The sequence below is a fragment of the Segatella copri genome, from assembly GCF_051861805.1.
Classification (GTDB): Bacteria; Bacteroidota; Bacteroidia; order Bacteroidales; family Bacteroidaceae; genus Prevotella; species Prevotella copri_M.
The window spans coordinates 1-115343 of sequence record NZ_CP146520.1 but is presented as its reverse complement, the minus strand read 5'-3'; the positions used below and the strand labels follow the sequence as shown (position 1 = coordinate 115343).

The following is a 115343-nucleotide window of genomic DNA, read 5'->3' as shown; positions in this document are numbered from 1 at the left end:
AGTAACGCTGAGTAGCATCTGCACAAGCGACCTTCATATCAAGCATGGTTCTGTTCCTCGTGCCGTACCGGGAATTACTGTCGGACATGAGATGGTAGGTGTCGTGGAGGAAGTGGGGGAGCAGGTTACCCACGTTAAACCGGGTGACAGGGTGACCGTGAATGTGGAAACCTTCTGCGGAGATTGCTTCTATTGCAAGCATGGCTACGTGAACAACTGTACTTCTCCGCATGGCGGATGGGCTTTGGGATGCAGAATCGATGGCGGACAGACGGAATACGTGAGGGTTCCGTATGCTACCACGGGACTGAACAGAATTCCGGATTCGGTGAGCGATGAACAGGCTCTCTTCGTAGGTGACATTCTTGCCACTGGATTCTGGGCGACGAGAATCTCTGAAATTACCGAAGAGGATACAGTTCTGATCATTGGTGCCGGACCAACGGGTATCTGTTGTTTGCTCTGTACCCTGCTCAAGAAACCACGTACCATCATTGTTTGCGAGAAGTCACAGGCCAGAAGGGAATTCATTCTGGAGCATTATCCGCAAGTGATGGTTGTAGAACCTGATGATTGTGAAGCTTTTGTCCTGCGTCATAGCCGGCATGGAGGAGCCGATGTGGTGATGGAAGTTGCAGGTGGGCAGAATACATTCCAGCTTGCCTGGAAGTGTGCCCGTCCTAATGCCATCGTCACCATTGTCGCCATGTATGACAAGCCGCAGATTCTTCCACTTCCTGATATGTATGGCAAGAACCTTATTTTTAAGACGGGAGGTGTTGATGGATGTGACTGCGAGGAAATTCTGAGCTTAATAGCTCAGGGAAAGATAGATACCACCCCTCTGATTACTCATCGTTTCCCGCTTTCAAAAATAGAGCAGGCATACGATGTTTTCGAGAACCGAAAGGATGGTGTCATCAAGGTGGCGATATTTCAGATATAATCTTCTCTTCCTATTTTACTTCAACCCCGAGTGGAGTTTTCAGCGCATCCAGGTATTCCTTGATGCGAATCTGCCATTCGGCGTAGCTCTTCACATCATATTTGCTCCATGCTGCACCGAAGTAATAGCTGTACTTTTCTCCATTCTTTAAGCCGCGCTTCAAGCCGAGCGCATGACCGGTGGCACCATCGTGCTTCTTGTCGAAGAGCTGGTAGTAAGTGTTGTCGATGCCCTCAGGGAAGAGTACACCCACGAAAACCTGCGAGTTGTTCACCTCGATGTTGTCGGTAGGGTCGGCATAGCTTACGTAATCCTTGGCAAAGGTCTTGCTCTCGGTATCTTCCTCATGGATAGGGAAACCGGTGGCGAAATCGGTAGGAGTGGTCAAGCCGTCATACCATACGGTCATCTTGTTGAAGTTGCTGTCCTTGTCGAGCGAGATGATGCGATGCTCCACCACGTTCTTCATATCGCCCACGGTAGATGGATTGTAAGTCAATTCCACGGTAAAGCGGAGCGGACCGTTATCCAGAATCCTGTAATCCTTATAGCAGTAAGGCAATACCTGGTTCTTGCCTACCATGAGGCTTGGTGCACCCAATCCCAGGGTAGCACCCACGCGATAAGGGTCGAGGCCGTTGCCATGGTCAAGATGGAAGGAAGTGAGGATATCCACCTCTTTTGATTCTGCCTGAAGAGACTTGATTTGCTTGGCAAGGGCTGCAGCCTTTGCTTTGTTCTTCTCAGCCTTCTCCTGCTTCTGCAGAGCTCTTACCTTGGCATCAATCTTATCACCCTTGATATTTCCGTTCATATCCTTTACGTATCGCTCGTAAACCACGGTGTCGGGGGTATTCTTCACCCATACATCGGTGCCGAAGGAGCGTTCGCCGGTGCGCTGCAGGGCAGGACCATATACACGATAGGCGCATCTGTCGTTTTCCCAGGCGATATCATCCTTTCTTATCTTATAGAGAGCACCGGTAGCCCATACCTTCTGCTGGTAAGGTTTGCCGATGGTTACGTAGTAGGTGGCTGAACCGTGAGGGCGCACGCTGGCATCGATGAGCAGATTGCCATCGTGGGTAATCTGCGAACCGATCTGCTGTCCGCGCTTATTCTTCACGATGTAGGCCTCGCCCTTTTTAGGAGCTGCCTTGCCCAGTTTTGCCTTCACCTCGTTCATGCTCAGAGAGATAAGCTCCGTGCGGGGGTTGGAAGTAGGGTTGTTCACCACGATGGTGGCTTGTTGAGCATGGCAGTAGTTAGAACCTGCCAATGCCAGGAGCATCATCAGGCTTCTGACCGTGATGCCCTTCATCATTTTTCCATGAATCTTTTTCATTTTGATTTGTTTATTTTAAATTCTTTATTTTATAAATACGAATGAATAGTTGCTGATACTTAATAAAGATTTCTCGCAGATTTCATAGAAACCTGCGAGAAATACCTTTTATTCTTCTATAATAGAAACCTGCATGCTTATATCCTCCTTAGGTCTATCTCCACGCATGGTTTCGCAGTTCTGAATCTTCTCTACCACATCAAGGCCTTCCTCCACCTCGCCAAACACGGTATACTGGTTGTCGAGGAATGGGGTGCCGCCCACCTCGGTATAAGCCTTCTGCTGCTCCTCGGTAAACTTAGGGTAGCCCTGCTCCTTGCATAGTTTCTTGGTTTCATCCACCAGTTCATCCTGCAGTTTCATCAAGCCCTCGCGGTCGCGGTTACGGCGGAAGTTCATAATCTCATCATGATGCTCCTTGGCAAGCTGGTTGAAGATGTTCTGCTCCATCTGCATGCCCATCTGCTTCTCCATCTGCTTCAGCTCGTTCTGCTTGTAGGTCTTACCCCAGACGATATAGAACTGGCTTCCGCTGCTCTCACGCTCAGGGTTCACTTCATCTCCCAAGCGGGCAGCGCTCAGGGCACCGCGCTTGTGGAAGAGCTGTGGATAAACGAACTCGGCAGGGATGGTGTAGTCAGGTCCGCCCGTGCCCAGCATCTTGCCCTTAGGAGCACCCTTGCTATCCGGGTCGCCGCCCTGAATCATGAAATCCTTGATGACACGATGGAAGAGTGTGCCATCGAAATATCCCTCCTTTGCCAACTTCAGGAAGTTGTCACGATGCTGAGGAGTCTCGTCGTAGAGGCGCACTTTGATGTCGCCCTCTGAAGTCTTAATCAATACTTTAGCCATAATAATTTATAATCAGTATATTTTTTACCTTTTTACTTTTCATAAAATTCATTCCATTCCTTCATAGCCTCCTGCCAGTCGGTTTGCTCACCGCTGGCGATGGCATCCTTCTGCTTCTCTGCCTCATCGCGTGCCTTATCTCTTGCACGCTTAGCCTTCATGGCCTCGATGGTAGCATCGTCGAGAATCTGGATGGCACCACGCTTGATGGCATCCTGCAGTTCCTCCTCGCCGAAAGCCTTGCCCGGCTCATTGAAGTCAGAGATGTTGAATTCATAATCCACGCGAAGGTCGTGGCGTATCAATTTCTGTTGCAAACGGTTGCCTGCGTTCTTGAGGCGCAGCAACTTTCCGATTTCCTTAATTTCTCCTGCTGAGTATTTGTTTCTTCCCATTAATATGATTTGATATTATTATTTCAGTTTAAAATCACTTCCACGCCTTTTTCTGGTTCAGCTCTATCAATCTGTCGAATTCGAAATCCGCCTTGATTTTATCCAGTATTCGCTTCACGATGATGTTCATCACGCCGCCCCTGCTGTAATTAGCTGTACACATAAAGTTGGCACGGCCTTCCCTAACCAGCTGGCACGCCATCGCCTCCTTCTCGGGCGTGTTATATACGGCGATGGCATGACCGCCATGCTCCTTCACCATCTTCATGCAAGGCACGTCGGTTTCTCCATCTCCGAAGTAAATCATTCTAGGAAAGGGGATAGGGCGCTTGCTGTCGGGGATAAACTGGTTCACCCTCCGGTTGTCGCTCACCTGCCTGATGCCCTTGTTGATCTTGAAGAGAAACTGCGTCTTGGTGGTGTAATCCACGGCCACGGCTGGCCAGTAGGCGATGCCGTCATCGTCATAGAGAAACGAGCAGGCATAGATGTTCTCGAATTCCTGAGCGATGGGGGTTCCCTCTATCATCTCCTTCAATCCCGAAGAATTGATGTAGTGCCTGATGTCGAGGCCGATGCTTGCACCATATTCGTTGATGAACGAGAACCATTGCTTCACGCCACGGAAGAGCTCCACGTTCTTGCCGAAGCTCTGAAAGGATTCGCGGGTGAGCGAGATGTTGTTCTTCTTGGCTTCTTCGAGCATCAGAAACATATAGGTCAAGATGCCGTTGGCATCCTTACCCTCTGCCAGTTTTCTGTTTCTATCCCAGAATTCCTCCTTGGTCTTTCCGGTTGCCTGGATGAATCCGAACTCCTGCATGTTGCCTGGCGACAGCGTTCCGTCGAAATCGTATACCAGTGCCACCTGTGGTCTTTTTTTTGCCATATCCCGTTTCCTTTCTTCTTTTATTTATTATATCTTTTCTTTTGTAAAGCTTCCGCCCTCACATAACCTGCAAATATACATATTTTTTAGCAAATTGGCAATAACAGAATTTATAAAAAATCATAAAGACACGAAAAAAGGCGTGAAAAACTCATTTTCAGAGTCTTACACGCCTTTTATCTTTATGCTAATCTAATATTCTCTATGACGAGAGGATTACTTAACCTCCTCGAAATCTGCGTCCTGAACGTCCTGAGCGCCATCGTTAGCACCCTGCTGTGCCTGCTGACCGCCCTGTGCACCCTGAGGACCTGCCTGCTGACCACCCTGGTACATCTGCTGAGAAGCAGCCTGCATGACGGTGTTCAAGTTGTTGATAGCTGAATCGATGGCTGCAACATCACCTGCCTTGTGAGCATCCTTCAACTGCTGCAAAGCCTGTTCGATGCCTGGCTTCTTGTCTGCAGGAATCTTATCACCGTTATCCTTCAAGAAGTTCTCGGTGGAGAAGATCATGCTGTCTGCCTGGTTCATCTTGTCAATCTTCTCGCGCTCAGCCTTATCAGCAGCAGCGTTCTGCTCTGCCTCAGCCTTCATGCGGTTGATCTCGTCCTCGCTCAAGCCAGATGAAGCCTCGATGCGGATGCTCTGCTCCTTGCCGGTAGCCTTATCCTTAGCTGATACGTTCAAGATACCGTTGGCATCGATATCGAAGGTAACCTCAATCTGAGGAACACCACGACGGGCTGGAGCGATACCTGTCAGGTTGAACTGACCGATGCTCTTGTTCTGAGCTGCCATTGGGCGCTCACCCTGCAATACGTGGATGGTAACCTCTGTCTGGTTATCAGCTGCTGTAGAGAATACCTCGCTCTTCTTGCAAGGGATGGTTGAGTTAGCATCGATGAGCTTAGTCATTACACCACCCATGGTCTCGATACCAAGAGTCAATGGAGTAACGTCGAGCAATACGATGTCGCCAACACCCTCTTCCTTGTTCAGAATGGCACCCTGGATAGCTGCACCTACTGCTACTACCTCATCTGGGTTAACGCCCTTAGAAGGCTCCTTGCCGAAGTAGTTCTTAACGAGTGTCTGAACGGCTGGGATACGGCTTGAACCACCAACCAGGATAACCTCGTCGATATCTGATGTAGAGAGCTTAGCGTCACGAACGGCATTCTGGCAAGGTACAAGACAAGCCTGAATCAGGTTGTGAGCCAACTGCTCGAACTGTGCACGAGTCAAAGTCTTAACCAAGTGCTTTGGCATACCGTCAACGGCTGTGATGTATGGCAAGTTGATTTCTGTAGATGTAGAGCTAGACAACTCAATCTTAGCTTTCTCAGCTGCCTCCTTCAAACGCTGCATAGCCATAGGGTCCTTGCGGAGATCTACGCCTTCCTCAGCCTTGAAGCCATCAGCCAACCAGTTGATGATTACCTGGTCGAAGTCATCACCACCCAGGTGAGTATCACCATTGGTAGAAAGTACCTCGAATACGCCGCCACCGAACTCAAGGATAGAGATATCGAATGTACCACCACCTAGGTCGAATACGGCAATCTTCATATCCTTGTTAGCCTTGTCAACACCGTAAGCCAAAGCTGCGGCTGTAGGCTCATTTACGATACGCTGAACGTTCAAACCTGCAATCTGACCTGCCTCCTTAGTAGCCTGACGCTGTGAGTCAGAGAAGTAAGCAGGAACTGTGATGACTGCATCTGTAACCTCCTGTCCGAGATAATCCTCTGCAGTCTTCTTCATCTTCTGGAGAACCATTGCAGAAATCTCCTGTGGAGTATATTTGCGACCCTCGATTTCAACACGTGGATAACCACCCTCGTTTACCACTGTGTAAGGCATTGCCTCAGCTTCCTTCTGGCTCTGAGCATATGTCTCACCCATGAAACGCTTGATAGAATATACAGTGTTCTTAGGGTTTGTGATGGCCTGACGCTTAGCAGGATCACCCACCTTGCGGTCACCATCCTTAACGAAACCTACTACTGATGGAGTAGTACGCTTACCTTCACTGTTAGCGATTACAACTGGTTCGCTACCTTCGAAAACGGCAACACAACTGTTTGTGGTACCCAAGTCAATTCCAATTACTTTTCCCATGATTATATCTTTTTTTTATTTTTTCGTTATTAATATTGTTATTTATCTCATGAATCGCTGGCTTCTGGGAAAGTCTACCGAAGATATGCATCTCTCGGGAACTTCCTGAACTCAGCGTTCACGCTTTCCAATATAACAAAGCATGTGCCAAGGGATTTTGAAATTGGCATAGCTGACAAGGTGGCAGATAAGTACTGACAAAACAAAAGGAATCAAGACAGAAGGGCGATAAAATGTCGCATTCCCTCGTATCTTGATTCCTTTATATATAATAAGGTGTAATCCTTATCTGATTCTACTTTAGAATCTGAATCTACTTCTGATCCTTGGCTGCGAGTGCCTCGCGAACCTTAGTCTCCAGTTCATCGAGAAGCTCTGGGTTATCCTTGAGCAATGCCTTGCAGGCATCGGCACCCTGCCCCAACTTAGAGCCGGCATAGCTATACCAGCTTCCGCTCTTGTCGATGATGCCGTTGGCTACTGCCAAGCCGAATACCTCGCCGGCACGGCTGATACCCTCGCCAAACATGATGTCGAATTCCGCCTTGCGGAATGGAGGAGCCACCTTGTTCTTCACCACCTTTACGCGCACCAGGTTACCAACCACCTCTTCGCCATCCTTGATGGCCGTGGCCTTGCGGATATCCAGGCGCACGGATGCGTAGAACTTCAGGGCGTTACCACCGGTAGTGGTCTCTGGATTGCCGAACATCACACCAATCTTCTCGCGCAACTGGTTGATGAAGATACAGGTGGTGTTGGTCTTGCTGATGGTAGAGGTGAGCTTGCGCAAAGCCTGGCTCATCAGTCGTGCCTGAAGACCTACCACGTTATCACCCATGTCGCCCTCAATCTCCTTCTTAGGAGTAAGGGCAGCCACAGAGTCGATTACCACGATATCTACGGCTGCAGAACTGATCAGCTGGTCAGCAATCTGCAAAGCCTGCTCGCCGTTGTCTGGCTGCGAAATCCACAAGTTATCCACATCTACGCCCAGTTTGGCAGCATAGAAGCGGTCGAATGCATGCTCGGCATCGATAAAGGCAGCGATACCGCCCGCCTTCTGCGCCTCAGCAATGGCATGGATGGCCAGAGTGGTCTTACCGGAAGACTCAGGACCATAAATCTCGATGATGCGTCCCTTAGGATAGCCGCCTACGCCGAGTGCATTGTCGAGGGCGATACTGCCTGTAGGAATCACTTCGATGTTCTCGATGTGTTCATCACCGAGCTTCATGATGGATCCCTTGCCGAAGTCTTTCTCAATCTTCGCCATGGCTGCCTGAAGTGCCTTCAGCTTACCCTCGTTAGGATTCAAATTTCCTTCCTGCATATTTTAAATGAATTAAAAGTTTAAAATTAATCAATTTCCAAGTCACCATCAAACACCTCGTGCCATGGCAATCCCTGCTTGTTGAGCTGCTCCATGAATGGGTCTGGATCAAACTCTTCTACGTTCCAAACGCCTGGCTTCTTCCAGATGCCCTTGAGGAACATCATGGCACCAATCATGGCTGGCACACCAGTGGTGTAGCTGACGCCCTGCATGCCTGTCTCGTTGTAAGCCTCCTGGTGCTTGCAGTTGTTATATACGTAGTAGGTGCGCTCCTTGCCATCCTTCTTACCACGGATGCGGCAACCGATGGATGTTTCGCCATCATAGTTCTCGCCGAGGTCCTGTGGGTTAGGCAATACGGCCTTGAGGAACTGCAGAGGAACAATCTTCACCTTGGCTGTCTTGCCGGAACCATCTGCCAATGGAGCCTCGTACTCGATTTCGTCGATGCGGCTCATGCCGAGATTCTGGATGCAGTCGAGGTAGGTGAGATACTGCTGACCGAAGGTCATCCAGAAGCGTGCCTCCTTGATGGTAGGGTAGTTCTTCACCAGGCTCTCCAACTCCTCGTGGTGCATCAGATAGCTCTCGCGAGGGCCGATGTTAGGGTAGGTGAGTGGCTTGTGGATAGAGAGAGGGTCGGTTTCAATCCATTCGCCATCCTTATACCAGAGTCCCTTCTGGGTAATCTCGCGGATATTGATTTCAGGGTTGAAGTTGGTAGCGAAAGCCTTGTGATGGTTTCCGGCGTTGCAATCCACGATATCGAGCACCTCGATCTCATCGAAGTGATGCTTGGCAGCGTATGCGGTGAAGATGCCGGATACACCTGGGTCGAAACCGCAACCGAGGATAGCGCACAGACCTGCCTGTTCGAACTTATCCTTGTAAGCCCACTGCCAAGAGTACTCGAAGTGAGCCTCGTCCTTAGGCTCATAGTTAGCGGTATCCATATAGTTGCATCCGCAAGCCAGACAGGCATCCATGATGGTGAGGTCCTGGTAAGGCAAAGCGAGGTTGATGACAAGCTCAGGCTTATAGCTATTGAAGAGAGCCTTCAACTGCTCAACGTCGTCGGCATCCACCTCAGCTGTCTGAATATCCATCTTATAGCCTTTGGCATGGATATCCTTAACCAGCTTATCGCACTTTTCCTTGCGACGGCTAGCAATCATAAACTTGGTGAAAACGTCCTGGTTCTGGACGATCTTGAAGGCAGCCACGGTAGCCACGCCACCAGCGCCAATCATAAGTACTCTACTCATTTATAATCTTATTTTTTATTATTATGTTTATTATTTTAATGTTTATTTTATCTCCTTTGCCGAGATTCCGAGGGCGTTCATCAGCGAGTAACCCAGAATCTCCTGACGGAAGTTTCCTCCCGGCATGGGTTGCATGGCGAAGAGGGTGATGCGCTTGTCATCGTCATCTACCTTGCGAAGCATATCTCTCAGCTGGTCGTAGGCGTCTCCATCTTCCGAGTTCGGAATCACCATCACCCTTTTCACCTCCTTGGCGTTGCATACGGTGCGTGCCACTTCTACGAGGAATTCGTCCTTTCCCACCATCTTCTCCTCTGTAGGATAAGACGAGAAGATGAATTCTCCGAGACCTGCTTCCTTGAAAGCCTTGGCGTTGAGGTCCGTTTCATAGTTAGAAGGGCGGAAGTTCTTCATTGCAATGGATTTCTTATCGTGGATAAGCACCACTTGCGTTTCGTGCTCCCCCTCTCTGAGTCCTCCGTCGAGGGCGATGCACACTGCCCATTGTGCCATGTCAGCTGGCTGGATGCGTCGGTTGATCATTCGCTCGAAGTTGACAGTCAGGTCGAAAGCCACTCGGTCGATATAGTCGGCATCAGCGATGATAACATTCTCGCTCCATTTTATATTGTTTGTATCTAATGTATTCATTGGTGCAAAAATTAAGCAAACGAGTACAATGAAAGCATGCTTTCAAATTGTCGAGTGCAGATTATTTTCTGCAAATTTACGAATAAATTTCGTAATTAAGGCATTTTGAAAATATAAAATAATAAAAAAGATAGAATTTTCATCATTTCTTCATCTGATGGAATCCTATCTTCTGTATTTTATGCGATAATCTTTTGTATTTTATGCGATAATCTTCGCCAGATAATGTCCGGCGAGTACGGCGATAAGTCCCAGTGCCAAACTTCCGAAGAGATAGAGCATCATATAGAGGTAATTTTCCTCCTTCATCAATCCCGCCCCCTCGTTCATGAAGGTAGAGAAGGTGGTGAATCCTCCGCAGAACCCCGTGGTGAGCAGCAGTTTGGCAGATGGCGACATCCATCCCCCTTCCCTCCAGTTCAATCCCGAGAGAAACCCGATGATGAGGCATCCCGCCACATTCACCGCCATGGTTCCGAACGGAAAGGCTATCACCGTGCAGGATTGCACCATCTTTGAAATCCAATATCTCATGCCGCCACCAAAGAAGCTGCCGATGCTTACTATCAATATTTCTTTCATCTCCTTATATAATATATGTATAAAATGCTATCGGGGGGAGAGATTCAACGCTCTCCCCAATCATCTATTGTTCCTGTTTTTGATGAGAAACTGCATCCTATCTTGAATATCTTTCTCTTATCTGATAAATATTCCCGGGCGTATCCCATATCTTCGATTTGCTGGAGCGCTTCTCTTGCGTTTCCATCCCTCTTAAACTCAAATATATAAATGTACAGAGGGGTTTCTATGATGCAATCTACTCTTCCTTCGCTCTGCTCTTTTTCGATGAAGATGGTATAGGAGCTGATCATCCTCAATACCAGATAGAATGTATATTGAAAATAACGTTCCTTCTCACGTTCATCATCTTTTCTTCGCTGGGAATAAGGGATGCTGGCAAAGAAAGAAACCATCAGCTGATGCAGCTTTTTGCATTCTCCCTTTCCCAATGCTTCGATTACCTGTAGAACCCAGGAATCTGGTGAAACTTTTGGCTTCAGATAATCTGCTGCCAGCAAACTGATGAATCCCCTTCTAACTTCATCGTTCGGAAAATCCAACAGATAGGAATTGGTATTCCTTGACCATCCCTTGATGGTCAGATATCCGCTTTGATATATCATCGGCAAAGGGCGTTCTATGGTTGCCTTATAGTCGTCGAAATCCTTGGTGGGATAATATTTCCCCACCAGTTCGTTGATGTTTTCATCGCTATGAGCTAGCAGGCGAACCAGATAGGTGGGTGAACCCGTTTGGAACCAATAGTCGTCGATGAGCATTTCCTTGAAGGCACGCAAGATGCTGAAAGGATTATATACGCCTCGCATCCTGCGACTGAAATGGTAACCGTCAAACTGGCGTTTCAGTTTTATCAGTATTTCTTCCTTTGAAACATCATATTCCTCAGCCATTTCTGCGATTTGTTGTGAAAAGGTAGAGCGCAACTCGTCTTCAGTGATGCCGAGAAGCGTATCGAAGTGGGCAGAAAGGCTGATATCTTCGGGTTGGTTGAAACCGCTGAATACGCTTACTTGCGAAAACTTGGTAACTCCCGTAAGCAGAACGAATTGCAGGTCTTTATCGGCAGCCTTGAATACACTGTAGAAGCCTTTAAGAATTTCCCGATGCCTATCTTCCAACAGCCGCTCGTTGCCATCTGCATCGGTTGTCTTCAGTGTAGAATCCAATACGTCTAGCAGAGGCTTGTCGTATTCATCAATAAGGACAACGGCGCGAAGTCCTGTTTTTTCGTGGGCATTTCTCAGTACGCCAATGAATCTGTCGCCGAGGGTGGAAGCAAAGGGGGCCTTGCCGTAGATGGCTTCCTGCGATTCAACGAAATCAATCAGCGTCTTCTCCAGCTGACCTGCTTGTGTGAAATCCTTGCCGTTGAAGTCAAGGTGGAATACCGCATATTGCTTCCAGTCGGTTTCCAGATTATCAATGGCTAGGCCCTTGAACAGTTCTTTTCTGCCTTGAAAATAGCATTCCAGTGTAGATACGAGAAGTGACTTCCCAAATCGTCTGGGACGACTCAGAAAGTAAATCTTGCCATTTTCTACCATATCATAAATCATCTGAGTCTTATCTATATAAAGATATCCTTCTGTGATGATTTTCTCAAAGCTCTGTATGCCTATCGGATATTTCATATTATTCATACGCTTGTTCCTTATTTTCTGCAAAATTACAAAAAATAACGATACAAGCAAATTTTTTATGTACCTTTTCTTAATTTTTCCCTCTATTCTTTCTTTAAAGGGATAAATAGAAGCAGGGAATAGTTCTTCTTGCTTATAAAATTATGTTGAACAATTAAAATAAATAGGAGAAACAAGTTATGAAACGAGTATTCAATCTTTTAGTAGTGGATGAGAGTGGCAGCATGAGCATTATCGAGCGCCAGGCACTGGTGGGCATCAACGAGACCCTGACCACGATTCAGAAAATGCAGAAGACGCATAGCGACATGGAGCAGCGTGTAACGCTCATCACCTTCGACAGCACCCACAAGAAGCTGTTCTACGATAATGTGTCTGCCCGCCATGCCACCCCTTTGACCTCAAGGGATTACAACCCATGTGGCGGTACCCCTCTTTATGATGCCATAGGCATGGGTATAGCCAAGGTCAACGCCCTGACCACCGAGGATGACAGCGTATTGGTAACCATCATTACGGATGGTGAGGAGAATTGCAGCGAGGAGTATGATTTGAAGATGATCAAGAACCTCATTGAGAAGTTGAAGAAGCAGAACTGGACCTTTACCTTCATCGGCACCGATGATCTTGATGTGGAGAACATTGCTCATGGTATGGGCATCGACAACCACCTTCAGTTTTCGGAAGATGAGGCTGGTACCAAGGCGATGTTTGCCAGAGAAAACAGAGCCAGAGAGCGCTACAACAAGTGCCGTGCGATGGATTGCAAGATGGAAGCGGGCAGTTATTTTGAGGAGAAATAAGATAAAAAAGAAGAAGTTGACGAAAAAAATGAATGGTAAATGCTGATTATTCAGAAAGTTTTTGTACTTTTGCAATCAGAATGATTTCTCGCAAGAGTTTGACTTCTGTTTTTTGATGGTTAAATTAGCGTTTGCTATTCGGTCATGCACATTGGAACGTAGGAAACTTCAATAAAAAGCAGGAATACCGACAGATAGTAAGCGTCCGCTATAGCGTGGGCGTTACTTGTCGTTTTCCTCAGCTTTTCCTACGGCTGCAATGTGGACAAGTTTCGTCCACGTGTTTTGTATCCGTAGGTGATGTAGAGAACGATGGCTTCGCAATTATAATCTATCGGATTCACTAATTTAATAACATTAAAAGCTTAGCTATCGGCATAACGGGCACAACTTATGAAAAAGTTACATTTTTCTTTAATGGCGATTCTTTTCGCCTTGTTTTCAATGGTGTCTTTCACCGCTTGTTCATCTTCGGATGATGACGACACTTCGGCTTCTGGTGATATTAAGACCAACATCGTTGGTACATGGGAACTTACGCATATTAAGGGGTGGTATTGGGCTGATGATGAGGATGAAAGCCATATCATTGTAGATAAAAGTCCTGAAAGTGATGATAAATTTAGATTTTCTCTCAATGCTAATGGTGGTTGCATTTGGTATGATTATGATGCAGGGACTTGGAAATCGTATTCAGGAATTACTAAATATGAATTGAATGCCAACATTTTGATTATTAAGGATTACTATTATTCTGGGGATGAAACAGATTGGAAAACTTGCAAGCGCTTTAAGATTACTTCTATCAAAGATAATACGATGATTTGTACTGTTTACCTTATGGATGAGGGAGATACCGAACTTACATTTACGAAAAGATAAATATTAAAATAAACTAAGGATAGAGAAAAGCAGTATGTTGCGTGTTTTTCATACTGCTTTTCAGCTTACTTTTTGATTCTGTTGTTCTGGCGCAGAGAGTTGATCTGTGCCAACTTCTGCTCCCGCGAGTAAGGATGCAATAACATGGATTCTACCTCCTTCACAGCACCCATACTGTTCTGACGGTGAAAATCGTTTATATAAGATCTTTTCAGTACTGAATTGTTCTGCATAATCATCTAATTTTGCTAGACCTTCAGATGTAAATCCTTCATTGATTATGTCGCTGATGGACATCCAAAAATCATGATTCGTCATATTTACTTGTTTTAATTGCCGCAAAAATACGTTTTTTCTTTGATAACACCAAATTTTTGGGGCATTATTTTGCATGTTACATTTCTTTGTATATGTGAATCTATCGGCTTTTATCAATCGAATCTTTCTCAAAAAGGCGTCCTAACGATTTGTGCCTGGTTACGGCAATGAAACAGCCGAGTTTTCGTTTTTTCTTCTCACTAAGCGGCCCCGAGTGTAATGTGGTATAGTGTTCGTGTAGAGTCTGATTGCATATTGCACTCTCGTAAGTTGCAGTAAAACAATTTGTTATAATGAAATCGTGTAGTGTGAAGTAGAAAAGCTAGATTACGTCCTCTGTCAATTCCTGCGAAGCCTTGGATTTAGAAAGGAATATCCGTGAAAAGTAGGCAGGGATTATTTTCCCTTAAGCCTAAAAATATTTAGCCTTAAGGGAAAATATAATTAGCCTTAAGGGAAAATATATTTTGGTTTTTAAGTAACCTCCGGTCCCCGAAGGGGGCCAACTTTCAATAACCGCTGGTGGAATGACCGAAGGTCATGGAACCTGCGGATAGCCAACAGGAGGGAGAAATCGTCCCCAAAGGGGGCGAACCACATTCAGTCTTGCTACTGTTCGCCCCCTTTGGGGACGATAGGATGCCATTTGCGAAAGTTCAGTTACCAATAACATCTTTCATATCATCCGGCAGATAAGAGATTGCCTTCTCTTTCATATCTTGTGGAATACCAAATCGTGCTTCGGCGATGGAGCCAACGATAGCTCCGATGGTATCGCTATCGCCGCCATGAGATATGGCTAGACGGATGGCATCCTCGAAGGATGAGGCTTTTGAAAGAATATGGAAAGATAATGGCACGGCATCCATACAGGTTTCATCAAATTTACCCTTCGGATAAACTCGTGTGTCGAAATCCTTGTAATAGCTGCGGGCGATATCCTTGAAGGCTTTCTTAGCCTCATCATCTGGCTGATGGCTTTCCTTGCTTTTTCTGAAATGCCAGATGGCATGAGCCACGGCTCTGGCTCCCTTGATTCCTTCGGGATGGTTATGAGTAGGAAGAGCCGTTTTCTCTGCCTCTTCCAAAACCTGCGACAGGTCATCGAATAGCCAAGCCACCGGTGATACTCGCATTGCCGAACCATTGCCAAAACTATTATATGGCTGTGGATCAAGAGAACGAATCCACCCCGCGAATCTTCCGCCATACGCTCCTTTTGGAGAAGGATAGCGGCGGCACCAATCCAGCAGGCTTTCCTGATAGCTTCGCTCGTTCTGTATCGCATCGGCTACCGCCACCGTACAGATGGTATCATCGGTGAAGTCGCATCCTTCGCCGAACATCTCGAAATCATAATCAAACGTATTGTTGAACTCATATTTTGAGCCAGCAATATCTCCTATTATTGCTCCTAACATTAATTTGATAATTTTCCTAACTTTATTTGATAATTTTCCTAAACCTTTACTCTATCACCTCCCAGAAACTCTCCGGCAAGCTGATGTTCTTCATCTCCTTTGCGCTCTCGAACAAAGGGGCGATGTCTTCGGCTTCGAAACCGGCGATGCCGCAACCTATTGGGGTTACCAGGAAATGTAGCTCGGGATGCTGATGGGCAAAGATAATAAATTCATCCACGTATGGACGGATGGTTTCCACGCCGCCCTGCATTGTAGGGATGGCGTAACTCTGGCCCTGCAAGCCAACACCCTTGCCCATGACGGCACCGAAATGCAGGCGGGCTATGCGGGCAGCTCCACCACCATGCATGCCAGCCAGATTGCTGCCAAACACAAAAATCTCGTTCTCCTTCAATGAATCAATCCAGCGAGGAGTGATTCTTCCCTTCTTCTTATCTTCCATATTATTCTTATTATTAAATATGTTATTGCCATTATCAGCCGCTTCTACGCAGCACATGCATTCGGACATCATGCTCGGCATCGACATCTTCGGAGCACTAGATACTGATGCGTCTTTATCGCCGAACGACAGATAGCTTCCGTATTCCGATGCATCGAAGTATCTCTTGAAATAAGGAATCACCACATCGTGCATCATCTTCTGGCAACGCTGGGTAACGGCTGAATGGGATATGCCCAACTGCGCAGCTACGTCCTTGCCCCGGAATCCCTCTATATAGAGCATCTTCAGGATGATGCTGTTCTTGCTGTCTCTGCCATAATAGAAATTGCCGATGTCTTCTATCGTCTGGTAAAGATCGTGCTCAAACTGGTTGTCGGTCACGTCAAACTGCATCTTGCGGCTTTCCTGTCGCGCCTCGAAACTCTCGAAGTGGTGCTCCTTCACTACCTCCTTCAGTTTATCCAGCAGCAGGAAGCGGAAGCCATTCACCATCCAGGTTTTGAGCGACATGCTCGGCTTTCGGTCCTCCAATGGCTTGAAGTCGTGTTCGCTGAGATAGAGATAGTATTCGTGAGCCAGCGAGAAGAAATCCATGCCCGGCTTGTTCTGTAGGTCGTATCGCCTGTCGTACACGCAATAAGCCACCCGGCAGTATCCGTAGTAATACTCCCTCACTATTCTGGCATCGGCATCCTTGAAGCCCTGCAGAATCTCATCATCCGATAAGCTTTCCAATGCCTTCTTATCCGATGTCTCTATCTTTTCCGAAAAATCCTTTTCTGAAAAATCAGTGCCTGAAAAATTCTTTTCTTTCTTCATATCGATATATCTTTTGATATCCGCAATTCGATTGCAAATATATACTTTTTCTTTGAGAAATGGCAGGATTTGCTCCTTTTTTCTCCTCTATATTCTATTAAAAGAAGAAAACGATGGAAAAATTAAGCTGGCATCGAAAGAAAATGATATCAGAAGTATTACTTTCTATATAAATATATGCGAATAAAAAAGGCTGGTATGCAATCATATCAGCCTTTTATCATTTCATAAGCTTTCTTTTTTTATGTGAAGGAATTCCTTATTTCTTTGTCTTCTCTTCCCAAGCCAATATCAAGCCGATAACGCCTGAGTAGCTCTTCCTGCCTTCCGCCACATGGTTGCCCCTGAGATAGAGTTCGAAGATGACATCCTGGGCAGCATCCAAAGCCTTGCATCGCTTGCTGAGCCAGTAGTAACGGTCGTTTCGTGCCCGCTGGATAATCTCTGGACGGATATGTTTCAGGAATCTTTCTCCCTCCTTTTCACCGAGAATATCGTATACATTATTCAATACATGGAAGAAGATGTGGTAATATCCGCTGAACCTCACCTGCTTGTCTGCCGATGCCGTGCACACGATGTAACTGTAGAAATTTGCCTCGCCCTCGTTGGCTACGCCCAGAAAATGGGCAAACTCGTGGGCGTAGGTGGCTGGATAATCGTGAGCGAGAATATCGCCGTTAAGGGTGAATTCGCAGAAGAAAGGTCCCATGCTTCCGGTTACGCCTGCCATCGAACTGAGGGGTGTGAACACCATCGTCTTGGCATGTGGATGCTGGTTGAAAGGCCTGTTGATGCCTTCCCGGTATCCTATTTTATTATATTCCTTCAAAACTGCATCCCGCACCCGGTTCTTCAAGGCATCATCCACGATGCTATCAGGGGAAATGCTCTTCCTGGCATTGCTTAGAGATGCATTGCTTAGAGATGCATTGCTTAAAGCGTTGAGGCTATCTGCGTATTGATAGGCAAATTTCTTAAATTTGGCTTTCGATACCTCCACTGGTTTCATACCTATTCTATAATAGATATTTGGCTGCGAATAGTTCAATCCCCAGGCGATGTAGAACCAGGCATACACCCACAGCAGATACTCCGCCACTCTTCCGAAAACCCTCTTCTTCCTCAATCCTATCTCGTAAATGGGATAGAGGATAACCCAGGTGATGCTGAGGGCGATGAAGATATCGCCCACGGCAAAGGGGAAGATTCCCGAGATGGGCGAGAGAAGGGTGCCGATGACGGGATAGATGCGGGTGGTGTAGATGAATCCCCAAAGCGGAATCATCTTCGTTAGGGTAACGAGGATGAGCAATGCTATCAGCACCCCATGGCGCCACTTCAATGATTTGAACCGTAATGCAAGCAATTTATGCCATGCATCTAATCTATATAGTTTCTTCATTTTGCTTCTTTTTTAAAAGTTTGAATATGCTCTGATACAGAGAATGTTTTGCACTTTTTGAGCCTATTGTGCAATGATGATGCAAAATTACAAAACTTTTCTGAATAATTGACATGGTGAGCCTGCTTTTTTTGTATCTTTGCGGTTGTAAAGGCAGATTATTAACATCAAAAGCATGGGAGGAACTATTATGAAACAGACATTGGAAGAATTCGAGGCTAGGGGCCTTGAGTACGAGAACCTCTATAATGAGGAAGATGAGCGTAGAGAATATAATTCAATCTGGTACACCTGATTCGTTGTAAATTTTCAGATTGTATCTTCTGATTGGATTATTTGTTATATAAAAAAGGTTGAGATAGATTAGGATAATAAAAGGCTATGCCCTATTGCTCGTCCAGATGCAATAACAGCATAGCCTTTTTTTTTATGTATTTTCGAAGTTTCTCTTGCTTTCGAGGCTTTTCTTTTTCTATTTCTCAAAATGCTGGTAATCCTTGCTGTGTTTCCAGTCGCCTCCCCATCTGAATCCCTTTGCCTTGAAGAGGCGGTAGCAGAGGTCGCCTTTTTTAATCATGTAAACATGATGCTTGCTGCGGTCGAGATAGGGGCGTGCCGTAGCTGGTTCCACCACATCCTTGCCGTTTTTCAGCCGTTTGTGATAGGGGTTATAGAGCGTGTTGATATCGATGGCAAGTCCCTTGCCGTGCTTCGAAACGGTATGGGTATGCGAGATGAAGCGGAAGTTGAAGCTGGATGAGTTGTTGGCTCTCATCGCCCTTTCGTCATTGGCATCCCAATAGTCGATGAGTCTCATTCGCTCTATCGGATATTTCGCCTCGTAGAGCTTTTTGAGAATATCGAGCACATCTGCCGCTATCGCCTTGTTCACCACCATTTCTCCCACTATCTTCCTGCCGTCCTTATCCACATGCAGGCATCGCAGGTATCGCAGTTCGCTTCTTTTTACGGTGCAGTTCTTCTTGTATGTCTTCCCCTGCATCAGGTGGAAAATTTCATCAGGAATAGGGGAAATGGAGAAGAAATGCTTCTCTCCCAGTTTTCTGATGGTTTGTTCGCTGACGATATCTCCTGGTTTCTGTGCCTTGGATGGAAGGCAGAAAAGCATGGAAACAAACAGGCATATTATTGAAATTCTTTTTGCTGTCATAACGTTTCTCCTTATTTTGCTACGGGAATATAATGCGAATCCTTGATTTCTCCAATCACGATGATGCTGTGCAGACTTCCGATGCAGTCGATGTTTCCCAGGGTGTTGAGCATGAAATCCTGATAATCCTTCATGTCGCGGGCATACACCTTAATTTGGAAATCGTAATCACCGGTGGTATTGTAGCACTCCGTTATCTGGTCGATGGTTTGCACGGTATCCATGAATTGCTGAATCAAATCGTGGGTGTGCTGCTTCAGTCGGATATTGCAGAGCACAATCACGTTGTGTCCCATCTTGTGATGATCCACTATCGCTCCATATCGCTGGATGTATCCCTCACGCTCCAATCGCTTCTGTCGCTCGAAGGTGGGAGAAGGGGAGAGGTGTACTCTTGCGGCAAGTTCCTTCACTGTGAGTCGCGAGTTCTGCTGCAACAACTTGAGTATCTTGATATCGATTTCGTCGAGATTTTCTTCTGTAGCCATTGTTCCTTTATTTCTAATTTTATTCATTTTTGCAGAATAATATTCTGCTGATTTTCTAAATACGCTGCAAAGATAGCATATTTTTCTGAATTACGAAGAATATTTGGCAGATAAAATTCTTCTTCTTACCTTTGCACTCGCAATTCCGGATGCAAAGAGCCGTTCATCATCAGATAATGGCAAATTAAGAGTCATTCATCATTTAAAAATATAGGAGATAAAACAATGAGTAACGTAAGAAATATACATTTTGAGGCAGTGGGCAGCTATTTGCGCCCTGCAGAGTTGAAGGAGGCAAGAGCCAACTTTGCTGATGGCAAGATTTCTGCCACCGACCTCCGCAGCATAGAAGACCGCCTGATTACTGAGGTCATCAAGCAGCAGAAGGCGCATCGCCTGCCTTATATCACCGATGGCGAGTTCCGCCGCAGCTATTGGCATCTCGACTTTATGTGGGGATTCAATGGTGTGGAACATATCGAACTGGAGCATGGCTACCAGTTTCATGGCGAGGAGACAACCAAGGGTTCTATCCAACTGACCGGCAAGATTACTGGCGAGAATCATCCTTTTATCAAGGATTTCCTGTTTGTGAAGCAGTTTGAGGAGTTGGATGCCAAGGGCGAATATATCTTCGAGGCAAAGCAGACGGTTCCGGCTCCTGCACAGTTTCTTGCGGAACTGTTTCGTGGCAAGAATGCCGAGAACACCCGCAAGTTCTATCCTAACACCACCCAGCTGATTGAGGATATTGCCCAGGCTTATCGCACCTTTTTCCAGGAGATTTATGCAGCCGGTTGCCGCACCATCCAGCTGGATGATTGCACCTGGGGAATGATTGTGGATAGCGATTACTGGAAGGCTAAGGTGGGCAATGGGTTCACCCTAGAGCAGGAAGCCCTGCAATATCTGAAGGTGAACAACCTTGCCATCGAGGGCAAACCAGAGGGGTTGACCATCAACACCCACGTATGCCGTGGCAATTATCATTCCTGCTATGCCACCAAAGGTGCCTACGATGCCGTAGCTCCTTATCTTTTCGCTCATGAAGATGTAGATACCTTCTATCTGGAGTATGACGATGAGCGTTCGGGCGGTTTCGAACCATTGAAATATGTGGCAGATGGCAAGAAGGTGGTTCTGGGTTTGGTAACCTCTAAATCTCCAGTGTTGGAGGATAAGGCTACGGTCATCGCCAGAATCCACGAAGCTGCCAAGTATATTTCTCTCAATCGCTTAAGTCTCAGTCCTCAATGCGGTTTTGCCTCTTGCGAGATCGGCAATAAACTGACCGATGCTGAGCAATGGGCAAAGATTGATTTGGTTAGAGAGATTTCTGAGGAAGTTTGGGGAGAATAAAAGGTATTATTAAAACTCTACACGCCCTGAAAGGGCAGAAGCTCCTAGCCCAGGGCAGCGCCCTGGGTTACGCATAAGTAAGAATGTCGCCCTGTAAGGGCAAAAGCTTTATATACCAATGATTTATAAATGCTTTTGCCCTTTCTTCTTTCTCCTTTTTAATATGATATAGCCGGAAAGTAAAACCAGCGTAATCAGCAAACCGGAGATGAATACGAAGAGGTCGGAAAGGGGACCTAAAAGCGGAGAATAGCATCTACCCACATGGAGTTCTAATGCCACATTCCAAAGCGACATGGGGATGGCTGAAAGCAACTCTGGGGTAGATGCTGTTTCACCTAAGCTCGCCCCTTTGCTATAATCGAAAACCACCTCTTTTCCATCAAAGAAATCCCGAGAATAGCCACTAACCAGATGGCTCGAAATCGGAATCATCGACTTTTCTATATTCTGTTTCCCCGTGAAATAATCCACTATCAGGTTCTTCTCCGGATACCAGCGGAACATGCCGCTGAAAGAACCAACCAGCCAACCACCTTTGCTGTCGCTCTCGAAAACGGTAACTCCCATCGGACTTACCTTTGGTGCCTTCTCCTTATTTAATAAGATAGGTTTATGCTGGAAATGCTCATCCACTCTCAGAAATCCTTCTGATGTGGAAACCAGCCAGTTTTCCTCGGCTGCATCCCAACGGATGGCGCGAAGTTTATCGTGCCAGACATTTCCATCCTTCACCTTTTCTGTGGTTTTGTTCATGGCAAGCGGCACCATCAAAGGTGGGCGGAGGCACATGCCGGTAATGGAAATCCAGAGCGTCAGGATGATGGTGGCATATCCCAGTTTGTTGTGCCATTTTGCATTGAAAACCATCTGTTTGCCAAGCTTCACCATTCTTTCTCTTGCCTGCAAACGCTTCTGCCGGCGAATACGGTAAGGCAGAATAAAGAGGATGATGCCCGTAATCGAAAGGATGATGAGTACGATGGCGATGGCATCCACTATCAATCTGCCAGTTAATCCGAAGAAAGCACCGCTATGCAGATGCCAAACGGTTTTGAAGAGGGTAACCATCGGGGTAAAGCCCTCTGGTTGCCCGATGATCTTTCGGGTTGCCATCAGATTTTCGCTTGCAGCATCTATCTTATCATTAACAGTTTTCATCTTCTTGCCTGATATTTCATACACGGCAGAACGGGTCATGGCGATGAGGCTCGTGCTATCTTTGGTCAATGTAATATCAGCGATTCGCTCATGATTGTCGGGTAATGGAAATCTTTTCCATTCCTTTCCGTCGAAGCGATAAACATCCATCATGGCAGCGCACCAGATTTCTCCATCCTTCGTCTGCACCATGTTTCGGATATTTCTGCCATCCACGTTCTTGGGTAATCCCTTGTTAAAATCTTTCCAGCTTTTCATTTTTGAATCCGTAAGCCAGATGCCGCCGTATCCATAGGCCAAAACGGAATCATCAGATGCCTTGATAGAACCCTTGATAACGCCGTTATTGAAGTTCTGGATATGATAAGCCGGAGGCAAAATGCTCCTACTTACATCGCAATCGGCAAAGAGCTGGCGATGGTTCAGGATGATGCCCGATACGCAGAATACCAGCATGAAGACGGATAGTATAAGTCCGAACCATCGGTGGTATTTCTTCCATGTAAAATGTTTGTTCTTTTTATCTCTCATTATCTCTTCTTTTAATGCTTTTATAATTGGGCTGCAAAGTTAATGGTATTTTCTGACCTCTGCAATACCTAAAAATAATGATTTGAAAAGCCTTTGCCATTGGCAAAAACAAAGGATTCTCAACTTTTTCACTAAAAAAGTTTGGTGATTTCATGTTTTACTAGTAACTTTGCACCCCGAAATTAAAAATCATCATTCTTAAGAACAATAAGATAAATAGATAATTAAGAAAATAGGAAAAATGGAATATATGTCTCAAGAAGGCTACGATGAGCTCGTGGCCGAACTTCAACACATGGTTAACGTAGAGTTGCCAGCCGTTCGCGATGCGATAGCTGAGGCTCGCGACAAGGGCGACCTCAGCGAGAATTTCGAGTATCATGCTGCCAAGCGTGAGCAGGGCAAGCTTTTGAGCCGCATCAGCTTCAAGCAGAAGGTCTTGGAGAATGCCCGTGTCATCGACAAGTCTCGATTGAAGAGCGATACCGTTGGCTTGCTGAGCAAGATTAAGATTACCAATCTTGCCAACAAGTGCAGCATGAGTTATGTTATCGTAAATCCTCACGAGGCTGATTTGCATAGTGGAAAAATCTCTATCAAGTCGCCTATCGCCAAGGCCCTTCTGGGTAAGAAGGCTGGTGATGAGGTAATGGTAAAGGTACCAGCCGGCTTGCTGAAATTCCGCCTGGATAGCGTTGAGTTATAACTTGCTAGCGTTGAGTTATAATGTATTCTTTTAAAGGAAAACTCCCGATAATTTGAAACTAATCAAATTATCGGGAGTTTCCCTTTTTATTCTAATATTTCTCCAGAATCTTATTCAGTAAGAAAGTAGCATTCTGGTTTCTTGCCACACCCTTCTGTATCTTATAAGTATAGGTGACATCTGTGCCCAAATCTATCTCGAAACAATAGTTGTGGAATTTTCCTGATGCATCATTCTCCATCTTGGAAAGTTCCAAGTCGTGGGTAGCAATGATACCGCTCACCGGCTGCTTGGCGATGGCTTCTAGGAACTTTCTCGAACCATTCAGCTTATCCAATGAATTCGTTCCTTTCAGAATCTCATCCAGAATAATCAGCGTTCGGAGTGATTCCTTATTGCCCGCTATACTTTCCTTGCAGAACATTCCCTCTGCACTTTCCTTACAGAACTTCAGAAGTTCCTCCAATCTGATCAATTCTGCATTGAAATAAGAAATGCCATGCGTAAGATCATCGGTGGTTCTCATACTCGAGAACAATCTGAAACGAGAAATCTTCAGCTGATCCGCAAACACCGGCATACCCGCCATCGCCAGGATATAGTTCACGCCCAGCGAACGCAGGAAGGTACTCTTTCCCGCCATGTTGGCTCCGGTGATGATATAATAGTTGTCGTCCTTGATGGTGAAATCGTTCTTCACCGCCTTGGCACCCAGGAAAGGATGATAGAGATTCTTTCCCTCGAATACGATTTCCGGACTTCCTGAAACAAATTCCGCCTCTTCCGCCTCCGGATGATTATATCTGAAATCCGCCATCGAAACCATCGCATCCATCTCACTGATGATATGCATCCATTCCTCCATCTTCATCATATAGGTATTCTTCCATTTCAGGAAACTGCGAACCAGGAAGAAATCGCTCAGCATGAAGGCATCGGTGAAGAAAAGACCCAGGAAGTTGCCTCTTCTGTCATACCCCTTCAATATCTTTTCCAGTTGGGCAAAGGAAGGCAGGGCATCAGCCAGGGAATTCTGCATCTCCTTGCCTAATTCGCTATGGAAATTGCGTCTGTTGATAAGCTGAAGTATCTGGGCATAGGCGATGAGCTGATGGCGAAGCTTGCCGCCATTACTATCTATCTTGTCAAGTGTCTGCTTGCAGACGAAGAACACCACCATGTATTGAACCAACACCCACCACAAGGCGAAATCCACCGAAACCATATTGCATATCGATAAAATCACGGAACCGATTACTCCGATAATCAGCAGCCATCCGATAACGAGCGAAACCGGAGACCCAAACCATGCCGGCACCTCCATCTTCGAAACCTTCTGCATCGCATCCATCACTGCAGCAGAATCAATCTTTTTCATCTTGCCATTCACCATTTTGCCATCCGCAGTTTGGCTTCTGTTCTTTTCGCCAAGTGCCAGAAATTCCATTCGCCAGTTTTCGCCTTCTCCAGCCAATTCCTTCTGCAAATCCCTTCTTCTTTTGATATTCTCCAGGCTCAGAGGCGTTTCCCGGGTAAGATTCCTGGCGAGTGCCTCCGAACCGCCCGATGTGATGGTTCGGCAGATGCGGTTGAACAGCGAACTCTTGCCGAAAACATCGAGGTCGAAGGAATAAGGATGCTGCGGATTCTGATAGGAATCGCCCGTCTCGAAAGGCGAGAAATCGCCCTCCCAAGCCTTGATTTCGTCCTGATAAACCTTGAGCAAAGCCGAAAGATGCTCTATCTTTTCCTTGTTCTTGTCGTCAAGTCGTCTGATTCCCAGATAGGCAATCAGGCACAACGCCGCCCCCAACAGATAGTTCTGTGTATCTCCATCCAATGCGAAATAGCAGATCAGGAAGGCGAGGATGCCGCCAAAAGCCAGCAGCTCGCCCGTTATAAATCCCGTATTCTTACGCTTCAGGGCAGCTACCTCAGAAGCATATCGGCTTACATATTGTTGATAATTCTCCTTGATGTTCATTTTAATTTTACATAATAAGTTAAATTCGTTAACATTAACGAAAATAAAGGTATTTAATCTTTGTTTGTAACGGAAAAACTCGTAACTTTGCGGCAGAGTTCATCCATCATTTGAAGGAAGGAAATCGAAGGACGTTAGGCCAAGATGCCTTGCGTCCTTTGCTGTTTTATAAGACAGAAGGCAATCTACGTTCATATAGCTTTTCTATCTTATTACGTTTTTTATCCTTTCCTTCCAGCTTATAGGCTGTAAGCAAATAGTAATAATAATAGGGATGTTCTTTTTCCTCAGAGTCGATTCTTTTTGCCTCTTTGGGCTCAAGTACAATTACGTATTGTTCTGTCTTATCATATATGTACGTCCTTTTTTCGCGTCCGTTTTTTGTTGAGAAGATCAGCATATTATCTTTTTTATGCTCTTCTATATGATACTTTATCCAATGTAAACGAACACTTCTTGCTTTGTCATATTCTCTGTGGTTAGTTGAATAATCAACTACCTTTGTCGTTAAATGCCAAAATAACATTTCCAGTTTGTCCATTCCTTCCTTAGGAATTGGATAGATCTTCTTTTCTCGAAATGAGAATTTTTTATTATTTTGTATATCTCTATTGAATACGCCTCGCAAAGAGATTGTTCTTTGCGCTGGACTCATAGAATCTACTTCGAGAAGGGCATTATATTGCTTTAAAAGATTGTACATTATTTCAAATTTATAAAAAAGAGGTTCAACTTATTCGATGAATTTGTATGTGATAAGTCAGGGCAGTGTTTTTTAATTTGTGCTATGACCTTTTCTTTTGCACTGCTTTTTTTTTCTTGAACATTAATTTCGTACGAGATAGCACCCATTAATAAATCTGTTAGCTGTAACAGAAGACTTTCTTCTGAACGGATGCATTGTACTTTTTGGAATACTCCATACTTTACGTTTAGAATGTCCTGCAATTTTGTGACTTTTGTGTTTGACCATGTGTCTTTTATGTCAAGATATACATTATAATGGTATTCCGAATCGACCTTATGGTTCAGTAACTGGTAATACATTTTGTAGTAAAAATCATCAAATGTCATTTGGTGTTCTTTACACATAATCTTTTCCTTACGTACGGCTACTGTACGGAATTTTAAATCTGTATCAAAGAAGTAGTCTATAAGTTCTATATAAAAAGGAAGTTTTGAAGGAGATACATTGGTCCACTTAATTTCAGCATAAAAATGATGCTTTTTCTTGAGTTCTTTTATGCGCTCGGAGTGTCTTTTTACTTGTGGATACGCACAACTGATGTTACCTAGCAACATATATGTTTTGTGGTCATGTTCTAGGTGGCAACTCTCGTCACAATAAATGTTGAATGTCTTGTTTGCCATTTTAATTTAATCTTTTTATAAGTTTATTATTATTTATGACTCATGATGACACACCTCTTCAATTGGTTATTGTCTTTGCAAAAATAGTGATTTTATTTGATTGTACTATATAAATAGCCCCAGTTTTATACTTTTTTGGCTTATAAAGCTAAGAAAAGTAAAAACTCTCCTCTTTGCAATTGCATGTTTTTATCAAATTATCGTAATTCAGACAAAAAAGTGCTATGAAAATTTGGCTGTTCTATAAAAAATAAGTAATTTAGCACCGAAATAAAAATAGCTATTTAAATGACAAGCCAATGGGTACTTTCCATTCTATAGATGAATTGATTAAAACTCTTGACCGGGAAAAGGTTTTGCTGAAGGAGATGTTTGCCAAGCGACATTCCCTTCAGTTTCGTTATGACTATGCCTTGGAAATGACTGAATACAAGGAGGAGCGTATCCGATATTTGATAGAAAATGGAGTGATTCGTGATACGGGAGACTGTCTGGAGATGGAAGACGTGTATCAGAAGTTCTTCGAGGATGTGCTGGAAGTGAACGAGGAAATCAATGTTTCTTCTGTGCGGGATTACATCTCTGTGTTGAATGAGAATATCGACTATTATCTCAAGGAAAATAACGATACCCGAAAATATAAGTATCTCAAGGAGGTGCGCCGATGCCTGAAGACCATAGCCCTTGCCACCATTCGAAATGTGTTGGATTTGAAGCGTAATATGGATAATACTTATAAGAATGAGCCTAATTACGAAATCAAGAAAACGAAACTCCAGCGACTGAGCGAGAAGTTGAAGAACATATCTCAGCTCATCACCGAGAGCGAACGGGTGATAGATACCGATCAGCCCGTCTTCTTCTCCATGGCGATGGATGTGCAGATGAAAATCGTGGTGAATGATGTGCGCCTTCAGCTTAACGAGTCTTATCATAATCTGCTGGAGATAGAACGCCAGATTATCCAGTACCTCAATATGATAGATTATCAGAACCGCATCTTCGAAAAGGTGAAAAAACTGAAATATCTGAAAGACCAGTTCCGCTGGGAAGAGGCTACGGATATAAGACAGGTTATTGCCACCCGGAATGCCGTTTGGATGGAACCGCAACCCAAGTATTACATCAAGTTGTCGATAGATAATCTTCGCACATCCGATGAGGCTCTGCAATGCATCAGCATTCTTTCTGAAAAATTGAAAAAGAGGAAGGGCCGCCGGCTCGATTCTCTGGCAGAACCTATCCCCGATGATTATCTCAAAGGTAACAGGCAGAAGTTGGAGGCGGTGAATCTGCAGGAAATCTATAATGCCTTCTCGGCATCGAGTACCCATCTCTTTGCTTTCGTCATGAATTATCACTATGATAAGAAACAAAGCCGGGAAGATAAGCTCGTGTATTTTTGCCAGATAGCTTCGCAATATGTGGATAAGTTGAAGTTTACGGGTAATTATGCCGAATCGGATGGAGTCGAATATCCGATGATTCTCCCGAGATAATGATACGATTCTCCCGAGATAAGAATGCTTTCTTTCCAGATAAAATCTGGATAAAATAAGACGACAGAACAATGAATAAATTGAATTATACAGAAGAAATCTTTAATATCCTGAGCAGGGGTGGATTCATATCCAACAACAGTGTTCAGGCAAAAATCAAGCGGTATTATGATGCCATAGAAGACCATCAGGCAGAATATGATGAGTACTACCAGGGCATCGGGTTCCATCTGGAAGCAGGCGATAGCTACTTCTTTTTTACCCGTAAGGAAACCAAGGTTGATTTGCTGCGTAAATTAGAGGCGGTGAGCAAGTGGATAGATTATCTCACCTTTCTGAAGACTTACAATTCAGCCTTCGGAGCCGGTTTGGTATTCTCTGCGGCGGATATCGTGGTGAGAATCAATTGTGATATGGAACTGAAGGAATTGGCAGGAAAACTCTTCAGCGAGAAAAAATCGTATGATGAGATTGTTGATAAAATGATAGGCGAATTGGAGAGAATGGGATTCGTTGAGCAGCAGGATGAAGTGGAGAAAACCTGGAAGGTATTGGCTTCGTTCCATTATATCGAGGAGTTGATAGATTGCATATCTATTACCGATGATACTGATAATACCGATGATGCCGAATATACCGGAGAAAAAGATAAAGAAACGGATAAGGAAAAGGAGGTACAGCCATGAGATATCTGAATAAAATCATATTTCTGAATAGTGCCCATATCCCATACGCCGAGGTGAAGCTCGATGGAAACGTTCATTTCATCGGCACCCAGGGTGTGGGCAAGAGTACCTTGCTCCGTGCGCTGCTGTTCTTCTATAATGCTGATAAGTTGCGTCTGGGCATCCCGAAGGAGAAGAAATCGTTTGATGCCTTTTATTTTCCATATCCCAATTCATATATCGTCTATGAGGTAATGCGTGAGAATGGGGCCTACTGTGTACTTGCCTTGAAGAATCAGGGACGAGTGATGTTCCGTTTCATCGATGCCCCGTTTGATAGCAAATGGTTTATCGATGAGCGTAAGCTGGTGTATGGCGAGTGGAGCCAGATACGTGAGCAGGTGGGTAAGAAACATGTTATATCTTCGCTGGTAAGCAGTTATGAGATGTATCGTGACATCATCTTCGGCAACAATCGACGCCAGGAACTCCTGCCTTTCCGCAAGTATGCCATTGTAGAGAGTGCCAAGTACCAGAATATCCCCCGCACCATCCAGAATGTCTTCCTCAATACCAAGTTGGATGCCGATTTCATCAAGAATACCATCATCCGCTCGATGAGTGATGAGGATAACAGCATTGACCTCAACTTTTATCGTGAACAGATCAAGGAGTTTGAACAGGAGTATAAGGATGTGAGCCTCTGGACGAAGAAAGAGAAGAATGGCGAAGTGCTGATTCGCCGCATAGCCGATAAGGTGATAGATGCGTATCGCACCTTGCTGAACAATCGCCGCTTGATTGGCGAGGGGCGCAGGGAACTCAATTATGCAGAGCGTATGGCACAGGAACTCCTGCCGCAATATCGTCTTGATATCCAGGAAAGTGAATCGGAATGCAACCGGGTAAGTCGCCTGATAGGTGAGGAACAGGAAAAATATGGAAAGGAGCGTGATAAACTCTCCCGTGAATTGGGCGTACTCGATGCGCAGCTAAAGAAAACTGCCGCCAAGCGCAAGCATTATGAGGAAATTCATATAGAAGATATCTTGCAGCGAGTAGAGCAGGAAACCATCATAGAAGATGAGCGCAGGCGACAGGAAGCGATGAAGGCAGAACTGGAGAAATCCTATCAGAACGTGGTGGATAAGTATAAGGCTCTGCTCGAACAGCTGGATATGGATTTGCGTGCTTTCAGAAACAGCAAGACCACCTTGCTCAATGAACATCAGGCAGCCTTGATGACCCAGAAGGAAACGCTGATGCAGGAATGGAGAAAGGCTGAAACGGAAACCCGAGAGGTGTTTCAGAAGAAGATTTCTGCTGTGGATGAGATGATGGCGCAACTGGTGCATGAGGAAACTGCCTTGAAGATTCAGAAGGCAAAGGTGGCTCACGAGAATCCTTTTGCCCGGGAGATGGAGACAAACGAACAGGAGTTTGCCGAATTTACAGCCAGACAATTTCAGGTGGAAACCGAGATTAAGGAAGTGGAACTGCGCATTGAAACCTTGCGTCAGGAAGCCGAGAAGGAATTGGAGATAGCAGAACTGAAATACCAGGCTTCGCTCGATGAACCCAAGAAGCAGAAAGCAGATGTTGAGGCTGAAATCAGAAAAATTCAGAATCTCTTGGAGAAAAGCAAAGGCTCGTTTTCCGAATGGCTCGACCAGAACAGAAAGGGATGGCAGGAGAATATCGGAAAAGTGGTAGATGAGGAGGCGATACTATATAATAATGTATTGAATCCGCAATTGGTTGCCGATTCTTCGTCATCATTATCTTCTTCGTCTCCATCGTCTTCATCTTCATCATCAACTTCTGCTTCTCTCTATGGCGTAAGCATCAATCTGGCAGCTGTAGAGCGAAAATTCAGAACTCCCAAGGAATTGAAGGAGCAACTCGCAGAAAAAGAACAGCTTCGTGCAGACATCATCAAGCTGCTGAATGATTTACAGAACCAGCATGAGGAGGACAATAAAAACTTGAAGGGGAAATATCAGCTTCAGATAAGAAAGCTGAATGAATCGCTTTATGCTAAAAAGGCAGAAATACAACTGTTGCCTCAGACGGAAAAGAAGCTCAAGATGCAATTGCTGGAGTTGAAAAACCGTTTGGAGAAATGGCGCAGCCAGCAACTGTCTGAATTGGAAGATAAGCAGAATGCGCTGGTTGCCGATAAGGTGAAAAAGGAAGAACTGAAGCACCAGCTGGAGACGGATTTGCAGCGCAAACTGAAAGCGCATCAGGCGGAATACAACCGGCAGGTTAAGGTGGAGACTCAGAAATATGAAGTCTTTGCCCAGGATATTCGTACCCAGATAGAAGATAAACAGAACCAGATGGATGCCCGCAGACAGGAAATCATGAAAGCACAGCACGATGAACTGCATGGCAAGGGTATGGATACCCAGGCTTTGGATGCTTACAACAAGCGCATAGCAGAACTGGATGCTGAATTGGCGTTTATCAGGAAGAATCGTGATGTGGTGGCGGTTTACCGAAACGACAAGATAGAACTCTTTGACCAGGAATCTTCCGTAAGACAGGAACGGAAAAACAAGGCTGAGGCTTTGATGACGATTGAAGATAAATTCAGACAGCGCAGTGAACGACTCAAACTGCAATTGTCTGTGGCACAGGAAAAACTGGCTAAGCAGCAGGCTGCTTTAAGAAAGCTGGAGGCGGGCTTGAATGCAGTAAAGAACTTCCGGAGCGATGCAACCTTGTGCCCGTTGGATAGTAGTGAGATCGGTGAGAAAATCACCACCAAGGATTGTCTTGCCATCGTAGAAGAGCTGAAGCGCCAGATATATGAGGATAGCCGTACGCTCGACAATTTCAAGAAGCAATCGCAGCAGTTCCTGGGTATGTTTTCTGCTCACAACACCTTCCATTTCAATGTAAGTCCGGTAACGGAAGAGGAGTTCATCGCCTTCGCATCCAATCTCTGCGAGTTTGTGGATAATGATAAAATCTCGGAATATCAGAAGCGCATCAGTGGAAGATATACCGACATCATCTTCCGAATCTCCAAGGAGGTGGGTGATCTTACCCGAAGGGAAGGCGACATTGGCAAGACCATCAACGATATCAACCACGATTTCGAGGAGCGGAATTTCGCAGGTGTCATTAGGGAAATCGCCTTGCGCCCGCTGAAGAGCAACGACCAGCTGATGATCCTCCTCTTGCATATCAGAGAATTTGCGGAAGAGAATCAGTTCAATATGGGAGAGATGGATCTCTTTGCCACTGAGTCGCGCCAGGATGTGAATGCCAAGGCGGTGAAATATCTGCTTGCTTTCATGAAGGGGCTTCTGGATGAGCCTAACCGCAAGCAGTTGCAGGTGGCAGATACCTTTAAGTTGGAGTTCCGCATCAAGGAAAATGATAATGATACGGGATGGGTAGAGAAGATAGCGAATGTGGGATCTGATGGCACCGACATTCTGGTGAAGGCGATGGTTAACATCATGCTCATCAACGTGTTTAAGGAGAAGGCATCGAAGAAATCGGGCGATTTCAAGATTCATTGCATGATGGACGAGATAGGCAAGTTGCATCCTAACAACGTGAAGGGAATCCTCGACTTTGCCAATCGCCGCAACATCCTGCTGGTAAACAGTTCGCCAACTACCTATAATGTGGAGGATTACAAATACACCTATCTGCTTAGCAAGGACAATAGGGCAAATACAAAGGTAACTCAATTAATCAAGAGATTATAAAACCTCTCGGGTATGGAAATATCGGCTGATATGATATACTGAATAAAATGAAATACTGGATGATATGGAAAAGTTAGGATTGGGCGATGCCCGACAGATATTGGCAATGTTGAAGGGTGAGGAGATAGCTTCGTCGAAGCTGTCTCCTCGCCTCACGGCTTTGCTGAGGCAGGAAGGGCTCCTGATGTTGAAGAACAATGGCAGTAGATGCAAATATCGCATAGCCGAGGCCATGCGAGAGGGTTGCCGTACCTTGTTATCGCAGGAGTTTGGCTTGAAATGTTCTTTAGAAGAATGGATTTCCGCCTCTTCCTCTATGCAGACGAGGGCAGATATGGTTAGGATGGTGGGTGATTCCAAGGCTAAGAAGGTGAATACATTTCGTGGTTTTCTGGTAGATTGCTATGTTCAGATAGATGCTATGCTTGATGGAAAGCCATTCATACTTCATCCGATGGAGGGCAGTTCCGTTTTCATCAATCAGCCGGATCGTTTCGAGATACCGGAAGACGTGATAGTTGTGGGTATGGAGAATGCTGAGAATTTCATGCAGATTCGGTTGCAGCGTTGGCTTTTCGATGCCCTGTTTCCTGGCAGGCAACTCCTGTTTGTCTGCCGTTATCCACAGGAAAACCTGGAGCATCTCAGGTCATGGCTTCTCCGCATACCCAATCATTACATTCATTTCGGCGATTTCGATTTAGCAGGAGTTCATATCTATCTTTCAGAGTTTTATGCCTATCTGGGTAATCGGTCTTCCTTCCTGGTGCCATCTGATATCGAGGAAAGATTGGCCGAAGGCAATGCCGCGCTTTACAATCAGCAATATGCCAGATTCAGGAATATGGCAGTAACGGATGTACGCCTTCAGCCGCTGGTCAATATGATTCATCATTATCGCAGGGGATATGAGCAGGAGGGGTATATAAGATGATAGGGATATGAATCCTGATGGAGATTATTCTTGATAATAATTATAGGATACATTCTCCTCTTTCCACTTATCCTTTGCTGCCACCTGATTCTTCGGATATCCGATGATGAGGGTGTTGAGCGGAATCATCGTCTTGGACAGATGCAGCAGTTGCTGCATTCCCTCGTATCGTTCTTTCAGGGGATAGAGGGCTGTCCATACTCCGCCAAGTCCCAGGCCGTGAGCCATCAGCAGGATGTTCTCCGTGGCTGCCGAACAGTCTTGAATCCAGAACTCCTGCTCTGTGCCTTCCAGCGTCTTGTCAAGGCATCCGCAAACCACGATGGCGAGCGGTGCCTGCTTCACCATGCTGGCATAAGGGCTGAACTGTGGTATCTGGTCGAGAATCTCCCGGTCGTTGATAACCACAAAATGCCAAGGCTGCTTGTTGCATGCCGATGGAGCCGCCATGCCGGCACGCAGCATCATCTCCACCTTCTCCGGCTCTACAGGCATATCTGTATAGCTTCTCACCGATGTACGGCTCATAATATTTTCAAAAATCTGATTCTTTTCCATCGTTTTGCTGCATTTCTAATTTTATCTTATGCGGCATTATTTATCAAGAAACGCCGCATATTTTGCGGCAAAGATACGAAAAAAACGCCGCATCACCAAATTATTTCGTTTTTATCGCCCGATACATCATGTAGTAGGCGTATATATAAGCCGATGTCGTTGTTATCATACTGATGAGATTCATGCAGGTGAAGGCTGCCTGCCGGGTGTTACCTGCCAGATAAAACACTGCAACTGGGAGTATATTCGAGCATATCAGCCATATCATGAAAACCAGGATAAGGGCTATGCCCAGTTTGCGCATGTTACCTCTGTGCTTGCTGTACAGATGGCAGCCGGCTATCAGGGAAGCGATGACGGAAATCAATCCCATAGTGCTTTGTATCCAGGTGAGAATCGTTGCCGTGGGGGTTATCTGTCCGTCCTGCATCATCGTTACAAAGTTGAACTTGAAGCATTGTCCCAGGATAAATGAGAGTATATAGTAAAGCACCATAACCTCGGTGCAGCGCCGTAGCAATTTGACGCCTGCTGGTAGCGTGAAGCGGAATATTCCCCATAAAGCTATAGGGGCAAGCTGCAAGACCAGTTGCTTGATGGTAACCAGGATGGGACTTAATGGAATCAGGATGGGACTTGTTCTGAAGGATAAGCCCGCTTGTCTGCAAACAGAAAATGCCAGCGAAAACAATGCGAAAATGCAATATGCATACATGGCATATTGTGCAATGCGATTTATATCTATAGAATAACTTTTTCTTTCCATAATTCTACGTTTGATGATTTTATAAACAGCTTATCTTGCATAAAGCCATTGCAAAGATACGAAGTTTTTGGGAAATTCTAGCAAAATAGGTGGAAAATGTTTGGCTATGATATATACTTGTTAAAAGAATGGCGGAGAGACCGATAAAAACTCTTAAAAATCATAACGTATCTTCTTGAATACAAGTATTTGTTGCTATCTTTGCACGGTATATACTAATAACGCTACGTGGATAAATACTAATAGCGCTACATGGGTATATACTAATAGGAATATAAGTTTAATCATGAATCATATGAAGAAGTTTTTTTTAGGATTGGCAGCAGCACTGATGTTGACTGCCTGCAACGAGAACAGACAGCCGGAGGCAACGACCAGCGTTGACTCTGCAAGTGTGGTAACCGATTTGATGATGAGTCGCAGAAGCATCCGTGCTTACAAGGATTCCGTCATCAGCCGCGATACCCTGAACGAGATTCTGAAATGCGGCATTCATGCACCAAACGGGCAGAACCTGCAGTCGTACGAAATCAGAGTGATAGATTCTCCTGCACTCATCGATTCGATAACCCAAGCCGTGGTAAAGGATAATCCGAAGATAGCTGAGCGCAAGGGCTTCAAGAACATCTTCGTGAATGCTCCATGTGTGGTTTGCATCGCCTACGATACGACTTATGATATGGCGCAGATTGATTGCGGTTTGCTTGGGGAGAACATCATTCTTGCAGCATGGTCAAAGGGCATCGGCTCCTGCTGCCTGGGCAGTTCAGCCCGTTGGATATTGGATTCGCCGTCAGCCAAGCCTTATCTCGACCGCATGGCATTCTCTAAGAATTACAAGCTGCTCTACTGCATCGCCCTGGGTTATCCTGACGAATCGCCGGAGGCAAAGCCAAGACGCCAGGATATGATTAAGTTCATGGATTAGGATAATAAAATGTAGGTTGACGTCCTGTTTTAGGACGTCAACGTCTGAAGATAGATATTCATCTTTTTGAAACATGTAGGCAAAATATGAAATATCTTCTTCAAGTTCTTTTTATACAACTTTAAGTTAAAAAAGTTGCTCGTTTGGGAAACTTTGGCTATTTTTGCTCCAAAAAGAACAGATATGAAAAAGAAATTCGATAATACGGATAATATCCTGGGTGGCATAGTGAAAAAAGTTCGTCAGGAAAAAGGGCTATCGCAAGAGGCTCTTGGAGAATATGTAGGGTTGGGCAAAAGCAGCATCAGTAAGATTGAGAGTGGCAAGACTAATATTTCTATAGATGATGCTTCCGTCCTTCTGGAAGCTATGGGTGAGAAACTGAGTGTACATATAGACAGTCAGTATCCGCCAGCAGAGACTATGATGAAGGCAACAATCTTTGTCACAGTTGCAGCTTGCTGGTTTGCAGAGGACAAGAAAATTACCAAACAGAAAGCTTTCAACTTCCTCCAAAAGAATCAAGGCATCAGATTTTTGGAGGAGAATTGGGAAATAGAGCAGACACTGCCAAGGGAACAGATCATAGAGGATTTGACTTGTATCTGCAATAACCATATTGCAAAAGCTAAGAAAAAGGAAAGGAGGGTAATGGCGTCATGAGATTGCTGCATGGAAGTTATACAGAGATTCTTACTCCTAATCTCACCAAATGCAAAGGGAAAAACGATTTTGGCAAAGGATTCTATCTCACTCCAAATTGGAAAAGAGCTTGGCAAATGGGCAAACGCAGCACTTTTCTTCATGGAGGAAAAATTACAGTCAATGCGTTTCTGTTTTATCCTAATATAGGTGAGAAAAAAGGACTTCAAATTAAAATCTTTGAAGGATTCACTACGGAATGGGCAAAGTTCATTCTCCAAAACAGGGAAGAAAGCGGATTCAAGCATGACTACGATATTGTTATTGGACCCGTAGCAGATGCCTTCATTGATCAAGAAATAAAAAACTATATACGCCAATGCGGGGAAGCTTATCTTGATGAAAGCAACTTGAGTATTCTGGTTTCCAGAATATCCCAATTTGGACTTAGCTATATACAATATTGCTTTTGTACACAAAAGGCTATTAATGAACTCATTAAAGATTGAGAATATGGGGAATAAGTATAATTATGAAAACGTATTAGGTGAAATTGCTTGTTATATAGCAAAAGAATGTAACCTTACTCCGAGCGAAGCAATTGGTGTGGTAATGAACGATGAATGCACAGATGCTGTTATTGAAGAAATTCAAAAATCAGACAGGATAGATATAGAAGCTTTGGCCTCTCGTTACTTGACGGAGGAGCTTTGCTCGTAATAACCAAAGAGGTTATGTCATAAGTGATACAACCTCTTTCCCTCCATGATACACAACAAAAAAAAGCATGGCGCAAATCGCTGCGCCATGCTCCAATAAAAGAAAACCTTATAGTCAAAATAGAAATTAGCGATTTCTAGTACTTATTCCGGTACTAATACTTATTCTAGTACTTAGCGATTTCTAGTACTTCGCATTCTGAGGATCAAAGTTGGTCCAACCGCTCATCCAGTTGTTGCTGCCATCGAAGGCTCCGATGTAAGTCACGGTGTCGAAACCTGTCCAGCCAGCGAAACTTGCAGCTCCAAGCAATGGACTTCCTGCGATAGGAGTATAGCCATCTGTGCCAACCAATGAAGCCCAATTGTCAAAATACTTGTTGCTTGGCTCTGAGAAGAAGAAGGTGTTGCTGTATGACTTCTGATTCTTGTCGAGATCCTTCTTGTTCGCTGCATCGTAGAGATAATCCTCATACTTCTTGTTGGCATCAGTACCAACGGCATCCATACCTGCGAAATATACATTCTGAAGCTTGAATTTGCCTTCCTTGGCATCCTTTACGGTATTTCCCTTCTCACCATCGATAATCAAACCGATAGGCCAGCCTAAGGCTACCGAGTTGATGCAGTTGAGGTTAGAAGAACGGCGAATCTGCATGGCTGACTGGAACTTGCCGAGGGCTGAACCGTTGTTTGGATTGTATGCTCCGGCATTGATGTAATCGGTGGTGTTCTGGAACTTATCATCCAATACCTTAGGACCTACGAAGGTGATGTTAGAGAAAGTAGCCTTGGTGCGAGGGTCCACGGTAGCACCATCGGCACAGTTGTCGCTCTCGAAACCGTTGCTCTGAGAGGTATCGGCTATCTTGCTGTCGCGCAGTGAAAGACCATACTGCACCTTGCCTGAGAAACCGTTATCGGTATCGAAATCATCATCCCAACCCTTGTAGGCTACGAGATACTTGCAGTTCACGGTACCACCAAACCACTCGAAGGAATCATCATTGGAATAAGATACCTGAACGTGGTCTATCTGTGTGCCGGAACCTACAGAACCGAAGGTCAAACCGTTGATCTCCTTATCCTTCTGGAATGGATAACCGGCAAACTCGATGCGCACATAGCTTAAAGTACCAGAATTATCTGCATCATCTGCGCCACCATGCTTGGTACGAGGACCACCCTCTATCTGCTGCTCAGTCTGGTTGTTCTTAGCCTTACCGCAGAGAATGATGCCACCCCAGTCGCCAGGCTTTCTGCTGCCGGCAGCCTCTTCAGATGTAAAGACGATAGGCTCTGTGGCTGTACCCTTGGCGATGAGTTTACCGCCACGCTCTGCGATGAGTGCCGCCTTGGTCTGCTTGTCGCCCTTGATGATGGTTCCCGGTTCGATGGTGAGCTCAGCACCTTCTGCAATATATACCCATCCTTTGAGGAGATAAGTGCCTTTCTTCAAAGTCTGCTTGCCTGTGAAGACGAACTCCTGGTCGCCGTTGCCAATCTGTGTACCGCTGGCGTTTTCCTTGTCATCTGTTCCGAAGAGAATGTGGTCGCAAGCCTTCAAGCCGCCATTGGTTGTCCACTTGTAAACTACTTCTGGTCCTGGATTTGGAGAAGGAGTTGGATCGTCATTGTCACTGCTGCAGCTGCTCAACATGGCAGATGCTGCGAGGATGCCCATGCATCCATAGAAATACATCTTGTTCATCATTGTTTCTCGTTTTATTAAACAAACATCTAATTATTCTTATTATTTAAAACTCAAGTTTCGCAAGTGAGCTCCACACGCCCTGAAAGGGCAGAAGCTCCTAGCCCAGGGCAGCGCCCTGGGTAATCATGGACGCAAGTTTGTCGCCCTGTAAGGGCAAAAGCTTCAAAAGAATCAGGCAATTTACAAAGCTTTTGCCCTTACAGGGCGCCTTGTTGATTGCTATTATACCCAGGGCGATGCCCTGGGCTAGGAGCTTTTGGGCCTTCAGCCCGTACTTGAACCACTTGCGAAACTTCAATTTAAAATTTATAGATTGCCTGCAAACCGATGTTTCTGCCCGGCTTGTAGCATCTTGCTATTTCTTCTACTTCCTTCTTGCTTCCGTCGCTATACGTTACATCAGCAAACTGCTTGTAATATATCTTTTCTGCAAGAAGATCTCTTACATTGAGCTTCAGCTCCAGATGGTCTCCGAATTTCTTTGCCAGCGAGAAGTCGATGGTGTTGCGAGGCATCTCGTAGCTGTGAGGCACTCGGGAATTGGAGTCATCGCCTGTGCTCCCTTCGCTTCTGCCCACACCGATGATTCGCTTGCCTATGCGGTTGTAGAGCAGGGCGATATCCATCTTCAATGGCTCATTCTTATAGAAGATGCCGGTGTTGATAAGATATGGCGACTGACCCTGCATCGGTCTGTCTTCCTCTTTCGAACCCTTCTCAAACTGTACCTTGCTCTTAATCAAGGCACCATTAAACGACCAGCTGAAATCCTTCAATCCTATGAAACCGAGATTCTTTCTGATATCCAGTTCCACACCATAGTTGTTGGCACTCTTTGCATTCTTGTAAGAGTAAATCAAGTCTGTGCCGCCAGCCACCGTGTAGGTCCACTCGATAGGAGAATCGAAGTGCTTGTAGAAGACTGCCAGCGAAATGAGCTCTCCACGGGATGGATACCACTCATATCGCAAGTCGAGGTTATCGACATAACAGTTCTTCAACTCAGTGTTTCCCTGCACATTGCTGGCAAGGTCGAAGTCGTAATACACCGACGACGATACTTCACGGAATTCCGGGCGGTTAATACTGCGGCCATACGACAGTCGCACCTGGTGCTGGTCGCTGATCTTATATGTTGTATTGAGAGATGGAAAAACATCATCTGTCTTGTAATGACGGCTCGATTCACTCTTCTCGTAGTCACGGGAATTGGAGATGAGTTCCATATCATTATGCTCGAAGCGGACACCGGCGTGGATGCCGAGTTTGCCAAAGGGGAGAGACATCGCCAGGTATCCGGCGCCTAAGGTGTTGTGTCCGCGGTAGTTATTGCGCATCTGCTTTTCCTCCAGAAGATACAGCTTGTCGTAACCCATGTTTGCCTCGCTGGAGAGCAGGGTAGGGATGTCGCTGTGGCGGAAGTCGGATGGCATGTTGTTAGCTGAAACATTCCAGTTGTAGATGAAGTTGCGGGTCTGGTATTCTCGGCTGCGATACTCCCCATAGGCACCCACTTGCAAGTCTGGCTCAAAGTTGCCAAACTTGAAGTGGTGCTTGTCATTTACACCAAGTGAGAGAATGTGTTCGTCGAGCTGAGTCCACTCGCGGGATATGTCGTTGCCGGTGCTCAGGGCATAAACGCCCGATTCAAGAGCATCGTCGATGAGGTATCTACGACGGTCAGGCAAATGGCGGTTGGCATACGCATACCCGATGCTCCAGTCAAGGGCGTCGCTAGTGAAGGTGTGCTTGCCGGTAAGCTGACCGTTATATGTAGTTCTACTACGGTAGTAATACTCTGCGCTTCGCTCCAAATTCGACTGGGCGCTCACGCCATCACGCCAGGTATATCGGCTGGTAGCCAACTGGTTGAAGATGTTCTTGAGCTGATACTTGTGGTTGCCGTCCTTGGAAAGGAAGGTGAAGTTGAGTATTGCTCCGAGTCTCACGTTATTATTATACTGGTCGTCAAGAGAGTGACGAAGATAGTTCGGCTTGTCGTTTGCCGCATCATAGATGCCATAGAGGTTGTTCTCCATGTTCTCGTAGGTGCGGTATTCGTTAGTATAGTTCAAGGCAGCGAGCATGCCGAGTGTTCTTCCGCCGAGCATCCAGCGCTGGTTCAGGCTGGCCGCCAGTTTCAAGTCGCCCAAAGGCTTCTTGTTCTTGATGAGCCAATCATTGTTGAATCCGTTGCCCAGGAGCGAAGTAGCATAATCGCCCACCGGTTTTCCGTTGGCATCGAACTGCGGATTCAAGTCAGCATGGATGCCCCCATTCAGGTTTCTCAAGCCATTGTCGAACCCTAGGAAATCGGTTCCGGAACCTTTTGAGTAAGAAAAGTCCTTGAAGGCAGAAGATGTATTCCAGTTTCCGCCCACGGCGATGTTGAAACTGTTTTCTGCCGGAATCTCCTTGGTGTTGACGATGATGAAACCGCCTGAGTAATCGGCAGGATATTCAGCCGTTGGCGACTTCACAATGGTGAGGTTGTCAATCTGCGAACTTGGGATGATGTCGAAGGAGAATGCCCTGGAATCAGCCTCAGAACTAGGCACTGCTCCTCCGTTCACCCACACATTGTTATAACGCTGCGACAAACCACGAACCATCACGAATTTATCGTCGATGAGGCTCACGCCTGGCACTCGGCGTATCACCTCACCCGCATTCGTATCCTGCGTTCTGGATATTTCCTGTGCCGAAACATTGCTCACGATGACGGGACTGTTTTTGGCCACCTGTATCATTGCCGCATCCGTATTACGCCTTTCCACTGCGGTAACGGTCACCTCCTTCAGCTGCTGTTCATCAGGTTGCAGCGCAATCACCTGGTCTGCGTCCTTCGCCTGAACCCCGTCAATTTTTTGAGTCTTATATCCTACATAATTAATATATAGTGTATATGTCTTTTCTTTATCCAATCCATCAATCTGGAAGTTTCCGTCGATGTTGGTGATAGCCTTCACGTTGGTTCCATCCACAGTGACGACTGCACCGATGAGTGTCTCTTTCGATTTCTGGTCGATCACGACACCCTTAATCTGTTGCGCCCACGTTGGCATGCTAGCCGCCGAGAGCAATCCTAATACAATAATTCCCCTTTTAGCATTCATAACCTATATCATTTGATTTCGGTTGCAAAGGTACGGTGGTTATATTACACTGGGGTTGCGATGAGGTTGAAAGGCATTGACGAAGCTGCGACAATGGTGTTACGGGCGGAAATCTGTTGCCTTTTTCGGGAATTTGAATCTTGAAAAACTGACATTAATACGTTGATTTTGTGAGAAATGTATCTTTTTGATATGCAAAACGGTAATATATATATGCTGCTCATCCATCGTCCTCAGGATGGTGAGATTGATTATACTTTGCTGCCGCAGTAAAGCAAGTTTTTTGGAAAATGTAGATATATTATGGATTATCCCGATAGGCATGTTGTTGCCTATCGGGATGATTGTTTTTGTATATAACGAATGAAACAATAGTGATGTAATGGGATAAAAAAGTTTAAATAAACGCAAAAAAGTCAAGTTTTTGACGTAAAAAACAAGACTTTTTATTATCTTTGCAATCGAAAAAAGAAACGTAATATGGTTATAACAAGACAGATAAAAGAAAAATTGTCATCAACTCCTGCTGGAGTTGTACTGACAACACGAGACTTTGGTGTGGAGATGCGGTATCAGCCTGCACTCGCCAAGGCCCTCAGCCGTCTTGTGCTCCAAGGCGAATTGCAGAAGATAGCTAAGGGGAAATACTATATCCCTAAGAAAACAATATTTGGAACGCTGAAACCTTCCGACTCAGAACTCGTAAAAGACTTTCTGGAGCAAGATGGAAAAATAGTTGGTTACATAACAGGAACAGCTGCATTTGCATCTATGGGACTTACCACTCAGATAAGTTCATCTATATTAATAGGTACCAACAAATATCGTCGCCCTACCATCCGAAATGGTGTGAAGGTTTCTTTCCTCTTGCAGGAAAATATTATCACTTCAAGCAATATCCCATTGCTTAGGATACTGGATGCGTTGCGCTTGATAAAGGAAATTCCAGCAACATCACCCGATGAATGTGTAACGAACATCTGCAAGGCAATTGAAGTACTTTCGCAGGAAGAAAAGCAAGAACTTGCAGAATTGTCCTTGGCATACACCCCTTATGTAAGGGCTTTGCTTGGAGCTATATATGAAAATATGGAGCTTGATACACAGGTTATCAGTAGTACACTGAATGGAGTAACGAGCTATAAACTCCCTATCTCTGATAAAGTATTGTCAAACAAAAGAAACTGGAATATCATATGAGATTACATGAAAATTGGGAACTGTTCTCTGATGCATTGCAGGCTGCATCCCAACCGCTAGAAGAAGGCGGGCTTGGCATCAAGAGTATTTTTGTAGAGAAAGATTATTGGATTTGCCGTTCCTTGTCTTTGATGGCAGCTAACGACAAAGACAATCGTGCCATATTCAAAGGAGGAACTAGTCTTACAAAGGCGTACGGTATCGGCAATCGGTTTTCTGAGGATATTGATATTGCCATCTCCGAAGCATGGACTCTCAGCGGAAATCAGTTGAAGATGCTAATCAAGAGAACCGCCAAGAGTATGACGGAAGGATTGCAGGAAATAAATATGCCCGGTTTTACAAGCAAGGGATCTCATTATCACAAGGCATACTATTCTTATCCACGAGCCGTTGATACATTACAGGTTGGTGCAATCAAGGCCGGTCAATTACTTGTTGAAATCAACTCTTTTGCTAATCCATATCCGTTCCAAAAATGTAAACTGCAAAGTTTTCTGACAGAGTTTTTGCAGAAGACAGGCAATGAAAAATTGGTAGAAGAGTACGAAATGCATCCGTTTGAGGTGAATGTCCTAGATAGGCGTCGAACTTTGACGGAAAAATTAGTATCCCTGCTTCGCTGTTCTTTGGCAGACAATTATATGCCAGAATTGGCAGCCAAGATACGCCATTTCTATGATTTGCATTTTCTGTTGAATGATAAGGAGACCCGAACTTATCTTGAAAGTGATGCATTTAAGGCTGACTTTGCCAATTTGTTTGTTCAAGATCAGCAAAGATTTGATAAGCCGGAAGGATGGCGAGAGAAGGATGTCATGGATTCTCCTATCATCAAAAATCTGCATCCTGTATGGTCTACATTGAGCAATGTTTATGCAAGAGAATTACCTGACCTTGCATATAAAGAGATTCCAACCATTGAGAGTATAGAGGAGAGTATAAGACAATTGCTTCTGTATCTGAAATAGCAGTATCTTAGTACTTATTTTGAGAGCAAGATTTACGCTGCTATATTTAAATCATGATTCAGTATATATAAGCATAAAATAATTTCTAATAAAATTTTAAAGCTATGAATATGAGGAGATTTATATTTTTTCTGATTGTCTGCGAGTTCTTTTCTTTGGCATGTATTGCTGCAAATAAGACTATAAAAGGACATATTGTAGATGAATTTGGTAAGAACGTTGAATTCGCTAGCGTATATGTAGATAGTATTTATGCGGTATCTGACAAGGAAGGAAATTTCTCTCTGGTGGTGCCCGATGGCATGAAACAGGAACTTGTGATTAGTCATATCAGTTATCAGACCAGTAAAATTCCTTATGATGTATATAGCAAAAAGACTTCGCTGCAACTTACGTTGAAAGAAAAGACTTGTGATTTGTCAGATATAACAGTCGTTTCTGGTAAAAAGCAGGAAAGCATTCTAGGAAAGGGAGTTCGGGCACCAGGTGATGTTGCATTTCATAACGTTAGAAACACGAAATATGAAACGGGACCCTTATTTGTTGTAAATAAAGACTATTATGTGAAAACAGCTAAGTTGCGAGTACAAAAATGTACTTTTGTTTCATGCACAATTCGTTTAATCATTTATGAAGTAAAGGGAACAAATTTTGTGCCTGTACAGCATCGACCTTTGTATGTCCGATTATCCGAAATTTCAGATAAGAAGGATTTATCTGTTTGGATAGAAGAACCGTTGAAGCTGGAGCGCAATCATAAATATTATATAGGTGTAGCTGTTATGGCAAGTAGCGGTAATGGCGAAATTCATTTTCCTGCTTATTTCAAGAAGGGCTGCGTAAGAAATCTGTGTACAGATAGGAAAAAGAATTTGCCAGTAACCTTGGGCGTTTCTCTTTATGGTATATTTGCAAAGCAAAGGCGAAGCTAAGAACATAGTCTTTGGCACTATTCTTTCTCTGTTGAGGAGCATTGGATTCCTGCAGGAAGCAGAGAAACTCTTGCCGCCACTGCCGATGCTGCCTAGCCAAGTGAAGAAAATGAATGAAAAGAAGGAAAGGGTAAGGCATGAAAGATAATGTTGTGCAGGTGATTCTCTGCCTGACCATTGGGGAAATGTGGACTTCCAGAAATGGATGGAAGCCAATCATCTATTTTAAGGAAAAATAAGAAAGAATACGAAAAGATTATCCGAAACAGAAGCATTGGCAGCTATCTGTTTCGGATTTTTTTGCAATGATTAATTTCCAGCGCAGTTCTTCCTCAACCACATCCCGAAGAAGCGGTCGTAGATGATATAGCTGCCATTGTACTTGTAGATGAATTCTCTATTGATCAGCGTCTTGAGAGCAAGACTCACGCTGCTGGCAGCAGGCAAGTTGTGGCGGCTGATGAAATCCTGCGAAAGAATGGAGGTGACAGCCTTATCCTGGGCAATGGCAGATAGAAGGGCAGCCTGATTATCTGTAAGGGAATCGTAGTAATTCACGAATGCTACTTCCTGCTCGTTCACCAGTTCCAAAGTTACATCATCAATTTCCGCTGTCGTTATTTCTTTTCCGTTCTGATAGAGTCGGTTCAGAATATCCTGAATATACCAGGTTTGACCATCCACCTTATTATATAGATAGGCAAAGATGTCAGGATCCATGGTCAGATTCCGGGTTCCCATCCATCTGTTGGCAAAATGATGATACTCATCCTGGTTGATGAGAGGAAGGTTGAGAATTTGCGAACTCTGATAGAATGGGCGCTTTGCCGACAGGAACATATCGGTCATCATGTGCTGCTTACTGCCTGCAAAGATGAAATATACATTTGGCAAGAACTGGATGTAGGAGCGCAGCAGGGCCTCTGTGCCATCTTCGGGATATTCGGCTATCTGCTGAAACTCGTCAATGGCAATATAGATTCGTTTTTCCGATTGTTTCAGATACTCGAAGATATGTTTGAGAGAATCCTCGCTCTGGCTTGGTGAAACCGTAATCGAGAACGTAGGGATTCCCGTCATTTCATCAAACGACATCGTAGGCTTGTAGCCGGCAAAGAAGGTGGTAATCTTGCGCATGGCAGTTTGCGAGAAAGTATCAACCTTCCCGATAACCGTCTTTGCCAATAATAGGATGAATTGGCTCAGATTTCTTGTGGCATTGATGTCGAGATAGAAACAATGCGTTTCAGGCTCCTGCTTGCTGATGTTCTCAAAGACATGGTGTATGAGTCCCGTCTTTCCGATGCGTCGAGGAGAGATGAGCACGATGTTGCGCTCATTCTGCAAAGCCTTCATGATGACTTCCGTCTCTTTTTTGCGGTCGCAGAAGTATTCTGCTCCCTTATATCCGTAGATAACAAATGGGTTATTCAGCTGTTCCATAACGTTTTATATCTATTCCATGTTTTATGTTACATATTTTATGAAATGCAAAGATACTACTTTTTATGTAACTATCGCCACTTCTTTTCCTAATAATTTTTAAAACTTGCATTTTGCCTATTTTTACTCCTTTATCTCTTTATTATTTCTTTCTAATAACTAAAGATATTTAAATATTTAACCCGATATTTGGCGATAAATAAAGAAATAACTATATTTGCAGCATGATTACGGAATATGGTATAGAGGCAAAGTCTAATTCTGAGATTATATCTGAATTAGGAGGACGATTCAAGCAATATCGTCTGTTCAGCAATCTCACTCAGAAAGAGGTGGCTGTAAAGGCTGGTGTGAGCATTTTCACCATTAGCCAGTTTGAAAAAGGCGAAGCTAAGAACATAGGCTTTGGCACTATTCTTTCTCTGTTGAGGAGCATTGGATTCCTGCAGGAAGCAGAGAAACTCTTGCCGCCACTGCCGATGCTGCCTAGCCAAGTGAAGAAAATGAATGAAAAGAAGGAAAGGGTAAGACATGAAAGATAATGTTGTACAGGTGAATTTGTGGGATAAGAATGTGGGCTTGTTGTCTTGGGATGACAAGCGCAGCTGCTCTGTCTTCCAATTCGACAAGGATTTTATGCAATATGGATGGAATATTGCACCATTGGTAGCACCGTTGGATTCTGTTTATGTTCAAAGAACTTTCCCTATGTCAGGGAATAGAGAAAAACTTTATGCCGGTTTGCCTGAGTTCATAGCAGATTCTCTGCCTGACCATTGGGGAAATGTGGTCTTCCAGAAATGGATGGAAGCCAATCATCTGCAATCCAAAATGGTAAATGCAGTGGATAGACTGTCTTTTATCGGTAAGAGAGCAATGGGTGCCTTGGAATTTCAACCTGCTCATATCCAGGAGGATGCATCTGTAAATATCGAGTTGGCTTCACTTTATGAACTTGCCAATAAGATATTTCTGGACAGGCAGGATGTGAACATTGATATGAGCAACAGTCTTATTATGGAAGATTTGTACAAGGTGGGAACTTCCGCTGGCGGTCAGCGTCCTAAGGCGATTATCGGTATGGATGAAACTACAGGTATTATTCGTTCAGGTCAAGCCGATTTGCCAACCAACTTTAAGCACTATATATTGAAGTTTGATACAAGCAGGAAAAATGAACTTCCTTTTACTAGGGTAGAGATGGCTTATTATCTGATGGCCAAGGATGCCGGTATCAACATGATGCCTTCTCGTTTGGTAGAGATTGAAGGAACCCAGAATTTTCTGACCCAACGCTTTGATAGAGTGGAGGGTAGAAAAATATATACTCAGACTTTGGCTGCCATGAGTTCCTTGGCTGATACTTACGAAGATTTGTTTGTTGTGGGTAGAAAACTGAATTTGTCTGCTGAAGAGCAGAGTCAGCAATATAGGAGAATGGTGTTTAATGTACTTGCAGAAAATGTAGATGACCATACCAAGAACTTCTCATTTGTGATGTATCCCAACGGAGAATGGCATATATCGCCAGCTTACGACATCGTGTTTTCCGCCGATCCTGATTCGCATTTCTATCGTAACCATGAACTTACGGTTCTTGGCAAGCGAAAGAATATAACGAAGCAGGATTTGATGCTTTTTGCACAAAGACAGGATATCAGAAATGCTTCTAGTATCATAGAAGAAGTGGAAGACGTAGTGATGAACTTCAAGTCTTATGCAGAGAAAGTGGAAATCGATGAGCACTGGATACGCAAAATAGAACGGGTTTTGGAAGAAAACCGTTAAATGATGTACAAAAGTAAGAATAACATGCCTGATATGATATATGCTGCCTTATCATTCTGAAGGTAAGTGACTGGTTAAAATAGGTATCCATAGCCATCAAAAATACTACGCAGAAGAATAATTTCTCAATCTGTGAAACCAACTTTCATAGGTACATCTTAATTTTGCATCCAAAAATGAATGTATTAATGTTGTATGATGATGGTTAAGCAAATATCAGATAAAAAAGATGTGGAGCAGATAGATTTGCTCCAGGCCTTTGAGATAATCGTAGAAAAGGCAAAAGGGTCTTCTCTCGGAGAAGAGTTTTATCAGAAAGCAGAACCGTATCTTGGTTTTGTTTCTGATAAACTGTGTATCTCCAAGCGAGCAAGTGTTATCATGGCCCTCTTTGCCGACCGGTGTTATGATACCCATATCCGGTTTTCTGATTTGACGGAATTCCTGGATTGCAGAATCCTGACATTGCTCAGATATTCCAACGAAACTCAGGAACTTATCGATAAGGAATATGTTTGTCAGAATCGGATTGAAGGACTCAGCTATAGTTCCTTCGCTGAGATCAGAATCCTTCCATCTGCTTTGGATTTCTCTTAATGTGATGCCGCCCCTTTTTCTTGCCCGATGGATGGTTTCCACGAGCCAGACATATTTGTTCAATTGATTGATAGCCATATTCTGTTTCTTTAATTTGGGTGCAAAGATAATGGAAAAGTAGGAAAATATGTTGCATAAGATAGATTTATTTCATGCAGATTTCAATTATTTCATCGTTTTGCGAAAAAAAACGAACCTGTGCAGTCAATTTTCATATTTTATTTGTAATTTTGCCATGTCATTCAGAGTTTTGCTATTCTATTCATGCAGCACTAAGATTAGAGGTATTTCTGATATGGCATAATCCTAGGCAGTTTTTTGCAGCTTGGGTGTTTGTAGAATATAAATTATAGTGTTGCGAAGTTAGATAAAATATGGAAAATATTTTAGAATATAATAAGTGGGAAGATAAGCTATGGGCTTTGTACAATAGTATTTTTAAGGATGCTTCATATACGATTAGAGATGGAGTCATTTTCCCTGATAAGTATGCTTCAACTCCGTTCAAAGTGATGATAATGAACCGAGAGGCTTATGATGAGAAATCGTATAGTCTCAATCAAGATGGTATTGCAAAAGAGATTGGAGAAGGAATTATTCCTTTCAAAGACCAGATAACATTACGTAGTCATCTGCGTCAATATCTTAGTTTGATTCATCTATTGTCAAATAAAGGTTTTAATGAAGTTTCAGAGAAAGAGGTAATAGACTTTGTAAACCAATCTGACAATGATGATTTTGCGTATTACCTTTCTAATGCAGCTTATATCAATATTAAAAAATCTGATGGTAAAAAATGCTCTGTGCGAAGTGACTTAAAGGAGTATGCTAAGAAAGGAATTGATGTGTTGAAAGAGCAGATTCGATTCTGTAACCCTTCTGTTATCTTGGGTGGTGATGTGTGCTACAACATAATTGACAATCTGTTTGAATGGGGAGAGGTGCTTTATGGTGGAGACGGCTATAACCCGGTAAAGATATATGAGTTGGTGATAGATGGTAAATCATATCCATTTATAGATATGTTCCACCCGTCAAGAACTCAAAACTATAAGGACGGTGACGAAACAGAAAGTATGTCTATGTATTTTCTTGAATTATTCAAAGGTATGATTAGTGTTGAGAAAGCACGTCCTGGATATTGGAGTAGTCATATGAACAATAAATGTTTTGAGACGAGTGCCTTAAAGTAATAATAGTTCATCTTAATAGTGATAATGAGTCTTCTCATGAAAGAAATCGTATTTGATTCTTTGCTGCTGATAGCTGCTGACGATGTTAGTCAGCAAGCTATCAATCAGCTTCGCTCAGATGGAATATGTTCCATCGAGAACCGTTCTTGTACACTTATCAATATGATACTGGTATCTACTGCCGAAGGAGCAGAACATGTTCATCAGGTATTGGAGAACCACGAACGTGCCAGAAAGAATGTAGTCGTAAAAATGACTCCGGAACTCTGCATCAAGGATGAATCCGATATCGACTCTATCTTGTCTTTCCTGCCAGAGCCTGGTTGTAATCCATACATGGAGTTGAAGCACTTCTTGCAAGTGTACCATGAGAATGTGGAGATTCATGGTATGGCAGGCTTTGATTTCAGAAGTTTCTCCGATATCATCAGAGGAAAGAATGTGGTATCTGTCTATTCTTATGAATATCAAGACGACATAGCTGAGGCTCTCAGCCATCTGAAGTCAGTCAATCTAAAAGACAATGGCAAATATCTTCTGTCGTTTACAGTAGGTAAGTATGATGAGAAGACTCTATCCAAGCATTTGGCTTCACTCAATGAATACATGGATACCTTCCCCGAAGAGAGCAGCCTCTACTGGACATACAGAGAAGCAACTCCTCAAAAAGTAACTTTGTTTGCTTCTATATCTTCAGAGCAATAAAAGGAAACGTTGATGGAAGAAAAATTCCCTCCGTAAGTATATTAGCTTCATCGTCTATCGAAGTTAGCTTCATCAGGCACCGAAACTATTTTCGATGCCTGATGAAGCTAACTTCGTTTTTGGGGGCTGAGTCGTTGCGAATACCATCAAAGCTGCGTAATGTTTCTTCTGATCCACAACTTGAAGAACGGGTCGTTGAAGGATACGAAATCCCCATCCGCATCTATGAAATCTCTAGCTATCAACGCCTTCTTGATGCTTTGCACATTTGCAGAGCTTTCCAGGTGCTTAGCGTCGTCTATGCGGTCGGTGAAATATTCATCTTCCACAGCTCTACCGAATTCAAAGGGATTTTCTATCATAATCGTTTCCTTCTTCATCATTTAATGTTGAATGTAAAGATAGTAATAATTTTTAAAGTAAGAAGTGTTTTAGTAAGAAGTATATTAGTAAGAACTTTATTACTAATTAACTTTTTACTAGTTATACGTAACTACTCAGTACCCCTATGAGCATGAGTAGTTACATTGGAGATTAGTATGTATTTAAGAGATGGATGCACCATTTGATGCTTTATCTTGTTAATGATTGAAGGCAGACATGGAGTATGATGGATATCCAAGTCTGCCTTCTATTTTTATGGGTGTATTTGCTTGATGTACATCTTCTTATCCTACTGGTTTCTTTTGGTTTTTCTTTCTTCTCCCCAGCAGGAAACCTGTAATAGGCAATGAAGCTGATGTAAGTGCAGCAAATAGCATGATGATTTTGCCTATCCATCCCAAGATGATGCCTTCATGTAGGTCCAAAGTGGCATGAATCAGTTTATCTGCTGGTGTGCCATCCTTGTATCTGCCAGCATATGGGCCTGTTCCTTTTAGCTCTTTGAGAGTATATTGGTCAAAGAAAAGATTGTCTTGTTTATAATAGGAACCTTTCTCATGTACCACACTCACTCTATAGCTTCCCTGGCTATCGGCAGGGAGTGCATAGTAGTATTGTACTGCGTTAGGACTCTCTTTTAGAATCTTGGCTTGCAGTAGGTCGATGCCTGCCGTTTTACTCTGGATATGGAGAGAATCGGATGGAGGTAAGGTGTATGCTTCCATCTGTTTTCCGCCAGAGGCCAGTTGGTAGATACCATGACTGAACCAATCTAAGCCGAAGATAAGGCCTGTGATACTTACCACTATTATTGGTAGGAGCATGTATATACCCAATACATTATGAAGATCATATACGAATCGTCTCCACTTGAATGGACGATGAAAGGCGAGACGTTTCTTCAGAAGATGTAACGTGATATGCTTTGGCATCCAGATGACCAATCCTGTGAGGAGAGTCAGGAAGAAAAGCAAGACTCCATAGCTAACCAAAGGTTTTCCGATGGTTCGAGGAAACCACATATACAGGTGTCCGTTCAAGATGAATCGGTAAAAGTCAAACTCATCGGTTCCTAAGTGGCTAGTATGGATTATCTTTCCGTCATAAGGGTTCAGATAAATGGTTGTCTGTCCCTTCTCTCCGAAGTAATCCACCCATACGGCTTCATCCTTTTCGCCTATGGTGATGGCGGAAGGACGCTCTTGGTGGCTTTGTGTGTTGGCAATCTCTATCAGCTTGGAAGGTTGGAGAAAAGGCTGATTCCTTGCCTCCACCTTTTTCCAAGGTTGATAGGTTGAGCTGATCTCATCCTTGAAGAGATAGATGGCCCCTGTTATGCTGACAACAAAGACGATGATTCCAGTGGCTAGACCTATCCATAAGTGGAGTAGGTAGCATAATCTTTTGATATTCATCCGTTCTTGATATATTTTTCCTATTTTCTGCTTTTCTGATGTTTATGGTAGTTTGAAAAAGCCTCCTACGAAAGATGTGGAGACACGAGCTCCTCTCTCGGCCTTGGCTGTGGCAATATCGGTTCTATAGATGTAGATGCCATCAGTTGTTGACACCGGCAAGAAAGCGTAGCCGTTTTCAATGAGGCAAGCGAATCTTCTGCCACCATTTCCATTGTGCACAGGGATTCCTTCCACGTCTTTTACTGTTTTGTTTTTGAGGTCGATGATGCAGCATTTTAGGCTTTTGTCGCCCCATCTGTCATTGGCGGTCTGAGGGGTGATGGTACTCACTTCCGCAAAGACGAGTCCATTGCCGATATATTGGATATGGGCAGGTTTTAGCCCACCTGTGGTCTGTTCGAAATCGAAGAAGTAGTCCTCGTCAAAGGTGGTGGATCCCTTCTTGATTCTCAGAAAGCCTGCATGCTTGGTACTTTGAGAGTATCCGTTGGAAATGGCAGAGTTGGACATCACGTAGAGGTTGTCTTCCTCATCCTTGACAAATCCATTGAAGGCGTTCCATGATCCACCAGGTCCCATTCGCGTGTCTTTCATCAGCTTGACAAACTTGAACTCTGGATATGAATATACCGCTACGAAGCAAGTGTCAGTATAAGCAGTCTCGAATGTTTTGCTGTTCATCGGTGTATAAGTAACATAGAGGTTGCTGCCACTATGTGCCATTCCCGTGATGCTTGGCCAGTCGAGATTATCTATTGGAGAAACAGAAGTCTTGCTGTTTTTGGAAGTGATGGCTGCCGTATGGGCATCTACCGTATAAAAAGTCAATTTGTTACCGCTTTCCTTATTGCTTGGCAGTTCCAGGGCCACCATCGTGTTCCCATCTATTTGGCAAAATCCATTGATGGAGTTGTTGAAAACGAATTCTCCTTGTTCCTTCAGAAGACCGTCGGAGCCTCTTACCACTCCTGTGGCGTTGGTTACTCCCAGTCCTCCGATGCAGAAGATGGTATTGCCGCCTTGCTGATAATCGTGATAGCCATTTTGCTCGATACCTTTACCTACAGCATTGATGGTTCCTTCCATCAAATTGTCTGTAGAAACCACGTAATAGGAGGTATTGCCACTGGAGGTTACGCCCAAGCTAAGCACGTAAGGGGCGTTTGGAATTTCTTGCTCGCCACTGAGGTCATCGTCGCATGATGACAGAGTGAGGGATGTCATGGCTATGGTGGCCATGAGCATGATGTTGCTATATATTTTTTTCATTGTCTAATCAAATTTCTTTTAATTCAATGGATGTTATTTGCTGATGTAATATCTGAACTTCATGTTGAATGTTCTGCCTGGTTTTTGCAAGCGATAGTTGTCATACAGTTTCTCGTTAGTGATGTCCGTGCATTCCAATATGACGCTGTATCTGCCATCTTTCATGCTGTAACCCAGAGATACATTGTGACTCAGCTGCTCTGGTATGACCTTCTTGGTGGCCTTGGCTCCCAGTCCGGTGAAGGAGAGATAGTAGCTATGGATATACTGTATGTCATAATTGAGGGAGAGGGTGTTGCCCTTCCACCCGAAATCAAAGAAATTGTAGTCAGCGTGTCCATTCATGAAGAGATATGGAATGTTTGGCAAGCGCTGTCCGAAGGTGATGTTCTCAGTGATACCATCGCCCACGTAGGTATTCTGTGATTTCTCAAACTCCAGCTTGTCCTTGATGTCTTGGTAGGTGAAATTTCCATTGATATGGAGATTTCTCTTGTAAGAATATCCCAGAGAGGCCTCTATACCACGCGTATGCACCTTGCCAATATTGTCATAACTGGTGGTAGGGTTGCTGGTCAAGCTCACTCCCTTCAAGATGAAGTCCTTGGTGTTTCTATAGATGTAGTTGACCTCTGCCTGCACTCTGTGAGGACCAAAGTTTTGGTCAAAGAGAAGGCCCGCATTGAAGTTGTTGCTACTCTCTGGTTTGAGGTCTGGGTTACTTTTCTGAACCATTCCGTCACCAAACATCTCCACGGTCTCTGGCATACGGAAGGCACGCTCAAAGGAAACCTTGGCTTGCAAAGAAGGTAAGATGTAATAAGTGGCAGCGGCTCCATAACCAAAGCGATGCTTTCTGTCAGACACCTTCTCCCATCGTTGGTTATCGGTGAACTGGTCCATCAGCTTATAGGTGGAGCTATAGAGTCGGTACATCTTACCGAAGATGTTGGCATTCCATCTTTGGAATCTCACCTGATAGCCCAAGCCTGTGATGTTTTTGGTGAGTTGCTGTGGTACATTGTTCATCTCATCGTCTGGGTACATCTTGTCATCGCTCTTTCTGCGCATGGCAGTGAATACATTGTTCAGAGTGACCGACTGGTGGTCATCTATGACGTAGTTCAGATTGGCATTGGCTTGCCACTGGCGTTCCTTGATGGTAGCATCGGTGAGGTAACCTTCACCAGCCGATGTACTGGTAACATATTCTCCCTTCCAGTTATACTTTCTGGCAAGCGTATCTACATTCTGGGTGTTCACGATATTGTACGTGCCATAAAGAGACAAAGACAGTCCTGGCAAGAACAAGTCATCTTTCTTGTACTTAATGCTTGGGATGATGGAGAAACTCTTGGTCTTTACACCACCATACACCGCATCCATTGTGGCTCCTGTTTGTACATTATTCTTGTCGGTGGATGCAATCAAGCCCAGGAGCAAGTAGTCTGCCCATGATTTGCCCACGATGCCGCTTTCCACCTTCAAACCGAATGAGTGGTAGCCATCATTGAATCTTTTCACCCATTCGTAGCCCTCTTGTTTGTTGGTGGAAAGGTTGACGATAGGTGCCCATACCTTATAGTTGTTGTCAGAGTAGTTGGCGAAGGCGTTGGCTCTGATGGTGAATCCTCCATGTGATGTATAAGCTCCATTGATAGAGAAGCGGTGCGTATTATAAGAACCGATGGAGTAGGTGGCATCCAGGTAGTTGGCATTTTTGCGTGACACGATGTTCACAGCTCCACCCAGTGCGTCAGAGCCGAGATATACTGGTAACACACCCTTATACACCTCGATTCTGTCAGCCATGTTTGCGGAGATATTGGCCAAGTTGAAGGAAGAGCCAAAGTTATCCATAGGAATGCCATCGATGAAGAACTTCACCTGGTTGCCAGAGAAGCCATTCAGGGAGAAGCTATAGTTGGAACCCAGTCCACCGTCTTCTCTAATCTTGACGCTCGTAACACTATTAAGAAGCTTGTTCAAGGGAGCCGCTGTCTGGTATTGTTTCTTTAAGTCCAAGACAGAGATTGCGTAAGCTTGCTCTTGCATTCTGCGTGCCTTTGATTTACCCACTACCTGAACTTCTTCAAGAAGGACAGAGTCTTTTCCTACCTGTGCATTCAGATTCGTGCTGATGGCCATTGATGAAAGAATGCACAGACCTATTTTTTTGTTCACTCTCATATTAATTTTTGTCTTTTTACCTTATTTTCTTTTGAGGGTGCAAAGGTACGGCTTCTATGAGGAATATGCAATACCTAAAAATAGTGATTTACAGTCCTCTTAAATTTAAGTATATTTTATTCGGAGTGCCCTAAAGGTAAAAAACTATCTGTTCACTTTCCTCTCCTATCCACTTGTACCTTATGACAATAATGCCAGCGAACGAGGGGGTGAGAATGATAAAGATAAAGCAGAAAGTCAGCGGATGCTTCCGTACCGATGAAGGTGCTGATGATTTTGCCAAGCTACATTCCATAGCGGAAACAGCCATGAAGAATGGAAACTCTAAATTCAATGCAATTCTTGCTGTCGTACAACAGCAAGACGATTACTCATGCCCATAGGGGTACTGAGTAGTTACAGTTATACTGATGTCATTTTCGGATTCCCCAAATTCAACAAGCATGTGCTAAACAACGAAATGCCTCAACCATATAGGGCGAAATCGGTAATTATTTGATTAAATCCGTAATTAAGTAAACGATTTCATATAATTATAATACAGAAAAGGGTGGTTATTGCTTTTCTTTTTGTACCTTTGCACACGTTTGACAATTGTACGTGCCAAATCATACATAAGGGAAAAAAGAATATCTAATAATAAATAAAAAGTAATGACTACACTTACAATTTCTATTATTGTCGTTTTCGTGCTCGGCTATGCACTCATAGCTACCGAAAGCTTGACAAAGGTTAACAAGGCTGCGATAGCCTTGTTGATGTTGGTAGGTTGTTGGACCCTCTACATGATGGATCCAATGCAGTATCTCCAGTTGATGCACCCTGATTATACAGGTGGTGCAGCAGGAATGGTGGAGAAGGTGACCGGAATCATCCAGGAACACCTGGGCGATACTGCCACAACACTCTTCTTCCTGATGGGTGCAATGACCATTGTGGAAATCGTTGACCAGAACGGCGGATTCAATTGGGTTCGCAAGGTGATGAAGACCAAGTCGAAGCGTGCGCTCCTCTGGCGTATCGCTATCCTTACCTTCTTCCTCTCTGCTATTCTCGACAATCTGACCACCAGTATCGTGATGATCATGATTCTCCGAAAGCTCGTCACCGACCACAAGGATCGCATGGTTTATGCATCCCTCGTCATCATCGCAGCCAATTCGGGTGGTGCCTTCTCACCAATCGGCGACGTTACCACCATCATGCTCTGGAACAAGGGACTGATTACTGCAGCCGGCGTTATCGCCGAAATCTTCATCCCGTCTGTGGTTTCCATGGTGATTCCTGCCCTCATCCTTCAGACCATGTTGAAGGGCGAACTCGTGATGCCTGAGGTTTCTGACCAGCAGAATGCATCGGTCAGCGATTTCACCGAAGGTCAGCGCAAGGCTGTGTTCTGGTTGGGAGTAGGCGGTTTGATCTTCGTTCCTATCTTCAAGAGTATCACCCACTTGCCTCCATTCGTAGGAATCCTCCTGGTATTGGGCGTTCTCTGGACAGCTACCGAAGTTTTCTATCGCGGTTTGCATCGTGGAGCTGATGCCGAGGGCACTCAGAAGCGAGTAACCAAGTTGCTTTCTCGTGTGGATATGAGTACCATCCTCTTCTTCCTCGGTATCCTGATGGCAGTATCCTGCCTGGCTGAGATTGGCGTATTGACTGCTTTGGGTCAGGGCTTGAACGTCGTATTTGATGGCAACCATTACCTGGTTACTGGTATCATCGGTGTGCTTTCAAGTATTGTTGACAATGTGCCTCTGGTAGCCGGATGTATGGGAATGTATCCTGTGGCTGCCGCTGGCGATATGGCTGTGGATGGTGTCTTCTGGCAGTTGCTGGCCTACTGTGCCGGTGTAGGAGGTTCAATGCTGATTATCGGTAGTGCCGCTGGTGTGGTAGTAATGGGCTTGGAGAAGATTACCTTCGGCTGGTATATGAAGCACATCTCCTGGATTGCTTTCGTAGGTTACATCGCAGGTATCGTTTGCTACTGGTTCATCCGCACCTTCCTTTATGCTATCTAAAGGATAAGCATTTTCTGATGCGAGCCCCACACGCCCTGAAAGGGCAGAAGCTCATAGCCCAGGGCAGCGCCCTGGGTAATGATGGATGCAAGCCTGTCGCCCTGAAAGGGCAAAAGCTTTCGCTTACGTGAAAAAGTTTTTTTTTGAAGAAAAAGTCTCAAAGTCTCATTTTGGGTTAAAAATATCGGCTTAAAGACGTGATAGATAATAAGATAAAAAGAATGAGACTTCTCGGTTCTGATGCCGGGAAGTCTCATTCATGTATCATAGAAGTATCATTATTTCACTTTTTCTTTACGAGATACTTCATTCCATCTGCAAATCTCTTGTGTTTCAACTCACTCATATTCGCCAGTTTTCTGCCGAATCCCATCAGGCTGTTTACCTTGAGCGATGAACCAATCTGCTTCTTCAGATAGTCAAAGATTTCGGCGGCAGTAAGATAGTCACCCTCTTTCTCATTCTCAACCAATTCAAAATAGAGAAGGAAATACTGGTCTATCGGTTGGATTATTTCAAACTGGCTGTTGCTCTTCATAATCAGCTTCACCTGCTGCGCATCGAAATAACTCTTTTCGCCATTGTTCAAGGCAGAAAGTGCCTGAGCAAAAAGCTGTTGGTAGTTCGGGCGCACGCTCACGTCGATAGGTCCCGTCAGTTCCACACCGATGAATCTTCGGTTGCCGGATGGATCGGAGAGAATATCCTTCATGTTGCTCGTGGCGATGAACGAGGCGAGACGAGGAAATTCCATGACATGACTGCCATACGGAGGCTTGTATTTCAGCGTAGGCAACTGGATGAGATTCTTCAGAAATCCCTGCTGAACCTGTGGCGAAATCTGGTTGAACTCATCGAGATTGATGACCATAAACTGCGCCATCGCCTGATAAACCTGACGCTTTTCGGAGAGAATCAGATTGTCACTATATCCCCACTGCAGTTCCGGCGGCAACAGTCGGCGACAGAAAGTACTCTTGTTGTAACCCTGTTTGGAAATGAGAAGCGGAGCCACCGAGTTGCCGTATTGGCGATGTGAATAGCCGCGCCACTGGTCCACCATGCCCAGGAACCAGGTGTAAAACCAGTCTGCCCAGTGGGGATTGGCGGTAGGCACCGTGCGGGCCAAGGCACGGATATGGTCCTTTCCATCCCATTTGTCGTAGCACTGGAAGAGATATTCTTCTATCGGATTATAGTTTTTGATATAATCAGACTCCAGAAAATTACGTACATCCTTGATGCTCACCCGGATATCAGCCAGCTGCACCTCCAGCGTCATGCGCTTCTGCACTCTGGGTTCCACAGGTCGGTAGCCATACCATCCCTTGTCCTTCGGCAGATATTCCACATATTTCATCACTGTGTTATATCTGAAATCATATCTGCTTTCCAGCAGTTTCATCATACTCACAATGTTGCTTCTCACGCTGTTCTTATCCTCTTTCTTGTTGTCATTCTTTGCTTCAGCTGTTCCGGAATCAGCTATCATCTGCTGATTATTTCCTGTGTTTGGAGTAAGATTTTGAGAACGTACATGGCTATCAATCTTCATCGCCACCGCCTTGCTGTTGAAATAAGGCGCCGCATCGAGCGTCATCATGAAACTGTTGTGAATCGAAGGCTCTAGGGATAGGGTAGAGCCTGCCTCGATAGAAGGTTTCGGACCATCTACAAGAATCGAAGCCTTGACAATGGCCTGATATACAGGGAAAATCTGCTGGTAAGCGATGCGATAGAGATGCTCGGCATCCGCTTCAGATGTAGGCAAGGAATCCTTTTCGCCCTGGAATTTTATCAGAACGATAACAGTCTTTCCGTCGGCACCTGTGATGCCGGCAAGGGTAGAAGGCAGAATGGCTACCGAGCGCTTAACACCCTCCACACCATCCACATCGGTAATGTTGCCAAATTTCAGCAGCAGGATACCGTTGAAAGCCTTCATCTTCAGGTTGTTGTTGTCATCTTTGGTGAATTCAGCAGCGGGATAGATGTGCATCCATTTCGGCATATCCTTGTAGCCTTCATAGTTGTTGCTAAGATACGGAACGCTTTCGCGGAAGTGGGTGATAGTCAGTTTGCTATCATCCCTTGCGAATCGTTCCATCAACTTCTCCATCGTCTTGGTGCTTACGAGGAGCTGCTTCTTGTTATTTGTATGTACGATAGTTACCTTCATTGTATTTCTGGTTAATGGTTAAGTGTTAACTGTAAATTGTAAACTGTAAACTATAAATTGTAAACTATAAACTCTTTTCAGTGTTGCCCAAAACGAGCCCCGATATTTGGGCACTCATTGCCCGCCTTATGGGCACTTGTTGCCCAGCACTTGTTCTGTGGATGCCCGCTTGGTGGGCTGTGGATGCCCGTGTAACGGGCATGGTAGGATCAGCTAGTGGGCACAGAGGGAACATCTGATGAACTGAAAAAGTAGAACAATAAATTCTTGGAAAGATTAGCTGTTAGTGAAGTCAATCTCTTCAGAGAAGTGTTCGAATTCAACGTCTTTATATCCGTATCTGGCGAAGAGCTGTTTGATATATTTCTGTTGTTCCGGGAGGAGTTTCAGTTGTCCCAGTTTGTAACGGTAGTATTGTCCTTTGCTACCGAGGTAGTCTCTCATTTCGGCGCGTAATGCAGGTGCGTCTTTCACTTTCATTTCGGCAAATAGTTTGTCGAATCCCCATGCCATTTTCACGACACGCAGCGGAGCGAAGTACTCGCATTTCCCGTTTTTCAGGGCATTTGGGAAGATGGCACTTCCTCTATCAGTTTCCTCGTTTTTATAGAGGCCGGATAGATAGTGGATACACTTGTCTTTCATCGGACATGGTTCGGTGAAGCAATAGGTGATGAGGCTAGGTACGTTTCCGTATTCGAAAGCCTTTTTCAAAAGTTCCTTTTCATCCATAGTTGCTATGTTTTTGGTAAAAATTTCTATTATAACGAGAAAATAGGGTATTTATTGCCCGAAAACAGCACTTTTTTATATGTTTTTGTAGCTTATTTCCGCTTATTAATAGCATTTTTCTGCTTCTTATTAGTGCTTTTATGATGCATTTCCATAATTTTATGATACTTCTATGATACTTCTTTCGCTATTTTTAGAGAAGTCTCATTCTGTAAAACCATCTGAATGTTAGATATATAACATTAGGCTTTATATAAATAATGAGACTTTGATACTTTTTTTGAGAAAAAACATTTATACGTATGCGCGCGATTAATCCTTACTGATCCAAGTTTAGTCAGCTCAGCATAGAGGATTGGGTGATATTTATCAATGGGTGATAATAACGCAGAATCCTGCTGGTATCACAGCCAGCAGGATTCTGCGCTTTCCCTATTATTCTTAATATGTCGTCTGCAAATAGAACTCAATAGAACTCTACAGAACTCTCTTGTGACTTCTTATTCAGCATTTGCCTGCTGCTCTGTCTCAGTAGCCTCCTGCTGCTGAGTTGTCTCCTCCTGGGTATTCTCCTGTGGAGTTTCCTGAACTGTAGCTGGCTGCTCTGCCTGGGTGTTCTCTTCTGTTGCTATAGGAGTATCAGTAGTAGTTTCTGCTGGTGTCTCTTGCTGGGTAGAATCCTCAGTGGTAGCCTGTGGCTGGATAGGAGTGCCAACTTCTGTTGTATCTGAAGGAGCATCCGGAGCCACGGTATCAACTGGTGCTACCTCTGCGTTACCTACCATTCTGCTTGATGCAAAAACGTTGCTTACTGAAACCATTACCATAGCTGCGATAGCTGCAAACATAAACTTCTTCATAATCGTATATTTTTAAAATTGTTACTATTTAATGTTACTTACTTTCTTACTTTCTTTGTGGATTCATTGTCGAACCCGCTATTCTTAGTCACAATCTGCGTGCCAAAAAGATGGAAGAAAATGATATAGGTTGATTATCAGATGATTATGTCTTGTGTACCAAAAGTAGATGGTGTGGAAAATGAGGAAACTATGTGGAAACATTCCCCAAAATCTAAAGTTGCTAGCCAAGTAAGACTGCTTCTCCTTTCTAATTGTGTCCCCTCACACAACTTTTTTGATTTTTTTTTCGATAAAAGTTTTGTTGTTTCGATAATTTTCTGTAATTTTGTAGGCGGTTAGCGGATGAAATGTATAAAAACATAAAATTTGCAGCTAAAGTCTCGAACCACGCCGAGCCTTTCATATAGGGTTAAACCTTATGATAGAGGAGAATAGGGTGGGAAAGAGACACGACATATTGAGGCGCATACTTGGCGCTTTGTTCACGACTGATAGAAACTTCGCAACTTTCAGATACTGTCATGGACTTAGCAACGGTAGGTGTCTACGGGTGTGATTATATCACAGCCAATGGAGTATTGTATACCTATAATAATAGGTAAGATACTCCATGTGGTGGCTTATATCATATCGGCGTGGGCTCTAACGTTGTCTGTTCAGCAGTATCGGGCAATGCGAAGGCCTCTATCAGTGGGACAGACGACAGGCAGTTCCCACGCTTTTTTTATGTTCGTATTAACCGATAAACTAATCAGACTTGTAAATAGGGAGCAAGCAGGTCGCAAAGTGTTATTAATACGATGAATAAATGGTTGACAAAAGGCCTGAATGTTTTGTCCATGGCAACGCTTGTTGTGGGGATAGGAATGATTTGCTCTTGTTCTTGTGGAAAAATAGAAACACCTAATGATGTTAAATACCTTTCCGAATTTCAAGAAATAAACTTTGAAAGTAATGAAAATTGGTTGACTTCAGATAATTTATCTTTGTATGTAGATTATTCAACTTGTATGGCGCAAGCTTTGAAAACTTCTCCATTTTTCTCAGATATGATACCTTCTTTGACGGCTGCAACAAAGAACTTTTATTCAATAAAAGGTGATTCCATAAAGAAGGAAACTGGGAAGGTGTTTACTCTGCTTAGTAGTATTCAAGAAACTAATTATGCAGATATTTTGACGGCAGCTGAAAATATTGTTGAAGGAAATTCTGAAGGTGTGTTGTTGACAGATGGAGAGTATTATGAACCAACTGTTGCAAAAAGTCATGTTAATGATCCATATTTGAAAGATGTTTTTAGCAAATGGTTGAAAAAAGGCCATGATATATATGTTGTAGCAGAACCATATAAAGAGGCATATAATGGAAGTGTTTTTGACAAGAAGCGTTTTTATTTCTTGTTTACGGATTCTCGTGTACCTAATAATATATACGACAGAATTTTGCAGTGTGTAGATATGAAAAAATATCCGAATGTTGATATATATCATATGTCTGTTAGTCATCCAACAATAATGGCCGAAGGAACATACTCGAAGCCTGACGGAGACTTGGCTGCTATAGTAGACGGATATGGAAATTTTGAAATTCAAAACTGGAGTATTGATTGGAATAGTATCCAAAACATCTATCTAAATACAAATGTTGATGAGAATGGAAATCCTTTGCCAACTGGTAAACCGGTAATTTCTGGATTGAAAATTGATAGAAACTCTTTTGGCTGCTTTAGAATTAAAGATATTGCATTAAAGGTTTATGATATCAATGAGCCTTATGCAGAATTCTATAGCAATAAAGTTGCAGGCTTAAAAGCTGTGAAAATGCAAAGTCCTTTGCAAGAAACAACAAATGTTTTTGCTTTGGACGAGAAAGAATTCAAGACTCATAGCTTGGTCAATATCTTTTTAGATCCAGCCTTTAATGATGTATGTCTTGATGGTTCTCCATACAATTATACAAAAGTGGATATTTGTGTAAATGGGGTGGACTATGTCTTTGATAACTATTCGTCGATGTTTGATTTTCAATCCATAGATGTACCTGGACAGATGAATAGTTCTGTTGCAGAAAGTATTAAGCAATGCTTAACAGATCCATCTATCAAGAAGATGATGGATAATGCTTTAATTTATACAATTTATATTAAGAGTAATGAAAAATAGCTAAGAATATGAGACAGATTGCTACATTAAGTCAATTGCAAGATTTGCAAAATTCAACTTGGATTTATGCAATTGCAGTGTGTTTTATAGCCATTGCGATTGCTTATTTAGTGTCAAACATGATTGCTTGGCAAGGAGGAAATGATAAGTCATATGTCAAAAGAAGAGTTTGGTGGGTGATTATTGGTTTCGTCGCTGGACTTGGATTTTGGATTTATAATGACGTAGTTAACGTTCATCGTATTGCCAATGTTGGCTTTAAGCACATGTATTCACAAACCAATTTGCTGTGTTTGTTTGCTGTGCTTTTGGGGTATTTTGGTATTAGCTTGCTTATTATGACAACGCTATTTCGTAAGGCAAAGTTTGGTTCAATATTAGGCAAACAACGTAATAAATAAGGATTATGGCAAAGCAGTTTTTTGTATTAGGTATCGGTGGTACAGGTATGAGGTGTATAGAATCATTGATTCATCTTTGTGCCATGGGAATGTTTGACAATACAGATATTCATTTGTTAGCTTTGGATACTGATAAAAATAATGGAAACTTCTCTCGTCTGAAAGAAGTTAAGGAGGCATATGTCAAAACAAAAGGTGTGGAGGTTTCTTCTCGTGTTGCCTTACAAGATACATTCTTTTCTGCTAATATTAAGTACTATGAGTTTAGTCCTAATTATGAGCACAAAAGTACATTTAAGGATGTTTTTGGTTATAGTGATACTCAGTATAATCATAGTGAAGAGACCGATTTAGCTGATCTCGTTTTGGCAAAAACTGTTGAAGAATTTAATCTCCGTCATGGCTATCGTGCTCAAACCCATTTAGGCTCTATGATGATGTACCATTCCATCATTGAAGCGGCAAAATCACCGACAAATAATGACTTAAAGTCTTTTTTGGGAGAATTGGCAAAGCAGGCTCAAACTGGTAATCCTAGAGTGTTTATCTTAGGATCTGTTTTTGGCGGCACAGGTGCCTCTTCTATACCTATTATACCTCAAGCTATATCAAAAGCTGCAGAGATTATGACTAATGGAGCCGTTAATGTTTTGAAGAGTGCATATTTCGGGTCTACATTGTTGACTGCCTATTTTTCATTCAAGGCACCTTCTAGCAATGAGTTGACCAACCAAAAAGTAATAGCTACAAGTGATAAGTTTGCTCTTAATTCACAGGTCGCTATGATGTTTTATGAAGATGATTCAACGGTAAAAAGTACTTACCAGAAGTTTTATATGATGGGCACAGATAGCTTGAACTGGAATCCAATGGCTAAAGATAATATTTCGGAGACCATAACCGGTGGAGAAAAACAGAAAAATGATTCTCATTATATTGAACTTTTAGCAGCTTCTTCTGCGTTAAGTTTCTATAATGAGGATGAAAGTGTATTGGCAGTCAATAAGCAAAATGTTAAGACTGATTATGAGTATCGTGCCATAAATAATAATGGAAAATTTGATTTCCAAGATTTTGTGGGACAACAAAGAGCTGAGGAGTTTGCCAAAAAGTTTGGCCTATTGATAGCATTTTCGTTGTTCTGCAATGGGACGGATGATTTCGTAGAAAGCGTTCGTTCTGGTGGTGTAAAGGAAATCCAAGAGTTTTTGGATATTAATGTAAATCAGGTGCTGGCTTTGAAAGAATATTTCAATTTGTTCTTTGTTAGGGTAAATGCTAATGGGACTCTATCTGAGGGATGGTTAAAGCAGATTCATCGTTCAGCAGGTGGAGGCGATAATTTCTTGTTTAATGCAAGTCTTTTCTCTCCATCCGATTTGAAGAGTTTAATGAAGTTATCTTGGAACAAGAACTTATATAGAACAGAGGGAATTGGCAAAGATAATCATTATTCTACAGGTTTTTTGGGTTCAAAGTTTGATTCTTTCAAGAAGCAGTTCTTGCTTACACGTGACAAAGATTCCTCTTGGAAAAATATAACGAATAATGGGGAACAACTTAATAAGTTAATTTACGATACATTGTCTTCACTTTATAATTTCAAATAAGAAAGGACTATAATATGTCAAAAGCATTGTTGATAAAAAGTTATACAGATATAACTACAGGAACTCAAGGACAATGGAATGAGTTAACTATGGCTCGTTCTTATATTCAAGGAATTGAAACTGGAAAAATCTTAGAGAATTTATCTGCAGATAAATTAGGAAGTTTAATTTCTGGTGTCCCAACTCCATGGGCGCGTGCTAAGTTGTTTAAGTTTGCCCTGCAGACTTTAGCAGCTCCTGATCCGAATATCCAAAAGTCGGGGTTGCAACAGTATTATGAGTTGTTGTTGGGAGAATGGAAAGGATTGTTAGCAGTAATTGCTTTGTATCCCGATAGAATCCGCTTTTCCCAACCTATCGTTATGGATGCGAGGGGCGATGATTATGATATAGCGTCTGCCTTTGGAAGAATGCTGTTTGAAGACAAAGATGTGTGGAGTAACCAAGATTTACTTCAAAGAGATCCTGCCACTCAGCCATTCATTCAATTGATTTATTACAGGAATCATCTTGTTGGTGGAACTTCACCTTTAACAGGTGTCTTTGCAGGCATTTCATATGATAATTTAGGAAGTGATGCCAGTGATATAAATTGGTATAGAGACGGTAAGTTTGAAGACCCTACTAATTACTTGGATCCAGAACAAGTGCAAAAGGTATATCTTTTTGTTAAGAATCTTAATGGGAATCTTGCTGATTTTGAGAAGAAGATAAATTCTCAACGCGGTAATAAACCCAACGTAGATTTGAATGGATTTAAGGATATGAGTCGTAATTGGGAGCAAAAAATATTAAGTCGCGGAGGGAATAACCTTCGTGACAAGGGACCTATTGCAAAATATTCAAACTTAGAATGTCCATTCTCAATCTTGTTTGATAGTAATGTACCAGTTTATTTGAAGCCTGATTATACCTTTACTTATACTAATAATGGAGAGTATAAGTTAATTGGTGATATCCAAAAGTTATTAAGTGAGGATAAGTATGTAATAGGATTTCAAGAAGATGCTGCGGCAAGACCAAAACTTTCAGATGCTCCCGTCTTTTATTTGTCTGTCAAGGATTTGAAGGATGGTAGTGTTAGCTATTTTTCTTTACCTTTGTCAGAAAAAGGTGTAGATATCTTTAAAAATAGTCTTTCAGGTTTGTTGGGCTATTCTGAAGGTAGTAATACATCTTTGTCTGGAGTTATTACCGATGCAGGTCAGTTGGCTGTAACATTGGTTGTAGAAATCGATGGTCAAAAGGTTACTTTAAATACTCGCGAGTATGAAATTGATTGGATTACTGATCAAGGTAGAGTTATTATGTGGCCAAACTTCGTTTCAGAAAAATGGAATAAGTATTATCTATACTCAGAGTTCACTGCTGATGCCAAGGAGCAATTCCTGCCTATATTTAAATGGGGTGGTGAGTTCTTGAAAAATATTGATGGAGAGTTTTGGACAGGAGATTATGAACCAGCTCCAGATCAAGAAAAACTTGTGGATGTAAAAAAGTTAGTTACTTATCCTGCAGGGCAAGGTGAAAACTTGCCTAAGTATAATATCGTAGGGGCAGACAAGCCTTTAGCTGGTCTTTCCGTTTCGGTTAAAGATACAGGCAAGGAAGTACATGCAGGTTTCTTGATTTTTAGACCTCAAGTTATTGAGGATAGAACTGCTTTCGAAATGAGGGGAACTGCCACAGTCGGCATCGACTTTGGTAGTAACAATACTTGTGTCTATTATAATGAAGACAACAAAGGTGCTACTCCTGTTCATTTTGAAAACTACCGCTCTGTATTAGTTGGACAGGAAAATAATGACCCGAAAGCAATAGCGGAGAATAATGAATTGTTGTTCTTTACGAATTACCCTTCGGGTAATGGACAGGCTAAGTCATGGCTTCATGAGCATGATAATCGTTATAATTGTTATAATGAATCTTTAGAAGTCGCAGGTGGTGTCCCGGTAAACCGTCCAAATGTTCTAGTAAAGAAAATGGATCAGTATGAGATTACAACCCAAGCTGGTATCTTGCATTATAATATGAAATGGTTGGATGATGATAAGGGAAAGCAAAAAAAAGGTGCTTTTTTGAAGTCTATATGGTTGCAAACATGTGCTTATCTTTATACTAATAAGATAAAGCCTACAACGTTGGAGTGGAGTTGTCCTGGTTCGATGATGGAGGCAGACATCAATGAATTGGATAAAATTTACAATAGTCTCTGTAAGTTAACTCCAATAGTTGGTGCTAAGACGACTTTGGCATATCATCAGAATGCTGTTACGGAAGCTGAGGCTGTATGCTCTTATGCTCTCTCGCAGAATTTCGGACTCAATAGCAACAATATGTTCTTGGGTATTGATGTTGGTGGTAGCACCAGTGATATACTTTTGCTTGCCAAGGATTCAGATAATGGAAATAAAGCAACGCTTTATAGAGAAAGTTCTGTTCGTTTAGCAGCAGGAGTATTTTTCAACGCTGTTATTAAGTCAGATACGTTCAGACAGGCATTGTTGTCTTTCCATGAAGGGCATAAGACCAATGTGTATGTGTCGAACATAAAAGAAATATTAACAGAGCCTTCAAAGGCACCGTATTTCTTGAATAGTATCTTTGACCAGTTAAAAACGACAGAAGATTATGAGGAGTTCTATAGCTCGATAGATGTAAATGCAAAATTTGTATTTACGATACCAGCTTATGTAACAGGCATGCTGTTGTACTATTCTGGGATGTTGATTGGTAAAACAATTAAAGCTGAGCATTTGGAACGTGTTTCTAGAGTTGATGTACTATCTTTTGGTAAGGGTGGAAGACTTTTCCACTGGTTGATAAATTCAGCGGGAGTACGTGCAACAAGAGAATACTATGCAGATTGTCTTAATGCAGGTGTTAGATTGGTAGTTGGTAAAGAACTAGATGTTGTTTATCGTGATGAGATAGCAGAAGATAACAAAGCTGAAGTTGCCAAAGGACTTTGTGATCCAAAAGAGTTGGAAAAGAAGGCTTTTTCTTCAGAATCTGATATCTGTGGTGAGTCTGGGGTCAAATATATTATGGCTAATGGTGCCCCCAAAGAGCTGCAAGCAGAAGATGAGTTGACTGGGGATTATTTTGCAAATGAAATGAACAATTTTGATTTCTCAGGCATAGAGAATTTCGAGAAGTTTATGAATATCTTCTTGGATTTTGTCAGTGTAAAAACTCATTTGTATCCACAGGCAGATAATGCATTGAGAAGCGATTTGGCAGACTTGCCTAATCGTATAGCTAGCTATATTTGTAATAATGATACTGAGTATCGAAAGGCAAGAAAAAGTGAGGATGGCAGCTTCCATTATCACCAACCTTTGATTATAGCAGAGGGCGTTTGCTTCTTAGATACTTTAATAAAGAAAGTTTTTGATCAATAAAATGAAGGAACTTACACTATATATAGATAAATGGTACATCATCGGAGCCGTTTGCACCGATGGTGTACCTCGTCTTGTCATCCCTGATAATAAGGAGGACCGTTATTGGCTGTATTTCTATGAAGATACTACCAATAATGAGATAGTGTATGGAAGAGACAATCAATCTCATTATCGCAATAATGAGCCTCATTATTATGGGGATATATTCTCAAAGATGACCCAAAGTGATTCACATTTTTTGTATTACAATAGAAAGCAAGAATTATGTGATATTTTTAAAGCTTCAAGAATTTTGGCTTCTTTGAGAGAGTCTATGGATTTGACTGAGACAGAAATGGTTGAAACTTATGTTTCTTTTTCGAAAGATATTAGTGATGATGCTCGTTTTCTGTTTTTGACAAAAGTATTGGGGCAAAACCATTTCCATGTGAAAGAATCTGTAGCTCGTATAGAGCACTTGACATTAGAACATTCTGTTAGGAATAATAAACTTAAAGATGATGGCTTTGTCTTGGTTTTGAATGCTTGCAATGAAAATCTTCATGTATCCTTGTTTAAGAAACAAGGAAAAGATTGTGTGCTTCAAAATGAGATGGTTTTAGATGGCTATGGTCGAGATTTGAGAAGCCGTGCATTGTTGGAAAATGTTGTTGGTTGTATCAATCAACGCACCAATTTTTTGTCATCTACTTCAGATCTTGAAAAAGAATATCAGAGATTAGAACCCGAAGTAGATAATTGGCTTGTAAAATTGGATAATGTAAAAAATGGACGTCCTATTAGCCTCAATAATATCTCGTTCTCAGGAATGACAAATCAATATGCAGTGATGGTCTTGAAGAATGATATTGATTTAAGAACACATATTATTGTTGATGATGTTGTTCGTGAAATAGATAGTTTTGTGAAAAAGTCTAAGGTCAACAATAATGAAGTTAGGGGTGTGGTTTTCCTAGGAAATACTTTCACAAACAAGCAGTTCTTGGAATCGATTCGCTCATGTTATATACTAGATGATAAAAATTATCTATTCTATAGAGAAACGGAACTACCTAATATAATAGGTGTTTATTCGGTTATTGATTGTTCTCAGTTTTCTGCGGAGACTAAGGCTGTTATGGCTAATGGTGAGTTGGAGTTGGTTCGTAAGCAAAGGGCTAAAGAGGAAAAAGACCGTATGGACGAAGCTAAGCGTAGAAACCAGGAACAACAGGAAAAAGATAAGGAAGCGCGAGAGGCTGAATTTAGATATAATGAGGCAATGGAAAATGTTGCTGTTTTTGAAAGAAAGCAAAATTATGCCCAAATGTTAGATTGGGCAAAAATTGCGTTAACGCATCGTCCTGAAGATAAAGAGGCGATGGCGAAGAAGGAAGAGGCTACTCGTCTTTTGTCTGAGCAGAAGGTGAAGCAGCAACAATATAACAGCATAATACAACGTGCTGAGGCAAGTTTCAAAGAGCATGAATACCAAGATGCATTATCCCAAAGTGATGCAGCTCTCAATTTGATGCCTTCTTCTGAACAGGCAAAGATGATACATGATAAAGCCCGTAAGGCTTTAGATGATATTGCACAAGTTAAAGAGTATTTGACTCGTGCAGATTTGTTCTTGGCTCAAAAATCATACAATGAGGCTTTGGAGGAACTTAGAAAGGTTCTTTCCTTTGATGAACATAATGAAGTGGCATTGCATAAAACTTCAGAAATTCAAGTGGAATTAAAAAAACAAAACCAAAGGATTGATACTTTAAGACAAATTGTAAATCATCCGAAAGAAAATACAGAGGACTTTGAAAAGTCTATAGTAGCTTGTAATGAGTTATTGAGTATTGATGTCAATAATCAAAAACAATGGACAGAGTGTCTGGCACAATTGAAAAATAATAGGATAAAGTTTAACGAAAAGGAGCAGCTGTGGAAACAGTTAAATGAACAGATACATAAAGCCCTTTTTGATGAAGATTGGCATAAAGTTGTAGAGTGTACAGAAAAGGCATTATCTATAAAAAATGATGATGTCTTAGAAAGTAATATGCAAATAGCAAAAGATAAGTTAATGAAACTGCAGAAAGAAAATAGTTTTAAACAACAAATAAACGAAGTGAAAGCTTTGCTTGTTGATAAAGAATTTGATGACGCAAAGAAAAGACTATCTGCTATGCAAAAAGAGTTTACTGAGCATTCTGCAGAAATGAAAATACTGTTTAAACAAATTTTCGAGGAAGAAACTGCAATGGATTTCTTAAAGAATAAATCGGAAGAAGACTTTTTTGATTCTTCAATGAAGGAGAAAAAAAGAAGTTCTAATATAAATAAGAGAAAAATGCAGAACGATGATTTCTTTGGTTCTAATCAACTAGAGAACAAAAATAGAAAATCGAAAGTATCTAAAGATGATTTTGATTTTTAATTGTATAATTTAAAAAGTAATATTATTATGGCAGAAATTACATTGAAAAAGAAAATTACTCTTCGTAAAAAGCAAGAGGAGTGTGCCTTTACTTTCTCTGGTAAATTGAAAGTAAAGTTGTTTTGGAGTTCAGCTACAGATTTGGACTTGTGTTTGTTCTTTAAGAAAAAGGACGGTTCTGTTGGTGGTGTGTTCTCGAATGAATATCGTGGTAAGAAGAGCGACTTAGGGTCATTGGATAAGTTCCCTTATATGTTGCATTTAGGCGATAACAAAGAGCCTGCTCCGGGAAATGAAGAGACTGAGCAGATAAATATTGCTAGTCTTGATGAGATAGAACAGGCTTTTGTTTGCATTGTCAACTATGATGCGGCTATTGAGGGAGAGGATGTTACTTATGCAGATGAAGGTGGTCGAGTTGAGCTACAAAGTGACTCTGGTGACTATTTGGAAGTACTTGCAGATTCCAAAGAAGAAGGACATGTTTATTGTGTTTGTTCTATTAAGAACAATGATGGTCAATACGCTTTAAAGAACGAAAGCCGTGTCATGGAATTGGGAACTGCTTTTGAGGAAATTCCTGGTTTCGCTTTGATTTGTAATTCTTAAAAGAACATGGTTGAACTAAAAAGAAAGGTTACTCTTAAAACAAAAAACTCTTCGATAGTGGAGACAGAGGAACCTATAGCCCCAAATCCTACACCTACAAAAAGTCGTAAAAAGCTGTTGGGAGGTTTGGCTGCATTAATAGTTGTAGTCATAGCTGGATTTGTGCTTTTTGGCAATAACCAGTCTACTGGAAATTCAGATGCTGTTGCCACAGACTCTTTGACAAAAGATTCTGTCCAGAAGGATTCTACGATAGCTGATACTCTTAAAAAAGAGAAGCCAACAGTTGTTTCTAATGAAGAATCTAACAATACAGAAACTGAAGACAAAAAGGAGAATATGCAATCTAAGGAATCCGTACCTGTTGATACAAATGTAAAGTCACTGCAAGAGTCCAATGCAGAAAGTTCTTCAATAGGCTCTGTTGAAGCTAAGGCTAAGCAAGTGATTCGAGGTATCTACGGAAATGGTTCTGTTAGAAAGCAGAAGTTAGGTAATGATTATGCAGAGATCCAAGGAAAGGTAAATGAAATGTACCGTAATGGTCTTGTACATTAAATTGGATCAGATTTTTTAATTAGGGCAGATGGTTAGCTATATAACCACCTGCCCATAATCTAAACGACTATGATACTATATATAGTATTAGCAATTGTGCTGTGGTTTGTTGTCCCTCTTTTTGTTGATGGACATGTTAAAAACAAAAATGATCGTAAGGCTTGGCGTTTGTTGAGTCGTATCATTGCTGTGTTGATGTTGGTTTTAATGATTTATCATGAATTCTTATAGTATGATGAAAAAGTTGTTGTTCTTTATATATGTTTTGGCATTATTGTCTTCTTGCTCACTAGTAGGAAAAGATAAGCAAGGTGACAATAATGTTGTAACTCCTGTTCAAGAAACTATGATGTCAAATGGATGGGAGTTATCTACACCAGAAGGTGGCGATTTTGATGAGTCTATGGGTATAAAACCTGTATATGGCTTACAAGATAACTATTTTGATATAACTATAGGGAAAGGTTTTAGTGTGGCAGTCAAAATTATGAGTCTGAATGAGCACAAATGTATTCGTTATATGTTTGTCCCTGAAGGTCAGACTGTGACAGTCAATGAAATACCACAAGGTAAATATTATTTAAAGTTGGCTTATGGTAATGATTGGATGGTAAAAACTGAGGGAAATCATACTTTAGGAAAATTTACCAAGAATGCTTTTTATGAGAAAAGCACAGATATATTTGACTTTGGTATGAAAAATTCTACCCAGATTGTAAACTACAAACTGGAAATTAATGTTATTGATAGTTCTGCAAAAAACAATTTCCAAACAATAGCTATAAATGAAACTGAGTTTGAAAATGATAAATGAGGTATTTGCTTGAATTAATATTTTTATAATATGAATAAGAGTTTTTTGTATTATGTTGTAGCATTGCTATTGTCTGTTTGTGCAAATAGTTTTGGTTTTACAAAGAATGTTACTAATAATCTTAATTCAAGATATGAGTCAAATGCGCATTCATATGTCCTACCTGCAATACCTAATGGAACTGCAGTTACCATAGATGAAGATTGCAATTGCTCATGGGGGATAGTAGGGTATAATGGATATTTTGGTTATGTTTCAACTAAATATTTATCAAAGAATCCTGTCTCTCACAAATTTAAACCAAATTTATCTAGATGTAATATCACATTTGGCAAGCAGAAATATCAGACTGCTGATGGAAATATAACGGAAGGTACGACCATTAATCTGAAAGAAGTAAAACTCGGTTCTTTACATCTGAATAATATCAAGGCTTCTGTTGTTCGCAATCAGGCTGCCGCTTTGCTTCTTGGTCAAAGTGTTCTGTGTAAATTGGGACAGATAGAGATGGACAAAACGAAGAAAGTATTACGTATTACATATAAACAGAAAATCAAATAAAAACAATTATATTATGGAACAAAAACATCATTACACAGGCTTGACCGATGCCCAGGTGCTCGAAAGCCGTAGTAAACATGGTGCCAATATCTTGACACCACCTGAGAAAGAACCTCTATGGAAACAATTCCTAGAGAAGTTTGGTGATCCGCTGATTATCATTTTGCTGATAGCCGGAGTGTTGTCTATCGGCATTTCTTGCTATGAGTTTTGGGGATTGCATGAAGGTGCAGAGACTTTCTTTGAGCCAGTTGGTATTTTTGTGGCTATCTTGCTTGCCACTGGTATCGCCTTTATCTTTGAGTTAAAGGCTGATAAGCAGTTCTCTGTCCTCAACCAAGTTAATGACGACGAAATGGTAGAGGTAATCCGAAATGGAAACACAACTTCTATCAAGAAGAAAGATGTTGTTGTTGGTGATATTGTCGTGTTAAATACAGGTGAGGAGATTCCTGCTGATGGAGAACTTTTAGAGGCGGTTACCTTGAATGTTGATGAGTCTTCTTTGACTGGTGAGCCTATTTGCCATAAAACAATTCATGAACAGGAGTTTGATAAGGATGCAACATTCCCTTCTAACCATGTGATGCGTGGTACAAAGGTGATGGAAGGTCATGGTATTTTCAAAGTTTTGGCAGTTGGCGACAAAACGGAAAATGGTAAAGTCTTTGAGGCAGCACAAATAGATGATAGTGTTCGCACACCATTAAATGAACAGTTGGATGGATTGGCAGACTTGATAACCAAGTTGAGTTATATTTTCGCTGCGCTTATTATCGTTCTCAAACTGATGGTGTTCTTTGGTTGGAGTCCTATTGTTTTGACATTGGCGGTTCCTACAGGCATCTTCTTCTGGATGGTTATTAAAAAGTTTGACGACTGGAGTTGGAAAGCTGTTGTTCCATCAATCATTGGCTATTTTGTGATATTGATGGGTATGGTAGTTTATTTCCATGATGCTTTGATGCCGGGTGAGCAAATAGCTAAGCTGATTACATATACGTTGGATACCTTGATGATTGCAGTAACACTTGTGGTTGTTGCGGTACCAGAAGGTTTGCCAATGGCTGTTACTCTGAGCTTGGCTTATAGTATGACTCGAATGATGAAGACCAACAACTTAGTTCGTAAAATGCATGCTTGTGAGACAATGGGTGCTACGACAGTTATCTGTACCGATAAAACTGGTACTTTGACTCAGAATCAGATGCAAGTGTATGATACTAATTTCTATGGTCTATCAGCTCAGACGTTGGGTAATGATAAGGATAGTCTGTTGATTGAGGAAGGTATCGCTGTCAATTCTACTGCTTCTTTGGATTATTCAGATATTGAGGCTGTAAAAGTATTGGGTAATCCTACGGAGGGCGCTTTGCTTCTTTGGCTCAAGAAGGCTGGCGTTGATTATCTGAATCTACGTGAGTCTGCTGAGGTTTTGGAGGAGTTACCTTTCTCTACGGAGCGTAAGTATATGGCAACAATTGTTAAGTCTTCATTGTTTGAAGGCAAGACAATTCTCTATGTCAAGGGTGCTCCTGAAATTGTAAGTGGTTTGTGCAAGAACATCGAGAACAATGTTTCTAAAACTGATATTGAGAATCAGTTGGTTGAATATCAGAACCAAGCTATGCGTACTCTCGGCTTCGCTTGTCAAATAATTGATGGTAAGGCTGACGTATTCAAGGATGGTAAGATTGTGGCTGATAATTTAACCTTTATGGGTGTTGTGGCTATCAGCGACCCTGTTCGTCTGGATGTTCCTGCAGCCGTTGCAGAATGTATGAATGCCGGTATCAATGTGAAGATTGTTACTGGTGATACTCCTGGTACAGCTAAGGAAATCGGTCGCCAAATTGGTCTGTGGACAGCAAAGGATGGTGATAAGAATATTATTACTGGTCCAGAGTTTGCTGCTTTTTCTGACGAAGAGTTGGATAAGAGAGTCTTAGATTTGAAGATAATCTCTCGTGCTCGTCCTATGGATAAGAAACGATTAGTTGAGGCTTTGCAAAGGAAGAACCAAGTCGTTGCTGTTACTGGTGACGGAACCAACGATGCTCCAGCTTTGAAGGCTGCTCATGTTGGTTTGTCTATGGGTGATGGTACTTCTGTAGCAAAGGAGGCATCTGATATTACCATTATCGATAACTCATTTAGTAGTATTGGCAAGGCGGTGATGTGGGGACGTTCACTCTATCAGAATATCCAACGTTTCTTGCTCTTCCAGTTGACTGTGAATGTGGCTGCTTGCTTTATCGTTCTTTTTGGCGCATTTATGGGCGAGGAAAGTCCGCTTACCGTAACTCAGATGCTTTGGGTAAACTTAATTATGGATACTTTTGCTGCAATGGCATTGGCATCTTTGCCTCCATCAGAGAGCGTGATGAAAGATAAGCCAAGAGATAGAAATGCCTTTATCCTGAATAAGGCGATGTATCAGAACATCTTGGGCGTAGGTGGATTCTTCTTTGTGTTGCTGCTTGTATTACTTTATGTCTTTGAGCATTCGAATATTACGCAGTTAACAGATTTACTCAACGTTCAGTTAGGTGCATCTGATGATCTTACTCCTTACGAGTTGACCTTATTCTTCACCATCTTCGTGATGACTCACTTCTTCTATCTCTTCTGTGCAAGAGCATTTGAGACAGGTAAAAGTGCGCTTCATTTCAAGGGATGCAAGGGCTTGTTGATTATTGCAACTATCATTTTGGCTGGTCAGATTGCTATGGTAGAGATTCCTGGTTTGCAGAATTTCTTCAATGTAACAGGTCTGAAGTTTGAGGATTGGGTAATCATCATTATAGGCTCTTCATTTGTGCTTTGGATTCGTGAAATATGGAGTTTGCTAAAGAGAATATAAGATTAATGGAGTTGCACTTTCTTTATAAGAGGTGCAACTCTTTGCTGAAAAGTTAAGAAGATGAAAAGGGTATATTTGTTTCTGGTAATGTTGTTAGCGTGTCTGTCTATCGTAGGACAGACAAAGTACACTACTGTTGCATTGAATTTAAGAGAAGGACCTGGTATAAATAATCGTGTCGTAATGGTTCTTCCCAAAGGTACACCTGTGATAATTGATGATGATTGTAATTGCAAGTGGATACCTGTAAGATATGGTAGCTATATAGGTTATGTTAAAGCATCTTATTTATCTAAGAACAGAATATCTTATGGAAACCACAAGTTATCAAGGTCACATACTACTTATAGAAATCGCTATTATACAAATTCTTATGGAAATAGAGTGCAATCTCCTACAAGATATAGAGGTCGTCCTGCAGGTGCAACAGCCTTATGTCGTGATGGCACTTATAGCTTTAGCCAAAGTCGAAGAGGTACATGTTCGCATCATGGTGGTGTAGCAAAGTGGTATTAATATAGAATGTGATAAAGTATGGACAGAGTGCTAGAGAAGTTAGGAAAGTACCCTTGCTTGGAATGGGCGATAGCGTTGATTCTAGTGCTCTTCGGAGGACTGATATATTTGCTTTATCGTCCCAAAAGTATTATTTTGTTTGAGGCATTGAACAAATTGGGTGATGAACTTACCAAATTGGTGCAGCTCAGGGATGCTGGAGTTCTTACGGAAGAAGAATTCCAGGCATAGAAAGCAAAATTATTGCAATAATAAATACCGGAACAAATCATGATGCCACTTCTGCTCTTGATCTTAGCATCAATCCATACTGTGATGTGTAGGAGATGCGGATACCAATGCAGCAGTAGCAATCCTGGGTGCTAAATTTGGAATAGACCAAATTCCTGAAGAATGTAAAGATGGTCTTCTCTATGCTTCTATGCTCCATAACAAAGTGCAGGATCTCTACTCAATGGTCTGATAAGATGGCGCTGTATCGGTTTCTGTACTGCACCATTGACATCTTAAAAGTCATTATTGTCATGTTATGATTTTAATGATAATCTCTTTTTATAATCATAGTCATTCCCGAAAAGTGTCATTAATGACAAAAAACGGGAATGTTTAATAGATTTAAACTTTTGGCTTGCTCTTTAGAAATCCATGTGTATGCTTCTGTATCAAAAAGCGTAGAATCCTGCTGGCATCACTGCCAGCAGGATTCTACGCTTTCCCTATTATTCTTAATATGTCGTCTGAAAATAGAACTCTATTGAACTCTACAGAACTCTCTTGTGATTTCTTATTCAGCATTTGCCTGCTGCTCTGTCTCAGTAGCCTCCTGCTGCTGAGTTGTCTCCTCCTGAGTATTCTCCTGCTGGATAGAATCCTCAGTGGTAGCCTGTGGCTGGATAGGAGTGCCAACTTCTGTTGTATCTGAAGGAGCATCTGGAGCCACGGTGTCAACTGGTACTACCTCTGCGTTACCTGCCATTCTGCTTGATGCAAAAACGTTGCTTACTGAAACCATTACCATAGCTGCGATAGCTGCAAACATAAACTTCTTCATAATCGTATATTTTTAAAATTGTTACTATTTAATGTTACTTACTTTCTTTCTTTGTGGATTCATTATCGAACCCGCTATTCATAGTCACAATCTGCGTGCCAAAAAGAATCGTGAAAATGATATGTATTGATTATCAGGCGTTTATGTTTTATGTACCAAAAGAGTTTGGTGGGGAAAATGAGGAAAGTGTGTGGAAACATTCCGCAAAAAGTTTGGGAATCTAAGGTCCCTTTGTTGCAACATATTCACCCCGCTTCCCTTAAGAACAGCGCATTTAGGGTGAGTAATAGCTCAAAATGAGGAATTGCCTGGATTTTACTAAAGGGCTACTTATCAAGCATAAAGATGACTGAGTAGTTACTTTTTTAATTAGTGATAGAAAAATTTGCTTGATTTTGCTAGTAAAACAAAAGTTTTGAATAAATAATTTGGTAAATACACTTAAAAAGTGTACCTTTGCTTTTATATTTGAATGAAACTATAATATGGACTCGATAAGAATATTTGGATATAAGTCTTTTAAAAAGATATCAGTTCAACTGCATCCTATCAATCTCTTGATAGGTGCCAATGGAGCTGGTAAGAGTAACTTCTTGTCTCTTTTCGAAATGTTAGGTAACATTTATGAGAAGAGATTAGGGGCGTATGTCGCTCAAGTTGGTGGAGTAGATAAATTACTCTATCAAGGCAGAAAAGTTACCGATCGTATAGCTGTGAGCTTGCTAATAGCTAAGAGTGAATATGACTTGGTGTTATTGGAATCTGATGGTAAACTCATCGTAGAAAGAGAAGTTGTTCGTTGTTATGATGATGTTTGTCCTTTAGATTTATTGCAGAAAAGTGTTATAACGGAGTATCAAAGCGAGTCGAGTTTAAAAGACCATAAGGAGGAAGATTTATCTAACTATATCTCCCAAATACGCAAGTTTCACTTCCACGATACTGGTCGCCGTTCTCCATTTACGGCTGATAGCCATATCGTGAACGATGCTTATCGTATGTATGAGCATGGTGAAAATTTGGCGGCTATCCTCTATCGTATTCAGCGAGAGAAGCCGATGGCTTATCGTCGTATCATCCGTGTCATTCAGAGTGTGGCTCCCTATTTCTCGGACTTCTATTTCCAACCAACCGAAGCCGATATGGTGCGCTTGCAATGGCAGGATAAGTATAGTTCTATGATTTACGGACCGACCGACTTGTCGGATGGAACCATTCGCTTTATTGCCTTGACCGTGCTCTTTATGCAGCCATGGTTACCACGAGTTATCATCATTGATGAGCCGGAGCTTGGTTTGCATCCTGTAGCTATCGAAAAGCTTTCGGGTTTGATTAAGATGGCGGCACAAAAGGGTACGCAAGTTATCGTTGCTACTCAGAGTGCTGAACTGATTAGTAGCTTTGAACCAGAGGATGTCTTGACTGTTAATCAGAACGAAGATGGTACAACCATCAATCGCCTGAATAGCGAAGAGTTGGCACATTGGCTTGAGGATTATACACTTGGTGATTTGTGGAAACAAAATATTATGAAAGGAGGTCAGCCACGATGAAACGACTAATCATAGTGTGTGAAGGTCCTACGGAACAAGAGTTTTGTACAGAAGTGCTTGGAGTGGAGTTTGCTAAGCATAATATTTATGTGGAAGCCCCTGTCATCAAGCACTCGCATGGTGGTATAGTTCCTTGGACCACCATCAAAAAGCAAATCTTGAATCATCTCCAAGAAGGTGATGTCTATGTCAGCATGTTGGTGGATTACTATGGCATCAAAGACCAGTTCGGGTTTCCTGGTTGGGAAGATTCTAAGGAGATAGTGGATAAGACGGAGCGTATTCATTTCTTGATAGACAGAATGGCGAAGGATATTCCTGAGCAATATCGCTTTCGCTTCATACCATACATACAACTTCATGAGTTTGAGGGGTTGTTGTTCAGTGATGTGAGTGCATTCTTGAATAGCTTTGAGGAGAGTGAGTTTGATTATGCAGAGTTGCAGGCTACGGCTGAGGCTTTCCAATCGCCAGAGCTTATCAACAATAGTCCTGAGACTGCTCCGTCCAAACGATTGATAGCTGCTATTCCTGATTACAATAAGGTAGTTGTTGGCATTTGTGTTGCTATGGACATTGGTTTGGAGAAGATTCGTGAGAAATGCCCTTTGTTCAATGAATGGATAGAGCGGTTGATGAAGTGATATTTATCAATGGGTGATAATAACGCAGAATCCTGCTGGCATCACTGCCAGCAGGACTCTATGCTTTCCCTATTATTCTTAATATGTCGTCTGAAAATAGAACTCTATAACTCTACAGAACTCTCTTGTGAGTTCTTATTCAGCATTTGTCTGCTGCTCTGTCTCTGCAGACTCCTGCTGCTGAGTTGTCTCCTCCTGGGAATTCTCCTGTGGAGTCTCCTGAACAGTAGCTGGCTGCTCTGCCTGGGTGTTCTCTTCTGTTGCTACAGGAGTATCTGTAGTAGTTTCGGCTGGTGTCTCCTGCTGAGTAGAATCCTCAGTGGTAGCCTGTGGCTGGATAGGAGTGCCAATTTCTGTTGTATCTGAAGGAGCATCTGGAGCCACGGTATCAACTGGTGCTATCTCTGCGTTACCTACCATTCTGCTTGATGCAAAAACGTTGCTTACTGAAACCATAACCATAGCTGCGATAGCTGCAAACATAAACTTCTTCATAATCGTATATTTTTAAAATTGTTACTATTTAATGTTACTTACTTTCTTACTTTCTTTGTGGATTCATTGTCGAACCCGCTATTCATAGTCACAATCTGCGTGCCAAAAAGAAGGGTAAAAATGATATGCGTTGATTATCAGATGTTTACATTTCGTGTACCAAAAGTAGATGGTGTGGAAAATGAGGAAAGTATGTGGAAACATTCCCCAAAAACTGGGGAATGTAAGTTTTGCCGTTAGCAGGACTCTGCGTCTGTTTTATTTAAACAAATCCTCCATTTTAACTTCCTTTTGAACTATTCCGCTATGCTTGCCATACGCCACCCCATAGGTTGTAATCATCGTGAGATGAATGGACTGCTTGGGAGAAAGCGTTGCTTTTAGGCATTCTATGCGATGGCGCAAGCGCTGTTCCTCTTCCTTGCTGATGGTATAAGGAGTGCTGGCAAATTTCATCTCGCATAAGTTTACTACATTGTCGTTTCTGATGATCAGCAGGTCAATTTGGGTGCCTTCTTTCTCCTCTGTTCCTTTCACGTTCCATGCAGAGATCGAGGTTTTTACGCCAGCAACTCCAAGAGCCTGCTTGATTTGCTGGAAATGTTGCCAGCAAACTTCTTCGAAGGCTACTCCATGCCATGCTTTTAATACATCAGAAGTCATGTTGTCGCTTACAAAACCGGTTTCCTTTCCATGGGGTTCTACGTATTTCTGCCAAAAGAGACAGAAGTTGTCTATCAGTTTATAGTATGTTGTACTTTTGGGCATCCCGTATGGCGAATAGCTTGTGATGAAATCACTTTCAGCCAAAGCTGCAAGGGTGTTAGACAAACCTCCTCCCAGAGGGAGACCTGTGGCTTGGCTGATTTCTTCACGTGTGAAACCGGAATGGCGGGTTGCCAATAAACGTACTACCTTTTTGCTATCTTCCGGATTGTTGAAGATTGCAGCAAAATATAGTATATTATATTCTGCCGAAATTATGCTTTTTTATACTTTATCGGCAAGATATAGACTGTTATTTATAGCAGCTCTCTTGCTATCCAGGCACAGGCTTCGGCATCTGCCAAGGCGTTGTGGTGCATGGTGAGATCGTAACCACAATAGGCGGCTACGGTCTGGAGCTGATGGTTGGGTAGGAGAGAACCCAGCTTTCTTCGGGAAGCACGGCAGGTGCAGTGGAATTCGTAGCCGGGATATTCCATCCGGTACATCTGGAATACTGCCTTGAGGCAGCCTTCGTCGAAGGGGGCGTTGTGGGCTACCAGGGGCAGCCCCTCTATCTTGGGCGCTATCTCTGCCCAGACTTTCGGGAAGACATCTGCATTCATCGTGTCTTCCAGGGTCAGACCGTGAACCCGGGTGTTCCAATAAGAGTAATATTCCGGTTCGGGCTTGATGAGGCTGTAGTAGCTGTCTGCTATCTCGCCATCCCTCACTATCACAATGCCCACCGAGCAGACGCTTGTACGCTGCTGGTTGGCCGTTTCGAAATCTATTGCTGCAAAATTTTTCATTCCCTTATCCTCTTTTCCAATACCTTCTGCAGATTATCAGAAGGATTCATCCCCAGCTTCTTTCGGATATTGCCACGCTGGGTGGTGATATTGGATTCTGTCTTATTGAGCAGGATACCGATTTCACTCAACTTCTTATTCTGCAGGATGAGATAACAGATTTCCCTCTCAGATGAACTCAATTCCGGAAAAACACGCTCCAGATTCTGCTTGCTCAATTCCCGGGTCTGAATATACTGCAATACATTATCTATCACATTCTTCTGCGATGCCTCACCCAGCAAATCCAGCAAATGCTCGGTCTGCTTCACATCATGCCGCTCCTTGGCCAATGCCACGTATGCCTTAATCTGCTTCTTGTTGATTCTCAACACCTGGAGCAGTTCCTCCTCTTCTCGCTGCAATATTTTATTGGCATTTACCAGATACTCGCCATTTCGGGCAATGCCCAGACTCAGCACACTGATAAACAGCAGTATCAACAGCATCATAAAGAAATAATTACGCAGTGATTCATTGCCCGTAACTATCACACAGACTAGGTAAACTCCCAAGGCTATGCCTACCAGCCAGCGGGTAAGACGAGCCTGATAAGCTGCCAGCGAGAAAAACATGTTGCCGGCAAGAATGAGCATGTTGATGAGAATTACCATCGTATTATCTTTCAAGGTAGGCACGAAGGCACTATACAGAATATCCATGCCTATGAAAACCTGGGTTGCTACTGCAAGGAAGGTTATCCCTTTCACCACCCCTATCTTACCCAAGAGATAGGCAGCGAACGAGGACACCACAACTACCAGAAAGACGATGTTGGATGCTGTAAAAAATGGATCGAAGGCTCCCGACACCCCCAGGATATTAGACAGGATGCCTAGAGAAAGCATCACGGCAAAACATACCAGAAGCCATTGGCGCTGGCGATCGAGGTAATTGGATTCCCTCTTCAGCAAGGAGAATCCCAACCTGCGTAACTTGGTTCTTATTGAGTTCTTTTCTTTCATACTCCGTAGGGATATATTCATTATTGATAGATGAATTGCTTTGCTTTGCATTGCTTAGCTTTGCTTAGCATTACCGTGCAAAGATAATAAAAAACCGGGATTTTGACGGCTTTTGAGGTTATTTTTTCCCGTTTTCCTAAAAAATCAGTATTTTTCAGGGTATTTTTTCCCATATCGAACCTTATTTTCCATTACTTTTGCATCGAAAAATAAAATGAATCATTCATCTTTTAAATATCACTAATTATGAAAAGAAACAATACTTTCAACAGCAAGCGCATTCAGTGGCTAATGTTTGCATGCTTAACTTTCTGCTTTACCTTCTTCATGGTTATGGTGTCTTCGTGCAGCGATGATGACCCTGAAGAAGTATACAACCAGGCTCACTATCAGGACGTACCGGCCAGTTTGCTGACCGATGCCAAGAAACTGGAGATGGTAAGGTCTATCCAGGACTTGAAAGACGGAAGATTCTTCTATCTTGACTATACGGAGGATTACAAACTCCCTACCATATCAGGATTCAATCTCACCGACAACACCCATCTGATTGGTGCCGTATTGAAAACCCTCTGCGACAAGACGCCATCCTGGCTCAAGGCAAGTGTCAAGCTGGATGCAGGCTGCAGTGCCTTTGCCGTGACGACACCCGATACGGGCGATTATCTGATGGGGCGCAACTTTGATTACTCCCATGATAACGAACCGATAGCAGCTGCCCTGGTTCGCACGGCACCCGAAGGCGGACTGAAATCCATCAGTATGGTGGATGCCTACTGGATAGGTTACCGACAGGATCTCTGGCATTACATCCTATATAATAAGGCTGAGTTTGAGAAGAATAAGACGCAAGACCTATCCTATATCATGGCATTCCCATATCTCCTGATGGACGGTATGAACGAGGCTGGCTTTGCCGTTTCCGTGCTCCATCTCGACGGTAAACCGACCCAGCAGGCTAGTACGGGAAAGAAATTGACTACAACCGTTGCCTTGCGCATGATGTTGGATCATGCCAGAACTGTGGATGAAGCTCTCAAGATTCTGGACGGATATGACCTCTGGATACCGGATAACGACGGCAACTATCATTTCTACATGGCAGATGCCACGGGCCGTTATGCCATCGTAGAATTCGTGTATGACAAGGAGCATCAGAGCAAAATTTATATAGACGATGAATATACGGGTGAGGATGGCAAGACTTATTTTAAATATCCTGACATTTTACCAAACACCCGCGAGGTGATAGAAAAGCGCTATGCCAGCAACTTCTATGTATCTGAAACCATGGCATGTTCTGATAAAGGTCCGAAGCTCTCGAACCACGGCAAGACCCGCTATGACATGATGGAATTCGTCATCAAGCAGAACAACAATCAGTTGTCTGAGGAAGGAGCCATGAATCTGCTCAATGGCGTGAGTCAGGCAGAAACTCCGGGCAATCCTACGAGCCATACCCAGTGGTCGGTGGTGTATAATCTTTCTCAGCGCAAGGCTACGGTCTGTGTGAATCGAGACTATAAGAATAAATTTACGTTCAACTTAAAATAGGCTGAAGCACCCAACAGAACGAAGAAGTGACCTCTATGAGGTCACTTCCAAACCTTCTTTTGGTTCAACTCTATTTCTCCCATCAGCCATCTTAGGGCATTGATTCTCTTGATACCGTTGTAATCGGCAGTAGGGTCTTCATCGAGTGTAAGGATATACTTAGGATATTGGTCATTGATTTGCTGAAGAGACGCCAATTCACGTTTTAAGGTAGCCTCATCTCTAACGGTGGCTGCTACCTGGTAATACGTGATATCGTTTTCATCAATTGCTACAAAATCTACTTCCAGATTATCCATCTTTCCGATATATACTTTCTGCTGGCGATGGAGTAGTTCCAGATAAACGATGTTCTCCAGGATGCGGCCGGCATCGAATGAGCGGGAACCTAGGAGCATTCTTCTCAAACCGATATCCACAAGATAATATTTACCCAGTGTCTTGAGCAACTGCTTACCCTTGATGTTGTATCTTTTGGTTTCATATACGAAGAAGGTTTCGCAGAGTGCAGTCAGATATCGTTCCACGGTTTTCTGGTCTATTTTCCTTCCGTCGGCAGTCATGATGTCGGCTATACGCTTGGTGGATAGGATGTTGCCGATGTTGTCTGCTGTAAAACGGATAACACTTTCCAGCATCATGACGTCGGGTAATTTCTTCCTGCTCATGATATCCTTTACCACAATGGTGTTATATACACCATTCAGGTAGTCGCCGATTTCAGCGGGAGTATCCAGTTCAAGGGTATATGGAAAACTGCTCCTTGTGATGTAGTCTGTATAGGCTTTTGGAAGATTGTCGGTTCCGCCGATGCCTTCTACATACTCTCTGAATGAAAGGGGAAGCATGGCGATTTCCACATATCTTCCGGATAATAATGTGGCGATTTCGCTTGACAGCATATATGCATTCGACCCCGTAATATAGAGATCTACTGTTGGCTTCAGGTTGAGACTGTTGATGATGTCTGGGAAATCTTCCACATGTTGTATCTCATCAAAGAAGATATAAGTCATCTTGTCTTGATGAACCAATGGCTTGATATAAGCATATAAGTTATGTGGATTGCGAAGCTCATAGAAGTCGTAATCCTCGAAATTGAGATAGATGATTTGGTCGTCATGGACACCTTGCTTCTTAAGCCAGTCACGATAAATCTCCATAATGGTGGATTTTCCGCAACGGCGAATGCCGGTTATCACTTTGATAAGAGACTTGTCTTTGAAAGCAATCAGCTTATTGAGATATTCCGTTCTTTCTATTCGTTTCATATCATTTCATTGTTCTTTGATTATATATTTGCTGCGAAGATACTATTTTTTTAGGATAAATCATCCTAAAAGTATAAAATTTAAGAAAGTTTTAGGATAAATCGTCCTAAAACTCCTCGAATTCCGGAAGTTTTAGGATAAACCATCCTAAAACTTTTCTCCTATCCCCATATCTAGGTATTTCTAGGAAACCATCATTTTTAGGTATTGCAGATTCCGGAAAAAGGATGTAACTTTGCACCCGGAAATAAAAATGTAACTAAAAGAGATTAAGGACAAATGAAAACAACTATCGTAATTTATGGCTCTTCCACTGGCTCATGCCAGTCGATTGCCGAAACCATCGCCTCTAAGTTGGGCGTGGAAGCTGTAGATGTAGCTAACATCGATGATGCTACTGTCGCAAGTCATGAGAATCTTCTTCTCGGTACTTCTACATGGGGTGCCGGCGAGATGCAGGATGACTGGTATGATGGCGTGAAGACGCTGAAGAGTGTCGGCTTGGCTGGCAAGACCGTGGCCTTGTTTGGTTGTGGCGACAGCGAGTCTTACCCTGATACATTCTGCGGCGGCATGAAGGAACTCTATGATGCTGCTGTTGAGGCTGGTGCTACCGTATTGCCTGGTGTTTCTACAGATGGTTATTCCTATGATGACAGTGAGGCAATTGAGGACGACAAGTTCCTGGGACTCGCACTCGACGAGGTGAATGAGGACGACAAGACCGAGGAGCGCATCGATGCCTGGCTTGAGGCCATCAAGCCAGCGTTATAATTAAAAAAAATATTTTTCAAGAATTGGAGAATGATGGAATTCTCTGATTCTTGATTTAAATACAATAAATTCGGATAGTATGCAGCAGGAAATCGCAACACCAGTAGATTTGAAGGTTCTGATGAATCATATATATGAATATAAGAAGGGCGTGCGCCGCCTGGTGCTCTACACCTTCAACAAGAAATATGAGTCTTTTGCCATAACAAGATTAGAGCGTCAGAACATTGATTACATCATCCAGCCGGTTGGCAACGATCGGTTGAATCTCTTCTTTGGTAAGAAGGAATGTCTGGATGCTATCCGCATGATTGTTACCAAACCACTGTGCCAGCTTACGCCGGAAGAGGATTTCATTCTGGGTGCCATGCTGGGATATGACATCTGTGCCCAATGCGAACGCTATTGTGAGCGCAAGAAGAAAGTTTGCTAAGTTTTTTCTTTCATCCCTCGGAATATTATAATGTTATTAGCGAAAGAGCGTGATTGCCTTGTTTGGCGATCACGCTCTTTTCATGTATAAGACAATTTTCGGAATAATTCCTCTTTTTGATACCTATTCTAACGGAATAATTCCTGTTTTTATCCCCTGTTTCGACGGAATAATTCCTCTTTTTACCCCCTATTTTAACGGAATAATTCCTCTTTTTGAGCCTAAAATGAAAGAAAAAGTCCTAAAAGCTTGTGTAATTAATTGAAAATGAGTATATTTGTACCGGATTAAATGAAAGGCTTATGTTAGAACGTAAATTTGCAGAAAATTTGGAGAAATTTCTCCTTCACGAACCTCTGAAGATTCTGCTTGTCAATGGTGCAAGGCAGATAGGAAAATCGTATCTGATAAGATATGTGGGAAAGAAACTTTTCAAGCATTTTGTTGAGATAAATCTCAAGGCAGACCAAGAGGGAGATGGCATCTTTAAAACAGTAAGGAGCAAGGAAGACTTTTACTTGCAGTTGGGTGCTATGGCAGGTAACAATCTCGGAAGTAAGGATGACACCCTGGTTTTTCTTGATGAAATACAGAGTTATCCTCACCTGATGACCATGCTTAAGTTTCTCAATGAGGATGGTAAATACCGATATGTGGCTAGTGGCTCCCAACTGGGTGTCGCCTTGTCGCAAACCCCTTCTGTGCCCATCGGCAGTATCGCTGTCCAACAGATGTATCCTCTTGATTTCGAGGAATTCTTGTGGGCGATGGGGTGTGGAAAGGAGGCGATAGAGAGCATGCGGCAGAGTTTTCTGGATAGGAAAGCCTTGAATGAGTCGATGCATAACTATATGCTCCAGCAGTTTAAGATTTATCTGCTCGTGGGAGGAATGCCTGATGCCGTCAATAAATTTCTTGAAAATAGAAATATGGCTCAAGTGCGAAGTATTCAGCGGGATATTCATGCGCTTTATAAGATAGATGCATCGCAGTATGATGATGAGCGCAAACTTGTTATCAGAAAGATATATGATATGATTCCATCGAACATGGAAAATAAGAAAAAGCGTATCATCGTAAAGAACATCGAAGGCTTGAAGGCGCATAAGCAGTTTAGCGATTATGCTGAGGAATTTGAGTATCTTACGAATTCCGGGGTAGCTTTGTCGGTGCAGGCTATCAGCAATCCTAGTTTTCCATTGATAGAGTCGGAGAGCAAGAATTTGCTGAAGCTCTATATGAATGATGTGGGGTTATTGACCAGTATACTTTATGGTACGAATATCAATGCCGTGTTGAGGGATGAACGGAGTGTGAATCTAGGTGCTGTATATGAGTCGGTCATAGCTCAGGAATTTCATGCCCATGGTTATGTGCTTCATTATTATGATAACAAGCAGAAAGGTGAGGTGGATTATCTGATAGATGATTACAGAAACCTGACAGTCTTGCCTGTGGAAATCAAGTCGGGTAAGGATTATACAGTGCATAGTGCACTTGATAAGTTCCTGGATACCCCGGAATATCATATTCATGAGGCTGTGGTGCTGAGCAATGAGCAGAAGGTTTATACAGAAAACGGAATCACTTATATGCCTATATATTATTGTATGTTCTTTAGCAACAAGATAGAAGATGAGGCTGATCTGGTGATTCCTGAGATTCAGATGCCAAGCCTGTAAATATACGAGAGGGTGTGTCATAGGTTTATGGCACACCCTCATTTTTTGGCTATTGGTTTTGTTGGAAATCCCACAGCCTGCAAGCGTTATAAATGTATTCAAAAAAACTTGTAGTCCTTACCCGTAAGGTTGGAAATCGGCTTGAACAATCGCAATAGGATAAGACCTGTCACGGTGCAAACTATTCGGAATATTACTGGACCACCCGTCGTAAAACCATACCATACGAGATAAAAGGGTGAGCACATGAGCGCAACGATGATTAGACACATCAATGCTGCCAGAAATGTTTTTGGTCCCATACATCAATCAATAGTATATTTTATAGTCTCTTGTTAATAACTTAATGAAACTTCGTCTCAATAATCTAATGGCGCTATGAAATGCTCCTCTGGTAGGTCTGGAAAATACTTGCCTTCAGCATCATTAGTTACATACATTTCGTTTTCTGAGTCTTCTGTGGCGAAATAGATTTCCAAATCTTTGAAACGATTTTTGAGAAGAATGTGGAAGTCGGTAATCAATGCGAGTTCATCCGCTTCTATATAGAGAAAGTTTTCTGAAAGCTTACATTTCTTGATATAGCCACATAGATTGCTGGTTCCATAGTCAACACCAAGAGCTAAAATGATGTTCCCTTCCCAATCAGCATCCTCGTCTTCTTCCATAGCAGGGCGTTCTTTCTGTTTGAAAGTCTGATAGAGGTTATGTATCTCTTGCAACTCTTCTTGTTTTCCCACAATGTGGTAGCGTACTTTTATATTATGCATTTGGGATGCAAAGATAGCTAAATCTGATTCCATGTCTTGTCAATCGATTTTATAGTTATACAAATGTCTCAAACTGTCACCACTTATTTTGAAAGCAACGATATCATGGGCATACTCATTACTTCCTACCTTGGCAGATAGGAAGAATATGTATGAGCGACTGCCGTATTCATCGTCGATACTTACTATCTTTCGTACCTCATGGTGGCTGTAGTCGTCCTTGGGGTGGGCGAGACGCAGCAGAGGACGATGCTCTTCATGCTGCTCGCCATCTTCTGATTCGAATTTTATCACACAGTCAATGTCGGGTGCTGTTCCACCTTCGCCGGTGTCATGCCAGATGGCTGTTACGAGACTGTCATCAGAGACGATAGTGTGATAAATCTCGATAGAGTCAGATTTATCTGTTGACTTATCGAGACTTACGTTCTGTGACTTGTTCTGGTATGAAGAGCATGTAAACAATGCCAGTAGGGCAATGGCCCAAAAATGAAATATTCCTCTCATGCAGCTTATAGTTTTGCCTCAAAGACTCGTCTCAGTTGTCTATCAGAGAATTCATCCGTAAACATGCAGTCAGCTAAGATTTCACCATGTTTCTTTGGGTCTAATACAAGTCCTGGAAGAGTAAGAGGCTCACTTTGTCCATCTTTGTATGAGCCAAGATAGACGTATTCCTTAGAAGGCTTAACATTGTCTTCTTCATCTAAATATACATCTGCTGCACTTGCGACCTCGAAGTAGTCATCTTCGTTATCGTAATCGTCATATTCCCATACAAAGCAAAGTTCGTATTTGAGAAAGAAATCCAGAAAGTGTCGTTCACCATTGGCAGCTGTTATGAAGTGGCAGTGTGTATCCTCTTGGTAAAACATGGGATAAAACTTTTCGTCAAACATAAAACTGCTTGCTTTAGACACAGTTTCACGAACTTGCTCCTTAATGTACTTGTTCCAAGGATATGGTGCATTATATGCTATATCCTTCTTTACTTTCATGTATATTTTCATTGCCTTTGTCTATTATTGTTTGTGATATAATTTCGATACTTTATAGCTTCTCGCATCCCTCCATTTGGTCGAAACTCATCGGCTCATACTCGAATATTTTGCCAGTCTCCTTAATCATGCGGTAGCGCAGATGGGTGCGGATATGTGAAATCCCTTCTAGACGATTCAAGTCGTTAACAGTAGGCTGAATGGTGCTCACCTGATGATATTCCACCTGACGATTGTCCTTATCGCTGCTTTCTTCCAACATAATGTCTTCGAAAGTAGTGAGATTCAGCTTTGCTTCAGCCAGCAAGTCTTTCAAGCTGTCTGCCCAATTCTCGTTGCCCCCTATGCTGTCGTATATTCTGTCCATATATCCCTTGCCTTTAATGGCTTGGTACAGTTCGATGAGGTAAGCGAAACGCTTTTCCGCATCATCGGCTATGAATATGTGGGCACGTTTGTTCCAAGATTTGAAGGTTGATACGGCAAGTGACTTCAGCACTACTTTTCCATTGGGTAGCGTAGGAATATGGATAGGGTCAAGGCATAGCAGCACGACGTGCTTTCCCGACTCCTCCGCCAGTCTTTCGGCAATGAGCACATGGGAGTTATAGTCTCTTGCCATAGTGCATTTTATCACGACCACCTTCTGCGGCATTTTGGCGAGCGACATCACGCCAAGTTCAAAATGCATCAGCTCTGCTGGTTCGAGCTTTATTATTCTCACCATGCCTTCGCCATATATTTCCTCACCCTTTTTGCATACAAAACGGGGTAGGTTGCGACTGCGTGCCCCACTATAGAATATTACGAGCGGCTTTTTGCGAGGTATCAGAAGATATTCTTCCACCACATCCTTTGTTTGGGGTGGTGATACTGTATGTAGTTTATCTTCTGGCAAGAGCTGCGAGATGCAGTTCTCTGCTGTCTGTTTATCTACTACTGCTACTTCTCCGTTCAGACATTTCTCCGAGAACTCGCGGAAGAAATCTCTGTCCAACAGCTTCGATACTTTCAGCAGTAAGTCGGTATCGAGACTCGTCTTGCCGAATATCTCGTATGTGGCAGAGCTGGATTTGCACAGTTCTTTGGCAAAGACTGCCACCGAAGGAAACTTAGCCTTTACTTCCTTCAGAATTTCCTGACCTATATGATATTTCTCCATTGTATTTATACAGATAAAAAACAATTGTTTCTACTTATAGTCCCATTCATCAAATGCTGCGACATTGAGTTGCGGCTCTTCTTCCTTTGAATAGTCGTTGGCAAGATATACAATCGGAAGTCCTGTCTTGTTCATCAAGTCGATAGCATATTTCAGAAATGGAGCCTTCAGCTGCTCAAAGTAGCGATGGAACAGGAAAAATCTGATACCTTCACTATCTGAGATCTTTTTCTTTTCGATAACAGCGCCGTCCTTTTCGTAAACGTTGTCTCCACATGTTGCACATCCGGGAAGACTCGCAATGCTGCGTCTTGCCTCATCGATTTCGCTGTTTGAGTGAAACCAGATAAGCAAAGGTCGCTTGGGATTGCCTGCAATGTATTCTGCAATTTTATCAAGTATTGTCATAACTCTATTTTGCTTAAGTGAATAAAACTGGGTGCAAAGGTAATGCTTTTTTGCCTTTGCACCAAGTTTCTTTATTAGGAAGAACCGGAATGTGATGCCGGAAAATCAGGAAAGATGTTCTGCGCTTCGCCGCCGTTCAGAACGTCGGTAATCAATGCGAGTTCATCCTCTGTTCTTTTTGAGTTCAACAAACATATTGTCAGCCAATACTTCTCCATCCTCTTCATATTCAGGATCAAAGAGAAGTCCTGGAAGAGTAAGCGGCTCTGTCTGGCCTTTCACGTATGAGCCGATATAGACATCATCGGTATAGCTGTCGTCTATTCTTGGCTGACACGTGAAGGCATACGGCAGTCCTGCATGGTCGCACTGCCAATAATAGTCGTCCTCAAAGGCAAAATCGGCTTTCTCCCATACAAAGCTGAGTGCATACATGGGAGAATTGAGCCAGTATTTACACTTTTTGGGGTTCCCAACATAGAGGCGGCGTGAATGAATCTCTTGCTGCCAGAATGTGGGGAAGAGGGCAGGTTCGCCAATGCAGCCGTCATGGTCGTCGCATGCAAAGTTCACAGTTTCTATAATCTGTTCCTTTATGTGCTTGCTCCAAAGGTGGACTACATGGCTTCCTTGGTCCTTATGTACTCTTAGATATATTTTCATAAGTGCTCTATTTATAATTTTCAATCCATTTTTTAGCCAACTTCGTGGCTACGTTATAGAAGTCGTTTTTGTTTTCGTCAGACCAAAGTACTTCATCATGTTTGAGATATTCTAACAGGTCTCCGTATTGATCATCAGTCAATCCGGTGTCACAAACCTCTATCATAACTCTTAATACAACCAGATGGCGTATATCGCCAACATTTTTTCGTGATGTCATATCCTTTGTATTTAATTGTTATTCTCTTTTTTGTGAATCTCTTGCAGAATGGCCTGGCGCATCCACCACACGGCATAAGCTGCAAAGGTAAAGCCACGAGACTTGTCGAACTTATGGCTGGCACGTAACATTCCGTAACGACTGGCTGCAATGAGTTCTTCGTCAGAGAGTCCCTTGCCCACATACTGCTTTGCCACAGCCTTGATAAAGACAGAACCGAGTTCTGCCAACTCGTTCTCCGCATTGGAGTCGCCCTGCTGGATGAGGTCGATAAGACGCAAAGCCTCATCGTTATTAATGATAGGCTTCTTTTCTCTGTTTGTTGTTTCGTTTTTGTTCACCATATTTCTTTATGTTTTAAAATGTTGTCGCGCGAAATTTACCCTATTTTTCTGAAATAAAAAAATTATGCCATAGAAAATCAACAAAAAATCAACTTTTAGTTGTAATCTTAGTTGCAATCATGTCTTATTCAAAGATAGTGCCAACGAGCGCCATGAGAACTTGTTCTCAGATGGCCGAGTGCAGCCTATCTTATTCAAAGATAGTGCCAACGAGAGTCTCTGTCTATTCTTTCGGAGTTATAAGACTATTGAAGTCGCGAGTCTCGAACTGAGCAGACTCATCGCCTTGGATGTTGAAGTCCGGGTAATGGTTGTACTTGTTCTTTGGCACGATAATCTTTTCGAGAGATATACAGCCGATAAGCATCGTTGCGTTTATTTCACCAGCACAGCATGTCAATGACGGATTCTCAAACTCAATCGTCGTTAGTGAAGTGCAGCCGGCAAACGCCATACGCTCCTGAATCTTTACATTCTTGTTTAGATATACAGACTCCAGATGTTTGCAATAAGCAAAGGCTCTGTCATAAATCCAGCACTTGCAGTCTTCGCTTATCACGATGTTGAGACTTTTCAGTCCGGAACTTCTGAACGCAGACTTGTCGATAATCTTCAGGTGACTTGGAATATTTATCTGTTCCAAAGCTTTGCAGCTAGCAAAGGCACCTTTCCAAATCTTACCCAAAGTTTCTGGCAAGGCAATTTCCTTCAGATTTTCACAATGAGCGAAACACTCTGTTCCGATGAATTCTATTCCAGGCATAGTTATCTTGAAGAGCTTTATGCAGCTTGCGAAAGCTCTTGTGCCCAAGTCTATAACTGATGCTGGCAATACCACATCATGAAGATTGTCAAGTCCTTGGCATGCTTCATCGCAGATAGCCTTCACACCGTCTTTCACTTCAAGGTACTCTGGATTGCCAAGTACTTTCAACAAGCGAAGTCCGTCCTCGCTGTAGATTGGTCCGGAAACCTTGTTGCCTTTGGCTTCCTTGATCATTGCCTGCTCTTCTTTTGTTAATCTTGTATCCATATTTATTGTATTTTTTTGGGTTGAACAATAACAGAATTGTAAGTTTTGAACTTGCATATCTTCTGTAGTATTCGTATTCTTTACTTATATTGTCATAACTCTATTTTGCTTAAATGAATAAAACTGGGTGCAAAGGTAATGCTTTTTTGCCTTTGCACCAAGTTTCTTTATTCGGAAGAACCGGAATATGTTGTCGGAAAATCAGGAAAGATGATTATATAGAGACTGGCTTTTTCCAAATTTTGCCCAAAGGCGCATCGACAGACTTGTGATCAATAATATTTATCTGATATCTACCGCTAATGACTTCCTCATTGTTGTAAGAAGGAGATGTCATTTGTATAGACGCCCAGTCAATATTATTAAAATCATATAGCTCAGTAATGATTTTCTGTATTGTAGCTTTGAATGTGGAAGCCAAAGTACCTTCTTCATCTTTGTCCAACAAGTGATTAGCCCATGCTGGAACTATAACGATATTCCACAGATTTGTAAAGTAACGTGGATCAATAGCATGCCCCCAAATGTGTGAAATGATAAAGTTTCTGAAGTGCTTTTTATCAGATGTTGCTCCAAGGGCATACCCTGTACGATCATTAATCAATTGACACACTCTGGCATTGCCATTGCCACCTCCACAAGTGTTTACGCCACATTTTGTATTCTTACCCCTTGCTCCTTCTTGATAGATAACACAGAGACGTTGTGCTGCGTTTTTAAGCTTGAAATAGACTTTGCCTTCTTCTACAACAGGCTCATGTACTCCATCATCCGCATCTTCTTTTTCTTTCGAAGAGTATCGTGCAGGAAGATATTTGATATTAATATCATTTTTGTCAAAAGCAGGATCTACCTCTTCTTCCTTACAAATGTAATTTGCAATCTCATCAACTCTTTTTTTCACAAGTTCTGGCGAAAAAAAGTAAGATGATTCTATTGCCAACTTTACAAACTTCTCTTCTTTAATAAACTCTATTAATGAATCCATACCATCTACTTTTGGATTCTGTGATTTGTTAATTGAATCGCGTACAGAAGGTAGGGCATTTAGAATTTCATTAAATATCTCATTATCTTCTTTGCTTAATCTTTTTTTACCATAGACAATGGTTTCAACGAACTGTCTATATTTCTGAAGATAAGACAAGCGGTTAAGAGTAGTCTTAAGATAGTTTTTCTTATCAATCTCAGCTTTCCACTCTTCAAAAAGTGCATTCACATACAAGCGTTCATTTTCTTTTGCGAAAACACCAATAAGATCTAAATACAAATAGTCTTTGCCATTGCATTTATATTTATCTTGTGGACAATAAGCTCCAACAGACTTTACGCCCTGTTTGAGCAACCATTTTTCATAATCCTTTCTAAAGATAAATTGACTAGCTTTTTTTGCCATAATTCAATATCATTAAAATGTTAATATTATTTTTTTAAAAGAATTATTCTTCACTCACTTCCCTCAGCTTCTCCCACAGCTTCACCATGGCCAGCGTGTCGAGGCAGCAGTAGTCTAGCAGTGCTCGGCGAGCCTTCTTTTGCTTTTCCGGCTCCATAAACTGTATCTGAGGATAAATGCTCATTGCCTCGCCGCCATTCTGAACACCACCACTGAGGTTGTGGTAGTCGAGCTCAGGATCATCGGGGAACAATGCCGGGAGCACCTTCTTGATGGAGAACGAACCGTTCATGGCAGGCATATAGTAATAGCCGGCACGGAACGGGTCGAGAAGATCCACAATGTGGGATTCGATGTTGAGAAGATGCGATGCCAGGTCGGGGAATGCCTCTGCCAGTTCCTTCAGACGGGTACACTCGAAAGCCTTGTTGTAGGCTGTGGTGCAGACGTTGAGCGGGATGTCCTTACAGAGTTGCTCGGCTAGAGCACGGCGAGGGTCTTCGCCCGATATGCCGAGAAACTCACGATGCTTCAATTCGCCTCTTTCATGCTCTATGTAATGAAGCGAATACTGAAATGTGACCTGCTGGTATGGATGCGTGCCTTGATACTTCGGTATCACGGTCTGCTCGGTCTCGAAATCGAGGAAATAAAGCGGATAGGAGAGCTTCTTCAGGAACTCACCGATAGCCTTCCTGTTGATATAGGAAGTATTACCTAATGTGCATTCCAACTGCAACTGCTGTAGGTCGGTAAGCTTCTCCTGTCTCATATCTTCCAACGACAGACGGCCTTCGTTCATGTGTTCCAATGCCTTCTTGAAAGACATGCGGTACAGGTTGAAGACTGATGGCGAAGGTATGACATTGCGACTGCAATAGTTCCAGAACGAACAGGCGTATGGCTTTTTGCAGTATTCTGCCAAATCCTGCTTGGGTTCTCCACCTTCGAGCACCTTCTTCGCAGCCTTTACCAGGGCTGGCACCTTGATATATTCGTTGGCAACCGCCTCGCTGATATCGTTTATGCGGAAGAATCCCTTTACGTCGAGTTTGCCGTCAAGTACATATTCGTTATCGATGTTTACAAGATAAGTGCCCGTTATGGTAAGCCCGCAGTTGGTGAGCACATATTTCTGATATGCCACATCCTGTGCATACACTTCCAGCTCCTTCAGGTCGGTGCTGCTTTTCACCTCATATATGGCATAGCCTTGGGGTGTCTTGTGCAGCAAATCCACGGCACAGTAACACCCGTCGTATATAAAGGCAGCCTCAGCAATGTTGTCTGCCCCATCAGCAATCAGCTTTTGGGTTGCGGCAATCATAGCCTGAAGGTCGGGGCGTTGATTCCCGTCGGCTGTCATCTTGCAGACTGTCGCTTCCGTATATTCGCCAAATAAACTTTTGGCAAGATTTCCCACTTCCGTACCGGCATCAAAACGGGCTTGCGTCAATGGATCTATCTCAATTTCTTCAGGTTTATACATCTTTAGCCACAATGCCTTTGGACATTGGCAGAAAGTGATGTATTTAGATTTTGAAAGATTGTTCATAATCTTTTAGTTTACTTCATATTCTTCGCACTTAAAAGTACGCATTTGCATGGCAAAAGTAATAATAAATATGTAAACAGCCAAATTATTTTAGAGAAAAATAGGTGTGTGAATAAAAAAAAGTATTTTCTGCATTATAAAGGGCTTATATATAAAAAATCCCCAGCCCACTTTTCAATGCAGGCTGGGGAATATTGAACTTATCCTTCCCTTACTTCTTCATCATTTCCTCCACGGCTCTGATGAGCTGGGTGTCATGACCGGTGATGTAATCCTCAGGAGAGTTATACACCTCTACATGTGGATAAAGGGTGGTGTTCTCGCCGAAGGTGCCACGCATGTCGCGGCAACCTACCTGAGGAATACCGAATACCAGGCTGCGGTCCATCAGTGTCTCCCACCATACGGCAGTCATTGTTCCAGCCACCGGTGTACCAATCAGCTTGCCGATGCCCAACTCCTTATATACCCATGGGAAACCATGACCGTTGCTGTAGTCGTCCTCGCAAATCAATACGCAGGAAGGCTTGGTCCACTTGTTGAATGGGTCCTTGCCCACCACCTTGCCGTGAGGCACAAACTCCTGATACTGCTTGCCATTGAGCAGGGTGCAGAGGTCGTCGTGCAGCCAGCCGCCACCATTGTGACGCTCATCCACGATTACGGCATCCTTGTTACGGTTCTTGTCGCTCAAGAGTTCGCTATATACGGTGCGGAAGCTCTCGCTGTTCATCGCCTTTACGTGAACATAGGCTATTCTGCCTTTTGATACGCTATCCACGATGGCACGGTTTCTATCTACCCAGCGCTTGTAGAGCAGCTCCTGCTGGTTGCCCTGCGAAATCGCCTTGATGGTGAGGTCGAATGTCTTGCCCTTGGTGTTCCTGATGGTGAGGCGCACGTTCTTGCCAGCCTTGCCATCGAGCAATGCGTTGTAATCCTCGCCCGCCTTGATGGCCTCGCCGTCAATCTTCTCGATGATGCAGCCGGCGGTAACCTCATTCTTCTTCACGGCGAAAGGACCACGCTTGATTACTTCCTGAATCTTCAGACCGTCGCCCTCGTAGTTAGGGTCGAAGAAGGCACCGAGGGCAGCGGTAGAAAGCGATGCCGTGCCACCATAGTAGCGGCAACCCGTATGACTGGCGTTCAGCTCGCCCAGCATCTCGCTCAGCATCTCGGCAAAGTCGAAGTTGTTATTAATATAAGGTAAGAACTTCTCATATACCTTGCGATAGTATGCCCAATCTACGCCCTGCATGTTAGGATCGTAGAACTTGTCGTCCACCTGGCGCCATATATGGTCAAAGAGATACTGGCGCTCTTCGGCTGGCTTGTAGTTGAACGGAGCCTCGAAGGCGATGTTCTTGGTAGCCCTGCTGCCCAGGTCTATCTTCTTGATGCTGCTGCCGTTGCAGAGGAAGAGGTTCTTGATGTCCTTGTCGGCAACGAAGCCGCCGCCACCAATGCCCTTCATCATCAGGGTGGTGCTGCCTTCCTTCAGGTTGTGGCACCAGAGGTCGTAGCCTCCTTCGAAGGCTGCCTGGTAATATATCTTCTCGCCCTTGGTGTCGAGGATGGCGTCACCCATGTTGGATGAGTTGACGGTGAGACGGACGATGCGGTCGCGGCAGTTGTCGAAGTCTAGCTCCAGCGGTTTTACTTTATCCACCTCTATCTTGCCAGTCTTCTCCTCCTTCTTCTTCTTTTCTTCCTTCTTCTTCTCCTCCTTCTCATCGGCATTCTTCTCCTTCAGGTCCTTATTAGCCTCGGCAAGTTCCAGTTCCTCCTTGCTCATGCGGAAGCGGTCGTAGGCATCGAGGTCGAAGAACATGAGATAGGCATCGTTTTCTGCTCCCCATGAACCGTGACTGCGATATCCGGCACGGTCGCTCTCAAAGAGCATTGCCTTTCCGCCGAGCACCCACTTTCCGTTGCCGTCGCTGTAGCCGCTGTTGGTTACGTTATGCACCTCCTTGCCATCGGCCTTCACCACGGCTATGTCGGTGTTGTTCCAGCCGCCGGTGCCTATGTAGCTGCACATAATCCACTTGCTGTCTGGGCTCCATTCAAACCAGATGTCGCCATCGGCATAAGAGAAATTGTACTTGCCGTCGAGCACGGTGCGCACTTCCTTCGACTTCAGATTGATGATGCGGAGGGCGGCACGGTCTTCATAGAAAGCCACTTCCTTGCCATCCGGACTAAAGGCTGGATACTGCGAAGTAATGTTGGTCTTGGTAAGCTGCTCCTCTTCAATATCGGTACAGTAAGTAAAGTTCTTTTCCTTCTCGTTCTTGATCTTAGCCTGGAAAATCTGCCATACACCATTGCGTTCAGAGGCATAGACTAGACTTCTGCCATCTGGTGCAAAGCTCAGGTTGCGCTCCTGCTGAGGAGTATCGGTGATGCGCTTGGTGGTCTTGTATTCTGTAGATGTAACATATACATCGCCGTGCATCACGAAGGCTACTTCCTTGGCATCAGGAGAAAGGGCTATCTCGGTGGCTCCCCACGACTGCACCTGGCGGATGAGGCTAGGCTCCTCATTGTCGGTGGTGATGGAGATGTTGACCTTCTGAGGCTGTCCGCCTTCCTTTACGGTATAGATTTCGCCATCGAAACCATAGCAGAGCAGACCATCGTTAGAAGAGGTGAGGAATCGGATAGGATTCTTCTTTTCGTGGGTTATCTGGGTATCCTTTCCGCTGGCGATGTTGCGGCGATATACATTGAAGGAACCATCCTGCTCGCTCAGATAATAGAAGCTCTGGTTATCGGCTGCCCATACCGGGTTGCGGTCTTCGCCCTTGAAGGTGGTGAGCTTCTGATACTTACCGTTGTCGAGCATCCAGATGTCTCGGGTGATAGGCGAGGTGTGGTGCTTGCGCCATGCATCCTCGTAACCCTTCTTGTCGTGGTAGAGCACCTGTCCGTTCTTGTTGATGCTGATGTTTTCCATCGGCAGAACGGAATACAGTTTAGGACGACCGCCCTGGGTGCTTACCTCGTAAACCTGCGAGAACTCTTTGGATGCAAACAGAATGCTCTGGGCTGTAGGCATGATATCGGCAGCGAAGAGCACGTGGTCGTTGTCCTTAAAGGCGATAGGAGTTTCCTTGCCGCTGTGGGTGGTGAGTCGGGTAGGCGCACCGCCCTTGGCAGAGATGACGTACACATCCATGCTGCCTTCGCGGGTAGAGGTGAAGGCTATCTTCTTGCCGTCGGGGCTCCAGATAGGCTGAGAGTCATAAGCGGCATGGGTAGTCAACTGGCGTGCCTCGCCGCCCTGGGCAGGAACGCAATAGAGGTCGCCCTTGTAGGCAAAGGCGATGGTAGAGCCATCAGGCGAGATGGCCGGGTAGCGCATCCACAGCGGACCCTGCTGGGCCTGGGATGCCAGAGATGCTGCCAGGAGGGCAGCGCTCAGGAACAGTTTCTTCATATCAATTGTTTATCATTATAAGTCGATTATTTCTGCAAAGGTACAACAAAATATCGGTAAGATAGGTTTTAAAATTCAAAAATAGGTTAATTTTGGTATATAAGTCGATATTTCTGTAGTATGAATGCCATTCTTTCGAGATATAATCGTAATTTTGCACTAATTTAAAACCTATTATTCAAAAATTTATGTTACGAAGAATCATTCTAACTGTGGCTCTCTTGGCAAGCCTTTCTCTTTCTGCCAAGGATTTGAACGTGGGAAGTTGGCAAATCGTTCCTTTACCGGAGCAGGTGAAGGAGGTGGAGGCAGCTCCGTTTAAAATCACTGCAAAGACAACTATTTATTACGCTGCCGGCGATGAGAAGCAGAAGAAGGATGCCGAGTTCCTGGCATCTCATATCAAGGAGGTAACAGGTATTGAGGTGAAGACTACTGACAAGCAGGAGAAGAAGCAGATTCGTCTGGTTCTGAATTCCGGCGACCCGAAATCTGAGGCTTATTCCCTGGTGGTGAACAAGGCGGGCATCACCATTTCTGCCACCTCTCATGTGGGCATCTTCTACGGCATCCAGAGCGTGATGAAGGCATTGCCTATCGCCAGGGATGTTAAGAGCGTTTCCCTGCCTGCCGTTGAGGTGAAGGATGCGCCTCGCTTTGCCTACCGTGCGTTTATGATTGATGTAGGCCGCCATTATTTCAGCGTTCCTTATCTCAAGAAGCTGATTGATGTGTTTGCGATGCACAACATCAACTATTTCCACTGGCATCTTACCGAGGACCAGGGCTGGCGTCTTGAAATCAAGAAGTATCCGATGCTTACCCAGATTGGGTCCAAGCGCAAGGAAACCATCCTGCCAACCAATAAGAATGAGTTTGATGGCGTTCCTGTATCGGGCTATTATACCCAGGATGAGGCTCGCGAAATCGTGAAGTATGCTGCCGACAGATACATCACCGTGATTCCTGAGGTGGATATGCCGGGCCACATGCTGGCTGCCCTGGCATCTTATCCGGAGTTGGGCTGCACGGGCGGTCCTTACGAGGTGGCTACCCGCTTTGGCGTATTCGAGGATGTGCTGTGTGCCGGCAAGGCGAAGACCCTTCAGTTTGCCAAGGATGTGATGAACGAGATTATGGACATCTTCCCATCCACCTATATTCATATTGGTGGCGACGAGTGCCCTAAGAACCGCTGGAAGGCATGCGAGAACTGCCAGAAGAAGATAGAGGAGCTCGGCATTCAGGAACTTCCTAAGCACAGCAAGGAAGAGCAGTTGCAGACCTGGTTCATGGGCGAGATAGAGAAGCTGATTAGAGACCGTGGCCGCAAGATGATGGGATGGGATGAGATTCTGGCAGGAACTCCATCCAAGGACATCACCGTTTGCGGTTGGACCAGCGTGAATGCCAGCATCCGTTCAGCCCGTGAGGGTCATCCTACTATCGTAGCTCCTATCACCAATTTCTATTTCAGCAATCCTCGCATCAACAAGATAGAGGGTATTCCTAGCATCCAGCGTGTATACGATCTGGAACCTTGCTCAGATAAGTTGACTCCTGCCGAGCAGAAGAACATCATCGGTGCCGAGGGTTGTATCTGGACCGAGTGGGTGAAGGATGCTGAGAAGTTGGAATGGGAGTTGTTGCCAAGACTTGCCGCCCTTTCTGAGGTTCAGTGGACCGCCAAGGACAAGCGCAACCTTGAGAACTTCCTTCCTCGCATGCTCCACATGCAGGATTTGTATCGCCTTTACGGCTTGAATTACAAGGCTGATATCGAGGATGCCGTGAAGAAGCATCTGGAAGAGAAGAAGTAATATTTGTAGATAGCTCAGCCACAGCGGGTATGTGCAAACTATCGATTCTGATACCTTACTATATATAGGGGCATCTTTGTTTCTTTGGTAGAGACGAAGATGTCCCTATCATTTTTTATTAATTTCAAAAATATATACGTATTATGTCAAGAAGCAAGAAAACATCAGAGTCGTTATTCCAGTTCCTTCTATCTCCGCTCCATCAAAAGCTCAGAAGTGGATGATGCCAACGTCAGGATACTGGTTGCACTATAAGCCACAAAAGTGAATAAAAAAAGGGGATTTTGTAAAATGAACCAAAATGAACCAATTTTCCTGAATCTTTACATAAGAGACGCAAAAATGCCGAAAACATTCGTTCAATCAACGACTTAGAAAAATGCGCACGAAAAGAATGCTAAGAAGATGTTGAATTTCGCTGAATGATATTATTTTTTTAACACGCATAATTTGCTAGTTTCCAACATTTTTCGTATTTTTGCAAGAAGAATCTGTGTCTCTTATGTAGAGATTCAGATAATCGACATCAAAAAACGAACTTGATTCGCATGATGAAAGAGACAAATATACAAGCACAGGTTACGTCCACTATTGCAGGGGACGACGGCGAAGCCGTGGCAAAAAGTGAAGAAAACGCTAAGAAAATGGCTCCCAAAACGCCTAATGAAGGGCTTGAAAAACCTGCTGATGCAGGATGGTATGTGGCTGTAGTGAGAGTGAATTGTGAAACGAGAATAGCTGATTCTATACGAAGCAATCTTAATCACAATCATGTTTGGTTTGATTACTGGATTCCCAAGGTAAAAGTAGTTTGTATAGACAAGCGTTCCAATAAGCGAAGAGTGAAAGAAAAGCTATTTCTTTCCACTTTCATCTTTTGCAATGTTTCTCCGAGACAACTTGACAATATCCGCTTCCGTTCGGATGTGTATAAGATGCTGACGATGCCTGGTCAAAGGAAAATATATCAAATTCCCGACCAGGTTATTGCCAACTATCGATATTTTGTTGAGAATGATGAAGAGCCTGTCACTGCTGCCCCTGTTCCTTTGAAAAAAGGTATCAAAGTGCGAGTGGTGTCGGGCAGCATGAAAGGTGTGGAAGCATACGTGCAGAGCTATAATGGAAAGAAAGCCGTCATTGGCAGCGAGATTAAGTATATCAGTGGTGCCACGCTTACGATAAGTAGAAATTTACTCGAAATCGTTGAAGAAAGTTGAGCTGTAGAATGAACTTGTTGCATTAAAAAACTATGAGTTATCTGAGTAAAATGTTATAGTAAGTTATAGCAAAGCGGTTCCATCCCGCACAACCTGGCGAGGGCTTTGATGCCCCTCTTCGCAAGAGGGGGACAGGGGAGTCGAAGCAATACAATAATTAATAAGGAGATAACGTTATGAACATAGAAGAAAAAAAGGCAGATTTTATGCGTCGCTTCAAGGCTTCTAGGGAGCGAAAGGCTGAATACATAGCACAAATGGAAAAGCGAATGCGTGATGACTGTCGCCGCAGAACCGGTAAGGAAGCAGAATCATTTTGTGTGTTGTAATGTTTAGCCATAAGCCAAGTATAGGTTAATAAATACATTTTTCCTCATTCGAGTGGCGACAAGTGCAGAGCGATACTGCGATGGGGAACAAATATAACTAAAAAAAATGATAGGTGTAACTACTTGTAATATAGTAGTGACGCTGTATTGGTGATATACACAATATGGGATTTTTCAAAGAAAATGCCGTATGGCTTACTCCTATTCTCGTTGCAGTTTGTAGCGGGATTATTTCTGGGATATTCTATCTCATTAAAAAAGGAGGAAATCATCAGCATATTGGAGATGTTGGTGATGGAAGTGTTGTTAATCAAGTTAATGGTAATAATACGGTTGTCAATGGGAATAAATGATACAAAACAAGATATAGGTAATGTTAGCAATGCTAATGTTAACCAAATTAATGGTAATGGGACAACTATTATCAATAATAATGGTATAAGTGTTGTTGATGCTTATAACATTTGCCATGCTGTTGTAGAGAATGATCTGAAGGTCTATGCTCTGAAAGCTGAAGAAAAAGCCCAAGAGCGATTAAAGGAGATATCTAGCAGTTTGATAGATCGTATATCTAAAGTAGAAAAGGGCTTATTCGAAAAGTTTGAGGAACCAGCCATACAATTAGCTTTAAGAAAGCCTGTGTTGGAATACATCAAGTCTGGTGATAAAAATGAAGCAGAACTGATGATTGATAATTTGATACAACGTTTAGAGGTAGAAGAACATACAACTCTTCAATCTCTTATAGATGAAGCTAGTAGTATTATTCCTAAACTTTCTGTAGATTGTTTGGATTTTCTTTCACTCTTAGTCTTTTCAAAAGCTAATTTTGGATTTACAAGATTGGGATTTTTTAAATTTTATCTGCCAAAAATTGAAAAATGGTTTGAATCTAGTTCCCGGATAACTGAGTTAGATGTAGCTTATTTGCGTCAGATAGGTTGTTGTAGTGGTGGGATGACTATATCATATAATCAAGATTTAGAAGATAGTTTTCTTGAAAATTACAATTGGTTTTTTAGAGAAGGTGTAACTTTGGATGAATTGTCTCTGATTATTGATATTGAAACTTTAAAAAAAATAGATGTTCAACTGTTTTCTATGGAAGGCGATAAAGCTTGTTTGACATTGCCTAATAAGGATATTGCCCATCAGTATTTAAAGAATAAGGGACTTGAAGATATGTTTTATCAATTAAACGCTCATATAGATAAGTTCACTCTACATTCAAAAAGTTATATTTCTGATGAGATGAAAGATAAAATTAAATATTGGGAGAAGGTTTCCACTTTATTTCAAAAACAATCAGTGAAATCTTTATTTGTAAATCCTGTAGGTTATTATATAGCTACGCGAAAAATGAAGTTGGATTTAGATTTAAAATTGGATTTCAAAAATGTTTATGGTGAAGATTAGACCTTTGTATGTCTGTCAACAACGTTACGCTTTTAAACCCAAATTCTGATATTCATATAGGTGGTAGGAAAAAAGTTCGAAGAGTCAAAAGTAACAGTAACAGATCATGTTTTTGTGCTAGTAATCATCGTTGTTTCCAGACGGTCCCATCCCGCATAACATGGCGAGACCTTTGATTGGTCCGCCAACCTTATAGCGTAGCGGTTCCGAGCACCGGAGGGCGGTTACATCCCTAATCCCTATGGTAGGGATTTAGGGCTTGGGTATAAGGGTAAGGACCCTCCCGCTGGGGAGGGACAGGTGGGGCATATATAGCACTAAGGGCGGTTACATCCTCTCGTCCCTGAGGGAAGAGAGGCTTGGTGAGAAAGGTGGAGCCTTCTTTAATGGTAAAGAAGGACGGGATGATTTTAGAAATTCTTTTTTAAAAGAACATAAGTTAAACCAATGAATATAATCAAAACTGATATTGAAGGCGTCCTCATTATAGAGCCACGCCTCTTCCGTGATGCTCGTGGCTACTTCTTCGAGAGTTTCAGCGAGCGAGAGTTTGAAGAGAAGGTTGCCCCAATCTTGGGACACAGTGTTCACTTCTGCCAGGACAACGAGTCTATGAGCAGCTATGGTGTGATGCGAGGTCTGCACTTCCAGCGCCCACCATATACTCAGAGCAAGTTGGTACGCTGTGTAAAAGGTAGAGTACTTGATGTAGCAGTTGATATTCGCAAAGGCTCACCAACCTATGGCAAGCATGTTGCCGTAGAGTTAACCGAAGACAATCATGTCCAGTTCTTCATCCCTAAGGGCTTTGCCCATGGTTTCGCCGTTCTCTCAGAAACAGCCGTCTTCCAATACAAGTGCGACAACTTCTATCATCCAGAGGCCGATGGAGGCATCAGTATCCTCGATGATACCCTCGGTATCGATTGGAAGATTCCAACAGAGCATGCCAATCTCTCGGAGAAAGATACAAAACATGCGATGCTGAAGGATTTCGATTCTCCATTCGATATTAATGTAGATTTATATAAATAGGCATCTGATGCCAGATAAAGAACTTTTAGATTAATGTTCTCGATTGTAAAATGAACATAATATTTTCAAACAATGAATACTATCAGTTTAAGTGTCTACAGTATTACTTTATATAAGCGTTTTAAAAACAAAGACTTAGAAAACTTATCAAGTTTTGACCATGGGAAAGATTTCCTAAATTTGGTTGATCAGCTATTTTTGTCTTGGAAGCAAGATGTTGAGTTAGCCCTTTACAATGATGAGCAAGCTAAGAAAGTGAGTAGGCTGCGAAGAATAGGTGATGACTACTGGGAATATCATCGCCATACGACATTTATTGATGGAATTATAGAAAGCGGTGAGTATGGAACACAGGAAGATATAATAGAAATCAAAACTGGTCGTTCTAAGTATGTTAAGAAAAAAGAAGATGCTAGCTTGAGACCTTTCTACTTTATGTTTTATCATAAGCCTAATACAGAAGAATGCTTTCTGTTAGTGGAAAGAATAGGTCAAAATGGTATTGTCACCATTTTGGAAAAAGCATTAAGAGAGTTTTTGAGCAATGCCCTGTCTGAGGAATATACGCTAGTGCTTAGACCTTATCTGATGCCAAAGGTCTTGAAGTTAAACATGGAGTCTGTTGGTGGTGCTAAACGAGTTATCTTGAAAGGGATAAAAAATAATGCAGTAAGTGGTACTGCCAAGCAGCAGATGTTTGCAGGTTGTGCAACAGAAGTGTCTTTCGTCGCACCCAAGAATAACTATATTCCTGGATTTGAAACACTCTTTGAAAAACTGAAAAAAGAAAAAGATAAGGGTGAAACTTGCAAGATAGATGCTTATGAATGTCAAGATGTAGCCTTTGAGGTATCATTCAATGGAAAAACAAGAATGTTATCTGTTGCCAATATTACCAATATGGGTATGAATGTAGATGTCACTAATAGGGTTAAATATGAAGGCGCTACAGGGTATCCAACTTATGCTTCTCTTAATGAGCAAGCCCATCAAGTTTTATCATATTTAGATTCATAGAGTTATGGGAAGAACATATAAGATTATTTTATGGGCGGCTGGTATTCTAGGATTTGTATGTGTTGGAATTTTCTGCTATTACATATACCAATATTCTACATTTACTGGCGTGCAGGCAGCTGTGAAGTCTCAGTTGTCGTCTAATGTTGGTGACTTTATTTCCGGAACCATTGGCACTATACTTGCTTTTATATCAACATTGTTTTTGTTTGTTACCTTCCGTGTGCAGCAAGTTCAATTTGAAAAAAATCAGTTAGATGCCTATCGTCAAAGATTTGAAGGAACATTCTTTAATATCATGTCCATGCTCTATCAAGTAAGAACAGAGGTGAACCAACAAATTTGTCTTAATTCTAAGCTAAAGTCTAAGAATCTTTTTGAGTTTTATCATTCGTTTGTTGGTTTCTATGATCACAAACTAGACAAAGAGGCAGACTTTAAAGAAGCAATGACGATTTTGTTAAAAGACAATTATCAAAAGACAGAATTAGAAACCGCCATGTATGATTTAGGTCATACTTATGATGAATATGTGGAGAGTCAAGGCTGTAATGCAGGTTTCTTCTTCCGTTATATTCATAATTTGATAACTTTTGTCATTCATCATTGGGGAGGTGAAAAACAAAAGGATGTTGCCATTGGTTATTTGAATTTTATCCAAGCGCAACTGACCAATGAGGAATTGGCTTTGTTGTTCTATGATAGCATCTCTAGAAATGGCATGGATAAGAAACGGGTCTATACATTCAAGGAAAATATGGATGAGTATTCTTTCTTGGAGAATATTCCCGAGTTCATTTTGGCAAACAGAAACCATTACAAGATATTTGCTCATACTATGTTTAAGTTTCTGAATGATGATGAGAGAAAAAATGTAGTTTCGAAGTTTAATAAAAAAAGTTGAATATAAAATATGCCTTACTTGTTAAAGTAGGGGTTGGCTGATAATTTAAAATGATAATATGAAGATTTCTAGATTGGATAAACCTATATCTTATTGGTCAGACAATAAGAATGAAAACGTTTTTTATGTTCTATATCAGTCTTTTACGACTTGGGATAAAACATTGCTAGGTGTGATAAAACTGCACGAAGAATCCCTTGATATTTATAGTGGAGAGGCAAAAGAGGGTAGAGAATTCATTTCTTCTTTTATGACTGAAGCCTACAGTCCCATACCTGTACGCTATTTGTATGAAGGCGATAGCAATAACAATAATAATCATCAAATCAAGAAGCATTTACACGACATAGTTACCAATATAAGTAATGACAATTCTCAAAAATATATGGTTAAGCAATTGCTTTTGCATATGGAGAGTGATGACTATCAATATACTTATACCGATGTTAAAGGAATTTCAGCTGAGGAAATTGCCAAACTGATGGAGCAACATAGATACATATATTTTAAATCTGAAAATTTGAATAAATCATTCTATTGTGGCATAACAAACGATGTTGATATACGCATGGATCAACATCGCAGAGATGATTTCCCTATCGAAGATGACCATGTTCGTGCTTATGTTTGTGCAAATGTTGAAGTTGCTAAACAAGTGGAGGGGTTATTAGGTATCAAAGGCTATGATATAGGAGGACAAAATGCAGCAGGTAATGGAGCTGTGGAAACATCATGTATTGTTTATTTTCTAAAGAAAGGGTAGTTGATGTAATATGGATAATTTGCAAGAATGGATAGTTCCGATCTTGACATCTATAGTTGCTATTGCTGTAGCTATAATGACTTGTAAATGGCAGATGCGGACAGAGCTGAGAAAAATACTTGAAAGCTATGTGTCTGACAAAAAGTACAAGGCTTATTATGACGCTGTAAATATAGTTTTTACGCTATTAGAAGAAGGAAGACAAAATAAGATAGTAAGTTCGAATGACAGGTTCCATGAGTTGTTGAAAGTCAAGCAAGATTTATTTGTATATGGTTCTGATGATGCGTTTAGATCCTTTACAGAATATCTTTGCTCATGTACTCCAAATTCAGGTGGTAGTGATGTCTTTAAGCCTTTGCTTGATTTCATGTTGATTGTCAGAAGAGAAATCTCAGGAGGTAAGAGTTCTATCTCAATAGATGACATTATGTTGAACTTAATGCAGAGTAAAGAGGAACTTCATAAATATCATGAATTTCTAGAAACGAATGGATATAGTATTTGATAATAACAACCGTATAGTAAAGAATATGTTTCTTCTTTACATACGAAATTTCTTATGATAGTAGTATTGCCATCAGTTTGATAATTTCAAGAACGTTGCAGATTTCTTTGAATTTGCAGCAAAGTTAATGAGGAGATAACAATATATATTGTTAGTCTTTGTTTTTCTCTAACTTGTTTAAATAAGCATTAAACTTATGCAAATACTATAGTTATCCCTAGGCGGTCCCATCCCGCACAATCTGGCGAAGACCTTTGATGGTCCGCCAACCTTATAGCGCAGCGGTTCCGAGCACCGGAGGGCGGTTACATCCCCGCTTCCTGAGGAAGAGGGGCTTGGGGAGAAAGTGGAGCTCCCTTTGGTCAAAGGGAGACGGAGGGATTCGAAAACAACCTCTCCTTTAGGAGACAAAGAGGTAAAAATAACAAGATTAATGCACGACATACAAATCATAATCATGACCGGCGGCGTAGGTAGCCGCTTCTGGCCTATGTCAACTCCCGATTACCCAAAGTAGTTCTTTGATGTGATGGGAGTGGGTCGTTCCCTCATACAGTTAACAGTAGATAGATTGAAGCCAATCTGTCCTGTCGAGAACATGTGGGTAGTGACAAACGAGAAATATATCAGCATTGTCAAGGAGCAAATCCCTGACATGCCAGTCGATAACATATTAGCAGAGCCGGAGGCTCGCAATGTAAGTATTCGGTGAAAGCCGTATTGTGCGCCTAAATAAAGTTTCGTACCTTTGCATCGTTAATTTAAATATTCTAATTATGGTATAAGGTAAGAAACAATTAAGCTGTAAGCCAAAGTTCGCCGAGGTTGTAATCGGTGATAATGAGGCGAAGAATATGCGTGAGTCTGATGTAGACAAAAAAGCGGAGCTAAGACAGAACAGATAGCCTCTCTTGTCAGAATGATATTTACTCAAAAGCGTGAGCGGGTAGTCTTTAGTAAGGAAGAACGTGAAACCATCTATGATAAGCTGACCAATTATATAGACATCCCAGATATGCCTTTGGACAACAATGATACCGAACGCTTGATCCGTGACATGGTGATGGGTAAGAAGGCTTATATACTCTTCTTCCTGAGTTCTGGGAAGATTAGGAACAATAAAAATGAATTTCAAATTTAGTCAAATTAAGGTATAACCTCCATTAGCTTGTGCTGATGGAGGGCTAAACTTCGTATTCTAGTCTCAAAATTAGAAAAATGATGCCGCCGTGCAAAGTTAGTAAATCACCATTAGCCCGTATGGCGGTACCTATATAATATATTACCTTTGCATCCGTAATCAAAACAGTTTGATAATGGAAACAAGGGAATATTTCGAAAAAGTGATGCAGGATTACAACCAAAATCGTAAAGGTCGTAGCTTGCGCAAGTATTGTAAGGATGAGGCAGTGGATTATGACTGGCTCATTGAGTTTAAGAAATCATATCGTTCAAATAAGCTTCAACCAAATGAAAACAAGAAGCTAGGCGAAGGTGAGTTTATCGCTTTGACAGTTGAGGAGAATTTTGTTCCCGAGCAACAAACTCCTGCAGGTTGGCAAGTTGAGAGACTGATTTTGAAGTCTCCGACTGGTGATGAGATGGAAATCAAGTGTACTAACCTGTTTGCAGTTGCAGAACTGCTGCGTAAAATGTCATAGCTATGCTGAACTTCACTTCTCGAACAACTTATTATTTGAGTTCTACACCCACTGATATGCGCAATGGTCGTGAGGGCTTGGCAGGAATCATCCGTGAAAAAATGCAGCATGATCCTTATAGTTATGATGAAGCCTTCATCTTCTATTCCAAGGATTATCGCAAGGTTAAAATATTACATTATGATATCAATGGTTTTGTCTTATACCAGAAGTGGTTTGATGATGGTAAGTTTCTCAAGCCTCGTTTCTTGGAGGCAGCTCGCTGTCATAAGATAAGCCGTGAGACATTGATACTGTTGCTATCAACATCCGTACAAACGGAAATCATATTATGAATACTGATATTAAGAGTTTGATACCATCTATGCATGCAGAACTGAAGCGTATGCAATCTCGTGTTGCAGAGCTTCAGGTATCATTGCAGCAAGGCTCATCTGATGAAAAGGCGATTCGAGAGGAAATTTCTCGAATGAATCTGCGCCAGGTTGAAATCATGGATGCGATGGTAGAGATACAAGAGTATATTTTGGGCAAGCAGGAAGCACTGCTTGCTCTATTGAGAGAGCGCAAATCTCTTCTGACAGCAAAAGAAGCATTGGAAAAGAAAAACAAGGAATACGAGGAAAAGCTGTTTCTGAAAATTCGTAAGCTTCTGAATAACAAATAGTTATATAACTTTTCTTAACAAGAAAAAGTTGTATATGTCGCAGAAATTTAGTACCTTTGTACACATGATAAATAACAAGAGTAATATAGAGATGCAGCTTGCTACGTATAAGTCAATGTTGACTAAAGCTAGCAATGACCTTGCCAAGTCCAAACAGCTTGTTGGCTTGCTCAAACAGCAGATTGAGCAAGGTGATACAGAGTTGTCGGAGGAACTTGACAAGGCAAACGAGCGTATCTCTATGTTAAGCGAAGATTTATCAGATGCAAATGCTCGTATCTATGTGTTGGAGGTGGCTTTGACCCAAGCGGAATCTGATAACTCGGAATTACGAGCAGAGGTATCTCGACTTCATTCCAAGGCAGATGATTATGAAAAGGCAAATGCCTTGTTGGATATAGCAGACAAGGCTCAGGTTGATTATAAAACTATCATCGAGGTTCTCCTTCATAGGAAGTTTGCTCATAACTCAGATATGACCAAGCTCTTGAATGGTGTATTGGATACATCCGATGCTGAGGTCAGTGAGTTGGGGCTTGATGGATTGAAAAAGAAAATCAGTGATGCTGCTGACGAGGCGTTGGATGAAAAGCATAAGGAGGAAGAGTCTAAGGCATCTTCTGCTCCAGAGCAACCAGCTGTAAAACTGCCTAAGAAAACAGAAAAAGAAAAGCAGGAATCAGATAGTCAACTCCCTCGCAAGCGTTATACAACAACAGCTAGAGTCTTGAAGTCCTTCGGCATAGATAAATCTGATCTTCCAGAGAATGCAAAGGTTATCATACGTAAGGGTAAGAAGGATATGTGGGTAGTCCGTCTGTTCTTCTATCAGAAACAAGAGGTTTATTGCAAGGAATACAAGATAGCACGCTTTAATGTACCTGGCTCTGATCCTCAGAGCAGCAAGTATCCTCAGAGTATCATCAAGGGTAATCCTTTGATGCCATCCTTCTGTAGGTTCTATCTGGAGTCGAAGTTTGCCTATCATCTCTCCGAAAACCGCTTGTTGGATATGTTGTCACAGATGGGTATGAAGGTAGCTCAGTCAACCTTGAACGGTTGGATGCAGCAAATCATGACTTATCTTCGTGAACGCTTGGGACCTGTGATGCTCGAGCGTATCCGTCAGTGTGTCTATACCCAGAATGACGAGTCAAGAATCGTGGTTCGCAGTCGTGAGAGTAAGGAAGATAAGTTTAAGTACAATGTGGAGTACATCCATGCTGCCCTCTCCATGGAAGCCAAGCTTTGTGTGATGGAATATAAGGAGGGTAGCCGTAGTCACAGTGTGCAGGAAGATGCCATCTTCAAGGACTCTTGTATAAGGGTGTTTACTGCAGACAGAGCAGTCTTGTATGAGACAATTGAGACGGATTTGGAGGAAATGGGACTGGTGCGTACAGCTTGCTGGTTCCATGCCCGCCATCGCTTCGTGGATGCTTATATCTCTGACCATCGTGTGCGTGTAATCATCTTGATGATGAACTACCTCTTCCAGATAGAGCGAGAGTCGAAGATACGCAAGCATACTGCAAAGCAGCGACGCCGATTTAGACTTAAGTACAGTGCATCGATCGTTGGCAAGTTGATGAAGTTGTTGAAGAAGATTAAGCTTGATTCTTCTTATGGTGCAATGGTTCAGCGAGCAGTCAACTATGTACTTGATGACGAGAAGGCCTTCAAGGTGTTCTTGCAGGATGGCCGTGTCGAGATGCATAACAATGCGGTCGAACGAATGTTCCGCCACTTGGCTATGGGTAGGCGAAACTGGATGCATACCGGAAGCCATTTAGGTGCGGAAAACATAGCTTTTATGTTCTCACTTTTTGAGAGCTGCAAGTTGAATGACATTAATTTTGGCGATTATATAGAAGATATACTCACCCGACTGATGGAGGGGGAGCAAGACTTCATGTCCCTAATCCCATGTAATTATAACTCGAACAAAAAGGTGAATGTCAAGGCTGCCTAATAGGTAGCTTTGGCAATACCAATTAATAATATGCTTTTTTTGAAAAATGTTGGATGTGCTAACTGCTGAAAATCAGTAGTTACGTTCTAA

At 42.7% G+C, this 115343-nt stretch carries 106 protein-coding genes and 1 pseudogene (1 of these 107 running past the window's edge); 57 read left to right on the top strand and 50 right to left on the bottom strand.

Annotated elements, in window-relative coordinates; genetic code table 11:
• Positions 1-946 carry the 3' portion of an alcohol dehydrogenase gene (locus V8Z93_RS00535; protein ID WP_439432051.1) on the top strand. 92 nt of this gene lie to the left of the window's left edge, so 946 of the gene's 1038 nt are visible here — the last part of the coding sequence; the start codon falls outside the window, past its left edge; it ends in the stop codon at positions 944-946.
• Between the two features lie 10 nt (positions 947-956).
• Here the strand turns inward: V8Z93_RS00535 and V8Z93_RS00530 are convergent, their stop codons facing one another.
• The 10 genes from V8Z93_RS00530 to V8Z93_RS00485 all read right to left on the bottom strand — a co-directional run bounded on the left by V8Z93_RS00530 (position 957) and on the right by V8Z93_RS00485 (position 12022).
• Entirely contained in the window at positions 957-2291 is a 1335-nt protein-coding gene (locus V8Z93_RS00530) for a DUF4861 domain-containing protein (RefSeq protein WP_439432050.1), read from the bottom strand.
• Positions 2292-2399: 108 nt separating this feature from the next.
• Positions 2400-3146 carry a peptidylprolyl isomerase gene (locus tag V8Z93_RS00525; RefSeq protein WP_439432049.1) on the bottom strand — a complete coding sequence of 249 codons (747 nt, stop codon included), beginning with the start codon at positions 3144-3146 and terminating at the stop codon, positions 2400-2402.
• 32 nt (positions 3147-3178) lie between these two features.
• Positions 3179-3541 (bottom strand): hypothetical protein, encoded by a 363-nt coding sequence (locus tag V8Z93_RS00520; RefSeq protein WP_203051028.1) that lies wholly within the window; start codon positions 3539-3541, stop codon positions 3179-3181.
• 34 nt (positions 3542-3575) lie between these two features.
• A complete protein-coding gene (locus tag V8Z93_RS00515) occupies positions 3576-4430 on the bottom strand; it encodes an HAD family hydrolase (protein WP_203051027.1) in 855 nt (284 codons plus the stop codon).
• Positions 4431-4646: 216 nt separating this feature from the next.
• Positions 4647-6554 carry a molecular chaperone DnaK gene (dnaK, locus tag V8Z93_RS00510; protein ID WP_203040744.1) on the bottom strand — a complete coding sequence of 636 codons (1908 nt, stop codon included), beginning with the start codon at positions 6552-6554 and terminating at the stop codon, positions 4647-4649.
• A gap of 313 nt (positions 6555-6867) precedes the next feature.
• Complete coding sequence (gene recA, locus V8Z93_RS00505) at positions 6868-7887, bottom strand: recombinase RecA (RefSeq protein ID WP_203040743.1); 1020 nt, start codon at positions 7885-7887, stop codon at positions 6868-6870.
• Between the two features lie 26 nt (positions 7888-7913).
• Positions 7914-9155 (bottom strand): saccharopine dehydrogenase family protein, encoded by a 1242-nt coding sequence (locus V8Z93_RS00500; protein WP_439432048.1) that lies wholly within the window; start codon positions 9153-9155, stop codon positions 7914-7916.
• A gap of 42 nt (positions 9156-9197) precedes the next feature.
• On the bottom strand, positions 9198-9806 hold the full coding sequence (locus V8Z93_RS00495; protein WP_203040742.1) for a DUF6621 family protein: 609 nt from the start codon (positions 9804-9806) through the stop codon (positions 9198-9200).
• 201 nt (positions 9807-10007) lie between these two features.
• The gene (crcB, locus tag V8Z93_RS00490) at positions 10008-10388 is read right to left on the bottom strand and encodes a fluoride efflux transporter CrcB (RefSeq protein WP_218412038.1); all 381 of its coding nucleotides are present in this window, start codon (positions 10386-10388) and stop codon (positions 10008-10010) included.
• A gap of 44 nt (positions 10389-10432) precedes the next feature.
• Positions 10433-12022 carry an ATP-binding protein gene (locus V8Z93_RS00485; protein ID WP_218412071.1) on the bottom strand — a complete coding sequence of 530 codons (1590 nt, stop codon included), beginning with the start codon at positions 12020-12022 and terminating at the stop codon, positions 10433-10435.
• 188 nt (positions 12023-12210) lie between these two features.
• On the opposite strand from V8Z93_RS00485, the gene V8Z93_RS00480 reads away from it, so the two are divergent.
• Positions 12211-12834 (top strand): vWA domain-containing protein, encoded by a 624-nt coding sequence (locus V8Z93_RS00480; protein WP_203040741.1) that lies wholly within the window; start codon positions 12211-12213, stop codon positions 12832-12834.
• 393 nt (positions 12835-13227) lie between these two features.
• Positions 13228-13716: a lipocalin family protein gene (locus tag V8Z93_RS00475; RefSeq protein ID WP_217764935.1), complete on the top strand. Its 489-nt coding sequence runs from the start codon at positions 13228-13230 to the stop codon at positions 13714-13716.
• Positions 13717-13776: 60 nt separating this feature from the next.
• Here the strand turns inward: V8Z93_RS00475 and V8Z93_RS00470 are convergent, their stop codons facing one another.
• From V8Z93_RS00470 to V8Z93_RS00445, 6 genes are all read right to left on the bottom strand, one after another.
• Positions 13777-14109, bottom strand: a complete 333-nt coding sequence (locus V8Z93_RS00470) for a hypothetical protein (RefSeq protein WP_439432047.1) — start codon at positions 14107-14109, stop codon at positions 13777-13779.
• A 581-nt stretch (positions 14110-14690) separates the two neighbouring features.
• Positions 14691-15455: an ADP-ribosylglycohydrolase family protein gene (locus tag V8Z93_RS00465; protein WP_439432046.1), complete on the bottom strand. Its 765-nt coding sequence runs from the start codon at positions 15453-15455 to the stop codon at positions 14691-14693.
• A gap of 46 nt (positions 15456-15501) precedes the next feature.
• Positions 15502-15900, bottom strand: a complete 399-nt coding sequence (locus V8Z93_RS00460; protein ID WP_439432872.1) for an A1S_2505 family phage non-structural protein — start codon at positions 15898-15900, stop codon at positions 15502-15504.
• Positions 15901-16981: 1081 nt separating this feature from the next.
• Complete coding sequence (locus V8Z93_RS00455) at positions 16982-18127, bottom strand: DUF3810 domain-containing protein (RefSeq protein WP_439432045.1); 1146 nt, start codon at positions 18125-18127, stop codon at positions 16982-16984.
• A gap of 472 nt (positions 18128-18599) precedes the next feature.
• Entirely contained in the window at positions 18600-19298 is a 699-nt protein-coding gene (locus V8Z93_RS00450; protein WP_439432044.1) for a M15 family metallopeptidase, read from the bottom strand.
• An 11-nt stretch (positions 19299-19309) separates the two neighbouring features.
• Positions 19310-19786, bottom strand: coding sequence for an Lrp/AsnC family transcriptional regulator (locus tag V8Z93_RS00445; protein WP_217762062.1), 477 nt, complete (start codon positions 19784-19786; stop codon positions 19310-19312).
• A 225-nt stretch (positions 19787-20011) separates the two neighbouring features.
• Between V8Z93_RS00445 and V8Z93_RS00440 the strand changes: the two genes are divergently transcribed.
• On the top strand, positions 20012-21145 hold the full coding sequence (locus tag V8Z93_RS00440; RefSeq protein ID WP_439432043.1) for a 5-methyltetrahydropteroyltriglutamate--homocysteine S-methyltransferase: 1134 nt from the start codon (positions 20012-20014) through the stop codon (positions 21143-21145).
• Positions 21146-21268: 123 nt separating this feature from the next.
• Here the strand turns inward: V8Z93_RS00440 and V8Z93_RS00435 are convergent, their stop codons facing one another.
• Positions 21269-22837 (bottom strand): PepSY domain-containing protein, encoded by a 1569-nt coding sequence (locus V8Z93_RS00435; protein ID WP_439432042.1) that lies wholly within the window; start codon positions 22835-22837, stop codon positions 21269-21271.
• A gap of 241 nt (positions 22838-23078) precedes the next feature.
• On the opposite strand from V8Z93_RS00435, the gene greA reads away from it, so the two are divergent.
• A complete protein-coding gene (gene greA, locus V8Z93_RS00430) occupies positions 23079-23543 on the top strand; it encodes a transcription elongation factor GreA (RefSeq protein WP_089544955.1) in 465 nt (154 codons plus the stop codon).
• Between the two features lie 91 nt (positions 23544-23634).
• On the opposite strand, the gene V8Z93_RS00425 is transcribed toward greA, so the two are convergent.
• The 3 genes from V8Z93_RS00425 to V8Z93_RS00415 all read right to left on the bottom strand — a co-directional run bounded on the left by V8Z93_RS00425 (position 23635) and on the right by V8Z93_RS00415 (position 26898).
• A complete protein-coding gene (locus V8Z93_RS00425) occupies positions 23635-25527 on the bottom strand; it encodes a MutS-related protein (RefSeq protein WP_439432041.1) in 1893 nt (630 codons plus the stop codon).
• Positions 25528-25693: 166 nt separating this feature from the next.
• Positions 25694-26230 (bottom strand): hypothetical protein, encoded by a 537-nt coding sequence (locus tag V8Z93_RS00420; RefSeq protein ID WP_217763514.1) that lies wholly within the window; start codon positions 26228-26230, stop codon positions 25694-25696.
• Positions 26230-26898 carry a DUF3800 domain-containing protein gene (locus V8Z93_RS00415; RefSeq protein ID WP_217763513.1) on the bottom strand — a complete coding sequence of 223 codons (669 nt, stop codon included), beginning with the start codon at positions 26896-26898 and terminating at the stop codon, positions 26230-26232. The genes V8Z93_RS00420 and V8Z93_RS00415 overlap by 1 nt, the downstream gene beginning before the upstream one ends.
• 299 nt (positions 26899-27197) lie before the next feature.
• On the opposite strand from V8Z93_RS00415, the gene V8Z93_RS00410 reads away from it, so the two are divergent.
• The 4 genes from V8Z93_RS00410 (at position 27198) to V8Z93_RS00395 (ending at position 33724) form a co-directional block, all read left to right on the top strand.
• Complete coding sequence (locus V8Z93_RS00410) at positions 27198-28397, top strand: hypothetical protein (protein ID WP_439432040.1); 1200 nt, start codon at positions 27198-27200, stop codon at positions 28395-28397.
• A gap of 80 nt (positions 28398-28477) precedes the next feature.
• Positions 28478-29083 (top strand): condensin complex protein MksE, encoded by a 606-nt coding sequence (locus V8Z93_RS00405; RefSeq protein ID WP_439432871.1) that lies wholly within the window; start codon positions 28478-28480, stop codon positions 29081-29083.
• Positions 29080-32790, top strand: coding sequence for an ATP-binding protein (locus tag V8Z93_RS00400; protein WP_439432039.1), 3711 nt, complete (start codon positions 29080-29082; stop codon positions 32788-32790). The genes V8Z93_RS00405 and V8Z93_RS00400 overlap by 4 nt, the downstream gene beginning before the upstream one ends.
• Before the next feature lie 64 nt (positions 32791-32854).
• Positions 32855-33724: a DUF7281 domain-containing protein gene (locus V8Z93_RS00395; protein WP_439432038.1), complete on the top strand. Its 870-nt coding sequence runs from the start codon at positions 32855-32857 to the stop codon at positions 33722-33724.
• A 24-nt stretch (positions 33725-33748) separates the two neighbouring features.
• On the opposite strand, the gene V8Z93_RS00390 is transcribed toward V8Z93_RS00395, so the two are convergent.
• Both V8Z93_RS00390 and V8Z93_RS00385 read right to left on the bottom strand, forming a co-directional pair.
• Positions 33749-34282, bottom strand: a complete 534-nt coding sequence (locus V8Z93_RS00390) for a nitroreductase family protein (RefSeq protein WP_439432037.1) — start codon at positions 34280-34282, stop codon at positions 33749-33751.
• 100 nt (positions 34283-34382) lie between these two features.
• The gene (locus V8Z93_RS00385) at positions 34383-35048 is read right to left on the bottom strand and encodes a hypothetical protein (RefSeq protein WP_203051014.1); all 666 of its coding nucleotides are present in this window, start codon (positions 35046-35048) and stop codon (positions 34383-34385) included.
• Between the two features lie 295 nt (positions 35049-35343).
• Here V8Z93_RS00385 and V8Z93_RS00380 point away from each other — a divergent pair, with 295 nt between their 5' ends.
• The 4 genes from V8Z93_RS00380 to V8Z93_RS00365 all read left to right on the top strand — a co-directional run bounded on the left by V8Z93_RS00380 (position 35344) and on the right by V8Z93_RS00365 (position 37338).
• Positions 35344-35976 (top strand): nitroreductase family protein, encoded by a 633-nt coding sequence (locus V8Z93_RS00380; RefSeq protein ID WP_287613615.1) that lies wholly within the window; start codon positions 35344-35346, stop codon positions 35974-35976.
• A gap of 183 nt (positions 35977-36159) precedes the next feature.
• Positions 36160-36639 carry a helix-turn-helix domain-containing protein gene (locus V8Z93_RS00375; RefSeq protein ID WP_439432036.1) on the top strand — a complete coding sequence of 160 codons (480 nt, stop codon included), beginning with the start codon at positions 36160-36162 and terminating at the stop codon, positions 36637-36639.
• On the top strand, positions 36636-37127 hold the full coding sequence (locus tag V8Z93_RS00370; protein WP_203040729.1) for a DUF3990 domain-containing protein: 492 nt from the start codon (positions 36636-36638) through the stop codon (positions 37125-37127). The genes V8Z93_RS00375 and V8Z93_RS00370 overlap by 4 nt, the downstream gene beginning before the upstream one ends.
• Positions 37108-37338 (top strand): hypothetical protein, encoded by a 231-nt coding sequence (locus V8Z93_RS00365; protein WP_287889235.1) that lies wholly within the window; start codon positions 37108-37110, stop codon positions 37336-37338. The genes V8Z93_RS00370 and V8Z93_RS00365 overlap by 20 nt, the downstream gene beginning before the upstream one ends.
• Positions 37339-37521: 183 nt before the next feature.
• Here the strand turns inward: V8Z93_RS00365 and V8Z93_RS00360 are convergent, their stop codons facing one another.
• Positions 37522-39051, bottom strand: a complete 1530-nt coding sequence (locus V8Z93_RS00360; RefSeq protein WP_439432035.1) for a hypothetical protein — start codon at positions 39049-39051, stop codon at positions 37522-37524.
• Between the two features lie 299 nt (positions 39052-39350).
• Positions 39351-42167 (bottom strand): TonB-dependent receptor domain-containing protein, encoded by a 2817-nt coding sequence (locus tag V8Z93_RS00355; RefSeq protein ID WP_439432034.1) that lies wholly within the window; start codon positions 42165-42167, stop codon positions 39351-39353.
• A gap of 480 nt (positions 42168-42647) precedes the next feature.
• Between V8Z93_RS00355 and V8Z93_RS00350 the strand changes: the two genes are divergently transcribed.
• The 3 genes from V8Z93_RS00350 to V8Z93_RS00340 all read left to right on the top strand — a co-directional run bounded on the left by V8Z93_RS00350 (position 42648) and on the right by V8Z93_RS00340 (position 45270).
• A complete protein-coding gene (locus V8Z93_RS00350; RefSeq protein ID WP_217761936.1) occupies positions 42648-43367 on the top strand; it encodes a DUF6088 family protein in 720 nt (239 codons plus the stop codon).
• On the top strand, positions 43364-44338 hold the full coding sequence (locus V8Z93_RS00345) for a nucleotidyl transferase AbiEii/AbiGii toxin family protein (RefSeq protein WP_439432033.1): 975 nt from the start codon (positions 43364-43366) through the stop codon (positions 44336-44338). Before V8Z93_RS00350 ends, V8Z93_RS00345 begins: the two co-directional genes overlap by 4 nt.
• A 110-nt stretch (positions 44339-44448) precedes the next feature.
• On the top strand, positions 44449-45270 hold the full coding sequence (locus tag V8Z93_RS00340) for a carboxypeptidase-like regulatory domain-containing protein (RefSeq protein ID WP_439432032.1): 822 nt from the start codon (positions 44449-44451) through the stop codon (positions 45268-45270).
• A 309-nt stretch (positions 45271-45579) separates the two neighbouring features.
• Here V8Z93_RS00340 and V8Z93_RS00335 read toward each other — a convergent pair whose 3' ends face one another.
• Positions 45580-46713, bottom strand: a complete 1134-nt coding sequence (locus V8Z93_RS00335) for an AAA family ATPase (protein ID WP_439432031.1) — start codon at positions 46711-46713, stop codon at positions 45580-45582.
• A 224-nt stretch (positions 46714-46937) separates the two neighbouring features.
• Between V8Z93_RS00335 and V8Z93_RS00330 the strand changes: the two genes are divergently transcribed.
• From V8Z93_RS00330 to V8Z93_RS00310, 5 genes are all read left to right on the top strand, one after another.
• Complete coding sequence (locus tag V8Z93_RS00330) at positions 46938-47255, top strand: helix-turn-helix domain-containing protein (protein WP_006848442.1); 318 nt, start codon at positions 46938-46940, stop codon at positions 47253-47255.
• Positions 47245-48501, top strand: a complete 1257-nt coding sequence (locus tag V8Z93_RS00325) for a type II toxin-antitoxin system HipA family toxin (RefSeq protein WP_439432030.1) — start codon at positions 47245-47247, stop codon at positions 48499-48501. The genes V8Z93_RS00330 and V8Z93_RS00325 overlap by 11 nt, the downstream gene beginning before the upstream one ends.
• A 231-nt stretch (positions 48502-48732) precedes the next feature.
• A complete protein-coding gene (locus V8Z93_RS00320) occupies positions 48733-49098 on the top strand; it encodes a hypothetical protein (RefSeq protein ID WP_439432029.1) in 366 nt (121 codons plus the stop codon).
• A 374-nt stretch (positions 49099-49472) separates the two neighbouring features.
• A complete protein-coding gene (locus tag V8Z93_RS00315) occupies positions 49473-50291 on the top strand; it encodes a hypothetical protein (protein WP_439432028.1) in 819 nt (272 codons plus the stop codon).
• Between the two features lie 36 nt (positions 50292-50327).
• Complete coding sequence (locus tag V8Z93_RS00310; protein ID WP_439432027.1) at positions 50328-50996, top strand: hypothetical protein; 669 nt, start codon at positions 50328-50330, stop codon at positions 50994-50996.
• A 146-nt stretch (positions 50997-51142) separates the two neighbouring features.
• On the opposite strand, the gene V8Z93_RS00305 is transcribed toward V8Z93_RS00310, so the two are convergent.
• From V8Z93_RS00305 to V8Z93_RS00290, 4 genes are all read right to left on the bottom strand, one after another.
• Complete coding sequence (locus tag V8Z93_RS00305) at positions 51143-51358, bottom strand: hypothetical protein (protein ID WP_203051498.1); 216 nt, start codon at positions 51356-51358, stop codon at positions 51143-51145.
• Between the two features lie 306 nt (positions 51359-51664).
• On the bottom strand, positions 51665-52795 hold the full coding sequence (locus V8Z93_RS00300) for a PepSY-associated TM helix domain-containing protein (protein ID WP_439432026.1): 1131 nt from the start codon (positions 52793-52795) through the stop codon (positions 51665-51667).
• A gap of 42 nt (positions 52796-52837) precedes the next feature.
• Positions 52838-54067 (bottom strand): DUF4374 domain-containing protein, encoded by a 1230-nt coding sequence (locus V8Z93_RS00295; RefSeq protein ID WP_439432025.1) that lies wholly within the window; start codon positions 54065-54067, stop codon positions 52838-52840.
• A 33-nt stretch (positions 54068-54100) separates the two neighbouring features.
• Positions 54101-56215 carry a TonB-dependent receptor gene (locus V8Z93_RS00290; protein WP_439432870.1) on the bottom strand — a complete coding sequence of 705 codons (2115 nt, stop codon included), beginning with the start codon at positions 56213-56215 and terminating at the stop codon, positions 54101-54103.
• Positions 56216-56910: 695 nt separating this feature from the next.
• Between V8Z93_RS00290 and nhaD the strand changes: the two genes are divergently transcribed.
• Positions 56911-58281: a sodium:proton antiporter NhaD gene (nhaD, locus tag V8Z93_RS00285; RefSeq protein ID WP_117661991.1), complete on the top strand. Its 1371-nt coding sequence runs from the start codon at positions 56911-56913 to the stop codon at positions 58279-58281.
• A gap of 283 nt (positions 58282-58564) precedes the next feature.
• Here the strand turns inward: nhaD and V8Z93_RS00280 are convergent, their stop codons facing one another.
• The 3 genes from V8Z93_RS00280 to V8Z93_RS00270 all read right to left on the bottom strand — a co-directional run bounded on the left by V8Z93_RS00280 (position 58565) and on the right by V8Z93_RS00270 (position 62052).
• On the bottom strand, positions 58565-60460 hold the full coding sequence (locus V8Z93_RS00280; protein ID WP_439432024.1) for a VapE domain-containing protein: 1896 nt from the start codon (positions 60458-60460) through the stop codon (positions 58565-58567).
• Positions 60461-60736: 276 nt separating this feature from the next.
• On the bottom strand, positions 60737-61192 hold the full coding sequence (locus tag V8Z93_RS00275; RefSeq protein WP_299330573.1) for a DUF6078 family protein: 456 nt from the start codon (positions 61190-61192) through the stop codon (positions 60737-60739).
• Between the two features lie 500 nt (positions 61193-61692).
• On the bottom strand, positions 61693-62052 hold the full coding sequence (locus tag V8Z93_RS00270) for a hypothetical protein (protein ID WP_439432023.1): 360 nt from the start codon (positions 62050-62052) through the stop codon (positions 61693-61695).
• Positions 62053-62855: 803 nt separating this feature from the next.
• On the opposite strand from V8Z93_RS00270, the gene V8Z93_RS00265 reads away from it, so the two are divergent.
• From V8Z93_RS00265 to V8Z93_RS00205, 13 genes are all read left to right on the top strand, one after another.
• On the top strand, positions 62856-64217 hold the full coding sequence (locus V8Z93_RS00265) for a hypothetical protein (RefSeq protein ID WP_439432022.1): 1362 nt from the start codon (positions 62856-62858) through the stop codon (positions 64215-64217).
• A gap of 8 nt (positions 64218-64225) precedes the next feature.
• Positions 64226-64618, top strand: coding sequence for a hypothetical protein (locus tag V8Z93_RS00260; protein WP_439432021.1), 393 nt, complete (start codon positions 64226-64228; stop codon positions 64616-64618).
• Positions 64619-64623: 5 nt separating this feature from the next.
• Positions 64624-66228, top strand: a complete 1605-nt coding sequence (locus tag V8Z93_RS00255; RefSeq protein ID WP_439432020.1) for a hypothetical protein — start codon at positions 64624-64626, stop codon at positions 66226-66228.
• 14 nt (positions 66229-66242) lie between these two features.
• On the top strand, positions 66243-69632 hold the full coding sequence (locus V8Z93_RS00250; protein ID WP_439432019.1) for a hypothetical protein: 3390 nt from the start codon (positions 66243-66245) through the stop codon (positions 69630-69632).
• Position 69633: 1 nt separating this feature from the next.
• The gene (locus tag V8Z93_RS00245; protein WP_439432018.1) at positions 69634-72048 is read left to right on the top strand and encodes a hypothetical protein; all 2415 of its coding nucleotides are present in this window, start codon (positions 69634-69636) and stop codon (positions 72046-72048) included.
• Positions 72049-72075: 27 nt separating this feature from the next.
• Positions 72076-72657: a hypothetical protein gene (locus V8Z93_RS00240; protein ID WP_439432017.1), complete on the top strand. Its 582-nt coding sequence runs from the start codon at positions 72076-72078 to the stop codon at positions 72655-72657.
• Positions 72658-72663: 6 nt separating this feature from the next.
• Complete coding sequence (locus V8Z93_RS00235; RefSeq protein WP_439432016.1) at positions 72664-73215, top strand: hypothetical protein; 552 nt, start codon at positions 72664-72666, stop codon at positions 73213-73215.
• A 69-nt stretch (positions 73216-73284) separates the two neighbouring features.
• Complete coding sequence (locus tag V8Z93_RS00230) at positions 73285-73446, top strand: hypothetical protein (RefSeq protein ID WP_153090138.1); 162 nt, start codon at positions 73285-73287, stop codon at positions 73444-73446.
• Between the two features lies 1 nt (position 73447).
• Positions 73448-74029 (top strand): hypothetical protein, encoded by a 582-nt coding sequence (locus V8Z93_RS00225; RefSeq protein WP_439432015.1) that lies wholly within the window; start codon positions 73448-73450, stop codon positions 74027-74029.
• A gap of 30 nt (positions 74030-74059) precedes the next feature.
• Entirely contained in the window at positions 74060-74590 is a 531-nt protein-coding gene (locus tag V8Z93_RS00220; RefSeq protein ID WP_439432014.1) for a retroviral-like aspartic protease family protein, read from the top strand.
• 13 nt (positions 74591-74603) lie between these two features.
• Positions 74604-77453 (top strand): cation-translocating P-type ATPase, encoded by a 2850-nt coding sequence (locus V8Z93_RS00215; protein WP_439432013.1) that lies wholly within the window; start codon positions 74604-74606, stop codon positions 77451-77453.
• Between the two features lie 60 nt (positions 77454-77513).
• Complete coding sequence (locus V8Z93_RS00210; RefSeq protein WP_439432012.1) at positions 77514-77969, top strand: DUF3761 domain-containing protein; 456 nt, start codon at positions 77514-77516, stop codon at positions 77967-77969.
• An 18-nt stretch (positions 77970-77987) separates the two neighbouring features.
• Positions 77988-78200, top strand: coding sequence for an SHOCT domain-containing protein (locus V8Z93_RS00205; RefSeq protein WP_439432011.1), 213 nt, complete (start codon positions 77988-77990; stop codon positions 78198-78200).
• A gap of 553 nt (positions 78201-78753) precedes the next feature.
• Here the strand turns inward: V8Z93_RS00205 and V8Z93_RS00200 are convergent.
• Positions 78754-79020, bottom strand: a complete 267-nt coding sequence (locus V8Z93_RS00200; protein WP_439432010.1) for a hypothetical protein — start codon at positions 79018-79020, stop codon at positions 78754-78756.
• A 485-nt stretch (positions 79021-79505) separates the two neighbouring features.
• On the opposite strand from V8Z93_RS00200, the gene V8Z93_RS00195 reads away from it, so the two are divergent.
• Positions 79506-80573: an AAA family ATPase gene (locus V8Z93_RS00195; protein ID WP_439432009.1), complete on the top strand. Its 1068-nt coding sequence runs from the start codon at positions 79506-79508 to the stop codon at positions 80571-80573.
• Entirely contained in the window at positions 80570-81217 is a 648-nt protein-coding gene (locus V8Z93_RS00190) for a DUF4276 family protein (RefSeq protein ID WP_439432008.1), read from the top strand. The genes V8Z93_RS00195 and V8Z93_RS00190 overlap by 4 nt, the downstream gene beginning before the upstream one ends.
• A gap of 135 nt (positions 81218-81352) precedes the next feature.
• Here V8Z93_RS00190 and V8Z93_RS00185 read toward each other — a convergent pair whose 3' ends face one another.
• The 4 genes from V8Z93_RS00185 to V8Z93_RS00170 form a co-directional block, all read right to left on the bottom strand.
• Positions 81353-81712 (bottom strand): hypothetical protein, encoded by a 360-nt coding sequence (locus V8Z93_RS00185; protein WP_439432007.1) that lies wholly within the window; start codon positions 81710-81712, stop codon positions 81353-81355.
• 258 nt (positions 81713-81970) lie between these two features.
• The gene (locus V8Z93_RS00180; protein WP_439432006.1) at positions 81971-82615 is read right to left on the bottom strand and encodes a hypothetical protein; all 645 of its coding nucleotides are present in this window, start codon (positions 82613-82615) and stop codon (positions 81971-81973) included.
• 119 nt (positions 82616-82734) lie between these two features.
• Positions 82735-83229 carry a 3'-5' exonuclease gene (locus tag V8Z93_RS00175; protein WP_439432005.1) on the bottom strand — a complete coding sequence of 165 codons (495 nt, stop codon included), beginning with the start codon at positions 83227-83229 and terminating at the stop codon, positions 82735-82737.
• Positions 83226-84233, bottom strand: a complete 1008-nt coding sequence (locus V8Z93_RS00170) for a helix-turn-helix transcriptional regulator (RefSeq protein WP_439432004.1) — start codon at positions 84231-84233, stop codon at positions 83226-83228. Before V8Z93_RS00170 ends, V8Z93_RS00175 begins: the two co-directional genes overlap by 4 nt.
• A 246-nt stretch (positions 84234-84479) precedes the next feature.
• On the opposite strand from V8Z93_RS00170, the gene V8Z93_RS00165 reads away from it, so the two are divergent.
• Positions 84480-85787, top strand: coding sequence for a carcinine hydrolase/isopenicillin-N N-acyltransferase family protein (locus tag V8Z93_RS00165; protein WP_203041765.1), 1308 nt, complete (start codon positions 84480-84482; stop codon positions 85785-85787).
• A 41-nt stretch (positions 85788-85828) separates the two neighbouring features.
• On the opposite strand, the gene V8Z93_RS00160 is transcribed toward V8Z93_RS00165, so the two are convergent.
• Positions 85829-87058, bottom strand: a complete 1230-nt coding sequence (locus V8Z93_RS00160; RefSeq protein WP_439432003.1) for an ATP-binding protein — start codon at positions 87056-87058, stop codon at positions 85829-85831.
• Positions 87059-87337: 279 nt separating this feature from the next.
• Here V8Z93_RS00160 and fldA point away from each other — a divergent pair, with 279 nt between their 5' ends.
• The 3 genes from fldA to V8Z93_RS00145 all read left to right on the top strand — a co-directional run bounded on the left by fldA (position 87338) and on the right by V8Z93_RS00145 (position 89947).
• Entirely contained in the window at positions 87338-87832 is a 495-nt protein-coding gene (gene fldA, locus V8Z93_RS00155; RefSeq protein WP_439432002.1) for a flavodoxin FldA, read from the top strand.
• A 79-nt stretch (positions 87833-87911) separates the two neighbouring features.
• Positions 87912-88265, top strand: a complete 354-nt coding sequence (locus V8Z93_RS00150) for a DUF2023 family protein (protein WP_153122062.1) — start codon at positions 87912-87914, stop codon at positions 88263-88265.
• A 302-nt stretch (positions 88266-88567) separates the two neighbouring features.
• Positions 88568-89947 (top strand): ATP-binding protein, encoded by a 1380-nt coding sequence (locus V8Z93_RS00145; protein ID WP_203051521.1) that lies wholly within the window; start codon positions 88568-88570, stop codon positions 89945-89947.
• Positions 89948-90306: 359 nt separating this feature from the next.
• On the opposite strand, the gene V8Z93_RS00140 is transcribed toward V8Z93_RS00145, so the two are convergent.
• From V8Z93_RS00140 to V8Z93_RS00085, 12 genes are all read right to left on the bottom strand, one after another.
• Positions 90307-90750 (bottom strand): hypothetical protein, encoded by a 444-nt coding sequence (locus tag V8Z93_RS00140; RefSeq protein ID WP_203051522.1) that lies wholly within the window; start codon positions 90748-90750, stop codon positions 90307-90309.
• A 6-nt stretch (positions 90751-90756) separates the two neighbouring features.
• Positions 90757-91224 carry a hypothetical protein gene (locus V8Z93_RS00135; protein WP_439432001.1) on the bottom strand — a complete coding sequence of 156 codons (468 nt, stop codon included), beginning with the start codon at positions 91222-91224 and terminating at the stop codon, positions 90757-90759.
• A gap of 5 nt (positions 91225-91229) precedes the next feature.
• Positions 91230-91727 (bottom strand): hypothetical protein, encoded by a 498-nt coding sequence (locus tag V8Z93_RS00130; RefSeq protein WP_203051524.1) that lies wholly within the window; start codon positions 91725-91727, stop codon positions 91230-91232.
• Positions 91728-91767: 40 nt separating this feature from the next.
• Positions 91768-92877, bottom strand: coding sequence for a hypothetical protein (locus tag V8Z93_RS00125; protein WP_203051525.1), 1110 nt, complete (start codon positions 92875-92877; stop codon positions 91768-91770).
• Between the two features lie 30 nt (positions 92878-92907).
• Complete coding sequence (locus tag V8Z93_RS00120) at positions 92908-93285, bottom strand: hypothetical protein (RefSeq protein WP_203051526.1); 378 nt, start codon at positions 93283-93285, stop codon at positions 92908-92910.
• Between the two features lie 162 nt (positions 93286-93447).
• Positions 93448-93858, bottom strand: coding sequence for a hypothetical protein (locus tag V8Z93_RS00115; RefSeq protein WP_439432000.1), 411 nt, complete (start codon positions 93856-93858; stop codon positions 93448-93450).
• Between the two features lie 97 nt (positions 93859-93955).
• The gene (locus tag V8Z93_RS00110) at positions 93956-94168 is read right to left on the bottom strand and encodes a hypothetical protein (protein ID WP_203051528.1); all 213 of its coding nucleotides are present in this window, start codon (positions 94166-94168) and stop codon (positions 93956-93958) included.
• An 11-nt stretch (positions 94169-94179) separates the two neighbouring features.
• Complete coding sequence (locus V8Z93_RS00105) at positions 94180-94512, bottom strand: sigma factor (protein WP_203051529.1); 333 nt, start codon at positions 94510-94512, stop codon at positions 94180-94182.
• Between the two features lie 223 nt (positions 94513-94735).
• Positions 94736-95545: a leucine-rich repeat domain-containing protein gene (locus V8Z93_RS00100; protein WP_203051530.1), complete on the bottom strand. Its 810-nt coding sequence runs from the start codon at positions 95543-95545 to the stop codon at positions 94736-94738.
• 214 nt (positions 95546-95759) lie between these two features.
• On the bottom strand, positions 95760-96941 hold the full coding sequence (locus tag V8Z93_RS00095; RefSeq protein WP_203051531.1) for a hypothetical protein: 1182 nt from the start codon (positions 96939-96941) through the stop codon (positions 95760-95762).
• Positions 96942-96984: 43 nt separating this feature from the next.
• A complete protein-coding gene (locus tag V8Z93_RS00090; RefSeq protein ID WP_439431999.1) occupies positions 96985-98496 on the bottom strand; it encodes a DUF2779 domain-containing protein in 1512 nt (503 codons plus the stop codon).
• A gap of 211 nt (positions 98497-98707) precedes the next feature.
• A complete protein-coding gene (locus V8Z93_RS00085) occupies positions 98708-101941 on the bottom strand; it encodes a S41 family peptidase (protein ID WP_439431998.1) in 3234 nt (1077 codons plus the stop codon).
• Positions 101942-102129: 188 nt separating this feature from the next.
• Here V8Z93_RS00085 and V8Z93_RS00080 point away from each other — a divergent pair, with 188 nt between their 5' ends.
• The 16 genes and pseudogenes from V8Z93_RS00080 (at position 102130) to tnpC (ending at position 115253) form a co-directional block, all read left to right on the top strand.
• Positions 102130-103761 carry a beta-N-acetylhexosaminidase gene (locus V8Z93_RS00080; protein ID WP_439431997.1) on the top strand — a complete coding sequence of 544 codons (1632 nt, stop codon included), beginning with the start codon at positions 102130-102132 and terminating at the stop codon, positions 103759-103761.
• 548 nt (positions 103762-104309) lie between these two features.
• On the top strand, positions 104310-104981 hold the full coding sequence (locus V8Z93_RS00075) for a transcription termination/antitermination NusG family protein (RefSeq protein WP_299331785.1): 672 nt from the start codon (positions 104310-104312) through the stop codon (positions 104979-104981).
• Positions 104982-105157: 176 nt separating this feature from the next.
• Entirely contained in the window at positions 105158-105310 is a 153-nt protein-coding gene (locus V8Z93_RS00070) for an ABC transporter ATP-binding protein (RefSeq protein WP_439431996.1), read from the top strand.
• A gap of 164 nt (positions 105311-105474) precedes the next feature.
• Complete coding sequence (locus V8Z93_RS00065; protein WP_439431995.1) at positions 105475-105663, top strand: hypothetical protein; 189 nt, start codon at positions 105475-105477, stop codon at positions 105661-105663.
• Positions 105650-106726, top strand: a complete 1077-nt coding sequence (locus V8Z93_RS00060; RefSeq protein WP_178710007.1) for an LPO_1073/Vpar_1526 family protein — start codon at positions 105650-105652, stop codon at positions 106724-106726. The genes V8Z93_RS00065 and V8Z93_RS00060 overlap by 14 nt, the downstream gene beginning before the upstream one ends.
• Before the next feature lie 447 nt (positions 106727-107173).
• The gene (gene rfbC, locus V8Z93_RS00055; protein WP_287824670.1) at positions 107174-107761 is read left to right on the top strand and encodes a dTDP-4-dehydrorhamnose 3,5-epimerase; all 588 of its coding nucleotides are present in this window, start codon (positions 107174-107176) and stop codon (positions 107759-107761) included.
• 72 nt (positions 107762-107833) lie between these two features.
• Positions 107834-108778 (top strand): hypothetical protein, encoded by a 945-nt coding sequence (locus tag V8Z93_RS00050; protein ID WP_439431994.1) that lies wholly within the window; start codon positions 107834-107836, stop codon positions 108776-108778.
• A gap of 4 nt (positions 108779-108782) precedes the next feature.
• Positions 108783-109682 carry a putative phage abortive infection protein gene (locus tag V8Z93_RS00045; RefSeq protein ID WP_439431993.1) on the top strand — a complete coding sequence of 300 codons (900 nt, stop codon included), beginning with the start codon at positions 108783-108785 and terminating at the stop codon, positions 109680-109682.
• A 58-nt stretch (positions 109683-109740) separates the two neighbouring features.
• Positions 109741-110445, top strand: coding sequence for a hypothetical protein (locus V8Z93_RS00040; protein WP_439431992.1), 705 nt, complete (start codon positions 109741-109743; stop codon positions 110443-110445).
• A 10-nt stretch (positions 110446-110455) separates the two neighbouring features.
• Positions 110456-110953, top strand: a complete 498-nt coding sequence (locus V8Z93_RS00035; protein WP_439431991.1) for a hypothetical protein — start codon at positions 110456-110458, stop codon at positions 110951-110953.
• Between the two features lie 433 nt (positions 110954-111386).
• Positions 111387-111656: pseudogene (locus V8Z93_RS00030) on the top strand (sugar phosphate nucleotidyltransferase); the annotation flags it as partial.
• 216 nt (positions 111657-111872) lie between these two features.
• Entirely contained in the window at positions 111873-112094 is a 222-nt protein-coding gene (locus V8Z93_RS00025; protein WP_439431990.1) for an IS66 family transposase, read from the top strand.
• Positions 112095-112269: 175 nt separating this feature from the next.
• Complete coding sequence (locus tag V8Z93_RS00020) at positions 112270-112614, top strand: hypothetical protein (RefSeq protein WP_203041574.1); 345 nt, start codon at positions 112270-112272, stop codon at positions 112612-112614.
• A gap of 35 nt (positions 112615-112649) precedes the next feature.
• Positions 112650-112949: an IS66 family insertion sequence element accessory protein TnpB gene (gene tnpB / locus V8Z93_RS00015; RefSeq protein WP_182429667.1), complete on the top strand. Its 300-nt coding sequence runs from the start codon at positions 112650-112652 to the stop codon at positions 112947-112949.
• Entirely contained in the window at positions 112946-113281 is a 336-nt protein-coding gene (locus tag V8Z93_RS00010) for a hypothetical protein (protein WP_439431754.1), read from the top strand. Before tnpB ends, V8Z93_RS00010 begins: the two co-directional genes overlap by 4 nt.
• A gap of 34 nt (positions 113282-113315) precedes the next feature.
• The gene (gene tnpC, locus V8Z93_RS00005; RefSeq protein WP_439431753.1) at positions 113316-115253 is read left to right on the top strand and encodes an IS66 family transposase; all 1938 of its coding nucleotides are present in this window, start codon (positions 113316-113318) and stop codon (positions 115251-115253) included.
• Positions 115254-115343 lie beyond the last annotated feature (90 nt).

What these genes read in the sequence shown, in the direction of transcription:
- V8Z93_RS00165 (WP_203041765.1), top strand. Translation starts at nt 84,480, where the DNA reads ATGAAAAGAAACAATACTTTCAACAGCAAGCGCATTCAGTGGCTAATG.
- V8Z93_RS00465 (WP_439432046.1), bottom strand. Translation starts at nt 15,455, where the DNA reads ATGTTAGGAGCAATAATAGGAGATATTGCTGGCTCAAAATATGAGTTC.
- V8Z93_RS00330 (WP_006848442.1), top strand. Translation starts at nt 46,938, where the DNA reads ATGATTACGGAATATGGTATAGAGGCAAAGTCTAATTCTGAGATTATA.
- V8Z93_RS00075 (WP_299331785.1), top strand. Translation starts at nt 104,310, where the DNA reads ATGATGAAAGAGACAAATATACAAGCACAGGTTACGTCCACTATTGCA.
- V8Z93_RS00010 (WP_439431754.1), top strand. Translation starts at nt 112,946, where the DNA reads ATGAATACTGATATTAAGAGTTTGATACCATCTATGCATGCAGAACTG.
- V8Z93_RS00495 (WP_203040742.1), bottom strand. Translation starts at nt 9,806, where the DNA reads ATGAATACATTAGATACAAACAATATAAAATGGAGCGAGAATGTTATC.
- V8Z93_RS00305 (WP_203051498.1), bottom strand. Translation starts at nt 51,358, where the DNA reads ATGATAGAAAATCCCTTTGAATTCGGTAGAGCTGTGGAAGATGAATAT.
- V8Z93_RS00440 (WP_439432043.1), top strand. Translation starts at nt 20,012, where the DNA reads ATGAGTAACGTAAGAAATATACATTTTGAGGCAGTGGGCAGCTATTTG.
- V8Z93_RS00105 (WP_203051529.1), bottom strand. Translation starts at nt 94,512, where the DNA reads ATGGTGAACAAAAACGAAACAACAAACAGAGAAAAGAAGCCTATCATT.
- V8Z93_RS00065 (WP_439431995.1), top strand. Translation starts at nt 105,475, where the DNA reads ATGGGATTTTTCAAAGAAAATGCCGTATGGCTTACTCCTATTCTCGTT.
- V8Z93_RS00270 (WP_439432023.1), bottom strand. Translation starts at nt 62,052, where the DNA reads ATGAAGAAGTTTATGTTTGCAGCTATCGCAGCTATGGTAATGGTTTCA.
- V8Z93_RS00515 (WP_203051027.1), bottom strand. Translation starts at nt 4,430, where the DNA reads ATGGCAAAAAAAAGACCACAGGTGGCACTGGTATACGATTTCGACGGA.
- V8Z93_RS00375 (WP_439432036.1), top strand. Translation starts at nt 36,160, where the DNA reads ATGAAAAAGAAATTCGATAATACGGATAATATCCTGGGTGGCATAGTG.
- V8Z93_RS00020 (WP_203041574.1), top strand. Translation starts at nt 112,270, where the DNA reads ATGGAAACAAGGGAATATTTCGAAAAAGTGATGCAGGATTACAACCAA.
- V8Z93_RS00090 (WP_439431999.1), bottom strand. Translation starts at nt 98,496, where the DNA reads ATGAACAATCTTTCAAAATCTAAATACATCACTTTCTGCCAATGTCCA.
- V8Z93_RS00160 (WP_439432003.1), bottom strand. Translation starts at nt 87,058, where the DNA reads ATGAAACGAATAGAAAGAACGGAATATCTCAATAAGCTGATTGCTTTC.
- rfbC (WP_287824670.1), top strand. Translation starts at nt 107,174, where the DNA reads ATGAATATAATCAAAACTGATATTGAAGGCGTCCTCATTATAGAGCCA.
- V8Z93_RS00225 (WP_439432015.1), top strand. Translation starts at nt 73,448, where the DNA reads ATGATGAAAAAGTTGTTGTTCTTTATATATGTTTTGGCATTATTGTCT.
- V8Z93_RS00195 (WP_439432009.1), top strand. Translation starts at nt 79,506, where the DNA reads ATGGACTCGATAAGAATATTTGGATATAAGTCTTTTAAAAAGATATCA.
- V8Z93_RS00265 (WP_439432022.1), top strand. Translation starts at nt 62,856, where the DNA reads ATGAATAAATGGTTGACAAAAGGCCTGAATGTTTTGTCCATGGCAACG.
- V8Z93_RS00365 (WP_287889235.1), top strand. Translation starts at nt 37,108, where the DNA reads ATGAACTCATTAAAGATTGAGAATATGGGGAATAAGTATAATTATGAA.
- V8Z93_RS00140 (WP_203051522.1), bottom strand. Translation starts at nt 90,750, where the DNA reads ATGGAATCAGATTTAGCTATCTTTGCATCCCAAATGCATAATATAAAA.
- V8Z93_RS00380 (WP_287613615.1), top strand. Translation starts at nt 35,344, where the DNA reads ATGAAGAAGTTTTTTTTAGGATTGGCAGCAGCACTGATGTTGACTGCC.
- V8Z93_RS00250 (WP_439432019.1), top strand. Translation starts at nt 66,243, where the DNA reads ATGTCAAAAGCATTGTTGATAAAAAGTTATACAGATATAACTACAGGA.
- V8Z93_RS00205 (WP_439432011.1), top strand. Translation starts at nt 77,988, where the DNA reads ATGGACAGAGTGCTAGAGAAGTTAGGAAAGTACCCTTGCTTGGAATGG.
- V8Z93_RS00025 (WP_439431990.1), top strand. Translation starts at nt 111,873, where the DNA reads ATGATATTTACTCAAAAGCGTGAGCGGGTAGTCTTTAGTAAGGAAGAA.
- V8Z93_RS00100 (WP_203051530.1), bottom strand. Translation starts at nt 95,545, where the DNA reads ATGGATACAAGATTAACAAAAGAAGAGCAGGCAATGATCAAGGAAGCC.
- V8Z93_RS00280 (WP_439432024.1), bottom strand. Translation starts at nt 60,460, where the DNA reads ATGAAGGTAACTATCGTACATACAAATAACAAGAAGCAGCTCCTCGTA.
- V8Z93_RS00300 (WP_439432026.1), bottom strand. Translation starts at nt 52,795, where the DNA reads ATGAATATCAAAAGATTATGCTACCTACTCCACTTATGGATAGGTCTA.
- V8Z93_RS00295 (WP_439432025.1), bottom strand. Translation starts at nt 54,067, where the DNA reads ATGAAAAAAATATATAGCAACATCATGCTCATGGCCACCATAGCCATG.
- V8Z93_RS00420 (WP_217763514.1), bottom strand. Translation starts at nt 26,230, where the DNA reads ATGTACAATCTTTTAAAGCAATATAATGCCCTTCTCGAAGTAGATTCT.
- V8Z93_RS00185 (WP_439432007.1), bottom strand. Translation starts at nt 81,712, where the DNA reads ATGAAGAAGTTTATGTTTGCAGCTATCGCAGCTATGGTTATGGTTTCA.
- V8Z93_RS00450 (WP_439432044.1), bottom strand. Translation starts at nt 19,298, where the DNA reads ATGACAGCAAAAAGAATTTCAATAATATGCCTGTTTGTTTCCATGCTT.
- V8Z93_RS00135 (WP_439432001.1), bottom strand. Translation starts at nt 91,224, where the DNA reads ATGAGAGGAATATTTCATTTTTGGGCCATTGCCCTACTGGCATTGTTT.
- V8Z93_RS00385 (WP_203051014.1), bottom strand. Translation starts at nt 35,048, where the DNA reads ATGGAAAGAAAAAGTTATTCTATAGATATAAATCGCATTGCACAATAT.
- V8Z93_RS00040 (WP_439431992.1), top strand. Translation starts at nt 109,741, where the DNA reads ATGAAGATTTCTAGATTGGATAAACCTATATCTTATTGGTCAGACAAT.
- V8Z93_RS00070 (WP_439431996.1), top strand. Translation starts at nt 105,158, where the DNA reads ATGAACATAGAAGAAAAAAAGGCAGATTTTATGCGTCGCTTCAAGGCT.
- V8Z93_RS00125 (WP_203051525.1), bottom strand. Translation starts at nt 92,877, where the DNA reads ATGGAGAAATATCATATAGGTCAGGAAATTCTGAAGGAAGTAAAGGCT.
- V8Z93_RS00390 (WP_439432037.1), bottom strand. Translation starts at nt 34,282, where the DNA reads ATGGAAAAGAATCAGATTTTTGAAAATATTATGAGCCGTACATCGGTG.
- V8Z93_RS00145 (WP_203051521.1), top strand. Translation starts at nt 88,568, where the DNA reads ATGTTAGAACGTAAATTTGCAGAAAATTTGGAGAAATTTCTCCTTCAC.
- V8Z93_RS00245 (WP_439432018.1), top strand. Translation starts at nt 69,634, where the DNA reads ATGAAGGAACTTACACTATATATAGATAAATGGTACATCATCGGAGCC.
- V8Z93_RS00415 (WP_217763513.1), bottom strand. Translation starts at nt 26,898, where the DNA reads ATGGCAAACAAGACATTCAACATTTATTGTGACGAGAGTTGCCACCTA.
- V8Z93_RS00110 (WP_203051528.1), bottom strand. Translation starts at nt 94,168, where the DNA reads ATGACATCACGAAAAAATGTTGGCGATATACGCCATCTGGTTGTATTA.
- V8Z93_RS00400 (WP_439432039.1), top strand. Translation starts at nt 29,080, where the DNA reads ATGAGATATCTGAATAAAATCATATTTCTGAATAGTGCCCATATCCCA.
- recA (WP_203040743.1), bottom strand. Translation starts at nt 7,887, where the DNA reads ATGCAGGAAGGAAATTTGAATCCTAACGAGGGTAAGCTGAAGGCACTT.
- V8Z93_RS00530 (WP_439432050.1), bottom strand. Translation starts at nt 2,291, where the DNA reads ATGAAAAAGATTCATGGAAAAATGATGAAGGGCATCACGGTCAGAAGC.
- V8Z93_RS00150 (WP_153122062.1), top strand. Translation starts at nt 87,912, where the DNA reads ATGCAGCAGGAAATCGCAACACCAGTAGATTTGAAGGTTCTGATGAAT.
- V8Z93_RS00260 (WP_439432021.1), top strand. Translation starts at nt 64,226, where the DNA reads ATGAGACAGATTGCTACATTAAGTCAATTGCAAGATTTGCAAAATTCA.
- V8Z93_RS00470 (WP_439432047.1), bottom strand. Translation starts at nt 14,109, where the DNA reads ATGCAAAATAATGCCCCAAAAATTTGGTGTTATCAAAGAAAAAACGTA.
- V8Z93_RS00050 (WP_439431994.1), top strand. Translation starts at nt 107,834, where the DNA reads ATGAATACTATCAGTTTAAGTGTCTACAGTATTACTTTATATAAGCGT.
- V8Z93_RS00350 (WP_217761936.1), top strand. Translation starts at nt 42,648, where the DNA reads ATGGTTATAACAAGACAGATAAAAGAAAAATTGTCATCAACTCCTGCT.
- V8Z93_RS00485 (WP_218412071.1), bottom strand. Translation starts at nt 12,022, where the DNA reads ATGAAATATCCGATAGGCATACAGAGCTTTGAGAAAATCATCACAGAA.
- V8Z93_RS00455 (WP_439432045.1), bottom strand. Translation starts at nt 18,127, where the DNA reads ATGAAGAAACTATATAGATTAGATGCATGGCATAAATTGCTTGCATTA.
- V8Z93_RS00035 (WP_439431991.1), top strand. Translation starts at nt 110,456, where the DNA reads ATGGATAATTTGCAAGAATGGATAGTTCCGATCTTGACATCTATAGTT.
- V8Z93_RS00080 (WP_439431997.1), top strand. Translation starts at nt 102,130, where the DNA reads ATGTTACGAAGAATCATTCTAACTGTGGCTCTCTTGGCAAGCCTTTCT.
- V8Z93_RS00355 (WP_439432034.1), bottom strand. Translation starts at nt 42,167, where the DNA reads ATGAATGCTAAAAGGGGAATTATTGTATTAGGATTGCTCTCGGCGGCT.
- V8Z93_RS00275 (WP_299330573.1), bottom strand. Translation starts at nt 61,192, where the DNA reads ATGGATGAAAAGGAACTTTTGAAAAAGGCTTTCGAATACGGAAACGTA.
- V8Z93_RS00395 (WP_439432038.1), top strand. Translation starts at nt 32,855, where the DNA reads ATGGAAAAGTTAGGATTGGGCGATGCCCGACAGATATTGGCAATGTTG.
- V8Z93_RS00230 (WP_153090138.1), top strand. Translation starts at nt 73,285, where the DNA reads ATGATACTATATATAGTATTAGCAATTGTGCTGTGGTTTGTTGTCCCT.
- V8Z93_RS00435 (WP_439432042.1), bottom strand. Translation starts at nt 22,837, where the DNA reads ATGAGAGATAAAAAGAACAAACATTTTACATGGAAGAAATACCACCGA.
- V8Z93_RS00315 (WP_439432028.1), top strand. Translation starts at nt 49,473, where the DNA reads ATGGAAAATATTTTAGAATATAATAAGTGGGAAGATAAGCTATGGGCT.
- V8Z93_RS00175 (WP_439432005.1), bottom strand. Translation starts at nt 83,229, where the DNA reads ATGAAAAATTTTGCAGCAATAGATTTCGAAACGGCCAACCAGCAGCGT.
- V8Z93_RS00130 (WP_203051524.1), bottom strand. Translation starts at nt 91,727, where the DNA reads ATGAAAATATACATGAAAGTAAAGAAGGATATAGCATATAATGCACCA.
- V8Z93_RS00370 (WP_203040729.1), top strand. Translation starts at nt 36,636, where the DNA reads ATGAGATTGCTGCATGGAAGTTATACAGAGATTCTTACTCCTAATCTC.
- V8Z93_RS00220 (WP_439432014.1), top strand. Translation starts at nt 74,060, where the DNA reads ATGAATAAGAGTTTTTTGTATTATGTTGTAGCATTGCTATTGTCTGTT.
- V8Z93_RS00525 (WP_439432049.1), bottom strand. Translation starts at nt 3,146, where the DNA reads ATGGCTAAAGTATTGATTAAGACTTCAGAGGGCGACATCAAAGTGCGC.
- V8Z93_RS00445 (WP_217762062.1), bottom strand. Translation starts at nt 19,786, where the DNA reads ATGGCTACAGAAGAAAATCTCGACGAAATCGATATCAAGATACTCAAG.
- V8Z93_RS00085 (WP_439431998.1), bottom strand. Translation starts at nt 101,941, where the DNA reads ATGAAGAAACTGTTCCTGAGCGCTGCCCTCCTGGCAGCATCTCTGGCA.
- nhaD (WP_117661991.1), top strand. Translation starts at nt 56,911, where the DNA reads ATGACTACACTTACAATTTCTATTATTGTCGTTTTCGTGCTCGGCTAT.
- V8Z93_RS00325 (WP_439432030.1), top strand. Translation starts at nt 47,245, where the DNA reads ATGAAAGATAATGTTGTACAGGTGAATTTGTGGGATAAGAATGTGGGC.
- V8Z93_RS00095 (WP_203051531.1), bottom strand. Translation starts at nt 96,941, where the DNA reads ATGGCAAAAAAAGCTAGTCAATTTATCTTTAGAAAGGATTATGAAAAA.
- tnpC (WP_439431753.1), top strand. Translation starts at nt 113,316, where the DNA reads ATGTCGCAGAAATTTAGTACCTTTGTACACATGATAAATAACAAGAGT.
- V8Z93_RS00290 (WP_439432870.1), bottom strand. Translation starts at nt 56,215, where the DNA reads ATGGCCATCAGCACGAATCTGAATGCACAGGTAGGAAAAGACTCTGTC.
- V8Z93_RS00500 (WP_439432048.1), bottom strand. Translation starts at nt 9,155, where the DNA reads ATGAGTAGAGTACTTATGATTGGCGCTGGTGGCGTGGCTACCGTGGCT.
- V8Z93_RS00475 (WP_217764935.1), top strand. Translation starts at nt 13,228, where the DNA reads ATGAAAAAGTTACATTTTTCTTTAATGGCGATTCTTTTCGCCTTGTTT.
- V8Z93_RS00310 (WP_439432027.1), top strand. Translation starts at nt 50,328, where the DNA reads ATGAAAGAAATCGTATTTGATTCTTTGCTGCTGATAGCTGCTGACGAT.
- V8Z93_RS00235 (WP_439432016.1), top strand. Translation starts at nt 72,664, where the DNA reads ATGGTTGAACTAAAAAGAAAGGTTACTCTTAAAACAAAAAACTCTTCG.
- V8Z93_RS00120 (WP_203051526.1), bottom strand. Translation starts at nt 93,285, where the DNA reads ATGACAATACTTGATAAAATTGCAGAATACATTGCAGGCAATCCCAAG.
- V8Z93_RS00045 (WP_439431993.1), top strand. Translation starts at nt 108,783, where the DNA reads ATGGGAAGAACATATAAGATTATTTTATGGGCGGCTGGTATTCTAGGA.
- dnaK (WP_203040744.1), bottom strand. Translation starts at nt 6,554, where the DNA reads ATGGGAAAAGTAATTGGAATTGACTTGGGTACCACAAACAGTTGTGTT.
- greA (WP_089544955.1), top strand. Translation starts at nt 23,079, where the DNA reads ATGGAATATATGTCTCAAGAAGGCTACGATGAGCTCGTGGCCGAACTT.
- V8Z93_RS00460 (WP_439432872.1), bottom strand. Translation starts at nt 15,900, where the DNA reads ATGGAAGATAAGAAGAAGGGAAGAATCACTCCTCGCTGGATTGATTCA.
- V8Z93_RS00255 (WP_439432020.1), top strand. Translation starts at nt 64,624, where the DNA reads ATGGCAAAGCAGTTTTTTGTATTAGGTATCGGTGGTACAGGTATGAGG.
- V8Z93_RS00360 (WP_439432035.1), bottom strand. Translation starts at nt 39,051, where the DNA reads ATGATGAACAAGATGTATTTCTATGGATGCATGGGCATCCTCGCAGCA.
- V8Z93_RS00480 (WP_203040741.1), top strand. Translation starts at nt 12,211, where the DNA reads ATGAAACGAGTATTCAATCTTTTAGTAGTGGATGAGAGTGGCAGCATG.
- V8Z93_RS00240 (WP_439432017.1), top strand. Translation starts at nt 72,076, where the DNA reads ATGGCAGAAATTACATTGAAAAAGAAAATTACTCTTCGTAAAAAGCAA.
- V8Z93_RS00200 (WP_439432010.1), bottom strand. Translation starts at nt 79,020, where the DNA reads ATGAAGAAGTTTATGTTTGCAGCTATCGCAGCTATGGTAATGGTTTCA.
- V8Z93_RS00170 (WP_439432004.1), bottom strand. Translation starts at nt 84,233, where the DNA reads ATGAAAGAAAAGAACTCAATAAGAACCAAGTTACGCAGGTTGGGATTC.
- V8Z93_RS00060 (WP_178710007.1), top strand. Translation starts at nt 105,650, where the DNA reads ATGGGAATAAATGATACAAAACAAGATATAGGTAATGTTAGCAATGCT.
- crcB (WP_218412038.1), bottom strand. Translation starts at nt 10,388, where the DNA reads ATGAAAGAAATATTGATAGTAAGCATCGGCAGCTTCTTTGGTGGCGGC.
- V8Z93_RS00210 (WP_439432012.1), top strand. Translation starts at nt 77,514, where the DNA reads ATGAAAAGGGTATATTTGTTTCTGGTAATGTTGTTAGCGTGTCTGTCT.
- V8Z93_RS00520 (WP_203051028.1), bottom strand. Translation starts at nt 3,541, where the DNA reads ATGGGAAGAAACAAATACTCAGCAGGAGAAATTAAGGAAATCGGAAAG.
- V8Z93_RS00215 (WP_439432013.1), top strand. Translation starts at nt 74,604, where the DNA reads ATGGAACAAAAACATCATTACACAGGCTTGACCGATGCCCAGGTGCTC.
- V8Z93_RS00425 (WP_439432041.1), bottom strand. Translation starts at nt 25,527, where the DNA reads ATGAACATCAAGGAGAATTATCAACAATATGTAAGCCGATATGCTTCT.
- fldA (WP_439432002.1), top strand. Translation starts at nt 87,338, where the DNA reads ATGAAAACAACTATCGTAATTTATGGCTCTTCCACTGGCTCATGCCAG.
- V8Z93_RS00190 (WP_439432008.1), top strand. Translation starts at nt 80,570, where the DNA reads ATGAAACGACTAATCATAGTGTGTGAAGGTCCTACGGAACAAGAGTTT.
- V8Z93_RS00410 (WP_439432040.1), top strand. Translation starts at nt 27,198, where the DNA reads ATGGGTACTTTCCATTCTATAGATGAATTGATTAAAACTCTTGACCGG.
- V8Z93_RS00340 (WP_439432032.1), top strand. Translation starts at nt 44,449, where the DNA reads ATGAGGAGATTTATATTTTTTCTGATTGTCTGCGAGTTCTTTTCTTTG.
- V8Z93_RS00345 (WP_439432033.1), top strand. Translation starts at nt 43,364, where the DNA reads ATGAGATTACATGAAAATTGGGAACTGTTCTCTGATGCATTGCAGGCT.
- V8Z93_RS00335 (WP_439432031.1), bottom strand. Translation starts at nt 46,713, where the DNA reads ATGGAACAGCTGAATAACCCATTTGTTATCTACGGATATAAGGGAGCA.